General features: G+C 63.6%; 109 protein-coding genes and 1 pseudogene. 84 read left to right on the top strand and 26 right to left on the bottom strand.

Annotated elements, in window-relative coordinates; genetic code table 11:
* Positions 1 to 189: 189 nt before the first annotated feature.
* The 4 genes from P9A16_RS23630 to P9A16_RS23615 all read right to left on the bottom strand — a co-directional run bounded on the left by P9A16_RS23630 (position 190) and on the right by P9A16_RS23615 (position 3866).
* Entirely contained in the window at positions 190 to 966 is a 777-nt protein-coding gene (locus P9A16_RS23630; protein WP_024269893.1) for an SDR family oxidoreductase, read from the bottom strand.
* An 81-nt stretch (positions 967 to 1047) separates the two neighbouring features.
* Positions 1048 to 1965, bottom strand: a complete 918-nt coding sequence (locus tag P9A16_RS23625; protein WP_023514673.1) for an AraC family transcriptional regulator — start codon at positions 1963 to 1965, stop codon at positions 1048 to 1050.
* Between the two features lie 257 nt (positions 1966 to 2222).
* On the bottom strand, positions 2223 to 2834 hold the full coding sequence (locus tag P9A16_RS23620) for an alpha/beta hydrolase (protein ID WP_023514672.1): 612 nt from the start codon (positions 2832 to 2834) through the stop codon (positions 2223 to 2225).
* Positions 2835 to 2933: 99 nt separating this feature from the next.
* Positions 2934 to 3866 (bottom strand): ring-cleaving dioxygenase, encoded by a 933-nt coding sequence (locus P9A16_RS23615; RefSeq protein WP_023514671.1) that lies wholly within the window; start codon positions 3864 to 3866, stop codon positions 2934 to 2936.
* A 346-nt stretch (positions 3867 to 4212) separates the two neighbouring features.
* On the opposite strand from P9A16_RS23615, the gene P9A16_RS23610 reads away from it, so the two are divergent.
* The 9 genes from P9A16_RS23610 to P9A16_RS23570 all read left to right on the top strand — a co-directional run bounded on the left by P9A16_RS23610 (position 4213) and on the right by P9A16_RS23570 (position 13031).
* A complete protein-coding gene (locus P9A16_RS23610) occupies positions 4213 to 4914 on the top strand; it encodes an AraC family transcriptional regulator (protein WP_156031751.1) in 702 nt (233 codons plus the stop codon).
* A 74-nt stretch (positions 4915 to 4988) separates the two neighbouring features.
* Complete coding sequence (locus P9A16_RS23605; RefSeq protein ID WP_023512492.1) at positions 4989 to 5858, top strand: helix-turn-helix transcriptional regulator; 870 nt, start codon at positions 4989 to 4991, stop codon at positions 5856 to 5858.
* Between the two features lie 76 nt (positions 5859 to 5934).
* On the top strand, positions 5935 to 6852 hold the full coding sequence (locus P9A16_RS23600) for a helix-turn-helix domain-containing protein (protein ID WP_023512491.1): 918 nt from the start codon (positions 5935 to 5937) through the stop codon (positions 6850 to 6852).
* Between the two features lie 157 nt (positions 6853 to 7009).
* A complete protein-coding gene (locus tag P9A16_RS23595) occupies positions 7010 to 7666 on the top strand; it encodes a hydrolase (protein WP_023512490.1) in 657 nt (218 codons plus the stop codon).
* Between the two features lie 72 nt (positions 7667 to 7738).
* Positions 7739 to 8002 (top strand): XapX domain-containing protein, encoded by a 264-nt coding sequence (locus P9A16_RS23590; protein WP_023512489.1) that lies wholly within the window; start codon positions 7739 to 7741, stop codon positions 8000 to 8002.
* On the top strand, positions 8002 to 9972 hold the full coding sequence (locus tag P9A16_RS23585) for an amidohydrolase (protein ID WP_081870471.1): 1971 nt from the start codon (positions 8002 to 8004) through the stop codon (positions 9970 to 9972). Before P9A16_RS23590 ends, P9A16_RS23585 begins: the two co-directional genes overlap by 1 nt.
* A 69-nt stretch (positions 9973 to 10041) precedes the next feature.
* Positions 10042 to 10497 (top strand): DoxX family protein, encoded by a 456-nt coding sequence (locus tag P9A16_RS23580; RefSeq protein WP_023515326.1) that lies wholly within the window; start codon positions 10042 to 10044, stop codon positions 10495 to 10497.
* Positions 10497 to 12092, top strand: coding sequence for an MFS transporter (locus tag P9A16_RS23575; protein ID WP_023515325.1), 1596 nt, complete (start codon positions 10497 to 10499; stop codon positions 12090 to 12092). The genes P9A16_RS23580 and P9A16_RS23575 overlap by 1 nt, the downstream gene beginning before the upstream one ends.
* Before the next feature lie 117 nt (positions 12093 to 12209).
* Entirely contained in the window at positions 12210 to 13031 is an 822-nt protein-coding gene (locus tag P9A16_RS23570; protein ID WP_024269890.1) for an alpha/beta fold hydrolase, read from the top strand.
* 42 nt (positions 13032 to 13073) lie between these two features.
* On the opposite strand, the gene P9A16_RS23565 is transcribed toward P9A16_RS23570, so the two are convergent.
* Positions 13074 to 14024: a LysR family transcriptional regulator gene (locus tag P9A16_RS23565; RefSeq protein WP_023517211.1), complete on the bottom strand. Its 951-nt coding sequence runs from the start codon at positions 14022 to 14024 to the stop codon at positions 13074 to 13076.
* Positions 14025 to 14110: 86 nt separating this feature from the next.
* On the opposite strand from P9A16_RS23565, the gene P9A16_RS23560 reads away from it, so the two are divergent.
* From P9A16_RS23560 to P9A16_RS23520, 9 genes are read left to right on the top strand one after another with little or no spacing between them, the layout of a single operon-like run.
* Positions 14111 to 14965, top strand: a complete 855-nt coding sequence (locus tag P9A16_RS23560; protein WP_023517212.1) for a dioxygenase family protein — start codon at positions 14111 to 14113, stop codon at positions 14963 to 14965.
* Positions 14962 to 16020 carry a maleylacetate reductase gene (locus tag P9A16_RS23555; protein ID WP_278025947.1) on the top strand — a complete coding sequence of 353 codons (1059 nt, stop codon included), beginning with the start codon at positions 14962 to 14964 and terminating at the stop codon, positions 16018 to 16020. The genes P9A16_RS23560 and P9A16_RS23555 overlap by 4 nt, the downstream gene beginning before the upstream one ends.
* A gap of 42 nt (positions 16021 to 16062) precedes the next feature.
* Positions 16063 to 17343 carry an ABC transporter substrate-binding protein gene (locus tag P9A16_RS23550; RefSeq protein ID WP_023516972.1) on the top strand — a complete coding sequence of 427 codons (1281 nt, stop codon included), beginning with the start codon at positions 16063 to 16065 and terminating at the stop codon, positions 17341 to 17343.
* Positions 17344 to 17393: 50 nt separating this feature from the next.
* Complete coding sequence (locus tag P9A16_RS23545; protein ID WP_023516973.1) at positions 17394 to 18113, top strand: ABC transporter ATP-binding protein; 720 nt, start codon at positions 17394 to 17396, stop codon at positions 18111 to 18113.
* Complete coding sequence (locus P9A16_RS23540; protein WP_023516974.1) at positions 18110 to 18829, top strand: ABC transporter ATP-binding protein; 720 nt, start codon at positions 18110 to 18112, stop codon at positions 18827 to 18829. The genes P9A16_RS23545 and P9A16_RS23540 overlap by 4 nt, the downstream gene beginning before the upstream one ends.
* Positions 18816 to 19679 (top strand): branched-chain amino acid ABC transporter permease, encoded by an 864-nt coding sequence (locus P9A16_RS23535; RefSeq protein ID WP_023516975.1) that lies wholly within the window; start codon positions 18816 to 18818, stop codon positions 19677 to 19679. The genes P9A16_RS23540 and P9A16_RS23535 overlap by 14 nt, the downstream gene beginning before the upstream one ends.
* A 9-nt stretch (positions 19680 to 19688) precedes the next feature.
* Entirely contained in the window at positions 19689 to 20771 is a 1083-nt protein-coding gene (locus tag P9A16_RS23530; protein ID WP_023516976.1) for a branched-chain amino acid ABC transporter permease, read from the top strand.
* A complete protein-coding gene (locus tag P9A16_RS23525) occupies positions 20764 to 22518 on the top strand; it encodes an FAD-dependent oxidoreductase (RefSeq protein ID WP_023516977.1) in 1755 nt (584 codons plus the stop codon). Before P9A16_RS23530 ends, P9A16_RS23525 begins: the two co-directional genes overlap by 8 nt.
* A gap of 8 nt (positions 22519 to 22526) precedes the next feature.
* On the top strand, positions 22527 to 23426 hold the full coding sequence (locus tag P9A16_RS23520; protein ID WP_023516978.1) for an intradiol ring-cleavage dioxygenase: 900 nt from the start codon (positions 22527 to 22529) through the stop codon (positions 23424 to 23426).
* A gap of 112 nt (positions 23427 to 23538) precedes the next feature.
* Here the strand turns inward: P9A16_RS23520 and P9A16_RS23515 are convergent, their stop codons facing one another.
* Positions 23539 to 24438, bottom strand: coding sequence for a LysR family transcriptional regulator (locus P9A16_RS23515; RefSeq protein WP_023516979.1), 900 nt, complete (start codon positions 24436 to 24438; stop codon positions 23539 to 23541).
* 156 nt (positions 24439 to 24594) lie between these two features.
* Between P9A16_RS23515 and P9A16_RS23510 the strand changes: the two genes are divergently transcribed.
* Positions 24595 to 25284 carry a hydrolase gene (locus P9A16_RS23510; protein ID WP_023516099.1) on the top strand — a complete coding sequence of 230 codons (690 nt, stop codon included), beginning with the start codon at positions 24595 to 24597 and terminating at the stop codon, positions 25282 to 25284.
* A gap of 90 nt (positions 25285 to 25374) precedes the next feature.
* Here P9A16_RS23510 and P9A16_RS23505 read toward each other — a convergent pair whose 3' ends face one another.
* The gene (locus P9A16_RS23505; RefSeq protein ID WP_023516098.1) at positions 25375 to 25791 is read right to left on the bottom strand and encodes a MarR family winged helix-turn-helix transcriptional regulator; all 417 of its coding nucleotides are present in this window, start codon (positions 25789 to 25791) and stop codon (positions 25375 to 25377) included.
* A 279-nt stretch (positions 25792 to 26070) separates the two neighbouring features.
* Between P9A16_RS23505 and P9A16_RS23500 the strand changes: the two genes are divergently transcribed.
* The 9 genes from P9A16_RS23500 to P9A16_RS23460 all read left to right on the top strand — a co-directional run bounded on the left by P9A16_RS23500 (position 26071) and on the right by P9A16_RS23460 (position 35229).
* Positions 26071 to 27141, top strand: coding sequence for a substrate-binding domain-containing protein (locus P9A16_RS23500; RefSeq protein WP_245462190.1), 1071 nt, complete (start codon positions 26071 to 26073; stop codon positions 27139 to 27141).
* A 306-nt stretch (positions 27142 to 27447) separates the two neighbouring features.
* Complete coding sequence (locus P9A16_RS23495; RefSeq protein WP_023513740.1) at positions 27448 to 28665, top strand: urea ABC transporter substrate-binding protein; 1218 nt, start codon at positions 27448 to 27450, stop codon at positions 28663 to 28665.
* A gap of 65 nt (positions 28666 to 28730) precedes the next feature.
* A complete protein-coding gene (locus tag P9A16_RS23490; RefSeq protein ID WP_023513739.1) occupies positions 28731 to 29597 on the top strand; it encodes a branched-chain amino acid ABC transporter permease in 867 nt (288 codons plus the stop codon).
* Positions 29594 to 30631: an ABC transporter permease subunit gene (locus tag P9A16_RS23485; RefSeq protein WP_023513738.1), complete on the top strand. Its 1038-nt coding sequence runs from the start codon at positions 29594 to 29596 to the stop codon at positions 30629 to 30631. The genes P9A16_RS23490 and P9A16_RS23485 overlap by 4 nt, the downstream gene beginning before the upstream one ends.
* Positions 30628 to 31350, top strand: coding sequence for an ABC transporter ATP-binding protein (locus P9A16_RS23480; RefSeq protein ID WP_024269888.1), 723 nt, complete (start codon positions 30628 to 30630; stop codon positions 31348 to 31350). Before P9A16_RS23485 ends, P9A16_RS23480 begins: the two co-directional genes overlap by 4 nt.
* Positions 31343 to 32053: an ABC transporter ATP-binding protein gene (locus P9A16_RS23475; RefSeq protein ID WP_023513537.1), complete on the top strand. Its 711-nt coding sequence runs from the start codon at positions 31343 to 31345 to the stop codon at positions 32051 to 32053. The genes P9A16_RS23480 and P9A16_RS23475 overlap by 8 nt, the downstream gene beginning before the upstream one ends.
* A gap of 30 nt (positions 32054 to 32083) precedes the next feature.
* Positions 32084 to 32383 (top strand): putative quinol monooxygenase, encoded by a 300-nt coding sequence (locus P9A16_RS23470; protein WP_023513538.1) that lies wholly within the window; start codon positions 32084 to 32086, stop codon positions 32381 to 32383.
* A gap of 25 nt (positions 32384 to 32408) precedes the next feature.
* Positions 32409 to 33908, top strand: a complete 1500-nt coding sequence (locus P9A16_RS23465) for an aldehyde dehydrogenase family protein (protein WP_023513539.1) — start codon at positions 32409 to 32411, stop codon at positions 33906 to 33908.
* A gap of 70 nt (positions 33909 to 33978) precedes the next feature.
* Positions 33979 to 35229, top strand: a complete 1251-nt coding sequence (locus tag P9A16_RS23460; RefSeq protein ID WP_023513540.1) for a M20 family metallo-hydrolase — start codon at positions 33979 to 33981, stop codon at positions 35227 to 35229.
* A 61-nt stretch (positions 35230 to 35290) separates the two neighbouring features.
* Here P9A16_RS23460 and P9A16_RS23455 read toward each other — a convergent pair whose 3' ends face one another.
* Entirely contained in the window at positions 35291 to 36265 is a 975-nt protein-coding gene (locus P9A16_RS23455) for a phosphotriesterase family protein (RefSeq protein ID WP_023513541.1), read from the bottom strand.
* 159 nt (positions 36266 to 36424) lie between these two features.
* Here P9A16_RS23455 and P9A16_RS23450 point away from each other — a divergent pair, with 159 nt between their 5' ends.
* From P9A16_RS23450 to P9A16_RS23410, 9 genes are all read left to right on the top strand, one after another.
* Positions 36425 to 37339, top strand: a complete 915-nt coding sequence (locus tag P9A16_RS23450) for a phosphotriesterase family protein (RefSeq protein ID WP_023516392.1) — start codon at positions 36425 to 36427, stop codon at positions 37337 to 37339.
* Between the two features lie 24 nt (positions 37340 to 37363).
* A complete protein-coding gene (locus P9A16_RS23445) occupies positions 37364 to 38092 on the top strand; it encodes a creatininase family protein (protein WP_023516393.1) in 729 nt (242 codons plus the stop codon).
* 44 nt (positions 38093 to 38136) lie between these two features.
* Complete coding sequence (locus P9A16_RS23440) at positions 38137 to 39003, top strand: MurR/RpiR family transcriptional regulator (RefSeq protein ID WP_023517521.1); 867 nt, start codon at positions 38137 to 38139, stop codon at positions 39001 to 39003.
* Between the two features lie 177 nt (positions 39004 to 39180).
* Positions 39181 to 40257 carry an ABC transporter substrate-binding protein gene (locus P9A16_RS23435; RefSeq protein ID WP_023513249.1) on the top strand — a complete coding sequence of 359 codons (1077 nt, stop codon included), beginning with the start codon at positions 39181 to 39183 and terminating at the stop codon, positions 40255 to 40257.
* 69 nt (positions 40258 to 40326) lie between these two features.
* Positions 40327 to 41832, top strand: a complete 1506-nt coding sequence (locus tag P9A16_RS23430; RefSeq protein WP_023513250.1) for a sugar ABC transporter ATP-binding protein — start codon at positions 40327 to 40329, stop codon at positions 41830 to 41832.
* Positions 41829 to 42809: an ABC transporter permease gene (locus tag P9A16_RS23425; protein ID WP_023513251.1), complete on the top strand. Its 981-nt coding sequence runs from the start codon at positions 41829 to 41831 to the stop codon at positions 42807 to 42809. The genes P9A16_RS23430 and P9A16_RS23425 overlap by 4 nt, the downstream gene beginning before the upstream one ends.
* A gap of 5 nt (positions 42810 to 42814) precedes the next feature.
* Positions 42815 to 43735, top strand: a complete 921-nt coding sequence (locus tag P9A16_RS23420) for an ABC transporter permease (RefSeq protein WP_037404801.1) — start codon at positions 42815 to 42817, stop codon at positions 43733 to 43735.
* A complete protein-coding gene (locus P9A16_RS23415; RefSeq protein WP_023513253.1) occupies positions 43725 to 45200 on the top strand; it encodes a xylulokinase in 1476 nt (491 codons plus the stop codon). The genes P9A16_RS23420 and P9A16_RS23415 overlap by 11 nt, the downstream gene beginning before the upstream one ends.
* Complete coding sequence (locus P9A16_RS23410) at positions 45197 to 46708, top strand: FGGY-family carbohydrate kinase (protein WP_023513254.1); 1512 nt, start codon at positions 45197 to 45199, stop codon at positions 46706 to 46708. The genes P9A16_RS23415 and P9A16_RS23410 overlap by 4 nt, the downstream gene beginning before the upstream one ends.
* An 18-nt stretch (positions 46709 to 46726) precedes the next feature.
* Here the strand turns inward: P9A16_RS23410 and P9A16_RS23405 are convergent, their stop codons facing one another.
* Positions 46727 to 47131 carry a VOC family protein gene (locus P9A16_RS23405; RefSeq protein ID WP_023513255.1) on the bottom strand — a complete coding sequence of 135 codons (405 nt, stop codon included), beginning with the start codon at positions 47129 to 47131 and terminating at the stop codon, positions 46727 to 46729.
* 216 nt (positions 47132 to 47347) lie between these two features.
* On the opposite strand from P9A16_RS23405, the gene P9A16_RS23400 reads away from it, so the two are divergent.
* The 5 genes from P9A16_RS23400 to P9A16_RS23380 all read left to right on the top strand — a co-directional run bounded on the left by P9A16_RS23400 (position 47348) and on the right by P9A16_RS23380 (position 52626).
* Complete coding sequence (locus tag P9A16_RS23400) at positions 47348 to 48451, top strand: efflux RND transporter periplasmic adaptor subunit (protein WP_023512475.1); 1104 nt, start codon at positions 47348 to 47350, stop codon at positions 48449 to 48451.
* Positions 48448 to 49149 (top strand): ABC transporter ATP-binding protein, encoded by a 702-nt coding sequence (locus P9A16_RS23395; protein WP_023512474.1) that lies wholly within the window; start codon positions 48448 to 48450, stop codon positions 49147 to 49149. Before P9A16_RS23400 ends, P9A16_RS23395 begins: the two co-directional genes overlap by 4 nt.
* Positions 49149 to 50291, top strand: coding sequence for an ABC transporter permease (locus P9A16_RS23390; RefSeq protein WP_023512473.1), 1143 nt, complete (start codon positions 49149 to 49151; stop codon positions 50289 to 50291). Before P9A16_RS23395 ends, P9A16_RS23390 begins: the two co-directional genes overlap by 1 nt.
* A gap of 5 nt (positions 50292 to 50296) precedes the next feature.
* Positions 50297 to 51508: an ABC transporter permease gene (locus P9A16_RS23385; protein ID WP_023512472.1), complete on the top strand. Its 1212-nt coding sequence runs from the start codon at positions 50297 to 50299 to the stop codon at positions 51506 to 51508.
* A gap of 224 nt (positions 51509 to 51732) precedes the next feature.
* Positions 51733 to 52626, top strand: a complete 894-nt coding sequence (locus P9A16_RS23380; RefSeq protein ID WP_023512471.1) for a helix-turn-helix domain-containing protein — start codon at positions 51733 to 51735, stop codon at positions 52624 to 52626.
* A gap of 6 nt (positions 52627 to 52632) precedes the next feature.
* Here the strand turns inward: P9A16_RS23380 and P9A16_RS23375 are convergent, their stop codons facing one another.
* The gene (locus tag P9A16_RS23375) at positions 52633 to 54765 is read right to left on the bottom strand and encodes a TonB-dependent siderophore receptor (protein ID WP_037404799.1); all 2133 of its coding nucleotides are present in this window, start codon (positions 54763 to 54765) and stop codon (positions 52633 to 52635) included.
* 287 nt (positions 54766 to 55052) lie between these two features.
* On the opposite strand from P9A16_RS23375, the gene P9A16_RS23370 reads away from it, so the two are divergent.
* Genes P9A16_RS23370 through P9A16_RS23350 form a run of 5 tightly spaced genes read left to right on the top strand, consistent with a single transcriptional unit; the run spans position 55053 to position 59998 of the window.
* Positions 55053 to 56045 carry an iron-siderophore ABC transporter substrate-binding protein gene (locus P9A16_RS23370; RefSeq protein WP_023512469.1) on the top strand — a complete coding sequence of 331 codons (993 nt, stop codon included), beginning with the start codon at positions 55053 to 55055 and terminating at the stop codon, positions 56043 to 56045.
* On the top strand, positions 56042 to 57082 hold the full coding sequence (locus P9A16_RS23365; protein ID WP_024269886.1) for a FecCD family ABC transporter permease: 1041 nt from the start codon (positions 56042 to 56044) through the stop codon (positions 57080 to 57082). Before P9A16_RS23370 ends, P9A16_RS23365 begins: the two co-directional genes overlap by 4 nt.
* Positions 57083 to 57084: 2 nt before the next feature.
* On the top strand, positions 57085 to 58119 hold the full coding sequence (locus tag P9A16_RS23360) for a FecCD family ABC transporter permease (protein WP_024269885.1): 1035 nt from the start codon (positions 57085 to 57087) through the stop codon (positions 58117 to 58119).
* Positions 58116 to 58937 (top strand): ABC transporter ATP-binding protein, encoded by an 822-nt coding sequence (locus tag P9A16_RS23355; RefSeq protein ID WP_023515878.1) that lies wholly within the window; start codon positions 58116 to 58118, stop codon positions 58935 to 58937. The genes P9A16_RS23360 and P9A16_RS23355 overlap by 4 nt, the downstream gene beginning before the upstream one ends.
* Positions 58934 to 59998 (top strand): DUF2218 domain-containing protein, encoded by a 1065-nt coding sequence (locus P9A16_RS23350; RefSeq protein WP_278025946.1) that lies wholly within the window; start codon positions 58934 to 58936, stop codon positions 59996 to 59998. Before P9A16_RS23355 ends, P9A16_RS23350 begins: the two co-directional genes overlap by 4 nt.
* A 162-nt stretch (positions 59999 to 60160) precedes the next feature.
* Here the strand turns inward: P9A16_RS23350 and P9A16_RS23345 are convergent, their stop codons facing one another.
* The 4 genes from P9A16_RS23345 to P9A16_RS23330 all read right to left on the bottom strand — a co-directional run bounded on the left by P9A16_RS23345 (position 60161) and on the right by P9A16_RS23330 (position 65176).
* Positions 60161 to 61624 carry a UdgX family uracil-DNA binding protein gene (locus P9A16_RS23345; protein ID WP_278025945.1) on the bottom strand — a complete coding sequence of 488 codons (1464 nt, stop codon included), beginning with the start codon at positions 61622 to 61624 and terminating at the stop codon, positions 60161 to 60163.
* Positions 61624 to 62853 carry a putative DNA modification/repair radical SAM protein gene (locus tag P9A16_RS23340; RefSeq protein WP_024269883.1) on the bottom strand — a complete coding sequence of 410 codons (1230 nt, stop codon included), beginning with the start codon at positions 62851 to 62853 and terminating at the stop codon, positions 61624 to 61626. The genes P9A16_RS23345 and P9A16_RS23340 overlap by 1 nt, the downstream gene beginning before the upstream one ends.
* 135 nt (positions 62854 to 62988) lie before the next feature.
* Positions 62989 to 64191 carry an NAD(P)/FAD-dependent oxidoreductase gene (locus P9A16_RS23335; RefSeq protein WP_023517027.1) on the bottom strand — a complete coding sequence of 401 codons (1203 nt, stop codon included), beginning with the start codon at positions 64189 to 64191 and terminating at the stop codon, positions 62989 to 62991.
* A gap of 22 nt (positions 64192 to 64213) precedes the next feature.
* Positions 64214 to 65176, bottom strand: a complete 963-nt coding sequence (locus P9A16_RS23330) for a 2-hydroxyacid dehydrogenase (RefSeq protein WP_023517026.1) — start codon at positions 65174 to 65176, stop codon at positions 64214 to 64216.
* Between the two features lie 217 nt (positions 65177 to 65393).
* On the opposite strand from P9A16_RS23330, the gene P9A16_RS23325 reads away from it, so the two are divergent.
* The 9 genes from P9A16_RS23325 (at position 65394) to P9A16_RS23285 (ending at position 72904) form a co-directional block, all read left to right on the top strand.
* The gene (locus P9A16_RS23325) at positions 65394 to 66194 is read left to right on the top strand and encodes a creatininase family protein (RefSeq protein WP_023512613.1); all 801 of its coding nucleotides are present in this window, start codon (positions 65394 to 65396) and stop codon (positions 66192 to 66194) included.
* Between the two features lies 1 nt (position 66195).
* Positions 66196 to 67020: an ABC transporter ATP-binding protein gene (locus P9A16_RS23320; protein WP_023512614.1), complete on the top strand. Its 825-nt coding sequence runs from the start codon at positions 66196 to 66198 to the stop codon at positions 67018 to 67020.
* Positions 67001 to 67855, top strand: coding sequence for an ABC transporter permease (locus P9A16_RS23315; protein WP_023512615.1), 855 nt, complete (start codon positions 67001 to 67003; stop codon positions 67853 to 67855). Before P9A16_RS23320 ends, P9A16_RS23315 begins: the two co-directional genes overlap by 20 nt.
* A gap of 5 nt (positions 67856 to 67860) precedes the next feature.
* The gene (locus P9A16_RS23310; RefSeq protein WP_023512616.1) at positions 67861 to 69075 is read left to right on the top strand and encodes an amidohydrolase family protein; all 1215 of its coding nucleotides are present in this window, start codon (positions 67861 to 67863) and stop codon (positions 69073 to 69075) included.
* Entirely contained in the window at positions 69072 to 70439 is a 1368-nt protein-coding gene (locus P9A16_RS23305; protein ID WP_023512617.1) for an FAD-binding oxidoreductase, read from the top strand. Before P9A16_RS23310 ends, P9A16_RS23305 begins: the two co-directional genes overlap by 4 nt.
* A 22-nt stretch (positions 70440 to 70461) precedes the next feature.
* On the top strand, positions 70462 to 71472 hold the full coding sequence (locus P9A16_RS23300; protein ID WP_023512618.1) for an ABC transporter substrate-binding protein: 1011 nt from the start codon (positions 70462 to 70464) through the stop codon (positions 71470 to 71472).
* 73 nt (positions 71473 to 71545) lie between these two features.
* The gene (locus tag P9A16_RS23295; RefSeq protein WP_024269882.1) at positions 71546 to 72169 is read left to right on the top strand and encodes a TetR family transcriptional regulator C-terminal domain-containing protein; all 624 of its coding nucleotides are present in this window, start codon (positions 71546 to 71548) and stop codon (positions 72167 to 72169) included.
* A gap of 3 nt (positions 72170 to 72172) precedes the next feature.
* The gene (locus tag P9A16_RS23290; protein WP_023512076.1) at positions 72173 to 72553 is read left to right on the top strand and encodes a RidA family protein; all 381 of its coding nucleotides are present in this window, start codon (positions 72173 to 72175) and stop codon (positions 72551 to 72553) included.
* Positions 72554 to 72580: 27 nt separating this feature from the next.
* Positions 72581 to 72904 carry a 2Fe-2S iron-sulfur cluster-binding protein gene (locus P9A16_RS23285; RefSeq protein WP_023512077.1) on the top strand — a complete coding sequence of 108 codons (324 nt, stop codon included), beginning with the start codon at positions 72581 to 72583 and terminating at the stop codon, positions 72902 to 72904.
* An 85-nt stretch (positions 72905 to 72989) separates the two neighbouring features.
* On the opposite strand, the gene fabI is transcribed toward P9A16_RS23285, so the two are convergent.
* The 9 genes from fabI to P9A16_RS23240 all read right to left on the bottom strand — a co-directional run bounded on the left by fabI (position 72990) and on the right by P9A16_RS23240 (position 82152).
* Positions 72990 to 73736, bottom strand: a complete 747-nt coding sequence (gene fabI / locus P9A16_RS23280; protein ID WP_023512078.1) for an enoyl-ACP reductase FabI — start codon at positions 73734 to 73736, stop codon at positions 72990 to 72992.
* Complete coding sequence (locus P9A16_RS23275; protein WP_023512079.1) at positions 73733 to 74845, bottom strand: acetate/propionate family kinase; 1113 nt, start codon at positions 74843 to 74845, stop codon at positions 73733 to 73735. Before P9A16_RS23275 ends, fabI begins: the two co-directional genes overlap by 4 nt.
* The gene (locus tag P9A16_RS23270) at positions 74842 to 75771 is read right to left on the bottom strand and encodes a bifunctional enoyl-CoA hydratase/phosphate acetyltransferase (protein ID WP_023512080.1); all 930 of its coding nucleotides are present in this window, start codon (positions 75769 to 75771) and stop codon (positions 74842 to 74844) included. Before P9A16_RS23270 ends, P9A16_RS23275 begins: the two co-directional genes overlap by 4 nt.
* A 39-nt stretch (positions 75772 to 75810) precedes the next feature.
* Positions 75811 to 76908, bottom strand: coding sequence for an ABC transporter ATP-binding protein (locus tag P9A16_RS23265; RefSeq protein WP_023512081.1), 1098 nt, complete (start codon positions 76906 to 76908; stop codon positions 75811 to 75813).
* A gap of 2 nt (positions 76909 to 76910) precedes the next feature.
* Positions 76911 to 77954 (bottom strand): NAD(P)-dependent alcohol dehydrogenase, encoded by a 1044-nt coding sequence (locus tag P9A16_RS23260; protein WP_023512082.1) that lies wholly within the window; start codon positions 77952 to 77954, stop codon positions 76911 to 76913.
* A gap of 17 nt (positions 77955 to 77971) precedes the next feature.
* A complete protein-coding gene (locus P9A16_RS23255) occupies positions 77972 to 78784 on the bottom strand; it encodes a carbohydrate ABC transporter permease (protein ID WP_023512083.1) in 813 nt (270 codons plus the stop codon).
* Positions 78781 to 79644, bottom strand: coding sequence for a carbohydrate ABC transporter permease (locus P9A16_RS23250; RefSeq protein WP_023512084.1), 864 nt, complete (start codon positions 79642 to 79644; stop codon positions 78781 to 78783). The genes P9A16_RS23255 and P9A16_RS23250 overlap by 4 nt, the downstream gene beginning before the upstream one ends.
* A gap of 66 nt (positions 79645 to 79710) precedes the next feature.
* On the bottom strand, positions 79711 to 80988 hold the full coding sequence (locus P9A16_RS23245; protein WP_023512085.1) for an ABC transporter substrate-binding protein: 1278 nt from the start codon (positions 80986 to 80988) through the stop codon (positions 79711 to 79713).
* 201 nt (positions 80989 to 81189) lie between these two features.
* Entirely contained in the window at positions 81190 to 82152 is a 963-nt protein-coding gene (locus tag P9A16_RS23240; protein ID WP_024269881.1) for an AraC family transcriptional regulator, read from the bottom strand.
* 436 nt (positions 82153 to 82588) lie between these two features.
* Between P9A16_RS23240 and P9A16_RS23235 the strand changes: the two genes are divergently transcribed.
* The 8 genes from P9A16_RS23235 to P9A16_RS23200 all read left to right on the top strand — a co-directional run bounded on the left by P9A16_RS23235 (position 82589) and on the right by P9A16_RS23200 (position 90236).
* Positions 82589 to 83281 carry a GntR family transcriptional regulator gene (locus tag P9A16_RS23235; RefSeq protein WP_023515416.1) on the top strand — a complete coding sequence of 231 codons (693 nt, stop codon included), beginning with the start codon at positions 82589 to 82591 and terminating at the stop codon, positions 83279 to 83281.
* Positions 83278 to 84138, top strand: coding sequence for an ABC transporter permease (locus P9A16_RS23230; protein WP_023515415.1), 861 nt, complete (start codon positions 83278 to 83280; stop codon positions 84136 to 84138). The genes P9A16_RS23235 and P9A16_RS23230 overlap by 4 nt, the downstream gene beginning before the upstream one ends.
* A complete protein-coding gene (locus tag P9A16_RS23225) occupies positions 84135 to 84923 on the top strand; it encodes an ABC transporter permease (RefSeq protein WP_023515414.1) in 789 nt (262 codons plus the stop codon). Before P9A16_RS23230 ends, P9A16_RS23225 begins: the two co-directional genes overlap by 4 nt.
* A gap of 27 nt (positions 84924 to 84950) precedes the next feature.
* Positions 84951 to 85979: an ABC transporter substrate-binding protein gene (locus P9A16_RS23220; protein ID WP_024269880.1), complete on the top strand. Its 1029-nt coding sequence runs from the start codon at positions 84951 to 84953 to the stop codon at positions 85977 to 85979.
* Positions 85980 to 86079: 100 nt separating this feature from the next.
* Positions 86080 to 87171: an ABC transporter ATP-binding protein gene (locus P9A16_RS23215; RefSeq protein WP_037404781.1), complete on the top strand. Its 1092-nt coding sequence runs from the start codon at positions 86080 to 86082 to the stop codon at positions 87169 to 87171.
* 14 nt (positions 87172 to 87185) lie between these two features.
* Positions 87186 to 87881 carry an RraA family protein gene (locus P9A16_RS23210; RefSeq protein WP_024269879.1) on the top strand — a complete coding sequence of 232 codons (696 nt, stop codon included), beginning with the start codon at positions 87186 to 87188 and terminating at the stop codon, positions 87879 to 87881.
* Positions 87874 to 88596, top strand: a complete 723-nt coding sequence (locus P9A16_RS23205) for an HpcH/HpaI aldolase family protein (RefSeq protein WP_023515759.1) — start codon at positions 87874 to 87876, stop codon at positions 88594 to 88596. The genes P9A16_RS23210 and P9A16_RS23205 overlap by 8 nt, the downstream gene beginning before the upstream one ends.
* Before the next feature lie 26 nt (positions 88597 to 88622).
* On the top strand, positions 88623 to 90236 hold the full coding sequence (locus tag P9A16_RS23200; RefSeq protein WP_023515758.1) for a 5-guanidino-2-oxopentanoate decarboxylase: 1614 nt from the start codon (positions 88623 to 88625) through the stop codon (positions 90234 to 90236).
* A 101-nt stretch (positions 90237 to 90337) separates the two neighbouring features.
* Here the strand turns inward: P9A16_RS23200 and P9A16_RS23195 are convergent, their stop codons facing one another.
* Positions 90338 to 91207: a LysR substrate-binding domain-containing protein gene (locus P9A16_RS23195; RefSeq protein WP_023515757.1), complete on the bottom strand. Its 870-nt coding sequence runs from the start codon at positions 91205 to 91207 to the stop codon at positions 90338 to 90340.
* A gap of 75 nt (positions 91208 to 91282) precedes the next feature.
* Here P9A16_RS23195 and P9A16_RS23190 point away from each other — a divergent pair, with 75 nt between their 5' ends.
* From P9A16_RS23190 to P9A16_RS23130, 13 genes are all read left to right on the top strand, one after another.
* Complete coding sequence (locus P9A16_RS23190) at positions 91283 to 92452, top strand: four-carbon acid sugar kinase family protein (protein ID WP_023515756.1); 1170 nt, start codon at positions 91283 to 91285, stop codon at positions 92450 to 92452.
* Entirely contained in the window at positions 92449 to 93450 is a 1002-nt protein-coding gene (gene pdxA, locus P9A16_RS23185; protein WP_024270432.1) for a 4-hydroxythreonine-4-phosphate dehydrogenase PdxA, read from the top strand. Before P9A16_RS23190 ends, pdxA begins: the two co-directional genes overlap by 4 nt.
* Position 93451: 1 nt before the next feature.
* Positions 93452 to 94150 carry a hypothetical protein gene (locus P9A16_RS23180; RefSeq protein WP_024270431.1) on the top strand — a complete coding sequence of 233 codons (699 nt, stop codon included), beginning with the start codon at positions 93452 to 93454 and terminating at the stop codon, positions 94148 to 94150.
* A gap of 509 nt (positions 94151 to 94659) precedes the next feature.
* The gene (locus tag P9A16_RS23175; protein WP_023516242.1) at positions 94660 to 96138 is read left to right on the top strand and encodes a sugar ABC transporter ATP-binding protein; all 1479 of its coding nucleotides are present in this window, start codon (positions 94660 to 94662) and stop codon (positions 96136 to 96138) included.
* 54 nt (positions 96139 to 96192) lie between these two features.
* The gene (locus tag P9A16_RS23170) at positions 96193 to 97197 is read left to right on the top strand and encodes an ABC transporter permease (protein ID WP_023516241.1); all 1005 of its coding nucleotides are present in this window, start codon (positions 96193 to 96195) and stop codon (positions 97195 to 97197) included.
* A gap of 84 nt (positions 97198 to 97281) precedes the next feature.
* Positions 97282 to 98268, top strand: coding sequence for a substrate-binding domain-containing protein (locus tag P9A16_RS23165; RefSeq protein WP_024270430.1), 987 nt, complete (start codon positions 97282 to 97284; stop codon positions 98266 to 98268).
* Positions 98269 to 98328: 60 nt separating this feature from the next.
* Complete coding sequence (locus tag P9A16_RS23160; RefSeq protein WP_023516648.1) at positions 98329 to 99102, top strand: SDR family oxidoreductase; 774 nt, start codon at positions 98329 to 98331, stop codon at positions 99100 to 99102.
* A gap of 11 nt (positions 99103 to 99113) precedes the next feature.
* A complete protein-coding gene (locus tag P9A16_RS23155) occupies positions 99114 to 100106 on the top strand; it encodes a dihydroxyacetone kinase subunit DhaK (protein WP_024270429.1) in 993 nt (330 codons plus the stop codon).
* A 13-nt stretch (positions 100107 to 100119) separates the two neighbouring features.
* Complete coding sequence (gene dhaL, locus P9A16_RS23150) at positions 100120 to 100761, top strand: dihydroxyacetone kinase subunit DhaL (protein ID WP_023516865.1); 642 nt, start codon at positions 100120 to 100122, stop codon at positions 100759 to 100761.
* 136 nt (positions 100762 to 100897) lie between these two features.
* Entirely contained in the window at positions 100898 to 103015 is a 2118-nt protein-coding gene (locus P9A16_RS23145) for a bifunctional sugar-binding transcriptional regulator/dihydroxyacetone kinase subunit DhaK (protein ID WP_024270428.1), read from the top strand.
* Between the two features lie 29 nt (positions 103016 to 103044).
* Entirely contained in the window at positions 103045 to 103680 is a 636-nt protein-coding gene (dhaL, locus tag P9A16_RS23140; protein ID WP_024270427.1) for a dihydroxyacetone kinase subunit DhaL, read from the top strand.
* 180 nt (positions 103681 to 103860) lie between these two features.
* Positions 103861 to 104061 (top strand): type II toxin-antitoxin system VapB family antitoxin, encoded by a 201-nt coding sequence (locus P9A16_RS23135; RefSeq protein WP_023517619.1) that lies wholly within the window; start codon positions 103861 to 103863, stop codon positions 104059 to 104061.
* The gene (locus P9A16_RS23130; RefSeq protein WP_037406692.1) at positions 104058 to 104441 is read left to right on the top strand and encodes a type II toxin-antitoxin system VapC family toxin; all 384 of its coding nucleotides are present in this window, start codon (positions 104058 to 104060) and stop codon (positions 104439 to 104441) included. The genes P9A16_RS23135 and P9A16_RS23130 overlap by 4 nt, the downstream gene beginning before the upstream one ends.
* A gap of 231 nt (positions 104442 to 104672) precedes the next feature.
* On the opposite strand, the gene P9A16_RS23125 is transcribed toward P9A16_RS23130, so the two are convergent.
* Both P9A16_RS23125 and P9A16_RS23120 read right to left on the bottom strand, forming a co-directional pair.
* Entirely contained in the window at positions 104673 to 107786 is a 3114-nt protein-coding gene (locus P9A16_RS23125; protein ID WP_130517635.1) for a multidrug efflux RND transporter permease subunit, read from the bottom strand.
* A 10-nt stretch (positions 107787 to 107796) separates the two neighbouring features.
* Positions 107797 to 108960, bottom strand: coding sequence for an efflux RND transporter periplasmic adaptor subunit (locus P9A16_RS23120; protein ID WP_037406702.1), 1164 nt, complete (start codon positions 108958 to 108960; stop codon positions 107797 to 107799).
* Positions 108961 to 109121: 161 nt separating this feature from the next.
* Between P9A16_RS23120 and P9A16_RS23115 the strand changes: the two genes are divergently transcribed.
* From P9A16_RS23115 to P9A16_RS23085, 7 genes and pseudogenes are all read left to right on the top strand, one after another.
* Complete coding sequence (locus P9A16_RS23115; protein ID WP_024270424.1) at positions 109122 to 109811, top strand: response regulator; 690 nt, start codon at positions 109122 to 109124, stop codon at positions 109809 to 109811.
* The gene (locus P9A16_RS23110; RefSeq protein ID WP_024270423.1) at positions 109808 to 110869 is read left to right on the top strand and encodes an ATP-binding protein; all 1062 of its coding nucleotides are present in this window, start codon (positions 109808 to 109810) and stop codon (positions 110867 to 110869) included. Before P9A16_RS23115 ends, P9A16_RS23110 begins: the two co-directional genes overlap by 4 nt.
* A 217-nt stretch (positions 110870 to 111086) precedes the next feature.
* Positions 111087 to 111608, top strand: a complete 522-nt coding sequence (locus tag P9A16_RS23105) for a GNAT family N-acetyltransferase (protein WP_024270422.1) — start codon at positions 111087 to 111089, stop codon at positions 111606 to 111608.
* 53 nt (positions 111609 to 111661) lie between these two features.
* Positions 111662 to 111823 carry a hypothetical protein gene (locus tag P9A16_RS23100; protein WP_156031951.1) on the top strand — a complete coding sequence of 54 codons (162 nt, stop codon included), beginning with the start codon at positions 111662 to 111664 and terminating at the stop codon, positions 111821 to 111823.
* A 107-nt stretch (positions 111824 to 111930) separates the two neighbouring features.
* Positions 111931 to 112602: a spermidine synthase gene (locus P9A16_RS23095; RefSeq protein ID WP_130517637.1), complete on the top strand. Its 672-nt coding sequence runs from the start codon at positions 111931 to 111933 to the stop codon at positions 112600 to 112602.
* A gap of 37 nt (positions 112603 to 112639) precedes the next feature.
* On the top strand, positions 112640 to 113020 hold the full coding sequence (locus P9A16_RS23090) for a DUF6481 family protein (protein WP_023515533.1): 381 nt from the start codon (positions 112640 to 112642) through the stop codon (positions 113018 to 113020).
* A 98-nt stretch (positions 113021 to 113118) separates the two neighbouring features.
* Positions 113119 to 113514, top strand: a pseudogene (locus P9A16_RS23085) (fatty acid desaturase); the annotation flags it as partial.
* Positions 113515 to 113625: the final 111 nt, after the last annotated feature.

Below are 113625 nucleotides of genomic sequence, written 5' to 3'. Positions count from 1 at the left end.
GATGGGCGCAGGCCGCCGGTTCAATGAACCCTCGCAAACCACATCCCGAGCGCCCCGCTTCATGCCGGCAATCATGCCCCTTGGGGCTGGCCGTCCATGCAGGGCCGCAGGGTAAGGCTGCCAAACAGCGGGTGGCGAGAAGCAGCAACGCCTCTGGGTGGCAGCATCGCTCCAACGGCCATTGCGTGGCTATGCAAGGCGCACAGCACTCGGAGCCTTGCCGAACCGTGCCGCGGCCAGCGCCAGAGCGTCCTCCCCCGCCGGGAAATGAAGCTGCCCGGAGGTATCGTGCACCGCGGCCCAGACAGCCCTTGCGACGTCAGTCTCCCGGGTGGTCGCCCCGGGATTGGCGAAGGCGGCAAAGATCGGGGCTGCGAAGGGTGTATATTCCGGTGGCACCAGATCCTCCACCTTCACATCCGCGTTCTGCGCGAAACGCGTGGTCGGGCCGTAGCCCGGCTCGACGAGCCGGGTGCGAACTCCGAAGAAAGCGAGTTCGTGCGCCAGCGAGCCTGTAAAACCTTCGATCGCCTGCTTGCTCGCGGTATAGGCCGCCGCGAGCGGCATTGCAGCGAGCGTGACCGTCGACGTGACATTGACGATGACACCCGTGCGCCGTGCGCGCATTTGTGGAATGACCGCCTGGGTCATCGCCATGACACCAAAGGTGTTGGTGTCGAATATCTTGCGGACGTGAGACATCGACATCGCCTCGAACGCACCAACGACACCGATGCCGGCATTGTTGACGAGGGCGTCGATAGGCCCGGCTGCGGTGACGGCGGCCGCAATGCTCTCTTCGTTCGTGACATCGAGCGGCAGGATCCTCAACCGCTCGGAACGGGGGAGAATATCTGCGTTCGGGCGGCGCATCGTTGCGATGACAGTCCACCCGTTGGCGAGGAAATGGCATGCGGTCTCAAGACCGTAGCCGGATGAACTGCCGGTAATCAGGATCGTCTTCACGAGAACCTCCATATGTTGGGGAGGCCCTTCGATAGCGCACGCCGTTTGGATGATATATAATCAGACGTCTAGAATGATTGCTCAATCGTCCAAAACCGCTTGTTCGTATGTCTTGGCGAACCGACCGGGAGGGCAGCCGACGCGCTTTCGGAACGCGGTGCTGAAGGCGCTCGCGGATTCATAGCCGATCTCGTCGGCGATCCGGTCAAGGGGCTTGGTGGCGTTGATCAGTGCATCCTTCGCAAGTGCCATGCGCCAGCGCGCGAGATACTCGATGGGACCGCATCCGAGCACGTCACAAAAGCGGGCGGCAAATGCCGAACGCGACAGGCCCGCGGTCTTTGCCAGATCCGCAACCGTCCAGCGCGCCCTGACATCGGCGTGGATGGCGCGCAATACCCGCGCCAGAACCGGATCCCGCAGCCCCCGGAGCAAGCCGGTCCGGTCCTCGTCATCGTCGATGCCGCGCCACCGCAGGGCTTCGACCAGGAGGATCTCCAGCAATCTCTGCAGCAGCATTTCCTTTCCGGGCTCGTCGCGGACGCATTCTTCCGTGATGAGCTGGATCATCCGGTGAAGCCTGCCGCCGCGCCCCTCCGCCGCCGGGATACGGATGATCGATGGCAACAGCGCCAGCAGCAGCGGAGCATTCGCCTGCTCGATACGAAAGGTGCCGCCCAGCGCGATGAAGTCCGGGTCCCCGTCCTGTTCACCATGCCTGACGGGCCCTTCGCGCGGATCCGTCAAATCCCCTTTGACGTCGGGATGGCTCGCCATCGTGAAAGGTGGCGTCGTCGGGAGGAGGAGGAAGTCGCCCGTCTGGAATCGCACCGGCAACGCTCCCTCGAAGGAGAGCCAGCATTCGCCCTGCAGGACGACCGCAAATCCGGGCGCTTTGTGAGCGGCATAGCGCACGCCCCATGTACTGCGCCCACTGATCGGTTTGGCTATTGCAGTGCTCGGCCGGAGCAATGCAATGACGTCGCTGAAGGGGTCCATGCGGACGATCCGTAATCAATTTAAGACTTCGGATTGTAATCTGTCCGGCAATCTCCGTCGAGATGTCGAACCGCTCGAGGGCGACGACAGGGGAAAGGGTCGAGACTGCCCTGCCTATCCCACCCACCCCGAGCAGGAGCCCGGAGATCATCAAAGATCGCCAGTCGCGCGGAACAAGGGGGCCGTGCAATGGCGGGCGCCCCCGGGGGCGAAAAACTCCCGGAGACATGCGCATGAAGATCGGTGGTGGATGCAGCCTACGTCTTCCGGGTCAGGAAAGTCGTGACGGCCTCGATCTCCGGCTGCCGCACCTCGTGGCCGCCATCGTGCAGCAAGAGCTCGACATTCGCTCCCTTCGCTTCGAAATGGGCAACGAGCGTTTCGGTGAAGGGCAACGGGCAGATCGGGTCGCGCCTTCCGGCTGTCACCAGAATGTCCCGGCCTAGAAGGGTCGGATCCGGCGCCGGCGCCCAGGGGATCAGCGGATGCATCAGCACCGCACGATCGAAAAGGTCGGGCGCCTCGAACAGCACCGAGGCGAGGATGTTCGCACCGTTCGAATAGCCAAGGCCGTAAAGCAGCACGCCTGGATTGGCCTGCTTATGCGCACGGACGAAATCCGCCATCTTGCGCGTGCGAACGGCAAGGTCCTCCATGTCGTAGACCCCTTCGGCCTTACGGCGGAAGAAGCGGTTCGCGCCATGTTCGGAAACATCGCCGCGGGGCGAAACGATGCCGGCCGCAGGCAGGATCTGGCCGACGAGGCCTGTGAACTGATGCTCGTCACCACCCGTTCCATGGAAGGTGAAAACGAGCGGCGCGCCAGGTGCCGGCGCTTTGGAGACGTGTTGGTACGCGTCGCGGGACATGCGAATCTCCTTTGCAACGAATCCGCAAGCAACCGTGGACGGCTGGCGGAAGTGTTTGAATGAAGGGGCCGCCGAAGATGGCCGGCGGCCGGGGTCGGCCTAATCGACGATGGGCGGCAGGATCTCTTCGATCCGTTCGCGCAGATGGGCGTGCTGACGCGGAAGTTTCAGCGCCTCTCCGAGATGCGCGGTGTCCTCGTCCCGGTTGAAGCCGGGCTCGTTCGTTGCCACCTCGAACAGCACGCCGCCGGGCGTGCGGAAATAGATGGCGAAGAAATAGTCGCGGTCGATGACCGGCGTAACCTGGTAGCCGGTATCCATCAGCGCCTTGCGCACCTCGGCCTGGGCGGCACGATCTTCGACGGCGAAGGCGACATGGTGAACGGAGCCCGCTCCCTGCCGCGCTGCCGGCGCGCCAGGCAACACTTCGAGATCGATGAAATCGGCGCCGTTGCCGTCCTTGACGGCATATCGTGTCAGGTCGCCGCGACGATCGATTTCCTCGTAACCCATGAACGTCAGCAGTTCGCCGGTGGCCCCGCCGTCGCGCAACCGCATGGTCACGCCATGAAAGCCGTGCACGCCATCGTCACCGGGCACCGGTCCGCCGGCAAAAGGCAGCCGCCGATCACCATCGACCTCAGCAAGAGCAAAGCCGTCACCGTCGGGGCCGAGGAACCGCAGGCGCCTCTCGCCGAAGGCTTCATCTCCGGCGAGGCCAACAAGACCCTTTCCGGCAAATCGTTCCTTCCAATAGCCGAGCGAGCCCTTCGGCACAGAGAACACGGTTTCGGAAACTTCGCCCGCCCCGCGGTTGCCCTTGGCGATGTGCGGGAAGGGAAAATAGGTCATGACCGTGCCGGCCGAGCCGTTTTCGTCGCCATAGTAGAGGTGGTAGACGTCCGGCGCATCGAAATTCACGGTTTTCTTGACCCGACGCAGACCGAGCGTCTTGGTGAAGAAATCGTTGTTTTCCTGGGCGTCGGCAGCCATGGAGGTGACGTGATGCAAGCCTTTGATCTGGGTAAGCATGGTGTTGTCCTCACTCGTGGATATCTTCGTTGAGCAACAGATAAATCCGCAGGCGCCAAATAAAAATAGACATAATAATTCATTTATTATTGACTTAATCGCAATTGTTTGCGGCTGCCGCCGAGCGTTGCATGCAGCACCGGGCTGGCCTAAAGTCGCGCAACATCCGGTCTCGCCTTGATGATATCGCTCAGCCGGAGGGATTGAGAGTTTGCCGTTGACGTTTCCAGAAAAAGAACTCAGCTGCGTAGGCCTCTGCTTCGGGACACCTGAAGCGCCCAGCCTCACCACCGTCCCCATCAAATCCGCCACCTTCTCCGTCACCAGTATCCGCAAGGATCTCGGCATGGGAGAACCGTGCGACATCCGTCTTCCCGCCTGCAGCGCCTATTTTCTCATGCTCTATCTCGATGATGTGGATCATGCGGATATTCGGCCGGACGGAACATGCACGCCAGTTCGCTGCTACGAGCGCGGATCGATCTGCTTGGTCGATCTCGACGAAGGGGCCGCCATTCGCCTGCACAGCCGGCTGAACGCCTTGGCCTTCGTCCTGCCGAAGTCGCTTTTCGAGGAGGCCGCAACCCTTTCCAAAGGCACGGAAAAGCGCCGGCTAGCCTGCCGGCGCGGCAGGCCGGACAGCGTGCTGAGCAATCTCGGGACGGCCCTCCTCGTCTTGCTCGGAGGCGGCCGACAACCCTCGCCGCCGGCGCTGTTGCGTCACATGGCGGTCGCCATCTGCGCCCATCTCCTGCATCAGTATGGCGAAACGCCCGACGATGCCTCGGCAGCCACGCCGCAGTCATCCCGCCCGGGAGCAGCAGTGCCGGAAAGTGGCCACACCGTGCAGCACGGTGAGCCACCGCTTTCTCTTCTCGCCACGGCCGCAGGCCTTGCCGAGGATGAATTCCTGAAAGAATTCAAGGACGCGACGGGCCTGACACCCGCACAATGGCTGATATGGATCCGCGCAGAGCGCGCCAGAGAAACTGACGACGGTTTTACACGAACCTTCCGCCAGCACGCATATACGGACCGCCTTCACTAAGGAAAATCCTTTGCCTCGGCAGGGGGAAAACACGCACTCTTTATCCGTCCATCAACCAATTGCAGGAGGACACGGTGAACGACGCAGACCCGATCGACCCGACCGCCGCCCTGCACCGATCGACCCTGCATGCCGCGCCACTCGTCATCACGCGGCTGAGCTGTGACCGGGACGATCTTGCTCCTGATCCACCGAGCGTGCGGGAGGAAGCCTTCCACATCATCACGCAGCTGCGCGACTTCCGGCTGCACCGGCTGTGGCGGGGCGAGGCGCTGGTCTTCGAAGGCGGGCACCCCAAGGGAGCGCTTGCCATCACCGATCTTCGCGAGGAATGGCGCTGCCATCATCTTTCGCCCTTCGACAATGTCCGCTTTCAGGTTCCCTTCTGGCATGTTCGTGCCTTCGCCGACGAGCTGGGCCGACCCGAACTGTCGGGCTTCAAATGCCCGCCCGGCACGGTCGATGCCGTCGTGCTCGGCCTCGCCCAGGCACTGCTGCCGGCGCTGGAACGGCCGCGGGAGGCCAGCCGCCTGTTCGTGGACCAGGTCAGCCTGGCCATCCTGACGCACCTCACTCAAACCTATGGCGGCGTCTACTTCCCCGCCGAGCGCAAGGGCACGCTGGCGTCCTGGCAGGAAAAACGCGCGTTGGAATTCCTTTCCACACGCCTCGACGGCCGGTTCTCGATTGCCGAGCTGGCGGAAAGCTGTGAACTGTCACAAAGCTATTTCATAAAGGCCTTCAAGGCGAGCTTCGGGCGCACGCCCGCGCGCTGGCTTATGGAATATCGTATTGCCCACGCCAAGGACCTGCTGCGCACCGACATCTCCATCGCCGAGATCGCTATCAGCTGCGGCTTTGCCGACCAGAGCCATCTGACGAAGACCTTCTCCGCGGTGACGGGTGAGACGCCGGCGCGCTTCCGCCGCGACAACCGACCCTAAAATTTCTGGATTGGCGAACCCGGCCCGCACGGCGTAAATTGCCTCGGGGGGAGACAAGATTCAGAGGAATGAAGGCGTGAGCAATGCCTCTTCGATGACGGCTGTCCCCTTGCCCCGGGACACCCTGGGGTGCAGCCTCTCCCGGCTTGCGGAGGACCGCCGCATCGATGCCGGCGGCATGACGTTCTATCGCAAGAAGGCGGAGAAGGCGCCGCCCGAGCCCGTAGCGACGCCTGCCACCAGCCGCGGCTACCTGCTGGGGCTCTCGCTTGCCGGCGGCCACCGGCGACGAATTTACCAACCGCACCATTCGACCCTGCACGACTTCGCGGAGAACACCGTCTATCTGCGCTCCTTCCAGGATGCCTATCGCGCCGAGCTGACCGGGTCATTCGACTTCGCGCTCATCGAGATCGGCCCCTGCACGATCGAGCGCTTGGCCGACAGTGCAGACCTCGAAGGCGTCAGCGGGCTACGGGCTTGCAATGCGCAACCCGATCCCGTGCTGAGTGGACTGATGGGCGCGCTTTTTGCCCCGACGACCGATCAACTGGAACGCAGCGCCCTATTCGTCGACCAGCTCTCGGTGGCGATCGGCATTCACGTCACACACCGCTACGGCGATGCCGGCCGCACAACGGCGGCCGCGCGGGTTGCCGGCCGCCGCCTTTCGCCGCGCCATATGGCCATGATCCGGGAATGGATGCGCAACCGTCTCGGCGGCGACCTTTCCATCCGAGAACTGGCGCATGCCTGCAACCTTTCCGAGGGGGCTTTCCTGAGAGCTTTTCGCGCGACGGCCGGCAAGACGCCACACCAGTTCCTGATGCAGGAACGCATGGACCAGGCGCGCGACCTGCTTGCTCGTTCCGTGCTCTCGATCAGCGAGATCGCAGCGGCTTGCGGCTTTGCCGACCAGAGCCATTTCACGCGGATTTTCTCCCGTATCGTCGGGGTTTCGCCGGGGGCCTGGCGGCGCAGCCGGCGGTTCTGACCAGAGGTACCGTCAGCGTGCAAAGGCACGAAAATTCAACTCAGAAACCTGACAAAATGTTCAAAAGACAGACATAGGCGACAAGAACGACAGAAGGCGGAAAGGCATAGTTCGGGTTCCGGAGACCTCCAACCGGCATCCAGAAAGGGAGAAGTCCATGACCCCGAACGCCACGCCCACCCCAGGCAGCCTCCTGATATCCCCCGCCGACCACACGCTGATCATGATCGACTTCCAGTCGCAGATGTCCTTTGCGACCAAATCGATCGACGCGGTGAACCTGCGCAACAATGCCGCTCTTGTCGCCCATGGCGCAAAGGGGTTCGGCGTCTCGACGATCCTGACGACAGTTGCCGAGAAGACCTTTTCAGGGCCGATGTTCAGCGAGATCACCGACGCCTTTCCCGGCCAGCCGCTGCTTGACCGCACCTCGATGAACACCTGGGAAGACGCCGCTGTGATTGCCGAGGTCAACCGCATCGGCAAGAAGCGCCTGGTCATGTGCGGCCTGTGGACCTCGGTCTGTATCGTCGGTCCGTCCCTATCGGCGCTCGACCAGGGCTTCGAGGTCTATGTTATCGCCGATGCCTGCGGTGACATCTCCACAGAAGCTCATGACCGCGCCATGGACCGCATGGTGCAGGCGGGCGTGCGCCCGATGACTGCCCTGCAATACCTGCTCGAGCTGCAGCGCGACTGGGCCCGGGCCGAAACCTATGAGTTGACGACAGGCATCGCGAAAAAATTCGGCGGCGCTTACGGCCTCGGCATCATCTACGCCAAAACCATGTTCGGTGCGTCCGAGGGCCATTGAGCCGTTTGCCGTGCCCCTCTGCAGGCTCTGCTCCTGCTGTGAGGCGCTCGATCCGTGATGGAGGACGCAGCGATGAAACTGTATCTGCTCTCGCTCGGCGCCGGCCTGCTCGTCGGCGTGATCTACAGCCTTCTCAATGTGCGCTCCCCAGCGCCGCCGGTGGTCGCACTGGTCGGTCTCCTCGGCATGCTTGCCGGAGAGCAGCTCGTGCCGCTCGCCAGATCGCTCTGGAACCGGGAGATGGCAGGCCAATCCTGGCTGCACCATCACGTCAAACCGCACGTCTTCGGTGAACTGCCGAAGGGAGGCGAACCGCCAGACAGGAAACAGACATGATGCCGACACGCCGCAATTTTCTGGGTGCAACGGCCGCCGCCCTTGCTTTGGGCAGTGGCGTTTCCGCGCGTGCCCAACAGGAGCCCGAAGCGATGACCGCTGACCTCATCCTCCGCAATGGCCGTTTTACGACCCTCGACCGCAGCAAGCCGAAGGCGAGCGCCGTGGCGATTGCCGCCGGCACCTTCCTTGCCGTCGGCGAGGAGCAGGAGGTAATGGCGTTTGCCGGGCCTGCCACGCGGGTTATCGACCTCAAGGGCCGAAGCGCACTGCCCGGCCTTTGCGACAACCATACCCACGTCGTGCGCGGTGGCCTCAACTTCAACATGGAACTGCGCTGGGACGGCGTGCGCTCGCTGGCCGACGCCATGGATATGCTAAAGCGGCAGGTGGCAAACACGCCGCCACCACAATGGGTGCGCGTCGTCGGCGGTTTCACCGAACACCAGTTCGCCGAAAGGCGGCTGCCAACGCTCGATGATATCAATGCCGTGGCACCCGACACCCCGGTCTTCCTGCTTCATCTCTATGACCGGGCGCTGCTCAACGGCGCCGCGCTCAGAGCCGTCGGCTACACCCGGGACACGCCGAACCCGCCCGGCGGCGAGATCAGCCGCGATGAGAAGGGCAATCCGACGGGCCTGCTTCTGGCAAAACCCAATGCCGGCATCCTCTATTCGACGCTCGCCAAGGGACCGAAGCTCCCCCTCGACTACCAGGTCAATTCTACCCGGCATTTCATGCGCGAACTGAACCGGCTCGGCGTCACCTCCGTCATCGATGCCGGCGGCGGCTTCCAGAACTATCCGGATGACTATGCCGTCATCCAGAAGCTCTCCGACGAGAACCAGATGACCGTGCGGCTGGCCTACAACCTCTTCACCCAGAAGCCGAAGGAGGAGAAGGAAGATTTCCTCAACTGGACGAAATCCGTCAAATACAAGCAGGGCAACGACTACTTCCGGCACAACGGCGCAGGCGAGATGCTCGTCTTCTCCGCCGCTGACTTCGAGGACTTCCGCGAGCCCCGGCCGGACATGCCGCCGGAAATGGAAGGAGACCTCGAGGCGGTCGTGCGGATCCTTGCAGAAAATCGCTGGCCCTGGCGCTTGCACGCCACCTACGATGAAACGATTTCCCGCGCTCTCGACGTGTTCGAGACGGTGAACCGCGACATCCCCCTCGCCGGTCTCAACTGGTTCTTCGACCATGCCGAGACAATTTCGGAACGCTCGATCGATCGTGTCGCCGCGCTCGGCGGCGGTATCGCCGTACAGCATCGCATGGCCTTCCAGGGCGAATATTTCGTCGAGCGCTATGGGCATGCGGCCGCGGAAGCGACGCCACCAATCGCCCGCATGCTGGAAAAGGGCGTCAAGGTCTCCGCCGGCACGGACGCGACCCGCGTCGCCTCCTACAATCCCTGGATCTCGCTCGCCTGGATGATCACCGGAAAGACGGTGGGCGGCACCGCGCTCTATCCACGCCGCAACTGCCTTGATCGCGAAACGGCGCTTCGGATGTGGACGGAAAATGTCACCTGGTTCTCCAACGAGGAGGGCAGGAAGGGTCGCATCGAAGTGGGCCAGTTCGCCGATCTCGTCATCCCCGACAAGGACTTCTTCACCTGCGCAGAAGACGAAATCTCCTTCCTGACCTCCGACTTGACGATGGTCGGTGGAAGGGTTGTCTATGGCGCAGGCGACTTCGACAACCTCGACGAAAACTCTGTGCCGCCGCCCATGCCCGACTGGTCCCCGGTCAGGACCTTCGGCGGCTACGCGGCCTGGGCGGAGCCGGAAGGCGCGGGCAGACGATCATTGCGCCGGGCGGCGATCTCGGCATGCGGCTGCGCCAGCGCCTGCGGCGTGCACGGCCACGACCATGCCGCCGCCTGGACATCGAAACTGCCGGTCGGCGATCTCAAGGGATTCTTCGGCGCGCTCGGCTGCGCCTGCTGGGCGGTATGAGGAGAATGCGTCCGGCGCACCCATGGGGCAATTGATATTCGAATAGTGGAAAACAGAGAGATAGGCATCATGTCCGCAACCATGGAACAGCGCGCCGCCAGGGTCTGCGCGCGCTTCGTCATCAACCATCCGGTGCGCTGGATCGCGCTGCTGGGCCTGTGCGCCGCCTACATCCAGGGCAGCGTGATGAAACTCTTCGACTTCAACGGCGCGATCGCCGAGATGGAGCATTTCGGCCTTACCCCCGCTGCCCCCATCGCCGCGACCATCATCCTCGTCGAGCTTGCATGCTCGGCCATGGTGCTCTCCGGCTTCTGGCGCTGGATCGGCGCGCTGGCGCTTGCCGGCTTCACGCTGATGGCGACCTTCATTGCGTTGCGCTTCTGGGAAATGCCATCCGGCATGCCACGCATGATGGCCACCAACTCCTTCTTCGAGCATCTCGGACTTGCGGGTGCGTTCATGCTGGTCGCCTGGTATGATCTGCACCGCTGGAAGAACGGCGCGAAAGAGGACTGGAGCTGATGGCCGAAGCCCCCAACACCCCTCGCGCGGGCGCGTTCGCCCCGCTACGCGAGAAGGTCTTCGCCGTGCTGTGGGTGGCGACGATCATCGGCAATATCGGTACCTTCGTGCGCGATGTTGCCAGCTCCTGGCTGGTGACGGACCTATCGGCGGCACCGGCGGCGGTGGCGCTCATCCAGGCCGCATCCACCTTTCCGATCTTCCTGCTGGCTATTCCTGCGGGCGTGCTCTCCGACATCCTCGACCGCCGAAAATTCCTGATCGCCATCCAGCTCATCCTCGCCTCGGCGAGCCTCTGCCTGCTGGCCCTGTCAGCGACGGGCCTGCAGACGGTCACCTCGCTCGTCGCCTTCACCTTCGTCGGTGGCATCGGCGCGGCGCTGATGGCTCCCACCTGGCAGGCGATCGTTCCGGAACTGGTGACAAAGGGGGACGTCAAGGGCGCCATCGCTCTCAACTCGTTGGGCATCAACATTTCGCGGGCGATCGGTCCAGCGCTTGGCGGTGTCCTGCTCGCCTCCTTCGGGGCTGCCGTCACCTATGGCGTCGATGTCATCAGCTACGTGTTCGTCGTTTCCGCCCTCCTGTGGTGGCGGCGAAAAACGGAAGGCGAGGACGCGCTTTCCGAACGGTTCTTCGGTGCCTTCCGCGCCGGCCTGCGCTATGCCCGATCGAGCCGGGACCTGCATGTCGTCCTGGTGCGCGCAGCGGTCTTCTTCGCCTTCTCCAGCGCAGTCTGGGCGCTGTTGCCGCTGGTGGCGCGCAATCTTCTCGGCGGCACGGCGGGATTTTACGGCGTGCTGCTCGGCGCGGTCGGGGCCGGCGCAATCGGCGGCGCCTTCCTGATGCCGCTGCTGCGCACCCGGCTCGATGTGGACGGGCTGATGCTGCTGGCGGCCCTCGCTGCAGCACTGGTGATGGCGGCGCTCTCCCTTGCCCCACCGCAATGGGTGGCCATCCTGTTGCTGCTTCTCCTCGGTGCCGGCTGGATCACCGCGCTCACCACGCTCAACGGCACGGCCCAGTCCGTGCTGCCCAACTGGGTGCGCGGCCGCTCGCTCGCCATCTATCTCACCGTGTTCAACGGGGCGATGACAGCGGGGAGCCTCGCCTGGGGCACGATCGCCGAAGCGCTCGGCATCGCCACGACGCTCCTCGTCGCGGCTGCCGGCCTCGTCATAGCCGGCCTTGTCTTCCACCGGCTGCACCTGCCCAGGGGCGAGGCGGATCTGGTGCCTTCCAACCATTGGCCCGAACCCTTGACCGCCGAACCCGTCGACCATGACCGTGGCCCCGTGCTGATCACCGTGGAGTACCGCATCGACGACGCCGACCGCACGGCATTCCTTCAGGCCCTCCATCGCTTCTCTACTGAACGACGGCGTGACGGCGCCTATGGCTGGGGCGTGACCGAGGATGCAGCCGATCCGAACATCGTCCTCGAATGGTTCTTCGTCGAATCCTGGGCCGAGCACCTGCGCCAGCATCGCCGCGTTTCCAAGGCGGATGCCGATCTCCAGGAGGATGTGCGCCGGTTCCATCGTGGCGGAGAACCACCCCGCGTCCGACACCTGCTGGCCGCCGGAAAGCACTGAACGCCATCGCAGGCCAATGCATTCCCGCCGGTAAGCCAGCCTCTTCACAGGGCTCCCGGCAGACGCCGGAGCCACCACCGTTGCCGCCCAAGCCATAACCAAGCAAGGAGCATACTGATGAGCACCATCACGACGAAAGACGGGACCCGGATTTTCTACAAGGATTGGGGCAAGGGCCAGCCGATCCTGTTTTCCCACGGCTGGCCGCTTTCGGCAGACGCCTGGGATGCGCAGATGCTGTTCTTTGGCCGGAACGGTTTTCGTGTCATCGCCCATGACCGGCGCGGCCATGGGCGGTCTGACCAGCCCTGGAACGGCAATAACATGGATCAATATGCCGACGACCTTGCGGAGCTGATCGAAAAGCTCGACCTGAAAGACCTCGTCATGATCGGCCACTCCACCGGTGGCGGCGAGGTCGTCCACTATATCGGCCGCCACGGCACTGCCCGCGTAGCGAAGGTCGTGCTGGTCGGCGCCGTGCCACCCCTGATGCTGAAGACCGATGCCAATCCCGAGGGCACGCCGCTGGAGGTTTTCGACGGCATTCGCGCGGGAACAGCGAACAACCGTTCGCAATTCTTCAAGGACCTGACCATGCCCTTCTATGGCTTCAACCGTGACGGCGCGAAGGCCAGCGAGGGCCGGCGTCAATCCTTCTGGCTGCAGGGCATGATGGGCTCTATCAAGGGTCACTACGACTGCATCCACGAGTTCTCCGAGATCGACTACACCGAAGACCTGAAGAAGATAGATCGCCCAACATTGATCGTGCACGGCGATGACGACCAGATCGTGCCGGTTGCCGCCTCCGCGGAAAAATCTGCAAAGATCGTCAAAGATGCGAAACTGCTCGTCTACAAGGGCGGTTCGCACGGCCTTGCCGAAATCGACGCCGAAAAATTCAACGCCGACGCGCTTGCCTTTATCAACGGCTGAGCGTTTGGAACACCAGCGCCGGGCAAGGCCCGGCGCTCCTCCTCAAACACCCCAGACGATCGCCTCTTCATGCCGCTTGATGAGGTGCTTCAGCGTATCGAACCCAGCCTGCACATGGCGGGCGAAGTGATCGACCGCCGGCATGCGTGGCGCATCGCCGCGCTTCAGAAGGCCAAGTGCACGCTCGGGATGCGGCACGTTGATGGGCAACGCCGTGATCGATTTCTCATTCCGCTGGGCAAAGACCACGCCGTGCGGCAGCACGGTAAGTGCATCGGTGCCCTTCAGGTAGTTGACGACGCTGAACAACGAGCCGCCGGTATAGCGGATGCGCAGCTCCGTCGCGCCGAAGGAGAGCAGCATGCTGCGCAGGTCTGCCAGCAGCGGGCTGCCCGGCGGCGGGGCGACCCAGGGGTAATCCAGCAGATGCGACGGCTGCGGCCGGCGCTTGAGGAGCAGCGGATGCGTGACGCGGCAGGCGACGACGTTGCGGCCGGGCAGGATCTGCTGGAATTCGAGGCCCGAGCCTTCGTCGAGGATATCGATGGGGCAGATGGCAAGGTCGATCTGGTCGGCCTTGAGGGCTGCGCGCAGGTCCGGGAAATAGCCGTAGATCTGGTCGATGCGCACATCCGGATGCTGGGTCTGGAAGGTCGCGATCATGTTTGAGATCAGCGCATCCATGAAGAAGGGCGTGCCGCCGATGCGCACCGTGCCGCCCTTGCCGACGCGAAAACTCTCGATCGTATCGGAAGCCTTGCGCGAGGCGGCGAGCATGACCTGGCCGTGATCGGCGAGCGCCCGGCCGAGCGGTGTCGGCTGAAGGGGGCGGCGGCCCTTGAGGAACAAGGGTTCACCGAGGCGCTTTTCCAGCATGGAGAGCGTGCGCGAGACGGCGGGCTGGGCAAGGCCGAGCAGCGCCGCGCCCTCGGTGACGCCGCCCGTCCTGACGACGGCGGCAAGCTGGATCAGGTGGCGCTCGTCTATCTTCATAACGATCCGTTATATTCCTGCCGAACAAAATCATCAATGCCCATGCCGCGCCTTGCTACAGTCTCCTCAAGGTTGGAGGAAACAGCATGGCCGTCCCTGTCGATACCCTCGCCTCCTCGGAGGTGTTTTCCCGGCGGCTTACAGCCGTTGGAGAGGGGCCGTTGCGGCAGGCGCTGATCGGCACGGTGACGCATCTCCACGCCCTCATCCGCGAATTGAAGCCGACGCCCGCCGAGTGGCGCAGCCTGATCGCCTTCCTCACCGATGTCGGCCACGCCTCGGATGACCGGCGGCAGGAATGGGTGCTTTTGTCGGACCTGCTCGGCGCGACGGCGCTGGTCGAGGAGGTGAACGCCCATCGCCCGAAACAGGCGACGCCGGGCACGCTGCGCGGTCCGTTCTTCCGTGCCGATGCGCCGGCCCGGGCGCTGGGCAGCGATATCTCGCTCGACGGCGTCGGCGAGCGCCTCGCCGTCTTCGGTCGTGTGGTCGATCTCGACGGCGAACCCGTCGCGGGGGCGGAGATCATCACGTGGCAGGCCAACGCCGCCGGGCTCTACGAGAACCAGCAGCCCGATCTCCAGCCGGAGTTCAACTTGCGCGGCCTTTTCCGCACGGATGGCGAGGGGCGCTTCCATTATCTCACCGTCCGGCCCGCCGGCTATGGCGTGCCCGACGACGGGCCGGTCGGCGCGCTGCTGCTGAAGGCCGGCCTGCCGCTGCGCCGCCCGGCGCATCTGCAATTCCTGATCAAGGCATCGGGTTTCGAAACGCTTGTCACCCACCTCTACGACGGCAGCGATCCACATCTCGCCGAAGACCCGCTCTTCGCCGTCAAGCCGGAACTCGTCTGCCGTTTCGAGCGGATGGGGGAAAAACCCTGCTGGCGGCTCGATTTCACCTTCGTGCTGGCGCGCGCAAAACAGGGAGCAAGGGCATGAGCCGCGATTTCGTCTATTCCACCAGCCCGGCCCATATCGTCTTCGGCGCCGGCAAGGCCGCAACGGTCGGCGACTGGATCGACCGCATCGGCGCCCGCCGCGCCCTCGTGCTGGCAACGCCGCACCAGAAGGCGGATGCGGAGAGGCTGGCGGAAACGCTGGGCGCCCGTGCGGCCGGGGTTTTCGCCGGGGCGTTCATGCACACGCCCGTCGATGTGACGGAACAGGCGATGGATGTGGTGCGCCGGACCGCGGCGGACGCGGTCGTCTCGCTCGGCGGCGGCTCGACGACGGGGCTCGGCAAGGCGATCGCTTATCGCACCGACCTGCCGCAGATCGTCATCCCCACCACCTATGCCGGTTCGGAGGTGACGCCGATCCTCGGCCAGACCGAGGGCGGGCGCAAGACGACGGTGCGCAGCGCCAGCATCCTGCCGGAGGTGGTGATCTACGATCCCCAGCTCACCCTCGGCCTGCCGGTCGGCATGAGCGTGACGAGCGGCCTCAACGCCATGGCCCATGCGGTGGAAGCGCTTTACGCCGAGGATCGCAACCCCGTTTCCTCGCTGATGGCTGTCGAGGGCCTGCGTGCCTTCCGCAAAAGCCTGCCCGGCATCATCGAAAAACCCGGCGACGGCGAGGCGCGGGCGGAGGCGCTTTACGGCGCCTGGCTCTGCGGCACGGTGCTCGGTACGGTCGGCATGGCGCTGCACCACAAGATCTGCCACACGCTCGGCGGCACCTTCGATACGCCCCATGCCGAGACCCATGCGATCATGCTGCCGCACACCGCGGCCTTCAACGCCGTCGCCGTGCCCGATCTGCTCGCCCCCGTGGCGGAGATTTTTGGCGGTTCGGTCGGCGGCGGGCTCTGGGATTTCGCCAGGACGGCGGGAGCGCCGCTGGCGTTGAGGGATCTCGGCCTTTCGGAAGGCGATCTCGACCTTGCCGCCGATATCGCCACGCAAAACCCCTATCGCAATCCGCGCGCAATCGACCGGCCGTCGATCCGCGCGTTGCTGCAGGCGGCCTGGGAGGGCCGGCGGCCGGACTGACAACACCCTTCGGGAGGAAGGGAACGGGAGGAGGAACCCATCATGTTTACGAGACGCGATTTCCTGAAGACGACGGCCGCCGGCGGCGCCGCGGCCCTGACATCCGGCCTCTCCATGCCGGCGCTGGCGCAGAATGCGGCCATCAAGCTCGGCTATGTGAGCCCGCAGACCGGCCCGCTCGCCGCCTTCGGCGAAGCCGACAGTTTTGTCATCGACGCCTTCCTTTCGGTCGCCAAGGCCAAGGGGCTGAACTACGAGATTGTTGTCAAGGACAGCCAGTCGAACCCCAACCGGGCGGCGGAGGTGGCAAAACAGCTCATCGTCGACGACGAGGTGAACCTGGTGCTCGTCGCCTCGACGCCGGAGACGACCAATCCGGTTGCGACGACCTGCGAGGCGGAGGGCATGCCCTGCATCTCCACCGTCGCGCCCTGGCAGCCCTGGTTCATCGGCCAGCAGGGCAATCCCGGCGATCCCGCCTCGTGGAAACCCTTCGACTACGCCTACCACTTCTTCTGGGGGCTGGAGGACGTCATCGCCGTCTTCACCAACATGTGGGCGCAGGTCGAGACCAACCGCAAGGTCGGCGGCCTCTTCCCAAATGATGGTGACGGCAATGCCTGGGGCGACAAGGTGGTCGGCTTCCCGCCCGTGCTCGAAAAGATGGGCTATTCGCTGAACGATCCCGGCCGCTACCAGAACATGACCGACGATTTTTCCGCGCAGATCAATGCCTTCAAGGCGGGCCAGTGCGAGATCATCACCGGCGTCGTCATCCCGCCCGATTTCACCACCTTCTGGAACCAGGCCAAGCAGCAGGGTTTCGTGCCGAAAGTGGCCTCGATCGGCAAGGCGCTGCTCTTCCCGCAGGCGGTGGAGGCGCTGGGCACGGCCGGGCACAATCTGTCCTCGGAAGTCTGGTGGTCGCCGAGCCATCCGTTCAAATCCTCGCTGACGGGCGAAAGCTCGGCCGAGGTCGCGGCCGCCTTCACCAAGGCGACCGGCCGGCCCTGGACGCAGCCGATCGGCTTTGCCCATGCCCTCTTCGAACTCGCGGTCGATGCGCTCTCCCGCGCCGAGGACCCGACGGACGGCGACGCGGTCGCCGCGGCCATCGCCGCGACGAAGCTCGATACGCTGGTGGGCAATGTCGCCTGGGGCGGCGCGGGCCTGCCGCCCTTTGCGGCGAAGAACGTGGCGAAGACGCCGCTCGTCGGCGGCCAGTGGCGGCTGAAGGAGGGCGGTGGCTACGACCTCGTCATCACCGACAACAAGACCGCGCCGGCCATTCCCGTCGGCGGCACGATGGAAGCGATCGCCTGAGCGTGAGGAAGGCCTGCGGGTGAGAAAACCCGCAGGCTTGGAGGATACCCATGACATTGCTTGAACTCGACAAGGTCTCGAAGAAATTCGGCGCGCTGACCGTCGCTGACAGCATCAGCTTTTCCGTGGCGGAGGGCGAGGCGCTCGGCATCATCGGCCCGAACGGCGCCGGCAAGTCGACGCTGTTCAACCTGATCAACGGCACGATCGCCGCCGACAGCGGCACGATCCGTTTTTCCGGCGCCGACGTCACCCGCACGCCGCCGATGGCGCGCTGTCTTTCGGGCATGGGGCGCACCTTCCAGATCCCCCAGCCCTTCGAAAAGCTGACCGTGTTCGAAAACCTGCTCGTCGCCGGCAGTTTCGGCGCCAGGCGCAGCGAGGCGGAGGCCTATGACCATTGTGCCGAGATTCTCAGCGAAACCGGCCTTCTCGACAAGGCCAATGTGCCGGCCGGCGGCCTGACGCTGCTCCAGCGCAAACGCCTGGAACTCGCCCGCGCGCTCGCCACCGAGCCGCGCCTCCTGCTGCTCGACGAGATCGCCGGCGGGCTGACGGAGGGCGAATGCCTGTCGCTCGTCGCCACCATCCGCGCCATCCATGCCAAGGGCGTCGCCGTCATCTGGATCGAGCATGTTCTGCATGCGCTGACATCTGTCGTCGAGCGGCTGCTGGTGCTGAATTTCGGCCGGGTGATCGGCATCGGCGCGCCGGACGAGATCATGGCCTCACGCGAGGTCAAGGAAATCTATCTGGGGATCGAGATATGACCGCGCTCCTCGAAACCAGGGGGCTCACCGCCTTCTACGGCGATTTCCAGGCGCTGTTCGGCGTCGATATCCGCGTCGAGGCCGGCGAGACCATCGCCATTATCGGCGCCAACGGCGCCGGCAAGACGACGCTGATGCGCGCCATCTCCGGAGTGCTGAAGAGCGCCGCCGAGACCATCCATTGCCGCGGCGAGGCCATCGGCGCGCTCGCGGCGCCCGACATCCTCTCGCGCGGCGTCGCCATGGTGCCGGAAGGACGGCGTCTCTTTCCCTCGCTGACCGTCGAGGAGAACCTGCTCATCGGCGCCTATGGCAAGCGCCGCGGCGTCTGGACGCTCGACAGCGTCTACACGCTCTTCCCGATCCTGAAGGAGCGCCGCAACAACCCGGCGACGGCGCTCTCCGGCGGCCAGCAGCAGATGGTGGCGATCGGCCGGGCGTTGATGGCCAATCCGGATGTGCTGCTCTGCGACGAGATCAGCCTTGGCCTTGCCCCCGTCGTGGTGCGCGACATCTACGCCGCCTTCCCGCGCATCCGCGCCTCGGGCGCCTCCATCGTCATCGTCGAGCAGGATATCGGCCAGGCGCTGAAGGTGGCGAGCCGCGTCTATTGCATGATGGAGGGGCGCATCACCCTGTCCGGCCGGCCGGACGATCTGAGCCGCGACGCCATCCACGCCGCCTATTTCGGAGCCCAGCGCCATGAGCCTCATTGATACCATCGTCCAGGGCGTTTTGCTCGGCGGGCTCTATGCGCTGTTCGCGGCGGGCCTCAGCCTCGTCTTCGGCATCATGCGGCTGGTCAACCTCGCCCATGGCGACCTCATCGTGCTCGCCGCCTTCCTGCTGCTCGTGCTGGTCTCCACCCTCGGCCTCAACCCCTTCCTCGCCGCGCTCTTCGTCGCGCCGCTTATGTTCGCGCTCGGTTATGTCTTGCAGGAGGTGTTGTTCAACCGCACGCTCGGCAAGGACGTGCTGCCGCCGCTGCTCGTCACCTTCGGCCTGTCGATCGTCATCCAGAACGGCCTGCTGGAAGGCTTTTCAGCCGACAGCCGCCGCATCTCCGCGGGATCGCTGGAGACGGCCTCGATGGCGGCAGGCCCCGTCACCATCGGCCTGATGCCGCTCTTGGCCCTGCTCTCGGCCGTCGCCGTCATCGTTGGCCTCAACCTCCTCATCTACCGCACCGCGCTCGGCCGCGCCTTCCGCGCCACGTCGGACGACGCGGTAACGGCTGGCCTTATGGGCATCCGCCCGCGCAAAATCTTCGCCATGGCGACGGGGCTGGCCATGGTCGTGGTGACGATTGCCGCGCTCTATCTCGGCACACGCGCCAATTTCGACCCGACCGCCGGCCCGGCCCGGCTGATCTACGCCTTCGAGGCGGTCATCATCGGCGGCCTCGGCTCGCTGTGGGGCACGCTGGCCGGCGGCATCATCCTCGGGGTCGCGCAGACGCTCGGCGCGGCCATCAATCCCGAATGGCAGATCCTCTCCGGCCATCTCGCCTTCCTCGCCGTTCTTCTCGTCAAGCCGCGCGGCCTCTTCCCGCGCGCCGTCGATTGAGGTGTTTTCATGAGCATCGCCCTCCCCTCCCTCAAGGTCGAAACCCGCAACAAGGCCTCGTCGGTCTCGCTGCTTCTCGCCGCCGCCGTGCTGGCGCTCGGCCTTGCCGCGCCCTTCCTCGTCTCGCGCGGCGCGGTGCAGGACCTGTTCTTCATTCTCACCATGCTGGTGCTGGCGCAGAGCTGGAACCTGCTCGCCGGCTATGCCGGGCTGATCTCCGTCGGCCAGCAGGTTTTCGTCGGCTTCGGCGCCTATGCCATGTTCGGCACAGTCATCCTTCTCGGCGTCGATCCGCTGCTGGCGATCCTGATCGCCGGGCTGTTGTCGGTCCTCCTCGCCATTCCCACCGCCTTCTTCACCTTCCGCCTCTACGGCCCCTATTTCGCCATCGGCACCTGGGTCGTGGCGGAGGTCGTGCGCCTCAGCTTCGCCCAGTGGAAGGCGCTCGGCGGCGGCACCGGCACCTCGCTGCCGCGCGAGGCGGTGCGCGACATGGCCGGCGTCTCCCTCTTGCGCGACTTCTTCGGCATGAAACCTGCGCAGGCAAGCGACGCCATCACCTATTGGCTGGCGCTGATCCTTGCCGCCGCCACCATCGGTTTCATCTACCGTCTCCTGCGCAGCAAGCAGGGCCTCGGCCTTGCCGCCGTGCGCGACAACGAGCAGGCCGCCCGCGCCGTCGGCGTCGATGCGCGGCGCATGAAGGCGCTGGTCTATCTCGCCACCGCCTTCCTCACCGGCCTTGCCGGCGCGCTGATCTATGTGCAGAAGGCCCGCATCTCGCCCGACGCCGCCTTCTCCGTCACCGACTGGACGGCCTATGTCATCTTCATCGTCGTCATCGGCGGCATCGGCACCATCGAAGGGCCGATCCTCGGTGTCATCCTGTTCTTTCTGTTGCAGAACCTCATGGCCGATTACGGCTCCTGGTATCTCCTGATGCTCGGCCTTGCCGGCATCCTCGTCATGCTCTTCGCGCCGCGCGGTCTCTGGGGCGCCTTCTCCGACCGCACCGGCATCCAGCTTTTCCCGGTCCGCCGCAAACTCGTCGGCGGCCCCGCCATCCATCAGGGAGGAACCTCACATGGCTGACATCACCACGGACGTACTGATCATCGGCACCGGCCCCGCCGGCTCGGCCACCGCGGCGCTGCTTTCCAGCTACGGCGTCGAGAACATGGTGATCAACCGCTACCGCTGGCTCGCCAACACGCCGCGCGCCCACATCACCAACCAGCGCACCATGGAAGTGCTGCGCGATCTCGGCCGCGACGTGGAGGACGAGGCCTACATGTTCGCCGCCGGGCAGGAGCTGATGGGCGAGAACGTCTTCTGCACCGCGCTTGCGGGAGAAGAAATCGGCCGCATGAAGAGCTGGGGCATGCACCCCACCTCGCGCGCCGAGCACCAGCTCTCCTCGCCGACGCTGATGAACGACCTGCCGCAGACCTTCATGGAGCCGCTGCTCTTCCGCACCGCCTGTTCGCGCGGCACGCAGGCGCGTCTTTCCACCGAATATGTCAGCCATGAGCAGGACGGCGAGGGCGTCACCACCACCTGTCTCGACCGGCTGACCGGCAAGACGTTCACGGTGCGTTCGAAGTATCTCGTCGGTGCGGATGGTGGCAATTCCAAGGTGGCGGAACATGCGGGCCTTGCCTTCGAAGGCCGCATGGGCGTCGCCGGCTCGATGAACATCCTCTTCGAGGCCGACCTGTCGCGTTATGTCGCCCATCGTCCCTCGGTGCTCTACTGGGTCCTCCAGCCGGGCGCCGATGTCGGCGGCATCGGCATGGGGCTGGTGCGCATGGTGCGCCCCTGGCACGAATGGCTGATCGTCTGGGGCTACGACATCAACCAGCCTGCCCCCGCCGTGGACGAGGCCCATGCGAAGAAGGTGGTGCGCGATCTCGTCGGCGTCGCCGATCTCGACGTGACGATCAAGTCGGTCTCGACCTGGACCGTCAACAACATGTACGCCACCACGCTTTCGAACGGCCGCGTCTTCTGCACGGGCGACGCCATCCACCGCCATCCGCCCTCCAACGGCCTCGGCTCCAACACCTCCATTCAGGACGCCTTCAACCTCGCCTGGAAGCTCGCCCATGTGCTGAAGGGCCAGGCCGGCGCAAAACTGCTCGACAGCTACCAGGCCGAGCGCGCGCCGGTGGCAAAACAGATCGTCACCCGCGCCAACAAGTCGATCGAGGAATTCGGCCCGATCTTCAAGGCGCTCGGCCTGCTGGATTCCGTCGATCCCGTGAAGATGCAGGAGAACATGGACGCCCGCTGCAACGACACGCCCGCCGCCGAGGCGCAGCGGGCCGCTATCCGCAAGGCGATCGCCGCGAAGGTCTACGAGTTCGACGCCCATGGCGTGGAGATGAACCAGCGTTACCGCTCCGACGCCGTCGTCAATGACGGCCAGCCGGAACCCGCCTTCGTGAAGGACCCGGAGCTGCATTTCCAGCAGACCACCTGGCCCGGCGCGCGCCTGCCCCATGCCTGGCTGTTTTCCGAGGACGGAAAAAAGGTCTCGACGCTCGACCTTGCCGGCCATGGCCGCTTCACCGTCCTGACCGGCCCCGGCGGGCAGGGCTGGATCGAGGCTGCAAGGACAGTCGGCCGGGCGCTCGGCATCGAGATCGCCGCCCATGCCATCGGCCCGCGCCAGCAATGGCAGGATTTTTCCGGCGACTGGGCCAATCTCAGCGAGGTGCGCGACGGCGGCGTGGTGCTGGTGCGCCCCGACCACCATGTCTGCTGGCGGCATGCTGAAAATTCCGCTGATCCGGCCGGCGACCTCAGCCGGGTGCTGACCGCCATTCTTGGAAAGTGAGACGCGTGATGGACGAGCATGAAAAGGGTTTCTTCACGGAGGAAAACTCCGTCGAGGTCGTCGCCGGCCGCAACCGCAACGCCAGGGACGCGCGGCTGAAGGCGATCATGGAGGTGGTGACGCGCAAGCTGCACGAGGCCGTCAAGGAGATCGAGCCGACGCAGGAGGAGTGGATGGAGGCGATCCTCTTCCTCACCCGCACCGGCCAGATGTGCAACGAATGGCGGCAGGAATTCATCCTGCTCTCCGATACGCTCGGCGTGTCCATGCTGGTCGACGCCATCAACAACCGCAAACCCTCCGGCGCTTCGGAAAGCACGGTGCTCGGGCCATTCCATGTGCAGGATGCGCCGGAACTGCCGATGGGCGCCAATATCTGCCTCGACCAGAAGGGCGAGGACATGGTCATTTCGGGCCGCATCCTCGACACGGCCGGCCGGCCGATCGCGGGCGCGGTGCTGGATGTCTGGCAGGCCAACGACGAGGGGTTCTACGACGTCCAGCAGCTCGGCATCCAGCCGGAATTCAACCTGCGCGGCGTTTTCCGAACGGGTGAGGACGGGCGCTACTGGTTCCGCGCCGTCAAGCCGAAATTCTACCCGATTCCGCATGACGGCCCGGTCGGCAGGATGCTCCAGCATCTCGGCCGCCACCCCAACCGTCCGGCACACCTGCACTACATCCTCAAGGCCGAGGGTTTCGAAACGCTGATCACCCACATCTTCGACCCGGACGACCCCTATATCAATTCGGATGCCGTCTTCGGGGTGAAGCAGAGCCTGCTCGCGGAATTTCGGCGCGTGGACGACCCGCCGCGGGCGAAGGCCTATGAATTCGCCGGACCGTTCTGGGAGGTGGAGTACGATTTCGTGCTGGCGCGGAAGGGTGAGGCCCGTGAAGCGCCCTGAAGCATCGTTCCCCGTTGACGTGACAATTGCAACACGCGGGGGCGATCCTGATCGCCCCCGCGCACCCTGCAAACGGAGCCATCGATCAAGGCCGTGATGGCATAAGCCTCCCCTATTGCAGCGCCGACATATAGGCAGGCACGTGCTGCTCGAAATATTTCGAGAAGGCGGCAATGCGTGGCGGCAGCGTCTGATACGGGGGATAGTACAGGGTCAGCCACAGCTCGGGCGGCGACCAGCGCGGCAACACGTGCACCAGCCGACCGGCCTTCAGATGCGCTGCGACGTGAAAGCGCGGCAGCAGCGTGACGCCAGCGCCCTCCGCCGCCATGTCGGCCAAGACGTCGCCATTGTTCGCGCTGAAGCTTCGGCCGGCGGAAATCTCGATGTTCGCGCTGCCGTCCGAGAGCACCCATGCTTCCCGACGGCTTTCGCCGCTATAGGCGAGGCACTCGTCGGGCGTCAGTTCGCCGGGATGGTCCATGGCGGCGAACCGGCTGTCGGGCGCTGCCACGAGCACGCGGGGGATGACGCAGACCTTTCGCCAGATCGTGAACTTGTCGGAAGGCGCCGAGGAGATTCGGATGGCAAGATCGAAATCCTGGTCGAGGATGTTGACGAAGCCATCGGCCAGGGAGATCTCGAAATTGATCTTCGGATAGAGCTTTCGAAACCCGGAGAGGATCGGCGGCAGAACGGCCTTACCGAACCATGTCGGTGCGCTGATGCGAAGCCGTCCCTGGTCCGTCTTATGGGCATCCATGATGTCCTTGCGCGCCGTTTCGAGCGCCTGGAACGCCGGCTGGATCTGCGCGGCGAAGATCGCGCCGTCCGTCGTCAGGGACACCTGGCGCGTCGTCCGCACGAAGAGCTGAAGACCGAGCTCCTCTTCCAGCGCGGCGATGGTGCGCGTGATGGCGGCAGGCGCCATGTTGAGTTCCCGCGCCACCTGGGCGAAATTTCGCTTCTCGGCAGCCAGCAAGAAGATGCGCAGGGCCTTGTAGTCATTCATCTCTATTATTTCTATAATCGCAATTCATTGCGAATTATTATTGCAATTTTCCAACACAATCAATGCCGCTACCTTGTCTCTATCGAAACACACCGACGCAAAACGGAAAGGGCAAGGGCGAGGAACCCTTCCCCCCAAACCAGAGAGGAGACAGACATGTCCAGGAAACTCGAAGTCCTGACCCCGGAAAACAGCCAGATCATCTTCATCGACCAGCAGCCGCAGATGGCTTTCGGCGTTCAGTCGATCGACCGCCAGGCGCTGAAAAACAACGTCGTGGGGCTTGCCAAGGCGGCCAAGACCTTCGGCATTCCGGCAACCATCACGACCGTCGAGACGGACTCCTTCTCCGGCCATACCTATCCGGAGCTGCTCGCCGTTTTCCCCGAAAACGATATCCTCGAGCGAACCTCGATGAATTCCTGGGACGACCAGAACGTCCGTGACGCGCTCGCTCGGAACGCTGCGGCCGGCCGCAAGAAGATCATCGTTTCCGGCCTGTGGACGGAAGTGTGCAACACCACCTTCGCCCTCTCCTGCCTGCATGACACCGACTACGAAATCTACATGGTCGCCGATGCATCCGGCGGCACATCGATGGATGCCCACAAATATGCCATGGATCGCATGGTCCAGGCCGGTGTCGTCCCGGTCACCTGGCAGCAGGTGCTCCTGGAATGGCAGCGCGACTGGGCCCACAAGAAGACTTATGACGCTGTCACCGCCATCGTGAAGGAACATTCCGGTGCCTATGGCATGGGTATCGACTATGCCGTCACCATGGTTCACAAGGGCGAGGAACGTACTCACCACGGCAAGCGCATTGGTCCCAATCCGGCCCGCTGAGCGTCAACCATACGTCGAACAGAGGTCGGTTCCCTCAGGAGCCGGCCTTCGCGTGTTCCGTCTTCTGCCGCGCGGGGGGAATGCTGCGCGTTATACGATCTGCTTGATAAAGCTTTCCAGCATGATTTTCAGGCGCTGGGCATCCTCGCTGCCGTAGTTGTCCTCGACCTTCGCCTCATGCTCCTCGACACGCTTGTTCTGCGAGGCAAGCATCGAGGCCCCCTTGTCGGAAAGGAACATTCGCACCTTGCGCCGGTCGGCGGGGTCGGGAACCCGATAGACGAGCGCATCCTGCACCATGCGATCCACCAGCTTTGTGAGCGTCGGCAAATTGAGCGCCAGCTCCTCGGCAAGCTTGCCCATCGGCAGCCCACCGGCCTCCGACAGAACCTTCATCAGCCGCCACTGATCCAGCGACACGCCCTCGGCTGTCAACTGGCGGCTGAGGTGCCGGTTCGCCTGAGCGAGCAGATGCGAAAGATGTTCGTTGAGCGAGCGTTCGGCCATGATTCTTTAATGAGCAATTGTTTAATCGGAAACTATATATATAGTGCTTCAGTCCCGCCGCATAGGCGGGGCCCAACGAAAACAAAAAAATCACAATCCGCCGTTGCGGAGCGTGTCGTCCAGGGTGGAGCGTAGAATAAAAGGGAGAACGCCGTGACGTTCGATTCTGCTCTGGCCGGCGGGGCCAGCGGCATCTGGATGCGCAACCCAGCCTCTTCGCGCCAAAGCCGGGTTCCCTTACGCCAGACCCTGCTTTCCAAACGCGCAGGTCACCAAAACATGTCCGTACCGCGCAAACGAGAGCCTATCCGGATCGGGTTGCTCGTCCCCTTCCAGGGGGCGGATGCGATCTGGGGGCCATCCTGCCAGTACAGCGCCGTTCTCGCCGCGGCCGAGCTCAACGAGAAAGGCGGCATCCTTGGCCGACAGATAGAGCTTCTGGCCGCCGATGCCGGCGGCAGCCCGCAAGCCGTTGTCGAGCGTGCCCGCGACCTTGTCGAGCGCCAGGGCGCCAATGCACTGGTCGGCGTCCACCTCTCCTCAGTAAGGGTCGAACTTGCCCGCGCCCTGGCCGACCGGGTACCCTATGTCTTCGCTCCACTCTTTGAAGGCGGTACGGAGGGCGAGAGGGTATTCAGCATCGGCGAGGTGCCGGAACGGCAGTTTTCCGGCGCCGTGAGCCATTTCATGGATCACCAGGGCGCGCAGCGTTGGTTTCTCGTCGGCAACGACTATGTCTGGCCCCGGGCTTCACACAACTGGGTGCGCAACTTCGTCCTGCAGCGGGGCGGCGAGATCATCGGAGAGGAATATGTCGGACTTGGCGACGACACGACGCACCTCATCGACCTGATCGGGGCAGCGGACCCTGATATCGTCTTTCTCTCTTTAGTCGGCTCGGAATGCGTGCCCTTCAACCGCATGTTTGCCGAGCGCGGCCTGTCCCGCCATATCCTCCGTCTCTCGGGTGCTGTGGAGGAAAACACGTTGCTGGCAATCGGCGCAGACAACACCGAGAACCTGTTCTGTGCCGCCGGCTACTTCAGCGCGCTGCAGACACCGGAGAACGACACCTTCCTGAAGCGCTACCGGGATGCCTTCGGCGTGACGGCGCCCGTGCAAGGTGTCTTGAGCGAGGCCTGCTATGAGGGCTTGCGCTTCTTCGGTGCCCTGGCCACCCGCGCACAATCACTGGAAATCGACGCTCTGTCACAGGCTTTCGAAGGCCTCAGCTTCGAAAGCCCCCGCGGCGTGACCACGATCCGAAACGGGGTCGTTTCCGGGCCGACCTACCTTGCCCGCGCCGACGGCACCGAGTTCGAGATTCTTCGCAGCTTCGACGCCATCTGACCTCCCCTCTCCGGTTTCGACAATCGGAGGCACGTTCCTCGCCCGCGATCAGAAGGCACGTCCCTGCGAAGGCGCCTTTCCAATCCTTCATATCCTGCTGTTTTGAAACAGGCTTTCCGGAAGCCACGGCTTGAAAACCGTTGCTGGCAAAAAATACTTGAAAAAGAAAATATTGAATATATAAATATTATTGACCGCACGAAGACCGCCTGCCCGTTCCCATCGGTTTGGGCCGACCCCGCAGACACCCGTCTGCCGGGACGAATTCGTACGTCCATTCGGATCTACTAAGAAGAGGGTGAACTCATGAAAATCAGCAGACGCCTGTTTCTCGGCGGTACGGCCGCCGCCTTGACCGCTCCTTGGGTCAATCGCAGCTTCGCGGCTGACGACATCACGATTGCGAGCATCTACGATCTTTCCGGCGGCCTCGAAATCTACGGCCAGCCGATCGACGCCTGCCTCGATCTTGCCGTTGCCGAACTGAACGAGGCCGGCGGCCTGCTCGGTCGCCAGATCAAGGTCCAGAAATACGATCCGCAGTCCAACATCCAGCTCTACACGCAGTTCGCGACGGAAGCGGCAACGAGCCTGCAGGCTGCGACCGTCTTTGGCGGCATCACCAGCGCCTCCCGCGAAGCCATCCGGCCGATCCTCGGTCGGTACCAGACACTCTACTTCTACTCGCCGCTCTATGAGGGCGGCGTCTGCGACCGCAATACCTTTTTGACGGGCTCGACCCCTTCGCAGACCATCGGCCAGCTGATGCCCTTTGCCATCAAGAACTTCGGCAAGAAGGTCTATGTGCTCGCTGCCGACTACAACTACGGTCAGATTTCCGCCAAGTGGGTACGCGACTTCACTACGCAAGCCGGCGGAGAAGTGATTGCTGCGGAATTCTTCCCGCTCGACGTCACCGATTTCAGCGCGGCAATCCAGAAGATCCAGCGCGAGAAGCCTGACGTGATCTATACGCTCCTGGTGGGCGGCAACCATATGGCCTTCTTCCGCCAGTGGGCGGCGGCCGGGATGACGGGCCAGATCCCGATCGTCTCCACGTCTTTCGGCGGCGGCAACGAACATATCGTCCTGACGCCTGCGGAATCCGACGGCGTCATGGCCGCATTCGGCTATTTCCAGGAGATAAAGTCGCCAGCCAACGAGGCCTTCGTGAAGCGCTACCACCAGAAGTTCGGCGACAAGGCGCCCTATGTGACCGAGCATGCCTCGGCGACCTATAACGCCGTCCACCATTGGGCAAACGGCGTCAGGAAAGCCAATTCCCTCGACCGCATGGCGGTCATAGAGGCGATCGAGAGTGGCTCGACGGTTGACGGGCCTGGCGGCCCCTCGACGATCGATCCCAAGACGCACCATTGCGCCACGGACGTCCATTTTGGCCGGGTCAAGACCCACAGTTTCGAAATCCTCGAAAGCTTCGCGAACCAGCCGCCGGCCGACACGGCTGCCGTTTGCGACCTGGTCGCCAACCCGAACGACAACCAGCAATACGTCATCCAGTAATCGCTGACGCATTGCCTCCCGGCGCGTGGCAGGCCGCGCACCGGGAGCCACCCGGGACAAATCCAGTGGACTATTTTCTTGTTGTGCTGCTCCAGATCGCTGGAGCGGTCGGCAACCTCGCGCTTGTCAGCGTCGGGCTTGCCGTCATCTTCGGCATGATGCGGGTCATTAACCTTGCCCATGGCGAGTTCATCATGCTCGGCGGTTTTGCAGCGATCTTCAGCGTGCAGGCCGGCGTCAACATCTGGCTTGCGATGCTGGTGGTCGCGCCGCTGAGCGTGGCCCTGCTCGGCGTGCTGGTCGAGCGCCTCATCATGCGCCGCCTTTATGGCCGCATGGTCGATACCATGCTGGCAAGCTGGGGCCTGAGCCTGCTGCTCATCGGCCTTGCCACCACTTTCTTCGGCAATCGCGTCGTCGGCGTCGCTGCCCCGGTCGGCAGTTTCCGTATCGGCCAATACAGTCTGGGCGCCTATGATTTCGTGCTGACGGGCATCGTCCTCGTCATCTTTGCCGCAGGCTATGCAGTGTTGCGCTTCACGCGCGTCGGCCTGGTTGCCCGGGCAACCATGCAGAACCGGGAAATGGCCTCGTCCCTGGGCATCGAACCCTCGCGGGTCTACGCCGTCACCTTCGCGATCGGCTCGGCCCTCAGCGGTTTGGCAGGCGGATTGCTGGCCCCGATATCCGGCGTGTTGCCCACCATGGGCGTCGCCTATGTCGCCAAGGCCTTCATCACGGTCATCACCGGCGGAGCCAGCGTCATCACCGGTACAGCGCTGAGCTCGACCTTGCTCGGCAGCATCAACACGGTGTCCACCTTCATCACCACACCGGTTCTCGGTGACGTGGCGCTGCTTCTTGCCGCCACCATCTTCCTGCGTCTCCTGCCGACAGGCATCACCGGCCGCATTTTCAGGGGGGCACCATGAGCTTGTCCACATTCTGCCGGGCCAGCGGCACGCATATCGCACTCGCAGCCATCGCCATGCTGGCAGCGATCATCATCTTCCCCACCGTCGCGCCGCTCTACACGCTGATCAACGTCACGCTCTACATGTCCATGGGCATCTTTGCGCTGAGCCTGGCGCTTCTCTGGGGCTATGGCGGCATCCTCTGCTTCGGCCAATCGGCGTTCTTCGGCCTCGGCGCCTATGCCTATGCCATTGCCGCCATCAACTTTGGCGACACGACGCTTGCAGCAGCCTTCGCCATAGGGATCCCGGCCCTGTTCGCGGCCGGCCTTGGTTACTTCCTTTTCTATGGCCGCCTCAGCGATGTCTATCTCGGCGTCATTACGCTTACCGTCACGCTCATCCTGTTCAAGCTGATCAACAGCACCGGCGGTGACGCCTGGCGGATCGGCGCGGCGCGACTCGGCGGCTTCAACGGCATTCCCAACACACCGCTGCTGACAATGCCGTTTACCGGCGCTCCGCTGTCCCCTGCGAACATGTTCGTGTTCGCCTGCATCGCCCTGTTTGCAACCTACACCCTCTGCAAGTGGCTGATCGCCACCCGCTTCGGCCGCGCGGTGATTGCCGTGCGGGAAAACGAGATGCGGGCGGAATTGCTCGGCTACAATGCCAAGCGCCTGAAGCTCGCCGTCTTTGTTATCTCTGCGGGCATTGCTGGGCTGGCCGGATTGCTGTTTGCCAACTCCGTCTTCGTCAGCCCGACCATGTTCAGCCTCTCCATGGCCGCGCAGGTGCTGATCTGGGTGGTGGTCGGCGGCCTTGGCACGCTCTTGGGCCCGGTCGCAGCCTGCTTCGCCCTGCAAATCGCGGCGGCAGCGCTCGGCAAACTCGGCTTTGTCGACCCAAACATCGTGCTCGGGCTGGTGCTGATCGTTTTCGTGGTCTTCGTCCCGGGCGGCATCCAGCCTGCTCTCGCCGCGCTCCTTGCCCGCATCAGTCTCCCCTTCAGCAAGTCCCAAGGGCACATGCGCAGGGAGGCCACACGATGAGCGACTATCTCCTCGAAGCGCAGGACGTCGCCATGCATTTCGGCGGTGTAAAGGCACTCGACGGCGTGGATCTACGCCTGAAGAAGGGCGAACTGCGTTGTCTTCTCGGCCCCAACGGCGCCGGCAAGAGCACCTTCTTTCGCTGCCTTACCGGCACCTACAAGCCAACCCGAGGGCGCATCCTCTTCAAGAGCGACGATATCGCCGGCAGGGAGCGGCACGAGATCGCCCGTGCCGGCATCGGGGTGAAGACCCAGGTGCCCAGTCTGTTCGACGGTCTCACCGCCCATGAAAACCTGTGGCTCGCCCTCCGCACGGTCCACAACACCGCCGCCCGGGAAGAGAAGATCGCTGATGTCATGGAGCGGGTGGGCATTTCATCGCTGCGGGGCAACGTGCTCGGTCGCATGGCCCATGGACAACGCCAACTCGTGGAACTGGCCATGGTTGTCGCCAGTGATCCGGACCTCGTGCTGCTCGACGAACCGGCAGCCGGTATGACCGACGGCGAGGTGGAGCGCCTTGCTTCCATCATCCGCGACCTGAACCGCACCCATACCGTCGTGGTCGTGGAGCATGACATGCACTTCATCCGCATGATCGCGGATCAGATCACAGTCTTCCATCAGGGTCGCATCCTGGCGGAGGGCCATGTGGAAAGCATCCTCGCGAACCAGACGGTCCGGGATGTCTATCTGGGGAAAAAACATGATGCCTGATCTCCTGACCGTCAAAAATCTCCAGTCCGGCTATGGCCGCATTCCGATCCTCTTCGGGATCAGCCTCTCGATCGCACAGGGCGAATTCGTCGGCATTCTCGGCCACAATGGCATGGGCAAATCGACGCTTCTGCGCACGCTGATGGGGCACATCGCCGCGACCGGCGGCAGCATCCATCTTGCGGGCCACGATGTGACCAAGGCCTCTCCCGCCGCCCGTTCCCGGGCCGGCATCGGCTACGTCCCGCAAGGACGCCAGATATTCCCGGCGCTCTCGGTGATGGACAACATGCGCGTCGGCGCCGCCCACCAGAGCCCGAGGCAGGCCAAGGCGATCATCGATCAGATCATCGAGGAACTGCCACGGCTGAAGCCGATCCTGTCGCGGGCCGGCGGGGTGCTCTCCGGTGGCGAGCAGCAGATTCTCGCCCTCGCCCGCTGCCTCTGTGCCGATCCGAAGCTGATCCTGCTCGACGAACCGACCGAAGGCATTCAGCCGTCCATCATCGAGGAAATGAAGGACACGCTGAAGGCCCTCGCCCGCTCACGCAACCTTTCGATCCTGCTCGTGGAGCAGAATCTCGACTTCATCAGCGATCTTGCCACCCGGGTCCTCGTCATCAAGCGCGGCCAGCTCTCCGGCGAGATCGACCCTGCCAAACTGCACGACGCCGATCTGGCGGGTGACTTCCTGCCCGCCTGATCCCCTTCAACACCCAGAAACGAGGTCACCATGATCACCATCACCGCCGTCATCCGTGCCCGCAAGGGCTACGAGCAGACCATGGCCCAGGCCCTGCTCGAAGTTGCCGAGCATGTGCGCGCCAACGAGCCGAACACGATCGGTTTCCATATTTCCCAGGATGCGCAGGACCCCTGCCTGTTTGCCACATACGAGCGCTTTAACGATCGCGCCGCGATGGACCTGCATAACAATTCCGACGTCGTCGCCCGCTTCTTCGGCATCGCAAAGCCGATCCTCGACGGCGAGGTCATCCTGATCACCGCCAACGAAATTTCCGCCAAAGCCTGAAGATCGACAAGGGGAACAGAGCACCATGAACGCACCCGTAACTCTCCGGCGCCTTGGCGCGGATGCCGCCCGCTTCGTGGCGAAGGAAAAGAAGCTCTATATCGACGGCAAATGGGTTCCGTCCGCCGAAGGCGGCACCATAGAGATCATCGACCCTGCGACCGGCGAGGCCTTCGATCGTGTTCCGGAGGGCAAGGCCGCCGATATCGACCGCGCCGTTGCCGCCGCCCGCAAGGCGTTCGATGACGGCCCATGGGCAAACATGACACCGGCCGACCGCGGAAAGCTCGTCTGGACGCTTGGTGATCTCGTCGAAAGGCATGCGGACGAACTGGCGGAGCTCGAGGCGCTGGACAATGGAAAGCCGGTGACGGACGCCAGGAACGGCGACATTGCCTTTTCTTACGAGTTGCTGCGTTACATGGCCGGCTGGAGCACGAAAATCTGCGGCCAGACCATCCCGCTGTCGGCCGGTGCTCCGTTCCATGCCTATACGCTGCGGGAGCCGGTGGGCGTCTGCGGCCAGATCGTGCCGTGGAATTTCTCTTTCATGATGGCCGTCTGGAAAGTCGCGCCGGCGCTTGCTGCAGGCTGCACGATCGTCCTCAAGCCGGCCGAGCAGACACCGCTGACGGCCCTGCGCCTTGCCGAACTGGTCGAAGAGGCCGGCTTCCCGGCCGGCGTCTTCAACGTGGTGACAGGCTATGGCGAAACTGCCGGCGCGGCACTTGCCGCCCATCCCGACGTCGACAAGATCGCCTTCACCGGTTCCACGGAGGTTGGCAAGAAGATCCTCGACGCTGCCAAAGGCAACTTGAAAAAGGTCTCGCTCGAACTCGGCGGAAAGTCGCCGATGATCGTCTTTGCCGACGCCGATCCCGCTGTCGCGATCCCCGCCATCGCCTATGGCATCTTCTACAATATGGGCCAGACCTGCACGGCCGGAACCCGTCTTTATGTGCACAAGGACATCGCCGATACCATCCTGAGCGGCTTGAAGACCTTTGCCGAATCCATGTCGATCGGCGTCGGCCTCGACCCCACGACACAGATCGGCCCGCTCGTCTCCCAGGAACAGTTCGACCGCGTCAGCGCCTATGTGAAGGCGGGCCTTGCCGAGGGTGCGAAGCTCTATTGCGGCGGCAAACGCGCTGGCACGGAAGGATATTTCCTCGAACCCACCATCCTGACGGAAACCACTCCCGATATGTCCGTCGTCAAGGAGGAGATCTTCGGGCCGGTTCTGGTCGTCGCCACCTTCGATGACGACGGCATCGACGCTATCGTCAAGGAGGCCAACAACTCGATCTATGGATTGGCCGGCAGCGTCTTCACGCGCGATGTCAGCCGTGCCCACAAGGTCGCCAAGAAGCTGAAGGCGGGCACGGTGGGAGTGAACACCCACCATGTCATCGACCCCGCGCTTCCGTTCGGCGGCTTCAACCAGTCCGGCTGGGGGCGTGAACAAGGCTACGAAGCCATCCTCCTCTATACCGAGGTGAAGTCCGTCGGCATTGCGCTCTAGGACCGCCGATGCCGTGGCGGTTTCACCGCCACGGCATGTACTCTGGACAGGAAACACGAGACGACGACGCATGCACAATCTGACGATCGACGGTGAACGCCTCTGGCAAACCATCATGGAGACATCGGCCTTCGGCGCCATCGCGGGAGGCGGTATCGGCCGGCTGACGCTGTCTGAGGCAGACAGGAATGTCCGCGACTGGCTTTGGGAACAATGCGAGGCCATCGGCTGCAGCGTCAAGGTCGATACGGTTGGCAACATGTTTGCACTGCGGCCCGGTACCAATGGGAATGCGCTGCCAATAGCCATGGGCAGCCATCTCGACACGCAGCCGACCGGAGGGAAGTTCGACGGGATTCTCGGCGTGCTTGCAGGGCTGGAAGTGCTCCGCACGCTACATGACGCGGGCTACGAAGCGGAACATCCGCTGATGCTGGTCAATTGGACCAACGAGGAAGGCGCACGTTTTGCGCCCGCCATGCTCGGCTCAGGCGTTCATGCCGGCGTCTTCGACCAGACGTTTGCCGACAGCCGCGTGGATGCCGATGGCGTTTCGTTCGGCGAGGCCATCGACGCAATCGGTTATCGCGGCAAGGCCCCTTTGGGAGAAACTCGCTTTGCAGCAATGTTCGAGCTGCATATCGAGCAGGGGCCGTTGCTGGAGCGGGATACCACCGACATTGGCATCGTGACCGGCGTCCAGGCAATGCGATGGTACGACCTGGCCATCACCGGCCGGGAAGCCCATGCCGGCTCGACCCCGATGGACATGCGATGCGATGCGCTTGCCGATGCCGCGGCGGTCATCCTCGGTGCACAGGAGATCGCCCGCAGGTTCAAAGGCATGGCAACGACAGGCCAGCTATCGATTGCCTCTCCCTCTCGAAACGTCATTCCCGGCACGGTGACGCTCAGCCTCGATATGCGCCATCCGACGGATGACGGGCTCGACCAGATGGAAGCCGAGGTGGCAAAGCTTGTTTGGAGCCAGTGCCAGGAGCGGGCCCGGACTGACGTGGTGTGGAACAGCCCGGCCGTGCATTTCGATGCCGGTTGCCTAGCGACGGTTCGGCAGGCAGTGAAGCGCATCGGCGCGAGCGCGCGCGATATCGTTTCCGGCGCGGGCCATGACGCCGTCTATGTCTCGCGCGTTGCGCCCACGGCAATGATCTTCATCCCCTGCCGGGAGGGCCTGAGCCACAATCCTGCCGAGAGCGCGGAGAAAGGTCACTGTGTCCTTGGCGCCCAGGCACTGCTTGAGAGCGTGCTGTCCCACAAGGTTTCGCGCGGCCCTCAACAGGGTGCCACCGAAACACCCTAACCTCGCGCCTGCGGCGGCAGCCAGCCCGGCGTCGCGACAGGCGTCCGGGCTGTACGATCTATCAAAGCGTGAAGGCGAAGGCCCGCTGCGGGTTGGCGACCATGAACTTGTGGATGAGAGCCTTGCCGTCAAATCCCGCCTCACCGGCCTCCTCGACAAAACGCGGCACCCATTTTTCGAGGATGAAGCCCATGCCAAGCCCCCCTTCGCCATAGCTGGCAAACATCGTGCGCCGCGCGATATCGCCGCCGACCATGACCTGATCCTCGTGCCCGCGCCGCACAAGATCAAGGATGCAGCGCGTGCGCACGTCTTCGGAATAGTATTTGACGCGGGTAATGCCGTCGAAGCTGAAGAAGGCGCCGGTTTCGGCAACCTTGCGATGCAGCCAGGGATCGGGATTACGGTCGAGATGGGCGATCGTCAGGCGGGTGGGGTCGATCCCTTCCTGCTTGAGAAGGTCGAGTTGCTCGAGCGCCATCGTGCCGAGTTCCGTGTGCGAATGGATGGGCGCGCCGGTTTCCTTGTGCGCATCGAGCACGGAAAGAAGCACCTTGATCTCGGCCTCGCTCATCGTGTTGTAGCCCGTGCCGAACTTGACGACGCCGCCCCTGATATCCGTGCCATCCATGCCCTCGGTGACTTCGCGCCGGACATGATCGGCGAGTGCCGTGCGGCTCTTCGATGCGATCCACTGCGCGTAGGTCATGCCCTGGCCGCGCATCTGCGCCGGCCACATGATCGCCTTGTTGAACCCTGCCGTTGCGATCACCTGCACGCCCGCCGCCCCGGCAATGCGCTTCACCGTCCCCACATCCCGGCCATAGTCGATCGCCGTCGCATCGTAGATCGTCCGCCCGCCTGCCCTGGCGAAGATCTCCAGCTCCGCCTGAGACGCCTCCGGACTGTCGAGGAGCAGATCCGCATCACCCTTCTCCTTCCAGAGTGCCGGGACGCAATAGATATGGTCGTGGGCATAGGTCACACCCATCTCCGACGGATTGATATCGCCAGCCACGGTCCGCACGAAAGCCATTACACTCTCCATATGGAAAACATTTTCACAAAAAGAATTGCACAAATTCAATGAATAGGCACGAATAAAATGAATATACGAAAATAATTGCAATATGCCATCCGTCTGCTAAGCTAAAGCCATCGCGCCCCACGCTCACCCGCCTGATCAGGAATGCCCATGAGAAGAATCCGCACAGTGCTTGGAGATATCGGGACCGATGGTCTTGGCCTCGTCTACAGCCACGAACACCTGATCACCGATCCGCCCGCGATACAGAAGGATCGGGATCTCGAGCTTTCCAGTTATGAGTGCTCGCTGCGCGAGCTCATCATCTTCAAGGAGAGCGGCGGCACGCTGCTGGTCGAGGCAACGACGCTCGACTATGGGCGCAACCCCGCGGCGATGGCGCGCATGTCGCGCGAGGCCGGTGTACCGGTCGTCGCCGTCAGCGGCTTCAACAAGGCCGCCTATTTTCCGCTCTGGGTGGAAACGACCCCGCTCAACGCGATCGCCGACAAGCTGGTCCGGGACGTGTCGGAGGGCATGGATGGCGGCCCACACAAGGCAGGGCACCTCAAGTCCGGCGGCTCGTACAACTTCCTCCACCCGCTTGAGGAAAAGACCACGCGGGCCGTCGCACGCGCCCACAAGGAAACCGGCGCGCCGATATGGCTACATACCGAAGCCGGCACGATGGGCCTCGAAATGCTCGACATTCTTGAGAGTGAGGGCGTGGCGCTGGAGCGCGTGGTCGTTGGCCACTCCGACCGCAACCCCGACCCCTACTATCATGCAGCCATCGCCCGGCGCGGCGCGACCGTTCAGTTCGACGGCGTCTCGAAGGTAAAGTACCACCCGGACAGCACCCGCATTGCCTGCATCAAGGCCCTGCTGGATGCCGGCCATACCGAACGCCTGATGATATCGGGTGACATGGGCCGGGCCTCCTATCTTGCCGGCTACGGCGGCGGCCCGGGCTTTGCCTTCATCGCCAAGACGTTCATCCCGCGCATGCGGGAAGAGGGCATAGACGAAGGGGCAATCGAAACGATCTTCAAAAGGAACCCGGTGCGCTGGCTTGCCCAGTTCTGACCGTTCAAGCCGATACGAGACCCCATGACCGTCGAAGCAAAATATCTCAGCCGCGATGCCTTTGCAGAGCGCATCGCCAAGTTCCCCGCGGTCATCCTGCCGCTAGGCGCCACCGAGCAGCATGGCTACCATCTGCCGCTTGGCGTCGACATCATCCTTGCCGAGGCGCTCGCCACACGCATCGCCGAGGCGACGGGCGCGACAGTCATGCCGGCAATGCCTTTCGGCTATTCCTGGGTCTGGCGCGATGCGCCGGGTTCGGTAACGGTGGAAGCACGCACGCTCGAGGATATGATCTGCCAGACGGCCGAAAGCCTTGCCCGGCACGGCGTCCGCCACGTCTTCCTTGTGAACGGCCACGAAGCCAACAGCGCCACCATGAAATACGCCGCACGGCGCCTGTGGGACCACCCCGACATCAAGGTCTGGCGCCTTTTCTACCCCAACCTCACTGCCGTGATGGCCGAGCACTGCGAAAGCCCGACCTGGCACGGCATCGTCCATGCCTGCGAATTCGAAACCTCGCTGATGCTCGCCGTGGCACCCAATCTGGTCGACATGGAAAAGGCCGTACGGGAATATCCCGATCGTGACCGCGGCTACTTCCAGGGCGGACGTCCCATGGGGGAACTCAGCCGAAGCGGCGTCTTCGGCGATGCAACGCTCGCAACGGCCGCCAAGGGTGAAGCGATGCTTGAAATCTTCACTCAGAGCATGGCCGACGCCGTGCGCGAGGTTTGCGCGGGGAAGTGATGTGCTTCATACCAGTTCATCGCTCCAGAATCGCGTGATGAACCATGAACGATATCTTCAGCCGCATCAGCAAACTCTATCCCGGCCTCAAGAAGGCGGAGAAGCGGATCGCCGACCTGATCCTGGCAGATGCGGATTTTTTCCTGCGCGGTTCAATCACCGAGATAGCCGAAACCGCCGGCGTCTCGGCCTCTTCGCTTACCCGCTTCAGCCGGCTCCTGGAGGTCGAAGGCTTTCGTGAACTCAAACTGTCGATCGCGCAGGCCAAGAGCGCGCAGAGCCCCTACTATCACCAGTCGGTCCAGGCGCTGAACGAGATCGAGATCGCGGAAGGCCGGCTGGAGTATCTCTATCTCCAGCAGATCGTCGCCGCTCTCAACTCCACCTTTACCCGCCTCGATGCGGAAGCGCTGGTCGACGCCATCCGCGCCATTCGCTCTGCCCGGCGCATACGCACGTTCGGCGTCGCCGTCTCGGGCCTGATCGCTGCCGAGACCGCCATGCGACTGATGCGGCTGGGGCTGGAAGCAACCCATGTCGCCGATCCGCACTTCATGCGCATCGCCTCCAGCCTGGTCGGACCGGAGGATGTGGCAATCTGCATTTCCCATACCGGACGTTCACAGGAGGTACTCGAAGCCGCCGACATGGCCCGCCAGCAGGGCGCGGCGGTCATCGGATTGACCGCGCCGCACACGCCGCTGTCGCGCAAGGCCGACATCCTGCTCGAACTCTCCGTCTTCGAGGAAATCGACATCTATACGCCTTCGATCTCGCACTTTGCCTATCACTACGTCATCGGCCTCATCACCTTCCATATCGGCCAGTCTGCGGATCTGGATCGCGACGGGCTCCTTGCAAAGATCAAGGCTGGCCTCGCGTCCGGCCAGACAGGCGACTTCAGGCAATGAAAATATTTTCAAAAAAATAAACACAATAAAAACATAATGATACAGAACACATAGCCACAAAGGAAAAACTTTACATTCTTTGTGGCAATGATAGAGTTCCCCCAACGAGACCGGATCGCCCCAAGTTAATGCAGCGCATGAAGACGGCGCGACCGGCCAACAAGAGGGAGAACGATCATGAGATTTCCTGCCATCTGCGCCGTGCTGACCGGCATACTTCTCGCTTCGACTGCTGGGGCCGAGAGCGTGATCGAGCTGAACTCGGGCCTCGGCCCGGCCGACGGTGCAAAACCGGTCGACGTGACGCGCTACGAGCCACGCCGCGACGGCAAGTACAAGATCGGCTTCTCCAACGTCTTTACCGGCAACAGCTGGGTCGTCCAGCTTCTGGAGGAAGCAAAATGGCGTGCGGCCGGCTTGCCCGAGATCGAGAGCTACATCGTTACCGATGCCAATTTCGACCCGGCCAAGCAGGTCGCCGATGTCGAGGACATGCTGGCGCAGGGCGTGGACGCCATCATCATCAATCCGACATCGCCGGTCGCTGTCGTACCGGTACTCGAAAAGGCCTATGATGCCGGCGTCGTCGTGGTGATCGTCGCCGCCGACGCGCAGACCGAAAAGGCGACGGTGCGCATCCTGGCCGACCAGGTGAAATTCGGCCGCGACGGTGGCGAGTTCCTGGCGAAGGCCATGGGCGGCAAGGGCAAGGTCATCGCCTTGCGCGGCATTGCCGGCATCTCCGTCGATACGGATCGCTGGGCCGGCGCTGCCGAAGCCCTCAAGGCCCACCCGGAGATCGAGGTGGTTGGTGAGGTCTACGCGCAATGGGCGTACGATCAGGGCCGAAAGGCATGCGAGAGCCTCGCCCTTGCCCATCCGCAGATCGACGGCGTCTGGTCTTCGGGTGGCGCCATGACACAGGCCTGCATCGAGGTCTTCAACGAGCTCGGCCGCCCTCTGGTGCCGATGACCGGAGAGGCCAACAACGGCTTCTTCGGCGCCTGGAAGGAAAACCAGGCCGCCGGTTTCGATTCCATTGCGCCACAGAACCCGACCTGGATGGTCGCCGAAGGCGTCGCGGCCGCCGTCGGCGTTTTGAACGGCCAGGAGATCTACACCCAGTACAAGGTGATCGCCGAACCTTACACCGCCAAGGATCTCGACACGCTCTATCGCTCGGACCTCAACGATTCCTATTGGGTCGGCTCCATCCTGCCGGATGAAAAGCTGAAGGAACTCTACGGCAATTGAGTTGACGCGGTCCGGCCCCCTGGGCCGGTCCGTCCGACCTCGGCAAACAGGCAGAACGCGAAAACCGACGTGACGGCAGTTTCCCATCCCCTGATCGAGGTCGAAAACCTCAGCAAGTCATTCGGACCGGTACACGCGCTGCGCCAGATGCAGTTGCGCGGGTTTGCCGGCAAGGTCCATGCCGTGATGGGCGAGAACGGCGCCGGCAAATCGACGTTGATGAAGCTGCTTTCCGGCGTCTACCGGCCCGACACGGGATCGATCCGTTTGAACGGTGCCGCCGTGGCGTTCGGTCATCCGCGCGACGCGCAGAAGGCCGGTATCTCCACCATCTTCCAGGAATTTTCTCTCCTGCCCAACCTCTCGGTCGCGGAAAACCTCTTTCTCGGCCGCGAGCGGGAAAACGGCCGCAAACTGGGCAGCACCGAAATCCATCGCCGGGCGGCGGCGGCCCTCGCGTCACTGGACCTGCCAATCGATCCGCGCCGCCGGGTCGGCGCCCTGAGCGTCGGGCATCAACAAATGGTGGAGATCGCCAAGGGCGTGCTGGCCGATGCATCGGTCTTCATTTTCGATGAACCGACCGCGGCGCTCGCCACGCATGAAGTCGACACACTGTTCAAGCTGATCTGGCGGCTGACGGCGGCCGGTAAGGTCGTCTTCTACATCTCGCATCGCCTCAGCGAGATCTTCGCCCTGTGTGACGACATCACGATCATGAAGGACGGGCGCTTCGTGCGCTGCGTGGCGACCGGTGAGACGACGGTGGACGACGTCATCCAGGGCATGGTCGGCCGCCCGATCGAGGAGTTGTTCGAACCGCGCGCCGAAACGCTGGGCGCCAGCCTGCTGAAGGCGGAAGGCCTTGCAGGCGACGGGCTCCCGTCTCCCCTTTTCCTCGATATCCGCGAAGGCGAGATCGTTGGAATTGCGGGCCTTGAGGGCCAGGGTCAACAGGAACTCATGCGCCTTGTCGCGGGCTTTGACCGTGCCCAGCGCGGTTCCCTGACGCTTGGCGGCAAGAACATCGAGGGCCATTCCGCGCGGCGCAGGATGGCTACGGGCCTCGGTTTCGTGCCCGAAAGCCGCAAGGACGACGGCCTTTTCCTATCGCTCGACATCGGCGCGAACATGGCGACGGCCGACATCGCCCGTCGCCGCCTGTTCTCCTGGCTGCCGGATTTCGGTGCGCGCGTCGGCGAGGTCATGCGGCAGCTCGCGGTCAAGGCGCCCGATGCCAAGACCCCTGTCGTCGATCTTTCCGGAGGAAATCAACAAAAGGTGGTGCTCGGCCGCTGGCTGTTGGCCGGCGCGCGCGTGTTGCTCTGCGAAGAGCCGACGCGCGGGGTTGATGTCGGTGCCAAACGGGAAATCTACCGCCAGTTGCGCCAGTTTGCCGGCGAGGGTCGTGCGATCCTCGTCACGTCCCGGGAGCTTCCCGAGCTGATCGGTCTCTGCGACCGGCTGCTCGTGATCCGTGACGGCCGGATCGTCGCCGAAATGCAGGCAAGGGGCGCCAGCGAAGATGCACTGCTGCGCGCCGCCCTGCCGGCCATGGAAGGAGACGAGGCATGAGCACCCAGCCAGCGGAGCCGGCAACATCAGGCGTCCTTTTCCGCTTCCGTGAGGATGCCTTCTGGTATCGCCAGCGGGGCGCTGCGCTTTCCTACGGTGTTTTGGCGGCCATGCTCGTCCTGCTCGCCCTCTCCGTACCGACCACCTTCTATTCGCAGACGAACCTTTCCAACCTTGCCGGCCAGCTGGCACCGCTCTTCCTCGTCGCGCTCGGGCAGACCTTCGTCCTGCTGGGTGCCGGTTTCGACCTGTCGGTCGGCGCCGTCATCTCGCTCTCGTCGGCGATCCTGACGCTCGATCTTGCCGACCCGGTCAAGATCCCGCTCGCCCTTCTTGCCGCACTCACCGTCGGTCTGGTCAATGGCTGGGGATGCGTCGTCCTGCGCGTCCACCCCATCATCATGACGCTGGCCTCCAGCTCGATCGTGCAGGGCCTTGCACTGATTTTGCGGCCGACACCGGGTGGTGTCGCGCCCACCCTGCTCGTCCAGGCGGCATCAGGTTCCATTCTTGGTTTGCCGGCCGGCCTGTTCTGGATACTGGGCGGCATCGCCGGCACCGTCTGGCTGGTTCACGGCACAAGCTATGGCGTGCGCCTCTACGCCACCGGGCAAAATGCCCGGGCAACCTGGATGAGTGGCGTCGAGGCGAACCACATCCGCATCTCGACCTACATGCTCTCCGCGCTGATGGCGGCCGGCGCCGGCGCCTATCTGACGGGACGCCTCGCCTCGGGCGACCCCAATGTCGGCACAGCACTCGGCCTCGACAGCGTGCTCGGTGCAGCGCTCGGCGGCACCTTGCTGTCCGGCGGCATCGGCGGGCCGATCGGAACGGTCGCCGGCGTGCTGATCATCGGCGTTCTCAACAACGGGCTCAATCTCGCGGGTGTTTCTCCCTACTACCAGTTCATCGTGAAGGGCTCCATGCTGGTGCTCGCCGTCAGCCTTTTCCGTCGCAAGGAGGCCGGCCTGTGAAGCGCATGCTGCTCGCCCTGCCACCGGCCTTCTGGGGCCTGGTCGCCGTCTGCGCCTTCGCCGCGGCCACGCAACCACAATTCCTGTCGTTGCCCTTTCTCATGATCCTTCTGCGCCAGGCTGCGCCGCTCGGCATTGTCGCGCTCGGCCAGACCTTCGTCGTCGCGAACCGTTCGCTCGACCTTTCGATCGGCGCGACGATCGCCTTCGTCAACCTCATCGTCTCCCATGCGATGTGGAACGGCTATGCCCCGGCGCTCGTCATCTCGCTCGCCCTGTCGGCTGGTCTTGTTATTGGCCTCGTCAACGGCCTTCTCGTCACCGTGCTGCGGGCATCGGCCGTGGTGGTAACACTCGGCACGGCTGCCATCGTCACCGGCATCGGCTTTCTCTATTCCGGCGGTGCACCGGGCAATGCCATGCCGGAACTGGTGAAATGGCTCGGCCGCGGGCGGATCGGCATGCTGCCAGTCTCGGGCCTTGTCTGGCTCGGCCTCGGCATTGCGAGCTTCATCCTGTTGCGCCGCCTCACGCTCGGTCGCTACATCTTCGCCGCCGGTGACAACCCTTCCGCCGCGCTCTTTTCCGGTATCCCCGTCAACACCACGCTTCTGGCTTCCCACATTCTCAGCGGCCTGTTCGCCGCCGTCGGCGGTCTCGTTCTCTCCGGTCTCGTCGGCGTCGGCTCGCTCAATCTTGGCGCGGACTTTGTGCTGAGCTCCATTGCCGCGGTCATTCTCGGCGGCGCTGTCTTTGGCGGCGGTGCGGGCGGCGCGATCGGGACGATGCTCGGTACCGCACTCCTCACCATGGTGCTCAACCTCCTTACCGTCTTCGGCGTGGACCAACCCGGCAAACTGATCGTGCAGGGGCTTATCATCGCGGTCGCGGCGATCATCTACCAGCAGGGCAGGCATGGCAGCTGATACCCTCACCCTCGGCCTCGATTTTGGAACGTCCGCCGTCAAGGCCATAGTCATGAATGCAGACGGAACCGTGTGCAGCGCCGCAAGCGCAGCTTACGAAACGAAACGGCCGGCGGCAGATCACGCAGAACAGGACCCGGAGGCCTGGTGGCAGGCCCTGCGAGCCGTTTGCCGTGCCGTGATGGCCGACATCGACGGGGCCACCATCGGTGCGATCGGTCTTTCAGGCCAGCTGAACGGCATCGTGCTGATCGGCGCCGATGGAAAGGTGCTGCGGCCGAGCCTCATCTGGCTCGACCAGCGCTGCACGGAACAGGTCCGGGCGCTGGAGGACGAGCATTCTGCCCGGCTCGCCGCCGCAACATCGTCGCCGATTTCACCGATCGCCGTCCTGCCCAAGCTGCAGTGGCTCGCCGTGCACGAGCCGAAGACCATGCAACGCGTTGCCAGGGTCCTGCAGGTCAAGGACTACATCCTCTGGCAACTGACCGGTACCATTGCCACGGATGCCAACGAAGCCTCTGCGACGCTCCTCATGGATCTTGGCCGGCGGGCCTGGGCGCCGGATCTCGTGGCGCTCGCCGGGCTCAAGCCTACCCAGCTGTCGCCCATCCGTCCGTCGGCCGCCATCGCCGGCCGGATCCATCGCGTGGCCGCACGGGAAACGGGCTTGCCGCAGGGCATACCCGTCGTTCCGGGCGCAGGTGACACCGGCGCCCTCGCCGTCGGCTGCGGCGCCTATGCGCGCGGGACCGTTGCCGTCACACTTGGCACCGCCGGACACATCGTCGCTGCCATGCCCAATCGTGGCCCCGGTCCCATCGATGGTCTTTGGCGTATGGCGCATGTCTCGCCGGACCGGGAACTATGGCTGGGCCTCATTCCCGCTGGTGGATTGTCGATCGCCTGGCTTCGGCGGTTGGTCGAAGGCTTCAGCGGCAGGCCGACAGGCTTCGATGACCTTGAGATCCTGTTGCAACAGGCGCCGGCCGGATCGGCAGGCGGGGCCTTTCTGCCATTCCTCGAAGGCGCCGGCACCCCCTGGAACGACCCGGGAAAACGCGCGGGCTTCGTCAATCTGAACGTGACTCACGGCGCACCCGCCCTTGTGCGCGCGGTTTACGAAGGTGTCGCCTTCAACATCCGGGCTGCGATCGAGGCTTTCGAAATCGCCGGCGTCCCGCTCACCGACATCCGGCTTGCCGAAGGCGGGGCCCGCTCGTCCGCCTGGTGCCAGATCATCGCCGACGCGCTTGGGCGCAAGGTTCATGTGGTGGCCGAAGGAGATGCCTCGGCCGCTGGCGCCGCAATCCTGGCTCGCGCCGCCATCGCCGAGGCTGATCTTGCCGCGTGCATTGCCCGAGCGGTGCGCATCGAGCGAACCCACAGCCCGGAGCCTGCCCACCGCACCGCGACGGAGCAGGCCTGGCAACGCTTCAGGCGCTATGCCGGACATGCTCGATGACGGGGCCGTATTTTCTCGGCCTCGACGCCGGAACGTCCCTCATCAAGGCCGCAATCTTCGATCTTGGCGGCCGGGAGCTGGCCGTCGCCGAAAGACCGACGACCGTGCACCGCCCCCATCCCGGCTGGAGTGAAATCGATCCGTCGGAGGCCTGGACCGCGACCACGGAGGTCATCGCGCGCGCGGTCCGCGAAAGCGGCCTCGACCCGGGCAACATCGCCGGCATCGGCCTTTCCGCCGCCATGGTCGGCGCCTGGCTTCTCGATGCAGACGGCATGCCGCTGCGCCGCGGTATCACCTGGGAGGACAGCCGCGCCCAGACCCTGATAGACGGGTACCTTGCGGAAGACCCGGCTTTCCTCAGCCGGATCTTCGCCTCATCGGGTTCGGTCATGCAGCAAGGCTGCACCTTGCCGGTGCTCGCCTGGCTCGTCCGGCATGAGCCGGACGTGCTGCGCCGCACCCGACACATTCTCTGCTTTAAGGACTATCTGCGCTTTCGCATGACCGGCCGGATCGCGACGGACCGAAGCGAGGCGGCGGTCCTGCCGGGCTCCGCCCGTGGACGTGCGCGGTCCTCCGACATGATCTCCCTTTTCGGCCTGGGCCCCTACGAACCGCTCCTGCCACCGATAGTGGATTCCGAGGCCGTTGCGGGAGGCCTGACGGCGGAAGTGGCGGTCGCGACCGGCCTTCGCGAAGGATTGCCCGTCGCCATCGGCGCGGGCGATGTCGCCGCCACGGTCATCGGTGCCGGCGGCCTTGTCCACGGCACCGCGACGGCCGTACTCGGCACGGCCTGCCTTGTCGGTGTCGTGCATGAGCACCCGACCTTCGAACCGGCCGATATCGGCCTGCTCTTCACATTGCCCGGCCATCGCTGGTATCGCGCCATGGTCAATGTCGCCGGAACACTCAATCTCGACTGGGCCTTCGAAACACTCGCGCCGGATCTTTCAGGCCGTGCTGATCGGTTTGCCGCGCTGGACACGATGCTCTCCGCGACCCCAGCCGGCGCCCATGGTCTCACCTACCTTCCCTACCTGTCCGAGAGCGGCATCATCGCCCCACGCGTGAACCGTACGGCAAGGGCGCAGTTCAGCGGCCTGACGCCGCGCCATGACCGGGCATGCCTCTTCCGCGCCATTGTCGAAGGCGTCGCCTTTGCCATGGTGGATTTGCTGGACGCTCTTTCGTTCGACGGGGAGCGCCTGCTTTTGACCGGCGGCGGCGCGCGAAACGATATCTGGGTCCAGATGATCTGCGACCTTGTCGGCAAGCCCGTCGAAGTCCCGCACGGCTCGCAATTCGGCGCCCGCGGTGCAGCCCTGCTCGCCGCAACGGCCACCGGACATTTCGCCAGCATCAATGACGCCTCGAGCACCGTCAGCGGCGACAGCCGGCTCTTCGAGCCCCGTGCGACCGGCCAGCATGACCTTGCCGATGCGTTTCAGCGCTACCGAGCGGCGCGGGACAGGCTGCTGGCCGCCGGATCGCTGCCGTCTTGAGCCGGGACGGCAACTCCACTATGGCCTGCCATCCGTGAATTCGACCAGGTCCCACAGGTTTCCATAGAGATCCTTGAAGACGGCAACCACTCCGTAGTCGGCCTCTTTGGGTTCACGCACGAATTCGACCCCGCGATCGACGAGCGCCTGGTAATCCTTCCAGAACGCATCGGTCCTCAAGAACAAAAAGACCCGCCCGCCGGCCTGATCGCCGATATAATCCGCCTGATGTTCGCTAGAGGCCCGGGCGAGCAGGACCGAGCAGCCCTGCTGCCCTCGCGGACCGACGACGACCCACCGTTTGTCCTGATCCGGCTGATAGGTATCCTCGATGAGGTCGAAACCCAACTTTCCGACGAAGAAGGCGATGGCCTCGTCGTAATCCCGGACCAACAAGGCGATATGGGCGAGCATCTGCGGCATGAAGCAATCCTGAGCTGATGTAATCAGGTGCGATTATCACCGTGGATTCCGCGGCGGCGCAAGCCGGGACAGTGCGAGAACATCCGGTTCACCGCGCGAATGTGGCTTCGGCTTTCGATGGAACGAGCAAGGACAGAATGTCCTCGATCGCGATCGAGCACGACCCTGAACACGTTTCAGGTCGAGTCTGTCCTCCAGCCGGCCACCATATCCGGCATGAACACTCATATCGACATCACCACCGACCACCAGCGCAAACGCGCCGAGATACTCAAGTCGCTTGCGCTTGATCTCTCCTGCGAAGACACGCCGCCGAAGCCGATGCTCAGGCGGCTCATCCTGCCGATCTGCCTCTTGGCGCTGGCTGCCGGAGCCGGCGGTCTCATACTCTATCGAATGGAGGTGGTGCGCCAGTTCGAAACCGCGCGATCAGAGCCGGAACGCGAAGCGGGCGACCTCGCCGCCGTGCCGCAGGCCGGGGCGCTTGATGCGGAGCAAACCGCCATCCGCGGCGCACTGCCGGCCAGACGCGAGATCACCGGCTCCGGTTTCGTCGTCGCACCCAACGCAACCACTGTCTTCGCCAAGTATGAAGGCAAGATCACACGGGTCGCCGTGGTGCCGGGCGATCATGTCGAAGCGGGCGAGGTCCTGGTTACGCTGGAGGATGCCGGCGCCCGTTTCGCACTCGACCAGGCAAATGCTGCAAAGGCCGAGGCCAAACTGGTCCTCGGCGCCCGCGACATCGACCTTGCACAGGCCCGGGCACGGCTTGCCCGCACGGAAATCCTCGCAGCCCGCAACGCTGCCTCGACGCAGGTACTGGAAGAGGCGCGTTCGGCTGCAGAACGAGCGGCCAATGCCGTCGCGCAGGCGGTTCAATCCGTCGACAGCGCCGACCTTGCCATTCGCATTGCCGCGGAACGGGTCGGTGAACTGACCATTCGTGCTCCACTGACGGGCACCGTCACGCGCCTCGATGCCCGCATGGGCGATACGGTGCTGGCGCGGATCGACAGCGTTCGCGAAAACCAGAGCCTGCTCACGATTACCGATACGACAAGCCTCGTGATCGACGCCGACGTGGCGGAAACCACCATCGCCGCGCTGAGGCCCGGCCTGCGCGGCGAGGCCGTGCTCGACGGTTTCCCCGACCATCCCTTCCCGGTGACGGTGCTGCGGCTGGCGCCCGTCGCCTCGGCCGAAAAAGGCACCCTCACGCTACGCCTGACGCTTGCCGGCCCGCCGGAAGGCATCCGGCCCAACATGGCGGCCCGCATCCGCATCACCCTCGACGAAACAGGAGACAAGACGCAATGACCCACGACCCGACCCCCTACATCGCCCTTGCCGGTATCAGGAAGGCATATCGCATCGGTAGCGAGAGGATCGCCATTTTTTCCGGCCTCGATCTTGCCATTCCGCGCGGCGATTTCGTTGCCGTCATGGGCCCGTCCGGATCCGGCAAGTCGACATTGCTCAACATGCTGGCCGGCATCGATCGACCGGATGCCGGGACCCTGCGCATCGGCACCAGCCACCTCGACCAGATGGGGGAAGCCGCCCGCTCCTCCTGGCGGGCACACAACATGGGCATCGTCTTCCAGTTCTACAATCTGCTGCCCATGCTCACCGCTGCCGAGAATGTCGAATTGCCCTTGCTGCTGAAGCCGCTGTCGCGCCAGGAGCGGCGCCTGCGCGTCGAAAGGGCTCTGGGTCTCGTCGGCCTTGCCGGACGGGAAAGGCAATATCCGGCGCTGATGTCCGGCGGCCAGCAACAGCGCATCGGCATCGCCCGCGCTCTCGTCACCGATCCGGGCCTGCTGCTTTGCGACGAACCGACCGGTGACCTCGACCGCAAGTCCGCCGACGAGGTTCTGGACATGCTGCGCTTCCTCAATCGCGAGCTTGGAAAGACCATCGTCATGGTGACCCACGATCCGCAAGCGGCCCTCTACGCGCGCCGCACGTTGCATCTCGACAAAGGCGATTTCATTGAAGAGAAGAGGGCCGCCTGATGGGCTTTTTCGATCTCGCCCGCAGGAATGCCTGGCGCAAGCCGCTGCGTACCTTGCTGCTCATGCTCTCGATTGCGGTCGCCTTTCTCATTTACGGCCTGACGGCAAGTTTCCTTGCCGGAGCCCAGGGGGCAGTCGGCGCAAGCGACGACCTTCTCGGCGTCACCAGCGTGAGCGGCCGCACGGTCCCCCTGCCCATGGCGGCAATGTCGCGCATCACTGCAGACCCCGATGTCGCGGTCGTGGGATATGTCGCGCGCCTGCGCGGTTTCGTCGATGTCGAGAAGAACGTCGTCGCCGTCAGCGCCGCCGACCCCGACAGGCTGATGGCTGTCAATGGAAAGGAACTCGGGTTGACGCCCGCGCTGATGAAGGCGATCGACGGGGCGCGCGACCGGGTTCTGGTCGGCCGGGCCCTTGCCGAGGCACAAGGCTGGGCCGTCGGTCAGCGGATTACCGTCACTGCCTTCGATACACCGCGAGAAGATGGCAGCCGGGACTGGCGCTTCGAGATAGCCGGCCTCTTCGAGGGTGAAAGCGCTGCCACCGACACCTATTTCCTGATCGCTCGCTACGATTATGTGAATGCTGCCCGTGCGCGCGGCAAGGAGACTGTGGATGCTTTCGTCGTCCGGCCCCGTGCCGGCACCGCCCCCGGAAAACTCGCTGCCCGGATCGACGCGCTCTTCGCCAATTCGCCGACGCCGACACGCACGCAATCGGAAAAGCAGTTCCTGGAAGCTTTCCTGCGCCAGTATGCCGATGTCGGCCTGATTGTGAATCTCGTCGTCGGCGCGGCGTTCATCACGCTGCTGATGATCGTCGTGAACACCATGGTCTTTGCCGTGCGCGAACGTACCTTCGAAATTGGCGTGTTGAAGACACTGGGTTTCTCCCGTCGCGCGATCGTTGTGCTCATCCTCGGTGAAACACTCTTCATCTTCGCCGTCGGCGGCGGTATCGGGCTCGCCCTGGCAAAGCTTGGAACCATGCTCGCCGGCCCGGCACTCGGCCTCGTCTTCTCCCTTCCCGTCCTCGCCAAGGCGCTGGCCATCATCGCTGCCCTCGGCCTCGCAACCGGCGCGCTACCAGCCTTCAACGCAATGCGCACACCGATCATCGCTGCTTTCAGAACGAGGTAACCGCCATGCTGAAATCCACTTCCGCCCATAGCCGACAAACACTTGTGATGATCCGCACGAATCTTTCCAGCCTGTCGCGCCGCCGCGCGATTTCGGCCTCCATGGCTCTGTCGGTCGCGCTCGTCGTCTGCGTGCTTGCCGGCTTCCTCTCCATGGCAAAGGGGTTCGAAACCGCGCTCGCCAGCGCAGGCTCACCATCGGTCGCAGTCCTTCTTGGCGGCGGTACGAACCAGGAGACGGGTTCGGACATTCCCGCAGCCGTCATCCGCACGCTCGACGCCATGACCGGCGATATCGGGGTCGTCCGTGATACCGAGGGCAAACTCGCTTCCTCCCGCGAGATCGTCGTCCCCGTCGATATGGAGCTTGAAGCGGAGGAGCCAGCCCGCACACTGGCACTGCGCGGCATGGATGCGGCCGGCCCGTCGATCCGCGATGGCATCGCACTGTCGGCCGGACACGTCTTCAAACCCGGCACGCGCGAAATCGTCGTCGGAGATCGCCTCGCCGAGGAATTCGGCCTCGATGTAGGCGACACGGTTCGCCTCGGCGCCGTCGACTGGACGGTTGCCGGTCGCTTTTCCGCCCATGGCAGCGCCTTCGAGTCCGAAATCTGGGCCGACCTCGATGCGGTGCGCGCCGCCTTCGACCGGCAGGGCGAAGTGCAGAGCCTGAAACTTCGCCTTACCGGGCCCGATGCGCTCGAGCGTCTGCGGAGGAGCCTCGTCACGATCACGCAGACACCGCTCGTCACGCTTTCCGAAGCCGATCTCTACGCAGCGCAATCCGGGCGCACCGCAAGCCTCATCCGCCTGTTCGGCTGGCCGCTGGCGTTGCTGATGGCGGTCGGCGCCACGGCAGGCGCCCTCAACACGATGATGAGCTCCGTTTCCGACCGCACCGTCGAGATCGCCACCGTCCGCGCGCTCGGCTTCAGCCGTCTCTCGGCCTTTTTCGGCACCTGGGTCGAGGCCGTGGTGCTCGCAAGCGCCGGTGTCCTTCTCGGCCTTTTTGCCTCATGGCTTGTCTTCCATGGATGGCAGGCGAGCACGCTTGGCGCGAACAATACACGGATGGCCTTCCAGCTCACCATCACGCCGGATATCCTTGCGATATCCGGCCTGCTTGGCCTCGCCATCGGCATCGTCGGTGGCGCACTGCCCGCCATCGCCGCCACGCGGCTGCCGATGACGGAGGCCCTGCGCGCGCGCGGCTAGGTCTGTTCCTGTTGGCAGGAAGGGTCTCGGATCTCGAAGCAGCGGGAGCTTCTGCTTCAAGATCCGAGATTCGCCCGCGACTTGCCCTGAGGAAAAAACATGATATTTTTAATCATATTTTTGTGCGATTGCTGCACGCACAGGAGCGGTTGCCATCGCGTACCGCTTGGCCTTAAACGCATGCAGACATGCGAGGACTGCTCGATCATGGGTGGCTTTGAACGGTGAACTACCAGCATGCAATGACCTGCCACACGGAAGGCATCAAGGTGCTTGCCCCGGTGAAATGGCGTAGCCTCGACGGCTTGGTCGGCGTCTTCTGGGATGCGGAGGGCCATTCCGGCGCGCGCGGCTATTACCTTTCACCCGATCCACGCATCGTGATCTTCTTCAACGACGTGTCGCCGCACATCAAGATGACCAACCGTGACGGCGGCATGCTCGCGCATTCGCGCCCGATGACCCGCGCGGTCTATGTGCCGGCCGGCGTTCCGCTCTGGACGAGTTTCACCTCCGCCCATCGCTTTTCCCATCTCGATCTGCACCTCCACAAGGACCGCATGCTGCGGTTCCTGTCGCCAACGGTCGGCACGTCGGCCGCGCTTGCGACGCTCCGCCGCCCTGTGGAGATCCAGGACGTCGGCGCGATCGAGACGCTGGCAAGCCTCCTCGTCGACGAAGTGTCGGGCCCGACGAAACACGCGCTCTACGCTGAAAGTCTGGTCGGCACGATCGTCAGTGGCCTGCTGGATATCCAGGATTTCCCCAGCGAGCCGCAGAACGGCCGGCTGACCCAGGCGCAGATGAACCGGCTCGTCACCCGCATCAATGCCCAAAGCGACGGCCGCTTGACCGTCGCCGAGATGGCCAAGACGGCCGGCCTTTCCGAAAGCTGGTTCGCCACCGTCTTCAAGCAGACGACCGGCAAGACACCACTGCAGTGGCAGCTCGGCAAACGCATCGACCTTGCGCAGAAGCTGCTGGTCGAAAGCGAGCTGACGATCGCCGATATCGCCGCCCAGCTCGGCTTTTCCGACCAGGCACACCTTACCAAGGCATTCCGGCAGGTCGCCGGTGATACACCCGCCGCCTGGCGGCGGGTGCAGCAGGTCCGCTAGCCTCTCTCACCACGTCTGGCGCAGCGTCGCCGAGATCGAGCGGCCCGGATTGTAGAAATCCGCGCCGAAGCCACCGTAATCGATATGCTTGCGGTCAAAGAGATTGGAGACATTGACTTCGAAGGACGTGTTCTCGAACACCTTGTAGCTGAAGGCCGCATCGACGACGAAATTGCTGCCCGTCTTCACCGTGTTTTCGTCGTTGAAGTAGTAGGAGCCGGTATAGCGGCCACCGAGGCCGAAGGTCATGTCGCCGCGCTTGCCGTCGCCCTCGAGCATGTAGTTGACCCAGAGCGATGCCGTGTGCTTGGGCACATGGTAGGGTTGGTTGCCCTCATTGCCGGCCGCGCCGTTCTCAACGATCTCGGCATCGAGATAGGAATAACCGGCCGTCAGGCTCCAGTTCGGCGTCAATTCCGCCTTGGCCTCCAGGTCGAAACCGCGCACGCGCACCTCGCCGATCGTCTCCTGGAGGTTCGTGGCAGGATTGGTGCGCGTGATGTTGTTCTTCGTCAGATCGTAGATCGAGGCCGTGATCAGCGCCGGGAAGGCGTCCGGTTGGTATTTCACACCAAGTTCGATCTGTTCGCCACGCTCCGGCTCGACGCCGATGGAGGGGGCGGCAACGGATTCGGCGTAGCTGACGAAGGGCGCAATCTCATCGGTGACGCGATAGGTGAGGCCGATGCGTTTCGTCAGTTCGCTGAAGTCCCCCTCGCTCTTGGCGCCCGTCAGCTTGTTCACCTCGCTGAGGTCGAGCCAGTCGTTGCGAAGGCCGGCCGTGACGATAAACTTATCCCAGAAGGCCAGTTCCTGCTGAATATAGAGCGCCTTGCCCGTCTGGTCGCTGCGCGTGCTGGCGATCAGCGGCAGGTTGGTGGGCCGGCCCGTATAGATCGGGTTCGTCCAGTCTATGCCGGGCGCCGGTCCCCACCAGGTATCGTTGTTGCCCTTCATGTCGTTGTATTCGGCGCCGACCAGAGTGCGGCTGTCGACGGCATCGAAATTCGCCTCGTATTGCAGATGCGCGTCGATGATGAACTGCCGGTTCGAGGCCTCGTTGCCGAAGAAGGCGCGCGAGGCGGTCGTGGAGCCGTCCGTCGGCGTTGCAGAAATATAGGCGTAGCCGAAATCGGTGTCGGATTTGCTGTAGCGCGCATTCGCGCCGAAGGTCAGGCCCGAGCTGAAATCGTGGTCGAACAGGACGCTGACCGTATCGCGGTTCGTACCGCGGAAATTGTAGTCCGGCTCGCCGAAGAAGCGGCTGCGGTCGAAATCGGTGCCCACCGGATGGCCCCCGCTGCCGGGCACGCCGTCCTTGTTGAGGTGATCGTAGACGATGGTAAGGCTGGTGGTGTCCGTCGGCCGCCAGGTCAGCCCACCCATGAAGAATTTTTCATCATCGCGCGAATGATCGTATTCCGCGTCGGCATCACGCAGCTTGCCGGTGAAGCGGTAGGAGAGCGTGTCGTCGGCCATCAGATTGTCGCCGAAGTCGAAGCCGACCTCCTTTCGGTCGAACGAGCCGCCCGTGACATAGGCCTCGCCGAATTTCTCGCTGCGCGGGCGCTTCGTCACATAGTTGACGGCACCACCGGGATCGGAGACGCCGAACGTCGTGGAGTTCGCGCCCTTCAGCACCTCGACACGCTCGAAGGCATAGGCTTCTTCCCGCACACCGCCGAAGGGACGGCCGAGGATCAGCCCGTCGCGGTAGGTCGTGGCATCGAAACCACGGATCTTGAAGAAGTCGTAGCGGTCATCCGAACCATAGAAATCCGTGGTGACGCCTGCCGTATATTGCAGGATCTCCTCGACGGTCTCGGCGCCGCGTTGCTGGATTTCCTTGGCCGTGATGACGGAAACCGTCGCCGGCGTGTTCAGGATTTCCGTCGCCATGCGCCCACCGGCGGTCGTCTTCTTCGCGACAATCGACCTTGCATCATTGTCGCCACCCGTCGCAGAGCCATCGCCTTCGACGGTGATGGTCTCAAGCACCGTTGTGGAACCGGCATCCGCCTGCTGGGCGAACGAGACGGACGGCACAAGGGCGACGAGCGCGGTGCAGCCGAGCAGAACCGCAGTCCTCAAACGGATAAGAGGCTGTCTCGTATCGGCGCCGGTCGTCTTGATGTCCATCGTCATGTTCCAGAAATTGAAGTTGCGCTCGCCGGCGGACGGCAGGTCCTGCCGAATGCCAGCCGGAACAGGCGTAAACCTGCGCATCCCCCCTCAGGCCGATGCGGCTGTCCCTTGAAGCGGGAATAACTTGAGACCTACTATCCAGTATTGTAGATTTCCATGGTTTTGTAGGAAACCCCGGAAACTTCGCCGCTGCCTCCCAACAAGCCGTGCCTTCGCCTTGACGCCGCCCAATGAACCTGAAACGGAAACTCCACTTTTAACCGCCCTGGAGGGTTTCGCCCATGTCGCGGCTTTTGCGCTTCCCGCTGATAGTTGTCGCCGCCTGCCTCTGGATTGCGACGACGGCATGGGCCGCGGACGAAACCGCCTATCCCATCGTCATCGAGCACGCCTTCGGAACGACGACGATCACGAAGAAGCCGGCGCGCGTGGCGACCGTCGCCTGGGCGAACCATGAAGTGCCGCTGGCGCTCGGCATCGTGCCCGTGGGCTTTGCCGCCGCCAATTTCGGCGACGACGATGGCGATGGTCTCCTGCCCTGGGTGGCGGAAAGGCTGACGGAACTCGGCGGCGAAAAGCCCGTCCTGTTCGACGAGGGCGACGGTATCGATTTCGAGGCGGTCGCGGCGACGAGGCCGGATGTCATCCTCGCCGCCTATTCCGGCCTCAGCCAGGCGGACTACGAGACGCTGAGCCAGATCGCCCCCGTCATCGCCTACCCGCAATCCGCCTGGTCAACCGACTGGCGCGAGACGATCCGGCTCAACAGCGCCGGGCTCGGCATGGCAAAGGACGGCGAAGCGCTGATCGCACGCATCGAGAAGGAAATCGCCGGCACGGTCGCCGGCTATCCGGTCCTCAAGGGCAAATCGGCGATCTTCGTCACCCATCTCGACGCGACCGACCTCAGCATGGTGAACTTCTATACCGCCAACGACACGCGCATCAAATTCTTCCGCGACCTCGGCCTCGCCTCTCCCAAAAGCGTGCTGGACGCAACGAAGCCCGGACAATTCGCCGCCAGCGTCAGCGCCGAACAGGTCGACGCCTTCGACGATGTCGATATCGTCGTCAGCTACGGCGGCACGCCGCTGCTCGACGCCGTGAAGGCCGATCTCCTGCTCTCGCGCATGCCCGCCGTCAGCAAGGACGCGCTCGTCATGCTCGGCCGCGACCCGGTCGGCACGGCCGCCAATCCAACGCCGCTGTCGATCTCCTGGGTGCTGAAGGACTATGTCGCGCTTCTTGCGGAAGCGGCCGGGAAATCGAAATGACATCGCACGCCGCCACGGCACGAAATCCGGCGCCGGCCGGACGCCTCAAGCGCCTGCGCGGGCTCTGGCTTTTGCTGGTCGCCGCTACGCTCGTCGTGCTGGTGGCGCTGTCGGTGGCGATCGGCACGCGGAATGTCGGCCTTGGCGACATCCTTTCCGCGCTTGGCGGCAGGGTCGAGACGATCAGTGAGGCGGCAGTGGCGATGCGCATTCCCCGCACGCTGCTGGCGCTGCTCGCCGGCGCCGCGCTCGGCCTTGCCGGCGCGATCATGCAGGGCGTGACGCGCAATCCCCTCGCCGATCCCGGCATTCTCGGTGTCAACATGGGGGCATCGCTCGCCGTCGTCGTCAGCGTCGCCTGGTTCGGTATCGAAACCGCCTATGCCTATATCGTCACCGCCATCCTCGGCGCGGGGGCGGCGGCGATCTTCGTCTATGTCATCGGCGCGCTTGGGCGGGGCGGGGCGACGCCGCTGAAGCTGGCGCTCGCAGGGGCCGCCACGTCCGTCGCCTTCTCCTCGCTGGTCATCGCCGTCGTCCTGCCGCGCGCCGACATTGCCGGTGGCGTGCGCGCCTGGCAGATCGGCGGCGTCGGCGGGGCGACCTTCGAACGCATCCTTCCTGTCCTGCCCTTCCTCACCGCCGGCTTCGCCATCAGCCTCCTCTCGGCCCGCAAGCTCAACGCGCTCGCGCTTGGCGACGAGCTTGCCGCCGGCCTCGGCGAACATGTCGCGACCACCCGCGCCGTCGCCGCCTTCGGCGCAATCCTGCTCGCAGGCGCGACGACGGCCGTCTGCGGCCCGATCGGCTTTCTCGGCCTCATCGTACCGCATCTCGTTCGCCTCCTGACCGGCAGCGATCATCGCTGGCTGCTGCCCTTTTCCGCCCTCGGCGGCGCCTGCCTGCTGATCGCCGCCGATATCGTCGGGCGCATCGTGGCAAGGCCGGCCGAACTGGACGTCGGCATCGTGACGGCGCTGATCGGCGCGCCCTTCTTCATCTGGATCGTCCGCCGCCAGCGGGTGCGGGACCTTTGACCATGCTCGCTCCCTTCATCGATTCCATTGCGAGAAACCGCCATCGCCGCGCCCGCCGGCACCACTGTGTCATCGGCCTCCTCTTCACGCTCGTCGCCGTGGCCTTCCTGCTGACCCTGCTGCTCGGCCAGTCCTTCACCCCGCCGCAGGACATTTTCCGCGCATTGATGGGCGAGGATGTGCCTGATGTCGCCTTCACGGTCGGCCAGCTCCGGCTGCCGCGCGCCATGCTCGCGATCCTCGCCGGCCTCAGTTTCGGTCTCGGCGGCGTCGCCTTCCAGATCATGCTGCGCAATCCGCTGGCGAGCCCCGACATTATCGGCATCAGCTGGGGGGCGAGCGCCGCCGCGGTCTTCGCCATCGTCGTGCTCGGGCTTTCGGGGCCGATCGTGTCGATTCTCGCCGTTGCCGCTGGGCTTGGCGTGGCGCTCATCGTCTACGCGCTTTCCTTCCGCAACGGCATCGCGGGCACGCGGCTCATCCTCGTCGGCATTGGCGTTTCGGCCATGTTGGAGAGCGTCATCGCTTACATCCTCTCCACCGCCCCCGCCTGGACCCTGCAAGAGGCCCTGCGCTGGCTCACGGGCAGCGTCAACGGTGCACAGCTCGGCCAGAGCCTGCTGCTCGTCATCGCGCTCGCTGTCTTCGGCGGCCTGCTGCTTTACCGCGCCCGCGACCTCGAAGCCCTGCGGCTTGGCGACGACACCGCGGCCGCGCTCGGCGTCCGGGTCGGCCAAACCCGCGTGCTCGTCATCATCGCTGCTGTCGGCATGATCGCCAGCGCCACGGCCATTTCGGGACCGATCGCCTTCGTCGCCTTCCTCGCGGGGCCGATTGCCGCCCGCATCGTCGGCAACAACGGCTCGCTGCTCGTCCCAGCGGCACTGACAGGCGCGGCGCTGGTATTGGTCGGCGATTATTGCGGCCAGTTCCTGCTGCCGAGCCGCTATCCCGTCGGCGTCGTCACCGGGGCGCTCGGTGCGCCCTACCTGATTTTCCTGATCGTGCGCGTCAACCGGTCCGGAGGCTCCCTATGAAACCGCACACCCTCCTCGCCACCGGCCTTTCCGCCGGGTACGGCGAAACACGCATCCTCGACGGGCTGGACCTTGCCGTGCCGCCCGGGAGGATCACCGTCATTGTCGGGGCGAACGCCTGCGGCAAGTCCACGCTGCTGCGCACCCTCTCGCGCCTGCTGCCGGCCCAAAGAGGGCAGGTGTTGCTGGACGGCAAGTCGATCCATCGCATTCCCTCAAGAGATCTTGCCCGCACGCTCGGCCTCCTGCCCCAATCGCCCATCGCGCCCGAGGGCATCACCGTCGCCGACCTTGTCAGCCGCGGCCGCCATCCGCATCAGGGGGTCTTTTCCCGCTGGACGCGCGAAGACGACGTAGCGGTCGCCGCCGCCCTTGCGGCGACGAAGACCGACGATCTCGCCGAACGGCCGATCGACGAACTCTCGGGCGGTCAGCGCCAGCGTGTCTGGATCGCCATGGCGCTCGCCCAGCAGACGGACCTCCTGCTGCTCGACGAGCCCACCACCTTCCTCGACATCAGCCACCAGATCGAGGTGCTGGACCTCCTGACCGACCTCAACCAGACGCGCGGCACCACCATCGTGATGGTGCTGCACGATCTGAACCTTGCCGCGCGCTACGCCGACCACCTTGTCGCGATGGCGAACGGCCGACTGCATGTAGCCGGCCCGCCGGAGACCGTCCTGACGGAAGACCATGTGCGACAGGTCTTCGGACTCGAAAGTCGCATCATCACCGACCCGACCTCCGGTCGGCCGACCATGTTGCCGATCGGCCGCCATCGCATGATTTCCCCCGTAATCAAGGAGCCCGCATGAACGCCCTCCCGCAATTCAAGCTCACCGGTGTCGCGCTGCCGAAGGATGCGCTGAAAATGCTCGATGAGGTCTGCGAGCACTTCGTCGAGCACGCCGAGGTGCGGCGCACGGAAAATGCCGCAACGCTGACGAGCGAGATCGGCACAGCCGATATGCGTCTCGACGGCGGACGGCTCCTCATCGATCTCGCCTGCCCGAGCGACGAGACGCTTCAGATGAGCCGCACGGTCATCGCCGAGCACCTCTTCTATTTCGCCGGCCAGGACCCGCTGGAACTCACCTGGTCCGAACCGGCGACGCGTTCGCGGCTCGCCAATCTTCATGAAGTGACCGTCGTCTCGGCCGAGGACGTGACGCCGCACATGCGGCGCGTCATCTTTGCTTGCACAGACGTGAAGCCTTTCATCGGCGAGGGCATGCATGTGCGCCTGCTGGTGCCGCCGAAAGGCCGGACGCCGGTCTGGCCGGGGCTGCGCGATGACGGCCGCATTGCCTGGCCGGAGGGCGAGGATGCGCTGCTCGTGCGCGTCTACACGATCCGCGCCGTCAACGCCGAGCGCGGCGAACTCTCGGTCGACTTCCTGCAGCATCCCCTGCCTGGCGTTGCGACACCCGGCGCGGATTTCGCCCGGGATGCGCAGCCGGGGGACAGGCTCGCCCTGCTCGGCCCCGGCGGCGGCGACCTTCCGCAGGCCGAAACCATCTTCCTTGCCGGGGACGAAAGCGCCTTGCCCGCCATCGCCCGCATCGCCGCCGAAGCGCCCGAAGGCACGAGGATGCAGGCGATCATAGAGGTGGCGGATGCGGCGGAAGAGCAGCCGCTGCCGACCACCGGAACGCTCGACATACGCTGGCTGCACCGCGCCAGCTACCCGGCGGGCAACAAGAACATGCTCGCGCAGACGGTGATAGAGGCACTTGCTGCCGTGGATGAAGAAGCCTTCGTCTGGGTCGCCTGCGAGCGGGAGGATGTCCGGCTTGTCCGCGCATTCCTCAAGGGCCGCGGGCACGATCGCACGCGCACCTATGCCGCCTGGTACTGGGAGCGCGACAACGCCTGACGGAACGGCACCTTTCCCCATCCAAAGACGGCTTCTCCGGGTCGCAACCGGTTGAGATCCCGGCTGGCATGAGGCAACCCATAAATTGCCGGGCAGGGAACGACTTTTATCGAGAAGGCGGCGCAACGCCCCCTGAAGCCAAACGCCGCACCACCGGTTCCTTCAGCAAAGGGAATGCGCCCGCTCGATCATAGCCCGGATGGCACGCAGATCCTCAACGAAGAGGGCATGCTGCCTCAACCGTTCCGCGCCGTCCGGAAGGCGCAGCAGATGGGATGGGTGGATTGTGGGGTAGAGCAACCGCGCGCCTTCCATGGCGATCGGCTTGCCGCGAACTTCACTGAGCGGGCGGCGCTCTCCGCTCAGCGCATGGAGGGCGGTCGCGCCGAGCGTGACGACAAGGCTCGGCTGGACAGCATCGATCTCCTTGGCAAGCCACCACCGGCAGTGCTCGATCTCGCCCCTGTCCGGTCGCTGGTGAAGACGGCGCTTGCCACGAGGGACATATTTGAAGTGCTTTACCGCATTCGTCAGATAGAGACTGTCGCGGGCGATGCCCGCCTCGTGCAGCGCGGCGTCCAAGACCCTGCCTGCCGGGCCGACAAAAGGACGGCCAGCAAGATCCTCCTGATCACCCGGTTGCTCCCCGACCATCATGATCCGTGCACCCTGTGGCCCCTCGCCAAATACGGTTTGCGTGGCGGCGCAATGCAGCGGGCACCGCGTGCACCGTCCTGCCTCTTCGCGCAGCGCATCAAGCGTGCCCGGGCTTTCCAGCCTGACCTGCGGCAATGTCGGGGCGGCATCCTGGAGACGATGGTGAAAGAGCGGCGGATCGCTGGCGGCGCGTTCGGCCATGGCGCGCACATTCGCCTCGGCATGGGCGATGAGGCCTGGAATCAGCGCCGCCTCCGGCAGGTTGCGCCAGTACTTCTTCGGCATCTCCGTCTGCATGGCCTTCACCTTGAGCCGGGCCGGATTGAAGATGCTCGCATAGTAGGTGCACCAGAGGTCATCCGTCGGGTCGTCATGGCCGGGATTTTCACAAGGGCGCGGATCGAAGGCCAGGGTCTCGCCATCCCAGCGCGCCGACCCGCGCGGGGTGGCGATCATCCAGTCCATATCGGCAAAGCGTCGACGGAAGAAAGGCGCCGTGCGGGCAACCACGAAATGCGACGGCTCGAACCAGGCGACGAACCGGCGGCGGCCCACCGCTTCTCCGAAAACCTCCTTGAAGCGTACGAAGGCCGTCATCTTGTGGCTATCGCGATGAACATTTCTGGCAAGCAGCCGTGCCCGGGCAACATCCTCGTCCGCCGGCAGCGCGAGAAGGTTCCTGTCGGATTGCAGGCGCCAGAGCAGCCTGTAGAGGAGATGGAAACGGCCGGGTTCGGTATGGCAGACGACCGCCTCGGCCAACTCCAGAAAACCGGCGGGAACGGTGAGCGCCCGCGCCCGCGCCCGAGGCAAGGCTTTCGGCAGGTTCTGCCCCGCCGCAAAGAGCTCGTTCTCCCCCGACGTCCGCCATTCCACCTCCCGCGGTGCAACACCGGCGGCAGCGAGTGCGCGGGCCGCATCCCGCCATTCGGCAAAGTCACCGCGGCCGAGAAGGAAGACCCTGTGCATCAGAGCAGCGAAAGCTGTACCGGCCTGGGTGCGAAGAACGCCTTCAGGTCGGCCCGGTCGGCAAGGCGGCGGGGCGTCCAACCGTCCGTTTCGATGAAGGCACGTACCTTGCGCAGCGAAACGCCGAGCCTTGCCAGGTCCTCCAGCCGCAGACGGCGGAGGCGGCGGCTGGAAAGAATGGCCTCCACGGTCTTCGTGCCGAAGCCAGGCACGCGCAGCAGCCGTTCCCGCTCGGCCCGGTTGACATCCACTGGAAACGCATCGCGATTGGCGAGAGCCCAGGCGAGCTTCGGGTCCATGTCGAGATCGAGCATGCCGCCGGTTGATGCCGTGATTTCGTCGACGCCGAAACCGTAGAAGCGATAGAGCCAGTCGGCCTGGTAGAGCCGGTGTTCACGAACCAGCGGCGGCTTGATCAGCGGAAGCGCACGGGAGGCGTCAGGGATGGGGCTGAAGGCGGAATAGTAGACACGCTTCAGTCCGTAGCTGCCATAGAGCCGGGCGCTGGTTTTCAGGATGGTTGCATCATCCGCACCGTCGGCCCCGACGATCATCTGCGTGCTCTGCCCACCCGGCACGAAGCGCTTGCGTCGTTTCGACTGTAAGGTCGGCTCATCCGCCGCTTCGATCTTGCGGCGCAGGTCGCCCATCGCACGGCGAATTCCCTCCGGGCGCTTCTGCGGTGCGAAGCGGCCGATGCCGGCATCCGTCGGAAGCTCGATGTTGAGCGACAGGCGATCGGCGTAAAGCCCCGCCTGCTCGATCAGTTCCGGCGCGGCATCGGGGATGGATTTCAAATGGATGTAGCCGCCAAATCCATGCACCGTTCGCAGCTCCCGCGCCACGCGCACCATCTCTCCCATTGTGTGATCGGGCGAGCGGATGATGCCCGACGACAGGAACAGCCCTTCGATATAGTTGCGGCGGTAGAACTCCAGCGTCAGCCAGACCACCTCTTCTGGCGTGAACCGGGCTCGTTCCACATTGCTGGACGAGCGGTTGATGCAATAGGCGCAATCGAAGATGCAGAAGTTGGTGAGAAGAATCTTGAGAAGCGAAATGCATCGGCCGTCGGGAGCATAGGCATGGCAAATTCCGGCTCCCTCCGTCGAGCCGAGCCCGCCGCTTTCCATGGAGTCCCGCTTCACCGTTCCACTCGAAGCGCACGAGGCATCGTATTTGGCGGCATCCGAGAGGATCGCTAAGCGCTGCTTCATCGATTTCTTCATGAATGTTCACTATATGTTCTTTTGCGCACCGTCAAGCAACCGGCCCAGACGGCGCGCGCATGAATGCATCAGAACGCCGTACGGCCTGCACCACCGCGCCAGACAGACCGCACGGTGGAACACGGCTTGAACCCGTCATATCAGGGTTTTCAAATCGAAACCCGTATCGGCCACCTGCTCCGGCAAGGGTGAACGCCCGGCCTCGATCAAGCGCTTGCCCACCATATAGCTGCGCGGCTCGTTCATCGCATCGACGGCAAGCAGCACGCCCTCGCGAAAATACCAGTGCGAACGTGCCTTCTCGTTCGCTCCCGATCGCACCACAACCCGGTCAAATGTCGTGTTCAGGCCGGCGATCTGCAGCTTCACGTCATACTGGTCGGACCAGAACCAGGGCTTCGGCACATAATCCATCGCCGCACCCAGCATATTGGCCGCGACGGCTTCAGCCTGGTCGATGGCGTTCTGCACACTCTCCAGCCGGATCATGTCACCGCGATAGGGCAGGCGCGCGCAATCACCGGCCGCCCAGATGGCGGGATCTCCTGTCCTGCCATGCGCATCGACGATAACACCGCCATCGCAGGCGAGACCCGCCGCCGCCGCGAGCCCGTCATTGGCCGTCACGCCGATGCCGGCGATGACGAAGTCCACCTCCCGGCGTGAGCCATCCGCCAACACCACCGAGATCGCCTCCCCGCGTTCCAGCCCAGCCAGGCCGGTGCCCTCGAGGATTTCGACACCGTTGCCGGCATGAAGGCTCCGGAAATAATCGGAGGTTTCCGGCGCGGCGACGCGCTGGAGAATACGGGGCGCCGCCTCAATGAGTGTCACCTTGAGGCCGAGCCTGGCCGCCACCGCCGCGGCCTCCAGCCCGATATAGCCGCCCCCGACGACCAGCACCCGTCGCCCCTCGCGGAACTCCGGGGCCATACGATCGACATCGGCCAGATTGCGCACCACATAGACGCCGGACAGGTCGCCACCGAGCGCGGCCGGTAGCGAACGCGGCGTCGCGCCGGTCGTCAGCGCCAGCTGGTCATAAGATACGCGGTCGTCATCGAGACGGATCTGCCGCGCGGCGCGGTCGATCGCGACGATCCTTTCACCGAGCCGCAGGGCAATGTCGTTGTCCGCGTAGAACCGCTCGGGCCGCAGGTGCAGCTGCTCCAGCGTCATTTCCTTCATCAGGTATTTCTTGGAGAGTGGCGGGCGCTGGTAGGGCAGCGTGTCTTCTTCACCGATGAGCGTGATGCGCCCGCCAAAACCAAGGACCCGCAGTTTGGCCGCCAGCGACGACCCGGCCTGTCCTGCTCCCAGGATCGCTATGTGGTTCATGTCGTCCTCCCCTCGCTCCTGCTCACGCGACCCGGTTTTCCGGCGCATCGCCGCGGAAAAAGGCCTCCAGATTGTCGAGCGCCGTCATGCCCATCGCCGCGCGTGCCGCCTGCGTCGCCGAACCGAGATGGGGCAGCAGAACGACGTCGTCACGCTCGCGGAGGGCGGCCGGCACGGCGGGCTCGAATTCATAGACATCGAGCGCCGCCCCGGCGATCTGCCGGCATTCGAGCGCGCGGATCAGGGCCACCTCGTCCACCACCTCGCCGCGCGAGACGTTGACGAGATGCGCCTCAGGCCGCATCAAAGCGAAGGCACGCTCGTCGATCAGGTGGCGCGTCTCGCTGCCACCCGGCACGGTCAGAACGACAAAATCGGCGCGTTGCAGCAGATCGTCCAGGGGCACCTGTGTCGCGTCCATGCCGGACACGGTCTTCGGCGAGCGGTTGTGGAACAGCACCCGCATGCCGAAACCGGCAGCGGCGCGGCGGGCGACCTCCTGCCCGATACGCCCCATGCCGACAATGCCGATCGTGCTGCCGGAAACATCCCGGCCGAGAAGCTGTACGGGATGCCAGCCCTTCCATGCCCCGGACCGCACCAGCCGCTCCCCCTCGCCCGCACGGCGCGCGGTCATCAAGAGGAGCAGCATCGCAAGGTCGGCTGTCGGGCCGGTGACGGCCCCCGGCGTGTTGGTGACGGCAATGCCTGCGCGCGCCGCTGCCGCAAGGTCGATATGGCTGACCCCGGCGCCAAAATTGGCAAGGATGCGGCAGCGCGGCAATGCCCCATCGGCAAACACCGCCGGCGAGAAGACATCGCCGAGAGAAGGCAGGATCGCGTCGTGATCGCGGAGCGCGGCGGAAAGCTCTGCCGCCGTCGTGGCGCCGGCGTCCTTGCGGATCGTCAGGTCGAAGAGGGCGCCGGCCCGCTCGTGCACGGCGGCCGGCAAGGGACGGGTGATCAGCAGGCGCGGTCGTTTCATAAATCCCTCCCAGACTGCATTCCAACCACCCTCCCGGCGGCAGAAAGTCACGAATAAACATGATGATAATCAAAAGCTTACCGTAACATCTGGAAGGAACATACCAAATAGTTTGACCATTTGCTATGATTTTGTTTATCTAACCTCGGAGGAAGAGGAGGAGCAAGATGGAACTTCTGTCATCAACGGGTATCCGTAACGGCATGGAGGCTTCCCGATGAAGCGCTTCTGGGCCGACTATTCCAGCCGTGATTTCGCAGCGCTCGATCGGGGACGCCTCATCGCCATCCTGCCCATCGGAGCCATCGAGCAGCACGGACCGCACCTGCCGATGTCCGTCGACAGCTGTACCGTCGACGGGGTGGTGCGCCGCCTCGCAAAAGCCCTGCCGGAGGATAGTCCAGTGCTGTTCCTGCCCACGCAGGCCGTCTGCAAGAGCGACGAGCATATCGACTATCCCGGCACGCTCACCCTTTCGGCCGAAACGCTGGTCCGCGTGCTGACCGAAATCGGCGCCAGCGTGGCGCGCTCGGGGGTCCGCAAGTTCGTCCTCCTCAACGGCCATGGCGGCAACATTCCGGTCATGGACGTCGTGACCCGCCAGCTGCGCGTTGCCCATGACATGCTGGCCTTCTCGGTCAACTGGTTCGGCTTTGGCATGCCCGAGGGCGTCTATTCCGATGTCGAGCGCACCCACGGCATCCATGCCGGCGACATGGAGACCTCCGTCATGCTGGCACTCGACCCCGGCAATGTGACCATGGCCGCGGCCCGCGACTTCCGCTCGCGCGGCCAGGACCTTTTCGAAAACTTCCGCCATCTCGGCCTCGGCCGTGGCGCAAAACCGGGCTGGAAGACACAGGATTTCAGCACGGCCGGGGCCTGCGGCGAGGCGCATCTCGCCACCGCCGAAAAGGGTGATGCGACCCTCGACCACGCCGTGGCGCGCCTCGTCGAGGCCATGGCAGAGATCGACAGCCTGCCAGCCGACTGGCTGGACAGAAAGCCGGAGTGGTAGCATGAACGCGGCAAGCCCTCTCCCCAAGGCCGCCGGCCTGACCGGCGCGCCCGCCCTCATCGACATGAAGGACGTCTACAAGCGCTTCGCAAACGGTACCGTGGCGCTGCGCGGCATGTCGCTGACGATCCGCAGCGGTGAGTTCGTGTCCTTTCTCGGCCCTTCGGGCTGCGGCAAAAGCACCGCGCTGAAGATGATCTCCGGTCTCCTGTCCCTCTCCTCGGGTTCGATCACGGTCAACGGTCATCCGGCCGGCGAAAGTCCCCACGGCAGCGATATCGGCTATGTCTTCCAGGAAGCGACGCTGATGCCCTGGGCAACGGTCTTCGACAACGTCTTCCTCCCCCTGAAACTACAGGGGCTCGGCAAGGGCGAGGCGAAAGCCCGCGTGGAAGAGGCCCTTTCCATGGTGGGCCTTGCCAATTTCGCCCGCTCCTATCCGCGCGAACTTTCGGGCGGCATGAAGATGCGCGTTTCCATTGCCCGCGCCATGGTGACGAAACCGAAGCTGCTCTTGATGGACGAACCCTTCGCAGCGCTGGACGAGATGACCCGATCCAAGCTCAACGACGAGGTGCTGGGCCTCTGGCGCTCGCACGGGCTGACAGTGATCTTCGTCACTCATTCGGTCTTCGAATCCGTCTATCTCTCCAGCCGCGTCGTGGTCATGGCCGCGCGCCCCGGCCGTGTGGTGCACGACATCGCGCTGCCCGGCGCCGAGACGCGCACGAGCGCCTACCGCATGACATCCGAGTACACCGAGAACTGCCGTCTGGTCAGCAACGCGCTCGAAGGGACCATGGACCATGTCGATCTCAACCATTGATCCGGCCGTTGCCGAAAGCGAAATCGTCGATCCGCGCATCCTGCTCGAACGCCGCGAACGGCGCCTGCGCGTCATCATGCCCATCATCTCGATTCTGGTGGTGCTTGGACTGTGGGAATTCCTCGTCTGGTACAACGAGGTTCCGCATTACCTGATCCCCGCGCCGAGCCTGATCGCAAAGACGCTGGTCGAGGACTGGTCGTCTCTGATGCAGAGCGCGGCGTTCACGGTGAAGCTGACGCTGCTGTCACTCAGCCTCGCCATCATCGGCGGCGTGCTGCTCGGCATGCTCTTTGCCTTGTCGCGCACGGTGGAAATGTGCCTCTTTCCCTTCGCCGTCATCCTGCAGGTAACGCCGATCATCGCCATCGCACCGCTGATCCTCATCTATGTCAGCAACACCTTCTTCGCGCTGCTCATCTGCGCCTGGATCGTCGCGTTCTTCCCGATCCTGTCGAACACTGCGATCGGCCTGCGCAGCGCCGACCATAACCTGCGCGACATGTTCCGGCTCTATCAGGCGACGCCCTGGCAGCGCCTGCGCCACCTGCTGATCCCCTCGGCACTCCCCTACTTCATGGCCGCGCTGAAGATCGCCGGCGGCCTGTCGCTGATCGGCGCGGTCGTCGCCGAATTCGTCGCAGGCACGGCGGGGCAGAACACCGGCCTTGCCTCACGCATCCTCGAATCGAGCTTCCGCAACGAGATCCCGCGCATGTTCGCCGCGCTGTTCCTCGTCTCGGTGCTGGGGGTCGGGATCTTCCTCGTCACGTCCTGGCTGTCGAACCTCGTGCTCGGCCACTGGCACGAAAGCGAAATCAAGCGCGAGACGTGAACCTCATGCGGACCATCGAGACCACCAGCCTCGCCGATGCCGGCGCCGCGGGCCTGCGCCTTGCAGGCGCCAGCCTCGCTGGCCGGGAGGGCCATTGGGACATTGCCATCAGCGGTGGCCGCATCACGGCCCTCGCCCCCTCGGCAAGCCGCGATGGCGGCCTCGTCCTGCCGCTCCTGGCCGACATTCACACCCATCTCGACAAGACCTTCACCGCCTCCCGGATGCCGGCCCGTGCCACATCGCTCTTCCACGCCATCGAGATGATGCAGGCAGATGCCGCACTCTGGGACGACGCCGATCTACGCCGGCGGGCAGGCCGGGGACTGGATCGCGCCTATCGGCACGGCACGGCGCTGATGCGCAGCCATGTCGACTGGTACGGCGCGACGCCGCCGGCAGCCTGGACCGTGCTGCGCGGGCTTGCCGACGAATGGCAGGGTCGCCTCCATCTGGAGCTTGCCTCGTTGACGCCGCTCGATCTCTTCGCCGATGTCGGCGAAGCCATCGCCGGTGAGGTCAAGGCGACGGGTGGGGTGCTCGGGGCATTCATCTATCGCAACAATGACCTCGAGGCCCGGCTCGCGCACGTCTTCGATCTTGCGGAAAAGCAAGATCTTCTGCTCGACTTCCATGTCGATGAGGGGTTGGACATCGAGGCGCGCGGTATCGATGCCATCGTGGCGGAAACCGAAAGGCGTGGCCTTTCCGGCCGGGTGTTGTGCGGTCATGGCTGCGCGCTCTCGGTGCGTGATCCCTCGGAGGTGGCGGACATTCTCGCCCGAGCGGGCGCAGCGGGTGTCGGACTGACGGTACTGCCAGGCTGCAACGCCTACCTGCAGGACGCCAGGGCCGGCCGCACGCCGCGCCTACGCGGCCTTGCGCCCCTGCATGAGGCGCGGGACGCAGGCCTTGCCGTGATGATCGGCTCCGACAACGTGCGCGACGCCTTCTTCCCCTTCGGCGACTATGACCTCTTCGACGCCTTTCGCAGCGCGACCCTGCTCGGCCACCTCCAGCCGGAGGACTGGCTGGACGCGGTGAGCGAGACACCGGCCCGCTGGATGGGCCGGAGCCTTGCGCTTGTCGAGGGCGGCCCCGCCGATTTCATCCGGCTCGACGCCGAGGATCTGACCGATGCCCTGAGCCGTCCCCGCGTCGACCGACAGGTCTGGCGGGGCGGCCGCATCCTGACCGACCACGAAGGAGAACAGACATGACCGGACACCGCGACTGGGCGTCGATCAAGACGGCGCTGAATGGGATCCGCCTGCATGACGACGAAAACTACATCGCCGCGCGTTCGCGCGACTACTTCTGGTATAGCCCCATCCTCAACGAGCAGCTGAAGGACAAGCTGGGCGAGCTGGTGGTCGTACCCCAGACCCTTGAGGAGGTCGTGCATGTCGCCTCCGTCGTCGCCCGCCACAAGGTTCCGCTTACACTGCGCGGCGGCGGCACCGGCAATTACGGCCAGTGCGTGCCGCTGGACGGCGGTATCGTCATGGACCTCACCCGCCTCGACAGAGTGATCGAGATCACGGACGGCCATGTGCGCGTGGAGGCGGGCGCCCGCATCTCGCGGCTCGATGACGCTGCGCACGAGACCGGGCAGGAACTGATGATGTATCCTTCGACCCGCCAGATGGCGACCATCGGCGGCTTCGTCGCCGGCGGCTCTGGCGGCATCGGCTCGCTGCGCCATGGCATGCTGCGCGACCCCGGCAACCTCACCTATGCCAAGGTCGTCACCGTCGAACCGGAACCGCAGGTCATCGAGCTCCACGGCGAAGACGTGCAGAAGGTGCAGCACGCCTATGGCACCAACGGCATCGTGGTGGAGCTCGGCGTCGGCCTCACCCGCGCAACGGACTGGATCCATACCGCCGCGCTCTTCAACGGCTACGACGCCGCGCTACGTTTCGCGTCGCTGGCGCAGCAGAAGGGGCTCGACTGCTACCTGCTGACCACCGTCGAGCGTCGCTTTGCGCCCTTCTACAACAAGCTCGGCGATCTCTTTCCCGCAGACCGGGACGCCGTCTTCGCCATGGTCGCGCCGCAGGAGATGGCCCGCTTCACCGCCGAGGCAGAGGCCCTTGGCGGGCGCATCTCGTTTGCCATGAGCAAGCCGGAGATCCGCGCCGCCGGCCTGCAACCGGCCTATGAATGCGGCTGGAACCACACCACGCTGCAGGCCCTCAAGGCGGACAAGAGCTGGACCTATCTGCAGGTCGCCTATCCGCGGCCCTTCGATCCCGACCTCGTGCTCCGCCAGATGGCCCGCTACGGCGAGGAGATCTACTGGCACCACGAAATGGCGCGTATGGACGGCGAGGTGCAGATCTTCGCCCTGCCGTTGGTGCGCTACCGCGGCGAAGAGGCCATGTACCGCCTGATCGCCGAACTGGAGGAGACGGACGGCTGCACGATCTTCGACCCTCATGTGGTGACCATCGAGGACGGCGGCATGAAGCAGATCGACCAGACGCAGATCGAGTTCAAGAAGCGTGCCGATCCATACGGCCTGATGAATCCCGGCAAGACCCGGGGCTGGACCGATGGCATGGCCCGCACCGACGCCTGAAACAACCAAAGGGGAAACGCGCATGAAACACATGACAAGTCTTTTCGCCGCCGTGGGCCTGCTGCTCGCCGCCGGCTCCTCCTGGGCCGCCGACAAGGTCGTCTTCGGTACCAACTGGCTGGCCCAAGGCGGCCATGGCGGCTTCTACCAGGCCGTGGTGGACGGCACCTATGCCAAATACGGCCTCGACGTCGAGATCAAGATGGGTGGCCCGCAGGTCAACACCCGCCCGATGCTGCCGGCCGGCCGGCTCGACTTTCTGATGGGCGGCAACCTGCTGCTCGCTTTCGACAATGTGCGCAACGGCATTCCCACCACGGTCGTGGCAGCGATCTTCCAGAAGGATCCGCAGGCCTTCATGGCGCACAAGGGCGAATATGCCGATTTTGCGGCGCTCACCAAGGCACCGTCCGTACTCGTTTCCAAGGACGGCCAGTTCAGCTTCTGGCAGTGGATGGTCACCCGCCTCGGTTTCCAGGATGAACAGCTGCGCCCCTACGGCTTCAACCTCGCGCAGTTCCTGAGCGACAAGAAGATGGTGCAGCAGGCCTATGGCACCGCCGAGCCGCTCTATGCCGCAAAGGAGGGCGCGGAGGTCGACGTGTTCCTGCTCGCCGATCAGGGCTGGAGCACCTATGGCTCGATCATCGAGACGCGCAACGAACTGGTCGAGAACAACCCCGACCTCGTGCAGCGTTTCCTCGACGCTTCCATTGAGGGCTGGAACAACTACCTCTACGGCGATCGCAAGGCGGCCTATGCAGCGATCATCGCCGCCAATCCGGAAATGACGGTCGAAAAGCTCGACGCCGAGATGGCGCAATTCGACAAGCTTCAGATCATTGATTCCGGCGAAGCGGTGGAAAAGGGCATCGGCGCGATGAGCCCCGAGCGCATCAAGGCCTTCCATGACCTTGCCGTCGAAAGCAAGATCATCGAGGCTGGCGCCGTCGATCTCTCGAAGGTCGCCGATACGCGCTTCGTCAACAAGGGCATGGGGCTCGACATCAAGGCCAAGCTGACGGGCAGGTAAGCAAAACCACGGACCGGCACCCACCCCGTGCCGGTCCGATCCCGACGCATCGCCAGGAAGGCCAGGACCGCCCATGAGCACCCTTCAGAAAAAGCGGCAGGAAATCCACGCCGCCATCCGCAACGCGGCCATCCAGGAGTTCGCGCGCAACGGCCTGTCAGGCACCTCCACCCAGGCGATCGCGCAGACGGCGGGCATCACCAAGGCCCAGCTACACTACTACATCTCCTCCAAGGAGGAGCTCTACCAGCAGGTCCTCAGCGACATCGTCGGAGCCTACAAGGACATCTTCTTCCTCTCCGCCTCGCGCGACGATCCGGCGCTGGCGATCACCCAGTATATCGAGCGCAAGGTACGCCATACGCTGGAATTCCCCGACCTCTCACGCTTCTTTGCCAATGAGATTGCCCGTGGCGCACCCGAGATGACGCCCCATTGGGCGGCGCTCAAGGCCGCGGTCGAGGAGGCGAACGCCGTGATCCAGCAATGGATCGACAGTGGCAAGATAACACCCGTCGATCCCCTGCTCTTCCAGATGAACATCTGGGCCGTGACCCAACACTATGCCGAATACGAGGCGCAGGCGCGCGTGCTGATGGACCGGCCGGAAAGCGAGGCACTCGATGCGGACCGCATCATCGCCGAAGCGACCGCGCTTTTCCTGCACCGCTGCGGACTTGCCGGCAAGGAGGCGTGACCCATGAAGGCACTGCAACCCGCCAGCCTGCCCGCACCTTTCGGTCGCTATTCCCACGGTGTCGCCTCGGGAAGGATCGTCGTTACCTCCGGCCAGCTCGCCCTTGCCGGCGACGGCACGATCCCCGAAGGGGTCACGGCCCAGGCGGAACTGTGCTTCGCCAATATCCGCGCGATCCTTGCCGAGGCCGGCGCGGACTTTTCCCATGTCCTGCGCTTCAACGCCTTCGTGACGGAACGCGTGCACATGGCCGACTATATGGCGGTGCGCGACCGCCTCGTCGCCGATCTCCCGGTCAAGCCTGCCTCCACGCTCATGATCGTTTCGGGCTTCACCCGACCGGAATTCCTGGTCGAGGTCGAGGCAACGGCGCTTCTGCCCTGAAGAGTTCCAAACGAAAGGAAAGCGACCATGGTCCAGATCACCTTTGTGGAACACGACGGGAGCCTCCATGTCGTGGAAGCCGCCGCCGGGTTGACGCTAATGGAGGCGGCCCGTGACGATGATGTGCGCGGCATCCTTGCCGAGTGCGGCGGGGCCTGTTCCTGTTCCACCTGCCACGTCTATGTCGCGCCCGAATGGGTGGACCGTCTGCCGGCCATCTCGGCGCTGGAACAGGACATGCTGGACTTCGCCCACGACCCGGACCCCGCCCGCTCGCGTCTGTCCTGCCAGATCAAGCTGACGGACACGCTCGACGGACTGCGCGTCGATCTTCCGGAGCGCCAGGGATAGACCATCTCCTGCCCGCCGGATATCGAACCATCCCTCGGTCCCGCTATGACGCGGGCTGGGCGACAGATGGCGTCGCCGCCGGGTTTCAAGCCCGAACATTGTAGCCGGCATCGACATAGATCGTCTGTCCGGTGATGAACCGCGCCTTGTCCGACAGCAGAAACGACGCAGCCTCCCCGACCTGTTCAAGGGTGACCAGCTGTTTGAGCGGCGTCTCTTCCGCAGCCTTTGCCAACAGGTCGTCGAAATGCGAAAGGCCCGACGCGGCACGGGTCTTGACCGGCCCTGTGGAGAGCGCATTCACGCGGATCGCCTTGTCGCCCAGATCCACCGCCAGATAGCGCACCGTGGATTCGAGGGCTGCCTTGACCGGCCCCATGATGCCATAGCCGGGGACGACCTTCTCGGATCCATAAAAACTCATGGTGAGGATCGCGCCACCATCGGGCATCAGTGGCTCCGCGCGTTTGGCAAGCCGAACGAGCGAATGGCAGGAAACATCCATGGCAGTCGAAAACCCGTCCGGCGAGCTGTCGACGACCCGTCCGTGCAGATCCGTCTTGGGTGCGAAGGCAATCGAATGCAGCAGGAAGTCGAGCCGGCCCCAACGCGCCGCGATGGCCTTGAAGACATCGTCCATCTGTTCCGGCCGGCACACGTCGAGCGGCAGGACGATCGGCGCCCCGAGCTCCCTGGAAAGCGGCTCCACATGCGGCCTTGCCTTGTCATTTTGATAGGTGACAGCGATTTCGGCACCGAGCGCCTTGAGCGCCACGGCGCAGCCCCAGGCCAATGACTGGTCGTTCGCCAGACCGACGATCAGCCCTTTCATCGCCGTGCCTCCAGCAGTGCGCGTGCATGGATCGCCATCATCATTTCCTCGTTGGCCGGAACTACAAGGGTCTGGAACGGCGGCAGAAACGCAAGCCTTGCAACGATCGCCTCCCGGATCGGGCTCGCGTTCTCGCCGATGCCGCCCGTGAAGACGAAGGCGTCGAGCCCACCCATCGAAACCGCCATCATCGCGGCATATTGCGAGACCTTGAGCGTGAAATAATCGAGTGCAAATCGGGCAGCCGGCTCGCCGCACTCCAGCAACGTCTTCACGTCGTTGCTGATCCCCGACAGGCCCTTCAGGCCGGAATGCTCGTAGAGCGCGGCTTCTACCTGTTCCACCGTCATGCCCAACGCACGCAGCATATAGGTCACCGCACCGCCATCGATCGCTCCGCTTCGCGTTCCCATGGGAATGCCGTCGAGCGCGGTCATGCCCATGGTCGTGTCGACGCTGACGCCGTTGTCGAGAGCACAGAGGCTGGCACCGTTGCCGAGATGGGCGACAACCACCTTGCCCCCGGCGATATCGGGATGGTCCTGCTCCAGAGCCCGGGCAATCCACTCATAGGAAATGCCATGGAAGCCGTAGCGGCGCATGCCCCTGTCGCGCAGCGGCTTCTCAATTGCGAACGTCTGGAAGAGCGGATCGTGCCCCGCGTGGAACGCCGTGTCGAAACAGGCAATGTCGGGCGCATGCCCCGCCAGCCGATCCGACGCCTCGATGCCCGCGAGATTGTAAGGCTGGTGCAGCGGCGCCAGCGGATTGAGCGCCTTGAGCGCCCTGACGATTTCCGGCGTCACGATGACAGGCTCGACGAACTGTGCACCGCCATGGACGATGCGATGCACCGCCGCCACCATGCGCCAACCGTCATCGAAGCGATCGATAAGGTCCAGAACGGCCGACAGGGCCGTGTCATGGTCGCTGCCGTCAAGCGGGCTGTCGATCGACCGTCCTGCATCCGCAACGGTTGCCGATAGGCGGGCGCTCGCGCCGATCCCCGTCACCTTCCCGTTGGCAAGTACCTCGAGCCCCTCGTAGCCCAGCACCTGGAACTTGAGACTGGACGATCCGGTGTTAAGGACAAGGAGGACGTCCTTCACTTGATCTGCCCCTTGTCGCGCGCCTCGGCCAGAAGCACCGCGAGCGCGCAGGACAACAGCCGCGCCCGCTCATTGTCCGCCCGGCTCGTCAGAATAACGGGCACGCGCGCGCCGAGCACGATGCCGGCGGCCTCGGCCCCTCCAAGGAAGGTCAGCTGCTTGGCCAGCATGTTGCCGGCCTCGATATCGGGAACGACAAGGATATCCGCCTCGCCGGCAACCATGGAGACGATACCCTTTTCCCGGGCGGCCTCCGCACTGATCGCGTTGTCGAAGGCCAGCGGGCCGTCGATGAGGCAACCTGTGATCTGGCCACGATCGGCCATCTTGCAAAGCGCCGCGGCATCAAGCGTCGCCTGCATCTTCGGATTGACCGTCTCCACGGCGGCAAGGACAGCCACCTTGGGAAGGTTTCCGTCACCGAAGACCACGCGCCAGAGATCGGCGGCATTCTGCACGATGTCGGCCTTGACCGGCAGGTCCGGGAGGATGTTCACCGCTGCATCGGTAATGATGAAGGGCTTGGGATAACTCGCAATGCTCATGAGATAGGCGTGGCTGATCCTGCGCTCCGTCCTCAGCCCGGCATCTGACCGCACGATGGCTCCGAGCAGTTCGTCGGTGTGGAGCGAGCCCTTCATGATCGCATTGACCTGATGCCCCGCCGCCAGCTCCGCAGCCTTCGCGGCCGCAGCGTGGCTGTGTTCCACGTCCACCAGTTCCCAGCCAGAAATATCGACCGAAGCAACCGTGGCCGCCTCCTCGATCTTTGCCTTGGGTCCGATCAGGATCGGTACGATGAGCTTTTCCCGCACCGCCTCGTCGACGGCTTCAATCACATTCGGCTTGACCGGGTGGACAACGGCCGCCCTGGTCGGCGGCAAGGCCCTGCAAAGCGCCAGGATCGCATCGGTCGCCTCGGCCATGCAGGAACTCCTCTGTCCAGGATGAATCACCCGCTGACCTTACGATCCCGTCCGCAACATCGAAAGACCCGTCATGCGATCGAAGAGGTGGAGGTTCGCTCCGTCAGCCGAGAAGGCGACGGGCGCGCCGGTTACGGGCCGGCTGCTCGCTGGAACGAGAGCGCCGATCTCCCTGCCGCCCACACGGAAGGAAACCAGGGCACTGTCACCGTGAAACTCAACGAGGTCGGCAATGCCGGCAAGGGTGTTCTCCCGCGTGTCTTCGCCGGCTGCGGGCGACAGCGACGACGGCCGCACGCCGAGGGTAAGGGCCTGTCCCTCCTTCAGGTCGAACCGCCTGCGATCGACCCTGAAACGCAGCCCGTCGCCCTCCAGCAGCCAGCTTTCACCAGCAGAGCGCGCTGTTACGTCGAGGAAATTCATGTTCGGCGTGCCGATGAAGCCGGCGACGAAGAGCGTGCGGGGACGCTCGTAGATTTCAGCAGGCGTGCCAACCTGTTCGATCGCTCCGCCTTTCATGAGCACGATACGATCGGCCAGGGTCATCGCCTCGAGCTGGTCATGTGTAACATAGATCGTCGTGGTCTTGAGCGTCTGGTGCAGCCGCGCGATCTCGACGCGCATATGGTTGCGCAGCTTGGCATCGAGGTTGGAGAGCGGCTCGTCGAAGAGGAAGACGCGCGGTGTCTTAATCATGGCGCGGGCAATCGCCACGCGCTGCTGCTGGCCGCCGGAAAGCTCCGTCGGCTTGCGGGCAAGGTAGGGCTCCAGGCCGAGCGTGCCAGCGACCGTCTTGATGCGGCTGTCGATCTCGGCCTTGTCGACCTTCATGCGCCTCAGGCCGAAGGCGATATTGTCGTAGATCGTCATGTGCGGATAGAGCGCGTAGTTCTGGAAGACCATCGCAACGCCGCGGTCGCGCGGTTCGAGGTCGTTGACGGTGCGGCCGGCGATGGAGACCTCTCCGCCGGAGATTTCCTCCAGCCCGGCGATCATGCGCAGGAGCGTCGATTTCCCGCAGCCGGAGGGGCCGAGGAAGACCACGAATTCGTGGTCCGCGATCTCCAGGTTGAAGTCCCTGATGACATTGACCGCGCCATAGGCCTTGTCGACGCGGGTGCAGACGATGTTTGCCATGCTCAGTTCTCCTCCTGCACGCGGATTTGCAGTTTTACGTCGGTCGGCCGCGCTTCGGCCGCCCGCTCGAAGGCGGCGACGCTTTCACCAAAGGCATAGGTGCCCGTTATCAGCGGCTTCAGATCGACCTTGCCGGACGCGATGAGTTCAAGGGCGCGGTCGAAGACATTGGCGTAGCGGAAGACCGTTTCCACGCGCACCTCCTTGGAAATGGCGCCCGGGACGTCGAAGCGCACCGCATCGACCGGCAGGCCGACCAGCACGACGGCACCGCCCGGCCGCACGAGATCGAAGAGGCCCTCGAAGGCCTTCGCGCTGCCGCTGGCCTCGAAGACGACGTCGGCGCCCCATCCCCCGGTTGCGGCAGCGACGGCAGCTGCGAAGGGGGTCTTGCCGACATTCACCGGCTCGATGCCCGGATAGGCGGCCGCGATCGCCAGCTTCTCGGCGGAAAAATCCGAGATGAAGACCCGGCTGCACCCGCCGGCCAGCGCCGCCAGCGCCACCATGATGCCGATGGGACCGGCGCCGATGACCGCCGCGACGTCTCCCGGCACGATGCGGGCGCGGGTGGCCGCCTGCATGCCGATGGCGAACGGCTCGACCATCGCGCCTTCTGCGAAGGAAACATTGTCCGGCAGGCGGTAGGTGAAGGCGGCGGGGTGAACGGCATAGGGAGCAAGAACCCCGTGCACCGGCGGCGTCGCCCAGAAGCGCACGGCGGGATCGACATTGTAGAGGCCGAGCTTCGCGGCGCGGGAGGAAAGGTCGGGAATGCCGGGCTCCATGCAGACCCGGTCGCCGACCGAGAGGGAGCGGACGTTTTCCCCGACCGCGACGATGGTGCCCGCGGCCTCATGGCCGAGCACCATGGGCGCCTGCACCACATAGGCGCCGATCGCGCCATGAGTATAGTAATGCACGTCGCTGCCGCAGACGCCGACCGTATGGACGGCGATCTTGACATCCTCAGGCCCGACAGAAAGCGGGAGATCGATGTCGCGAAGGGCAAGCACGCCCTTCTCTTCGAGAACCAAGGCTTGCATGGAAGATTGTCCTGTCATCAGTTGCTCTTGCGCCGGAACGCATTGTTGAGGAGGCCGCTGAGGATCCCGACAAGCAGGAGCGGCGGAATGGAGAGCAGCACCACCGAGGCGTTGAGGATGCCCCAGGGCACGTCGCGGCCGAGCTGGGTGAGTTCCGAGGCGACGATCGGCAACGTCTTGGCATCCGAGGTCGTCAGCATCAGCGCGATCAGGAACTCGTTCCAGACCAGCACGAAGGCAAAGGCGACCGCGCCGATGAGCGAGCGTGAGGCGATCGGCAAGGCGACGCGCAGGAAGACTGCATAGGGGCCGTAACCATCGACCCGCGCCGCCTCTTCGACCTCTTTCGGCACGCGGGCGAAGGCCGGCACGCCGAGCCAGATGACGGTCGCGAGCGTCAACAGCGTATAGGTGACGATCAGCGAGAGCCGCGTGTCGTAGAGGCCGAGATCGAGCCAGATCACCATGAGCGGTATCGCCACGGCGACCGGCGGCAGGAAACGCAGCGACAGCACGAAGAACTGGATGTCGGCCGACCAGCGGTTCGGATAGCGCGCGATGGCATAGGCCGCCGGCAGGCCGAGCAGCGCGCCGATCAGCACCGACCCGCCGGCGGCGAGCAGCGAATTGAGAAGGCCCGCCGCGACGCTTTCCCGACCCAGCACATAGGCGAAGTTGTCGAGTGTCGGCGTGAAGAGGAAGAGCGGCGTGGGCGTGACGATATCGACGCGGTTCTTGAAGGCGTTGATCGCCGTCCAGACCATGGGGAAGACGGCGGAAAAGGCCGCCAGAGAGAGAACGGAGCGACCGAGGAAACGGGAGACGTTCATGGCTTCACCCTCTTCCAGATCACCGTGAAGATGACGGTCGTCGCCAGCATCATCAGCACCGCCATGCTGGAGGCATAGGAGATGCGGCCAGATTCGATGAAACCCTGCGAGAAGGCATACATGTCGAGCGTTTCCGTCGCGATGCCGGGTCCCCCGCGGGTCATGACATAGATGAGGTCGAAGGCGCGCAGGGACTCGATCATCTTGATGAAGGTGAGCGAGATGAGCGGCGCCTTCAGCATGGGCAGGGCGACATAGGCATAGATCTCCCAGCGCCGCGCATGGTCGAGGCGTGCGGCCTCGAAGGGCTGCGGCGGCAGGGTTTCGAGCAGTTTCAGCACGATGACCGAAAAAAACAGGCCCCATTGCCAGACATCGACCAGCGCGACCGTCATCAGCGCCGTGGCGGGGCTCGACAGCACGTCGAGCGGCTGGCCGGTGATCATCTTGTAGGGATAGGTGATGATGCCGTAGAGCGGGTGGAAAGCGAATTTCCAGACGAAGGCGGCCGAGACGCGCGGCAGGATGACCGGCACCAGGAAGACCAGCGTCAGCACCGCCCTCTGGCGCATCGAGGCAAACTCGAAGAGCAGGATGCCGAGCACGATCGCGACGAGAAGGGTCAGCGTGACCGTTATCACCTCCCATGTCAGCGACACGCCCACCGCATTGACGAAGCGGCGGTCGGAGAAGAGATCGATATAGTTGGCAAGACCGACGAAGCTGCCGTCGGGACGGCTGAGCTCGCGGTTGCGGAAGGAAATGTAGATGGCATAGGCGGTCGGCACGAAGGCGAGCACCGCCAGGATGACGAGCGGCGGCGCCAGGAAGACGGCGGGCAGGCTGGTTCTTGATTTCATGGGGGTTTCCTCGGGATCGCGCGGCCGCCGTCTCGGGAGGCGAAAGCGGCCGCGCGGCTCAAAGGTTTACTGGCTGCGGGCGACGAGGTCCTTGGCGAAACCTTCGAGTTCGGCAAGGCCTTCCTTGATGTCGGAACGCGAGCCGGTGATCAGTTCCTCCAGGATGATGCCCCAGCGGTCGCCGAGATCCGGCCAGAGCGCGCTCTGCCAGAAGTTGACAGCCGTGACCTTGCCGGTATCGGCAAGGGCCTGGCCGAGGTCCGGACCGTAGAGCTTGGCGAAGGCATCGCTCGCCATGATGCTGGTGCGGTTGAGTTCGCCGAACTGGTTGGCCTCCAGGCGCCGCTGCTCGTTCTCCTTCGATGTCGCCCAGGCGATGAAGAGGCCGGCGCAGGCCTTGGAAGCATCGTCCGGGTTGGCCTTGGTGCCGATGGCAAGGCCGTGGCCGTAGCCGCCGCCCGTCAAGGGCGTCGGAGGCGGCAGGTAGCCGACCTTGCCGACGACCTGCGAGGTCTTCGGATCGATCGCGAGGCCGGCGAGCGGCGTGGATTCGATCAGGATGGCGACCTGGCCCGAAAGGAAGGCGCCGGTCGATTCATCCCAGCTGCCGGTCTGCGTGCCGGGCGCGGAATATTTGAAGAGGTCGAGATAGGTCTGCGTCGCCTTGACGGCCGCCTCGCTGTTGAAGGCGGGCGCGTTGCCGTTGAACCATTCCCCGCCGAAACCCTTGAAATAGGGCATCCAGCGCCAGACATTGGCACCCGATCCGCGCTGGCCGCGCAGCGCAATGCCATAGACGCCCTTGTCCGGCTGATGCAGTTTCTGGACAGCGTCCTTCAGTTCATCGAGCGTTGTCGGCGGCTTGATGCCCGCTGCCTCCAGGAGATCCTTGCGGTAGACCATCAGGTCGCCGCCGCCCGTAACGGGTGCGAACCAGACCTTGCCGTCATAGGTCGCGACCTTCTGGCGGCCGGGGTCGAAATCCGCATAGTCGTATTCTTCGGGATAATAGTCGGTGAGCGGCACGACCCAGCCGGAGGAAGCGAAAAGCGCAACATTCGCCTCATCGACATAGTAAACGTTGTATTTGCCGATGGTGGAGGCATCCGCCTTGGTCTTGGCGCGCCGGTCATTCTCGTTGAGATAGTCGATCTCGAAGGATGCGCCGCCGGAGAGCTTGGTAAACTCGTCCTTGTAGCCTTCCAGAAGCGTCAGGCCGTCGCGCGGCTGGGCAAGAATGCGGATCGTGCCGGAGCACTCCGCAGCCAGCGCGATCGACGAGACCGAGCCGGCAAGAAGGCAAGCATAGGCGATGCTCGAAGCGAGCGTCTTCACGGATGTCATGGATGAACCTCCCCTAAGGATTCTATGGTCGGCGCGGCTCGACCTCCTCGGGCCGGCGCCAATCTGTCAGCGAACAGTTTCGCTGGTGCTGATATTAGCGAAGAGAACCGGGGGAACTAGCGTGCCTGATGCAGCAATTCTGTACTTTAATGCACAATGATATGCTGCAGTGCAGAAATCCCGCAGGGTTTGTGCAAAGTTTCATCGGCTTGCCGCGGGATCATCCCGCATCGAGCGACGATGGGGCGCCAGCCGGCGATAGGCCGACGGCGTCATGCGATGCTGGCGCAGAAAGGTGCGGTTGAAGTTGGAAATGTTCATGTATCCGACCTCGAAGCAGATGTCGGTAATCGGCGTGTCGCCTTCCGCCAGAAGCTTGCAGGCCTGCCAGATGCGCAGCTTGTTGACGTGATCGGTGAAGGTGTTGCCGGTGTTCTTCTTGAAGAAGCGGGAAAAGGCGCTTTCGCTCATGCCGGCAAGGTCCGCGACATCCGCAAGCCGGATATCGGTTGCGAAGTTGCGGTAGATGAAGACGAGGGCGCGCTGGAGGACATCGAGTGTCTCGGCATCGAGCTTCGGCGAATATTCCGGGGAAGACAGAATGTCATAGTCGCTGGATGTGCCGAGCAGGTCGAGCAGCTGAAGGAAGAGGGCAAAGCGGGCGACGCCCTTTTCCGCCCCCATGCGCTCGACCAGGTCGGCGCCCTTGGCCAGCGTTTCACCGTGAAAGACGAGGCCGCGCTGGGCGCGGGAGAAGAAATCCTCGAGTTGGGCAAATTCCGGGATCAGCCGTGTCGCCTCGCGGATCCGGTCGGGATGGAACTGGAGCACGACGTCCCGCCCCTCGATCACCTCACCCGGCGCCGTCATCGTCACCCAGTCATGCGGCAGGTCGCTACCGATGACGGTGAGATAGGTCGCCGAAAAAGCGCCGATATAGTCACCGACAAAGGCAATGCCCGTGCCCTTGCGGATCAGATGGATCTCGAATTCCGGGTGGAAATTCCAGACGTTGCGCTCCCAGGGATAGTCATCGAGCCGCCAGAGAAAGCTTTCGTCGATGCCGGTGATGATGTGCTCGAAGGTCGGTGTGCTTGAGGAAAACGGACCGGGTCTTGGGTCTGCAGCGCTCTGGGCTTCACGCATCCTGGTGAGAGTGGCCACATTCTTCTCCGGCAGGGTTTCACTCGACGGAAGGTGCAGGCGAGCGATCACCGGTGCGGTTTGGAGCCACGCCTTCCGCTCCCATTGTGGCGTGGAACAGACGCCGGGGCAATCCGCACCCACTGCAGCTACCCGTTCACGCAGCCGATGACGCCGCGGCCGGGGGGATAAAACACGTCTCTCTAGCTAGGCGGAATGTTGCTGGCACCATTGGTAAGCGCTGGTGTTTGCGCAATCGACGACTTCGCCTCCACCGCTTTCCGAGGGCCCCGCTCCCGGCCAAAGCCTTCGGTTGCCCATCCAAACCCTTCCCTCTCAGGCGCTTCGTGCATGGCCCGATTTTCCGGCCTGTCACTTTCATCGGATTTTATCGAGAGCCGTTGACAGGAAATATTTCGACGATATCTTGAAAATATATTTTATGGAGCGACAAGCCTTGCAGCCCTTCTCCACCAAGAAAATGCGCCTCAGCGACGTCGCCTATCACGGGCTGCGTACTGCCATCATCAAGGCCGAGCTGCTGCCGGGATCACCGATCGACGAGAAGGAATGCATGGAGCGCCTGTCGGTCGGTCGCACGCCGCTGCGCGAGGCGCTGCAGCGACTGGCACAGGAGGACCTGCTGCTCGCGGTGCCGCAGCGCGGCTATTTCGTCTCCTCCACGTCCGCGACGGATTTCTTCCAGCTCCAGGAATTTCGCCTCCAGGCCGAAGTCTGGGCCGCCCGCCTTGCCGCGACGCGCATCAGCGACGCCCAGCTCGATCGCCTCGCCGCGCTGATCGAGGAAGCGCGGGCCGGTGTCGAAGCAAAGCGCATGGAGATCGAATGGCATCTCGGCATCGATGAGGAGATGCACAAGCTGATCGCCGAAGCCTCCGGCAACACCTATCTGATGCAGGCGCTGAACCGCCTCTACGCGCTCTCGGTGCGCAGCCTCTATGTCTCGCGGATGCCGGTGGCGCTGCTCTTCGAAGACCTGAAGGACATGGTGGTCATCCACGAAGCACTCGCGAGCCGCGACCCGGACCAGGCCGAGACCGCGATGCGTGCGCATCTTTCCGTCAGCGCGACGAACCTCATCCGCCCGGTCGAGCCCGCCCGCCAGGCCCGCGTGGAGATCCGCAAGTGACCGCCGCGCGCCGCGGCAACCTCGTGACGCTGGCGCTTCTCGCCCCGTCCCTCCTCAGCGCCATCCTTCTCCTCGTCATCCCGATCCTGATCGTCATCGCCTTCTCCTTCGCCGAGCAGGACACTTATGGCGGTGCAAAATTCGGCTTCACGCTGGCGAGCTACCGCGAGCTCTTCCAGGCCATCTATGTGCCGATCTTCGTCAACTCGCTCCAGCTTGCCGCCGTCTCCACCTTCGTCTGCCTGCTGGTCGGCTATCCCATCGCCTATTTCATCGCGCTGCGCGCCGGCCGCTACGCCGGCATCCTGCTCGCGCTGCTGCTCATCCCGTTCTGGATCGATTTCATCGTGCGCATGTCGGCCTGGATGGTGCTGCTCGGCCGGAGTGGCACGATCAACAGCGCGCTTCTCGGCCTCGGTTTGGTCGAACAGCCAATCCGCATGATCGGCACCTATCCCGCCGTGCTCGTCGGCATGCTCTATGCCTTCCTGCCGACGACGGTGCTGCCGATCCACGCCGCGCTGAACGGCCTCGACAAGCGGCTGCTCGAAGCCGCCGACGATCTCGGCGCGACACCGCTGCAATCCTTCTGGCGCGTCACCTTCCCGCTGTCTCTGCCGGGCGTCATGGCGGCGATCCTCTTCGTCTTCGTGCCGGCCATGGGCGTCTATGCCATCCCGGTCCTGCTCGGCGGCGGCAAGAGCATCATTCTCGGCAACCTCATCGTCCAGCTCTTCCTCGATTTCCGCAATATCCCGCTGGGGGCCGCCGTCTCCGTCGTGCTGCTCGCCATCTCCTCGGTCATCATCGTCTGCTACATGCGCGTGCTGCGCTCGGTCGAGGAGGCACGGGCATGAGGAAGGTTCTTTCGCTCTACGTCCCGGCCGCAACGCTCATCGGCTATATCTTCCTCTTTGCGCCGCTCGTCGTCCTCGTGGTCTACGCCTTCAATGCCGGCCGCTCGACGGTGATCTGGGAAGGTTTTTCGCTCGCCTGGTTCGCCGAAGCGCTGGGCGACCGGGGCCTACGCGCCGGCTTGCAGGTCAGCGTCATCGTCGCCGTCGCCTCGGCCGCGCTTGCCACCGCCATCGGCGCGAGCGCCGCGCTCGCCGTCGTCAAGCGGCCTTTCGCCGGCAAAAACCTCTTCTCAACGCTCGTCATCGCCCCGCTCGTGCTGCCGGAGATCGTGCTCGCCGTCGGCCTCCTCGTCGCAACCGTCTGGACCGGCGTTCCACTCGGCTATGGCACGTTGATTGCCGGCCATGTGCTGGTATCGATCCCCTTCAGCTTCCTCATCGTGCGCGCCGCCGCCTCGGGTCTCGATCCGCGTCTCGACGAGGCCGCCGCCGATCTCGGCGCCAACGGCCGGCAAGCCTTCCTGCGGGTGACGCTGCCTTTGCTCGCTCCGGCCATCCTCTCGGCCTTCCTGCTCTGCGCGGTCATCTCCTTCGACAATTTCGTCGTCTCGACCTTCGTCTCCGGTGTCGGCTCCACGCCGCTGCCGATCCAGATCTACGCCGCGCTGAAAACCGGCCTTACGCCCAAGATCAACGCGCTCGGCGCCATGCTGATCGCCGTCAACGTCATCGTCATCCTGGTCGTCATGGGACGCTATCTCAAGACGGTCCGCAAACCATCATAACCACCAACCAAAATGGGGAATGCGACAATGAAAAACTGGAGAACCCTTCTTGCCTCGGTCAGCCTGATCGCCTTTGCATCGGGCGCCTCGGCCGCCGAACTCAACATCTATGCCTGGTCCGGCGAAGTGCCGCAGGAGATCGTCGACGATTTTGCCAAGGAGACCGGCATCACCGTCACCTTCGACACCTATGATTCCAACGAAACGATGATGGCGAAGCTTTCGGCCGGCGCTAGCGGCTACGACCTCATCGAGCCGAGCCAGTACACCGTGCAGGTGCTCGCCAAGCAGGGCCTGCTGAAAGAACTCGACCACGCGAAAATCCCGAACCTCGGCAATCTCGGCGCACCGTTCAAGGACGTCTCCTACGATCCCGGCCAGAAATGGTCCGTACCCTATATCTGGGGCACGACGGGTTTTGCCTATAACGAGGACTGCGTGAAAACCCCGCCGACGAGCTGGAAGGCGCTGTGGGACCCGCAGTATGAAGGCCGCATCTACATGCTCGACAACATGCTGGCCGCCTATATCGCCGGCCTCCAGGTCAACGGCTTCAAGGCCGGCACCACCACGCCTGCGGAAATCGAGAAGGCGACCCAGTCGCTCATCGACCAGAAGAAGGTGCTCGGCGGCTACAACAGCACGAATTTCGGCGATCTCGTCGCCTCGGGCGAAGCCTGCATCGTGCAGGGCTGGAACGGTTCGATCGCGCAGGTGATGGCGACCAATCCGAAGGTCAAGTATGTCGTACCGGATGAAGGCGGCTCGATGTGGATCGACGGTTTCGCCATTCCGTCCTCGGCGAAAAATGTCGAAGAAGCCTACAAGTTCATCGACTACATCATGCGTCCGGATGTGGCCGCCAAGGCGGCGAACCTTTCGAAGTCCGCAACGGTGATCGACAAGGCGAAAGAACTGCTGCCGAAGGAAGTCGTGGAGAACGCCGCCATCTATCCCGCGGAAGACAAGCTGATGAAGGCCGACTTCATCCTCGACGTGGGTGACGCGACAAAACTCTACCAGGACGGCTGGACCAAGGTGAAGACCGCCCAGTAAAGCGCTTGCGGCGGCCGGCTCCAAACCTCCGGCCGCCCCTCCCCTTTCATCACGAGTTCTGAACGATATGCCGCCTGACACCACGACAGGGACGGCCGGCGTGAGCCGTGCCGCCATCGAACTGATCGATATCCGAAAAGCCTTCGGCACCGCCGGCGGCGAGACGACCTACGCCGTCGACCGGATGAACCTTTCCATCCAGGCGGGCGAGTTCTTCACCTTCCTCGGTCCCTCCGGCTGCGGCAAGACGACGACGCTGCGCATGATCGCCGGCTTCGAGGAGCCGACCTCCGGCCGCCTGCTGCTCGACGGCAAGGACGTCACCGGCATTCCCGCCCACCAGCGCAACGTCAACACCGTGTTCCAGAGCTACGCGCTCTTCCCGCATCTCACCGTCGGCGAGAATGTCGGCTTCGGTCTTTCGGTGAAGGGCGTCGGCAAGGACGAGATTCGCCAGCGCGTCAAGGCCGCCCTGGAAAGCGTGCATATGGCGCATGCCATCGACCGCAAACCCTCCGCGCTATCCGGCGGCCAGCAGCAGCGCGTGGCGCTCGCCCGCGCGCTGATCAACCGCCCCTCCGTGCTGCTGCTCGACGAACCCTTCGGCGCACTCGATCTGAAACTTCGGCGGGAGATGCAGATGGAGGTGAAGGACATGCAGCGCAAGCTCGGCATCACCTTCATCTTCGTTACGCACGACCAGGAGGAGGCGCTGACCATGTCGGACCGCATCGCGGTCATGAACAACGGCACCGTCCAGCAGGTCGGGGGCCCCGCCGATATCTACGAGCGTCCCGCCAACCGCTTCACCGCCGGCTTCATCGGCGACATGAACCTGATCGATGCGCGCGTCCTCGGCCGCAACGGCGAGAACCTCATCGTCGAGGCCGCCGGCGGCCGCTTCGAAATGCCCTGCACCCTACCGCTTGACACCGGCGATGCCTGCACCCTCGCGATCCGCCCGGAAGCCCTGCACTTCCTCGCGGGCGAGACCGGCGGGACGATCCGCTTTTCCGGCACGGTCAGCGAGGCCGTCTATATCGGCACCGACACCGTCTACGGCCTGGCGCTATCAGACGGCACGCGCCTCCACGCCCGGGTCCGAAACGGCGACGGCCCGCCGCCTCCCCGAACCGGAGAGCCGGGCACGCTCGCCTGCGCCCCCTCCGCCATCAGACTTCTCACGCAATAGGACGCATTTTCATCATGTCGATCAAATCCTACCGGATCGCCGATCCCGCGCCGCAGCTCGATGCCGGCCTTCTCGCCCGCTTCGCCCGCGTCGAGGCGGCGACCGTCGGCCACTACCTGCACGACCGTTTCATGCGCAATGACCTGCGCCCGCTGATCGACGGCGTGCGCATCGCCGGCACCGCCCAGACCGTCTCGATCCCCGGCCCCGATTCCACCCTGCTCTACCACGCGATGGACCGGGTGCGGCCCGGCGATATCCTCGTCATCGACCGGGCCGGCGACGAGCGCCACGCCGCCTGGGGCGGCTTCATGGCGGCAGTCGCCAAGGAGCGCGGCCTTGCTGCCGTCATCGTCGACGGCATGATCACCGATCCCGCGGCCATCATCGAGGCCGGCGTTCCGACCTGGGCGCGCGGCGTCTCACCGATCACAACAAAACTGCTCAATCTCGGCGGCGGCTACAACATCCCCGTCTCCTGCGGCGGTGTCACCGTCAATCCTGGCGATGCGATCCTCGCCGACGATTGCGGCATCCTCGTCCTGCCGCCAGCCGAGGTGGCGGGGATTTCCGACATCGCGCTTGCCGACCAGGAGGACGAGGGAAGCTGGGTTGCGCGCATCCGCGACGGCGCGAAATTGCAGGATCTCGTCGATATCGCCGCCATGATCGCCGAGCGGCAGAACAAGGATGGAGCCGCCCATGGCTGACACGCTGAACAATCTCGCCGTCTGGCTCTCCACGCCGCACCAGGCGATGATCGAAATCGCCCACGACATCGGCTACCGCCATGTGGTGCTCGATATCGAACACGGCCTGTTCGACCTCGAAGCCCTCGACCGCATCCTCGCGCTCGGCAAGGCGCTCGGCATGACCATGCACGCCAAGGTGCTGGGGCCGGAGGCGATCCCGATCCAGCAGGCACTCGACATGGGCGCCGACAGCGTCATCATCCCCCATATCGGCGATGTCGAACACGCCCGCCGCGTCACCGCCTCGGCAAAGTATCCGACACTCGGCACGCGCAGTTTTTCCGGCACCCGCCCCGCCCGCTACGGCGGCGTGAAGCCGGAGTACTATGACAACGAGAACGCCAAGACGCGCTGCTATCCGATGATCGAGTCGGCCGCCGCGCTGAAGGATGTCGAGGCGATCCTCGCGCTGCCGACCGTCGACGGCCTCTTCGTCGGGCCGAGCGACCTCTCGCTCGATTCCGGCCGCGGCGCCTATCGCAACACGGATGCCGACAAGGCCGATCTCAAGACGATCGCGGACGCCGCCGCGAAAGCCGGCAAACCCTGGATCATGCCCGCCTGGTCGCGCAGCGAGCGCGCCTTTGCGCAAAACCTCGGCGCGAGCCTGATGGTCGTCGCCGACGAATACGGCTCGATCTGGATGGGCCTCGAAGACGCCGCCAAACCCTGACACCGCTTTTCCGAACGGATTTTTCCATGAACGAGACCATTTCCTGCGGCAGCCGCCTCATGCAGATCCTGAAAGCCTATGGCGTCGACACCGTGTTCGGCATGCCGGGCGTGCACACGCTCGAAGCCTATCGCGGCATGGACGCCGCCGGCATCCGCCATATCGGCGTGCGCCATGAACAGGGCGCCGGCTTCATGGCCGACGGTTATGCCCGCATGTCGGGCAAGCCGGGCGTCTGCGTGCTGATCTCCGGCCCCGGCGTCACCAATGCCGCGACCCCAATCGGCCAGGCCTATTCCGACAGCGTGCCGATGCTGGTCATCACGTCGGTCGCCGCAAACAAGGACCTCGGCATGGGCCGCGGCACGCTGCACGAGATCACCGACCAGTCGGCCGTCACCCGCCCCCTCACCGCCTTCTCCGAAACCGCCACCAGCCCCGAGCAGGTGCGCGAATACATCGCCCGCGCCTTCGCCCTCTTCGAAAGCGGCCGCCCGCGCCCCGTTCATCTTTCGATCCCGCTCGACGTTTTCAAGGCGCCGGACGACAAGCCGGCGAGCCGCCGCACCACCGCCCGCCGCCGCGCGCCCGATAGTGCACAGGTCGAAGCCACCGCCGCCATCCTCAGCGCCGCCAAACGCCCGGTGATCCTTGCCGGCGGCGGTGCGGTCTCGGCGGCGGCGGAAGTGAAGGCGCTCGCGGAAAAGATCGGCGCGGCCGTGGTGCCGACCATCGCCGCCAAGGGCATCCTGCCCGACGACCACCCGCTCGCCCTGGAGGTGACGGTCGACCGCCCCGCGACCCAGGCTTTCGTGCGCGAGGCCGATGCCGTGCTGCTCGTCGGCACCGAGCTTGCCGAGCCCGACATCTGGCTCGACGGCCCTCTGCCGATGACCGGCAAACTCATCCGCATCGACATCGACCCGGCAACGCTGGTGCGCGACTATGACGTGGATGTCGCGATGGAGGCGGATTCGAAACTGGCGCTGGCGGCGATCGCCGAAAAGGTCGCGCCAGCCGCGGGCTTCAAGGAAACGAACACCATCGCCGAACTGCGCGCCACGGAGCGCGACGGGCTGACCCCGCTCGAACAGAAACATGTGCGCGTGCTCGACAGCCTGCGCAACGCCATCCCCGACGATGGCGTGATCTACACCGACATGACACAGCTCGCCTATACCGGCTACGCGTTCTACCGCAGCGCCCTGCCGCGCACCTGGCATTTCCCGGCCGGCTTCGGCACGCTGGGTTATGCCCTTCCCGCGGCCATCGGCGGCAAGATCGCGAGCCCGAAAACGCCGGTCGCCGTCATCGTCGGCGACGGCGGTTTCCAGTTCACGCTGCAGGAACTCGGCACCGCCGTGGAAAACAAGCTGCCACTCGCCATCATTCTCTGGAACAACAACAGCCTCGCCCAGATCCGCGACGGCATGATCGCCCGCGACATCCCGACCATTGGCGTCAACCAGCACAATCCGGATTTCGTCAAGCTCGCCGAAGCCTATGGCTGCCATACGGCCGAGCCCCAAAGTTTTGCAGAGCTGGAAGCCGCGGTGAAAGCCGCTTTTGCCGCAGATGGGCCGACGGTGATTCATGTCCAGGAATCCGCACCGTTCCTGGGAGCCAACCAGAGCGCTTAACCTCGACTTGACCTGGCGGTATTTCTTTCAGGCGGTCGGCGATGAAAACATCTCCGGCCGGCCTTGTCGGTGGGTGCTCCCGTACGGGACCTGCGACGTTTTTAGGAAGCGTTAAAACCAGCAAGAAGCCATGAAACGAATGTGTCGAGGGATGGGGTTGGCTCGACGGAGGGCGCGCGAATGATGCCGTATTGCGAACCATCCGGCTGGAAGCCCATCGGCGCGACGAGACGGCCCTTGCGGATGTCGTCAATGGCGACAATCTTCGGGCACATGGCAACGCCCAGCCCACTGGCCGCCGCCTCCACCATCAGGAAGTGATGATCGAACCAGCGTGTCGATCGCGGCTTTGGCGCATTCGGACAGGCTGCGGACCATTTGCTCCAGGCGTCGGGCCGGGTCTTTGCGGCGAGCGCGACATAGGCGCCGGCGGAAAACCGGTCCGCCATGTCAGGGTGCATGGCGGGTCCGACTTCCTCGGCAATCATCCGCTCGACATGCCACCGCGGATCGATCGCGAAATCCAGTCGGCGGATGGCCAGCGTGATGCGTTCGCGCGCGAAATCGAAACTGCCGCCCCCGACAGACAGATGAAGGTCGATATCCGGATGGCGGTCCTGGAATTCCGACAGCCGCGGGATCAGCCAGCGCATGGCAACAGATCGCTCGCAGGAAACGACAATCGGCGGCGATGTCTCGACTTTGCGGATATCCTCCAATGCGGCCGAAACCAGCGACAGGGCATCGGTCGCGGCTTGCGCCAATCGCACGCCCTCCTTCGTCAACCGCAGGCCGCGGCCGTCAGGTTCCAGCAGCCTTATACCGAGATGATCTGACAGGTTCGACACACGTCGGCTGACAGCACCATGGGTGAGGTTGAGATCGGCGGCCGCCGCGCGCACGGAACCGAGGCGCGCCACGGTCTCGAACGCGTGCAGGTCATCGAGAGAGGAAAGGTCCGACCGTTTCATTGGTGATATAATATCACCAGTATTCGTCAGATCATATCGATTTTTCTTCCGCTTACCCGCTGATATCTAGGGTTCATGGAAGAGATCATTGACCAGAACGAACATGTCGGCATCGTCGCCGATGACCTGACGAGCGCTGCAGATGGAGCCGGGGCCTTCTTGACGTACGGCTATCAACCACTCGTCCGCCGGCAGCGGCAGGCGAGCGTCGGTGCACCGGTCGTCGCCGTCGATACCGGCAGCCGGCTCATGGAAGAGGCCGATGCCATGCGTGCAACCGGGCAGGCGATCGCGTCGCTTGCCGGCTGCCGGCACCTCTACAAGACAATCGATTCCACCCTGCGCGGTCACATTCGTGCGGAAATTGCCGCGGCGTTCAAGGCCAGTGGTCGGCCACGGCTGGTAATCGCTCCGGCATTTCCGACCGCGGGACGCACCACGGTTGACGGTATCCAGCTCCTGCACGGTGTGCCGGTCGCACAGACCGCCTATGGCCACGACCCAGTTCATCCTGCGCGCGCATCGCTGATTGCAGATCTGATCGCACCCGATCTTGGCCGAATGGCAACGGTTCCCGTTAGCGCAACCGACAGCGATATCGGGAAGCACATTGCTGGCGCTTCGATCATCGTCGTCGATGCACACAGCCAGATCCTGCTGAATCGCCGGATTGCAGAGATTACGAAACACGGCCCGGCTCTGTGGGTCGGATCCCCGGGCATGGCCGAGGCCCTGGCCGCGGTCGTCGGCCAATCGCCCGATCGCCAGACCTTCACGCCCCCAAACGCTCCGCGTCACATTCTCGTCCTCGTTGGCAGCGCAAATCATCTCAGCCACGCCCAATACGAGGCACTGGCCGCGACTGGCGCCTCGGTCGCCGACAGAGCCGAAGGCATCGCTAAAACGGCATCCGTCGCGTGCATCCATGCCCCGCGCGCTCGCACGGCGGATCCGTCGAAAGTCCTCTGCGCACTGGTGGACGAGGCGGACATCGCGCTGTCGCGGCAATGGTACGACGCCATCGTCGCGACCGGCGGAGAAACGATGAGTGCGCTTATGGAGCGGCTTTCCATCCATACGTTCACCCTGGTCAAGGAACTCGAGCCCGGGTTTCCGCTTGGCTGCGCGCGCCTTTCGAACGGACGACCGATACTGCTTGCCATGAAAGCAGGCGGTTTCGGTTCGGTCATGACCTTGTGCAATGCCACAAATGCCATCCTTCAGATGGGGAGGAAGTCCACATGAAAACCGTTCTACGGCCTCTTGCCATTACCATGGGCGACCCGTCGGGCATTGGACCGGAGATCGTCGCGAAGACGCTCCTTGCCCGTGCCGATTTGCGTCACAACGTCGTTGTCGGCGATCCGGCTGTTCTGGCGAAGGCGATCGCCAGGTTCGGCAGCGGGCTGCGCCTGAACGAAATCGATACGGTCGCCGATGCAAAGCCGAAAGGCTCCCTGAACGTCCTCGCCTCGTCCAGGGTTGAAACGCCACCCCCGCTCGGTACGGTCAGCGCCGTCAGCGGCCGCTTGGCCTATGATGCTATCGTTGCGGCGATCGACCTTGCCAGGTCAGGTGCAGTCGCTGGAATTGTCACGGCACCAATCCACAAGGAAGCACTGGCTCAGGCCGGACTTTCCTATCCCGGCCACACGGAAATCCTCGCGGACAGAGGCGGCGCGATGCGCGTGGCGATGATGCTCGCCAATGACGACATCCGCACCGTTCTGGTGACGATCCACTGCTCGCTCGCCGATGCGATCCGCCGGGCGGATTTCCCAGCGCAGATGTCCGCGATCCGCCTCGCCCACCAGGGTAGCCGCGCCCTGGGTATCGCCCATCCCCGCATCGCGGTCGCGGGACTCAATCCGCATGCCGGCGAAGGCGGCCTCTTTGGCGACGAGGAAATCCGCATCATCGCCCCCGCCATTGCGGCAGCCCGCGCGGAGGGCATTGACGCCAGCGGCCCCTGGCCGGGCGATACGGTGTTCATGCAAGCGCGAAACGGCCGCTTCGACGTGGTCGTCGCGCAGTACCACGACCAGGGGCTCATCCCGGTCAAATATCTGGGGCTGGAAAAGGGCGTGAACATCACGCTTGGCCTGCCCTTCATACGCACAAGCCCAGACCACGGCACCGCCTTCGATATCGCAGGCCAGGGCATTGCCGATCCGGGAAGCCTCGAAACAGCAATCGACTACGCCTGCCGACTGGCAAGGGCGTCATCCGAACGGGAGAACTGACATGTCCGACACAGACTTCATCTTCATGCTCACCCGCAACGACCGGACGATCCCGGACGCGCGGGAGCAACTACCCGCCGTGCTTTCGGCGGGCGTTCGTCACATCGGATTCAAGGATATCGGCCTGCCCCTGTCGGCGCTTACCGACCTGAACCGGGAAATCCAGCAGGCGGGTGCAAAAAGCTACCTCGAGGTGGTTTCGCTCGACAGAGACAGCGAGATCGCATCGGTGCGCGCCGCCCTCACGCTCGGGGTCGACTATCTCCTTGGCGGCACCCATGTGGACGATGTGCTTCCCCTCATCGAGGCAAGCGGCCTGCTATACTATCCGTTCCCCGGTCGCATAACCGGGCACCCGAGCATTCTCGAGGGTTCGATGATGGAGATCGTCGCAAGCGCCCGAGACCTTGCAAGCCGAGACGGCGTGCATGGCCTCGACCTCCTTGCCTATCGTGCCGATGTCGACGCCGCGGAACTGATCAGGGCCGTCTGCAACACCGTTGTCAAACCCGTCGTCGTGGCAGGATCCATCGACCGGGCCGAGCGAATCCACGCGGCCGTCAGTGGCCGGGCCGCCGGCTTTACCGTCGGAACCGCGGCCCTTGACGGCCGGTTCCCCGCAGCCATGCCGGGCCTGACCCATCAGCTTCTGGCGATAGCAGCGATCCAGAAACAAACTGGGCGGTTCATCGAAGAGTGAACCTGGAAGCGATGGAGAGCTGACTATCCCTCAATACACTTAAACCGAGGCCCGACACTGAACAATGAAACGGCTCTTGAAGAGATTAGAACCACCGATCCGTTACCCGGATCGGCATTCGAATAATCGCTCTTTGAGATGCAGGGGCTCTTTGGGCCCTCTGGCATTTTCGCCTTTAACATCGCCAACACCACCTGCCTCCACGGTCGCCACCGACACAGGACAATACAAATCCCGCCCCACCCAGCGGCAGGAACTGGCGGATGACCACTGCCTGCATGGGCGCGATACGCCTCCGGAAAAAGCCCGATCACGCCCACATCCCCATTTAGGTCACGGCTCGAAAAGCAAGGCGTGACAACAAGATACCCGGATAAGGCACCCTACATTCTTACAAATGACAAGCGGTGAAGATCGTTTGTCATTTCTTCTGATTGACATTTGTCGATAGATAAACATATTTTGTAAAGCGCGATGAGGGAGTGTCGCGGAAATGCGTGGAGGAATGCATGGGTCCGCTTTTGAAAGTGGAAGGACTGAAAAAGTCCTTTGGCGGCGTTGCCGCACTTCGCGACGGCCGCTTTGAGCTGGAAGCCGGCTCGGTGCACGCGCTGTGCGGCGGCAACGGCGCAGGCAAATCGACGTTCCTTTCCATCCTCATGGGCATCCACAAGCGCGACGGCGGCACGATCCTGCATCGCGGCAACCCGGTGGAATTCGGCAATCCGGCCGAAGCGCTTCGCTCCGGCATCGCCATCATTGAGCAGGAGCTGAGCCCGGTTCCGCACATGACAGTGGCGGAAAACATCTATCTCGGCCGCGAGCCCTCCGCCCGCTTCGGCGGTATCGATTTCAAGACGATGAACCGCAATGCGCAGGCGCTGCTCGACCGCCTCGAATTCAGCATTTCCGCCACGCAATACATGATGAACCTCTCGGTCGCGCAGATGCAGCTGGTCGAGATCGCCAAGGCACTGAGCCACGAGGCAGACGTCATCTTCATGGACGAGCCGACATCGGCGATCGGCGAAAAGGAGGCCCAGCACCTTTTTTCCGCGATCGAGCGCCTGAAGGCAGAGGGCAAGGGCATCGTCTATGTCTCGCACCGTCTTTCGGAGATCTTCCAGATCGCCGACAGCTACACGGTGTTCCGCGACGGCGGCTTCGTCGGAGCCGGCAAACTTGCCGACATCGATCGGCCCGGTCTCATCCGGATGATCGTCGGCCGCGAGCTCGGCGAGGAGTATATCAAGACCAACACGCCGACCGAGATCGCCGGCCTTGAGGTGACGGGCCTGTCGGCCCCCGGCAAGATCGAAGACATCTCGTTTACCGCCCACAAGGGCGAGATTTTCGGCATCTACGGGCTGATGGGCTCGGGGCGCACAGAAATCTTCAATTGCCTTTTCGGCATGGATCGCCCATCGGCGGGCGACATCCGCCTCGACGGCACGGCCGTGACGATCCGCCAACCGTCCGACGCCATGGCAGAGGGCATCGCCTTTGTCACCGAGGATCGCAAGGTCACGGGCCTCAACCTGACGGACAGCGTGCGCAACAATATCTGCCTGGCCAGCCTGCCGGAAATGAGCCCGGCCTTCGTGATGCGCAAGAGCAACGAGCAGGCCGCCAGCGCCGACATGATCGCCCGCTTTGCCATCAAGGCGGCGCGAGACACGATGCCGGTCTCCGGCCTGTCGGGCGGCAACCAGCAAAAGGTCGTGCTCGGCAAGTGGTTCCTGCGCCAGCCGCGCGTGCTGCTGCTCGACGAGCCGACCCGCGGCGTCGATGTGGGCGCCAAGCGCGAGATCTACCGCGTCATCTGCGATTTTGCCGCGGCCGGCGGCACGGTCGTGATGATCTCCTCCGAAATCGACGAAATTCTGGGAATGTCCGACCGCATCCTCGTGATGCGCCAGGGACGGTCCGCCGGCATCCATGACCGGCGCGAGACCGATGCCCAGTCCCTCGTGCATCTGTCGACCTGACGGAAACGAGACCCCAAGCGACGCATCGACCCCCGCATGGCAAGAGGTGACACCGTGTCCAGTGCAGAAAACAACACCGCCAGCAGCTGGCTGAATTCCGACCGCCGCAAGCTGATCCTGCAGGAATACGGCATCTTCCTCGCCTTCCTGCTGCTGGTCGGCATTCTCGCATTGTCGAACGAATTCTTCCTGACGCCGGGCAACATTTCCAACGTACTGCTCCAGACGTCGATCAATGGCATTCTCGCGATCGGCATGACCTTCGTCATCCTGACACGCGGCATCGACCTTTCTGTGGGCTCGGTCGTCGCACTCGCCGGCATGGTGAGCGCGAGCTTCGTGACCAGTTCGGCAACGGCAGGCATTGCCGGTGCACCCTATCCCATGGTCGTGGCGCTCGCAGCCGGCATTCTCGTGGGCGTCGCCTGCGGCGCGCTGGTGGGCTTCATCGTCTCGCGCTTTTCCGTGCCCGCCTTCGTGGCGACGCTCGGCATGCTCTCGGCCGCCCGCGGCGCCACGCTGATCTATGGCGGTGGCAAGCCGGTGCCCGGCCTCAGCCCGGAATTCCGCTGGATCGGCACGGGCAACATCCTTGGCATTCCGATGCCAGTCATCCTGCTCGCCCTGGTCTTCGGCGTCTCCTGGTGGGTCCTGACCCGCACGCGTTTCGGCCGCTACATCTATGCCGTCGGCGGCAACCCGCATGCGGCCAAGACCTCGGGCCTCAACGTCACCCGCATCCGCTTCATGGTCTATGTCATCTCGGGTGCGCTGTCGGGCCTTGCCGGCATGATCCTCTCGGCCCGCACGGGTTCGGCCCTGCCACAGGCCGGCATCGCCTACGAGCTCGATGCCATCGCGGCGGTCGTCATCGGCGGCACCAGCCTTTCGGGCGGCGTTGGCCGGGTGACGGGAACACTGATCGGCGCCCTCATCATCGGCGTCATGAACAACGGCCTCGATCTCATGGGCATCCAGTCCTACTACCAGCAGGTCCTCAAGGGCGCCCTCATCGTCGGTGCGGTCATGCTCGACCAGAAGCGAAATCAGGGCCTCTAGCCCGAAGAAACCGGGCGTCTTCCCACGCTCGCGGACGAACGGCACGCCTGAGAGCGGCCGCAATTCTCAAAGGAGGAGAATGACATGAAGAAACTGATGATCGCACTTGCCTCTGCGACGGTGCTGCTCGCCTCGTCCGCCCTGGCCCAGGAGAAGCTGAAGATCGGCGCGGCGCCTTACGGCCTCAACGCGGAATTCATGCAGATCTGGTCCGCAGCGCTTGAGGAACACCCGGCCGTGAAGAGCGGCGAAGTCGAACTGACCGTTTTCGACGGCCGCTACGATGCGCTGGTCCAGCAGGAACAGTTCAACACGATGATCACCCAGAAGTTCAACGCGATCATCTTCGTGCCGATCGACATCGAAGCCGGCGCTACCGCCGTACAGGCTGCCCATGACGCCAGCATTCCCGTCATCGGCTCCAACACCCGCGTAAACTCCGACCTGCTCTCCTCCTATGTCGGTTCCGACGACACAATCTCCGGCTACATGGAAGCCAAGGCAGTGCTCGACAAGATCGGTTGCAAGGGCAATGTCGTGATCATCGAAGGCCCGATCGGCCAGTCCGCGCAGATCTCGCGCCTGGAAGGCAACCAGAAGGCGCTTGCCGAATGCCCCGACGTCAAGGTTCTCGAGCAGCAGACCGCCAACTGGTCGCGCGCCGAAGCCCAGACGCTGATGGAGAACTGGCTGACCTCGCATCCCGGCCAGATCAACGGCGTCATCGGCCAGAACGATGAAATGGCGCTCGGCGCCGTCGAAGCGATCAAGTCCGCCGGCCTGAAGACAGAGGATTTCGCGATTGCCGGCATCGACGGCATCACGGACGCGCTGACAGCCGTCAAGGAAGGCACGATCACCTCGATCCTGCAGGACGCCCGCGCCCAGGCACAGGGTGCACTGGACCTTGCGATCCTCCACGCCAAGAAGGGCGACTACAAGCCGCAGTCCGATATCTGGGCACAGTATCCGGACATGCCGTTCAACGACGGCAAGGACAAGGAGTACAATGTTCCGTGGACGCCGGTCACGGCGGAGAACGTCGATAAGCTCCTGGAAATGCGTAAGTAACAACCATCTGCGGGGCGGCGAGTGTCGCCCCGCTTTCCCAACCCTTCGAAGGCTGAACCGATGTCCGACACACCTCCCAAGATCGATCTCAACTTCCCGCTCGACGGCAGGGTCGCGCTCGTCACCGGCGGCGCCTCCGGCATCGGCGCGGCCATCGCCGCCGCCTTTGCGGCCAAGGGCGCCAAAGTCGCCGTGCTCGACATCAATGCCGATGTCGCCAAGGCGAAGGCGGAAGAACTCGGCGGTTCGGCAAAGCCCTTCGTCTGCGACGTTTCCAGCCCGGCCTCCGTCGAAAAGGCCGTTGATGATGTGGTCGAAACCTTTGGCGGCATCGATATCGCGGTCAATAGTGCCGGCATCGTCGCGCTTGCCCCGGCCGAAGACCTGACGCTTTCCCAGTGGGACAGGACGATCGACATCAACCTCAAGGGCAGCTTCCTGATCACCCAAGCGGTCGGCCGCCGCATGATCGCGGCCGGCAGGGGCGGCAAGATCGTCAACCTCGCCTCGCAGGCCGGCACGGTCGCCATCGAGGAGCATGTCGCCTACTGCGCCTCAAAGTTCGGCGTCATCGGCATGTCCAAGACCTTCGCCGCCGAATGGGGCAAACACGGCATTACCGTCAACACGATTTCGCCCACCATCGTTCTCACTGAACTGGGCAAGCAGGCCTGGGCCGGCGAGAAGGGGGAGAATGCGAAGAAGCGCATCCCCACCGGCCGTTTCGCGTTCCCGGAAGAGATTGCCGCCGCCGCCGTTTTCCTGGCCTCGCCGGGCGCCGACATGATCAACGGCGCCGATCTCCTGATCGACGGCGGCTATACCATTCTGTGAGAGGACTTATCATGCAGCGTTTCATCAACGATCCGGACCTGGTGGTCGAAGATACCGTCAAGGGCTTCATCAAAGCTCATTCGGACATCGTGCGCCTTGCGGAAAACCCACGCGTCGTCGTCGCCAAGGATGCCCCCTTTGCCGGCAAGGTCGGCGTGGTGACGGGCGGTGGTTCCGGCCACGAGCCGGCCTTCATCGGCTACACCGGCAGGAACATGCTCGACGCCGTTGCTGTCGGCGAGCTCTTCTCCTCGCCAACAGCCAAGAGTTTTCATGACGCTATCCGCGAGGCGAACGGTGGCAGGGGCGTCGTCGTGCTCTACGGCAACTATGCCGGCGACAACATGAATGTGAAGATGGCAACGAAGCTTGCTGCCAAGGACGGGATCGAGGTCGTGACCGTCGTCGCCAACGACGACGTCTGCTCCGCCCCGCCGGAGGAGCGCGAGAAGCGCCGCGGTGTCGCCGGCGAGATCTTCATGTGGAAGATGGGCGGCGCCAAGGCTGCGACCGGCGCCAGCCTCGAAGAAGTCCGCGCCACTGCGCAGAAGGCAATCGACAATTGCCGCTCGATCGGCGTGGGCCTCGGCCCCTGCACGCTGCCGGCCGTCGGCCATCCGAATTTCCAGATCGAGCCCGGCACGATGGAGGTCGGTATCGGCCATCACGGCGAACCGGGCGTACGCGTCGAAAAGCTGAAGACGGCCGACGAGGTCGCCAGGGACATGGTGAAGATCGTGCTCGACGATCACAAACTGCCTGAGGGCACCGAGGTCGCCGTGCTCGTTTCGGGTCTGGGCGCAACACCGCTCAACGAGCTCTATATCCTCAACGACACGATCGAGAGCGAGATTTCGGCCCGTGGCCTGAAAATCCGCAAAACCTGGATCGGCAATTACTTCACTTCGCTGGAAATGGTCGGCGCAACGCTGACCGTCATGGCGCTCGACGACGAACTGAAGACGCTGCTCGACGTCGAGACGCGTTGCACGATGATCCTGTAACGGAGGAAGACATATGCAGACCTTCGACAATGCTTCCGCCGGTGCCATCGTTCTGTCGATGGCCGAGCGGATTATCGAGAACCGTGCCTATCTCAGCGAGATCGACGGCAAGATCGGTGACGGTGACCATGGCGTGAACATGGCCAAGGGTTTTGGCATGGCCGCCGAGCGTCTTAAGGACAAGAATGCCTCGCTTGCCGTGTCTCTCGACACGCTCGGCACGGTGCTGATGACGGAAATCGGCGGCTCGATGGGTCCGCTCTACGGCGTCATGTTCACCGAGTTCGCCGAAACGATCGAGGGTGTCGAGACGATCGACGCCGCGGCCTATAGCAAGATGCTGCACGCAGGCCTCGCTGGCATCCAGTCGATCGGTTCGGCCAAGGTCGGCGACAAGACGCTGCTCGATACTTTCGTGCCCGCAGTCGAGGCTTTCGACGCGGCGACGGCGAATGGCAAGTCGTTCGGCGAGGCGCTGGAAGCCCTCGTTGCTGCAGCCGAAACCGGCCGTGACTCGACAATCAACCTCGTGGCCAAGATCGGCCGCGCCAGCCGTCTCGGCGAACGTTCGCTCGGCGTATTGGATGCGGGCGCCACCTCCTGCGCTATCATCCTCAAGGAACTGTCCGACGGCGCGCGCGCACGACTTGCCTGAGCCGGGCGAAAAGGTCCTCCCAGGACGCGCGGCCTGTCCTTTGTGACGGGTCGCGCACCGCTTTTTTGCCCAGGCATGTTGCAAACCGGCGGCGTTGCTCTCATCTTCGCCGCCTGATGGGGGACCAGCGAAACCGATGGCATTGAAGACTTCCGCAGCGCGCAAGGGCGGCTCCGGCCGGGGCAACGGGCCGGAAGGCGTAGACTTGATTCCGCTGCGCTATGGCGATGACCCCTATGTCTGGGCGTGCTGGCTCTACTACGAAGACGGCATGACGCAGGGCGAGATCGCCGAGGCGATGGGTGTGTCGCGCGCCACCGTCAACAGCTACCTCGCGGATGCCCGCGAGAAGGGCATCGTCAACATCTCCATCGAGCCCGCCCGCCTCGCCTCGCTCACCATCGCGCAGGAACTGAAGCGTCATTTCGGCCTCGCCGACTGCCTCGTCGTACCAAACGATGACGATTCACGTCCGCTGATCGGCCGGCTTGGGGCAGCTGGCGCGCAGGCACTTTCCAAGATGATCAAGTCCGGCGACACGCTCGCCGTCGCCTGGGGCCGTACGGTCCTCTCGGTCGGCGAGCACTTGGAAATGGCTCCTCTACAGGATGTTACCGTCGTTCAGGCAACGGGCGGCACCACGGCAAGCTTCAACTACACGCCGGAACTGACAACCGCCGCCCTTGCCCGCGCGATCTCGGCACGCTGTGTCAACATCACCGCCCCCGCCGTCGTCGCCTCCGCTCAGATGCACGATCTGCTGCTCGCCGAGCCACTGATCCGCGAACAGTTCGACACACTCGCCCGCGCCAACCGCATCGTCTTCGGCATCTCCTCGCTCCGCCCCAACTCGACGATCCACACCAGCGGCTTCTTCGAATCCGTGCCGTTGCAGCACTATCTGGCGAAGGGGGCGGCCGGTGTGCTTGCCGGACGCTTCATCGACGAACGCGGCCGTCCGGTCGCCGGCCCTCTTGATGACCGCACGATCGGCATTTCGCTGGAGATGCTGCGCGGCATCGGTACGCGCGTTGCCGTCGCCGGTGGTTTCGACAAGGTGCCGGCCCTGCTGGCAGCATTGCGTGGCGGCTATGCCAATGTGCTGGTGACCGATGCCGCCACCGGCGCCGGCATCCTGCGCGCTGACGGGGTAACGAGCCTCGACGGGAAACTTTCACAACGCCAGAAGAGCGCACCTGTCGCCAACAGCTATCGCACGCGCGTCAAGAAATTCCTCAACAATCCCAATGACGTGGTCGAAGAAATGCTGGACGGCCTGATCGCCGCACACAAACCCTACCTCCAGCCCATTGGCACGTCACGTCGAGCACTCGTTGCGCGCAATGGCCCGCGACAGGGTAAGGTAGGCCTCGTCATCGGTGGCGGCACGGGGCACGAGCCCTGCTTCGTCGGCTATGTCGGCAAGGGACTTGCCGATGCGGTCGCCCTCGGCAACATCTTTTCCTCGCCGCCACCGGACCCAATCACCAAATGCGCCGTCGCCGCTTCGGGGGGAGCGGGTGTGCTTTTCGTCTACGGCAATTACGCCGGCGACGTGATGAACTTCGAAATGGCAGCCGAGCTCGCAGAAGAACAAGGCATCTCGATTCGCACAGTGCTGACCACCGACGACGTCGTTTCGTCTCCCGTGGAGGACAAGGAAGGACGACGCGGCGTCGCCGGCAACTTCTTCGTCTTCAAGGTGGCGGGGGCGGCCTGCGATCGCGGCATGACGCTTGACGAGTGCGAGGCCGTCACTCGCAAGGCGAACGACCGCACCTTCACAGTCGGTGTCGCGCTCGAATCCTGCTCCATGCCGCAGACGCAACGGTACAATTTCGAGATCGGGCCCGAGGACATGGAGCTCGGCATGGGCATCCACGGCGAGCCGGGCGTTTCGCGCGAGCGTATCCGCACGGCCGACGAGATCGTCGATACGATCATGGACACCATCTTCAAGGAAATGAAGGCGGAACCCGGTGACCGGGTGGCGGTTCTGGTCAATTCCTTCGGCGCAACGCCGTTGATGGAACTCTACATCCTGTTCCGCCGGGTGGCGCAGCGGCTGGCGGCCAAGAACATCACGATCGAGGCCAATTGGATTGGGCACTATTGTACATCGCTCGACATGGTGGGCGCCTCCATCTCGATCATGCATCTCGACCGGGAATTGACCGACCTGCTGCACCATCCATGCCAGACGGCGATCCTGACCATCAATGCGCCTGAAACAGGAAGTGCGACGCAGGGCTAGGGCCGCCTGCATCAAAGGGGGAGGAAAACATGTCGGAAAATGCGGCACGGGTTCTCGCCAGGATGTTCGAACGGATGTCCCAGGTGATCGAAGCAGAGAAGGACCACCTCTCGGAACTTGACGGCGCCATCGGCGACGGGGACCACGGCATCACCATGTCGATCGGCTTCAAGGCGGTGACGACGGCACTCGCTATACTCGATGTCGATACGGCAAGCCCGTCGGACGTGATATCGACGACGGCGACGAGCTTCCTCGACGCGGTCGGCGCCTCGACAGGTCCCCTCTACGCTACGGGTTTCCGCCGGGCAGCACAGGTGCTTGCTGGCCGTAACGAGCTCGATCTTCAAGCCTTCCGTGACATACTTGCTGCAATTTCCGAGGGCATTCGGGACCGCGGCAAGGCGCAGCGCGGTGACAAGACCATGCTCGATGTCTGGCTCCCAGCCGCCGAGGCGGCTACGGCAGCCGTCGCTGAAGGCAAGTCGAAACATGAATTCTGGTCCGCCGTCACTGCCGCGGCTGACAACGGTGCTGCCGCGACGGCCACGATGGTTGCAGCCAAGGGGCGCGCGGCGCACGTTCGCGAACGATCCCTTGGCCACCTCGATCCGGGTGCAGTTTCCGCCGCGGCATTGATCAAGGCAATGTCGAAGACATGCTAGACCTTCGCCGAAACAAGATGCGCTTGGTCTTGATCAGCAAGGGCTCTTGATGGGATTTGAACCAAAAACTCTAAGATGATTCTGATCGGCAATCGGTCGCCGCATTGGAGTGAGTACAGCAAGGCGTAGATTTCAGCACCAAATGGTGCTATCGATGCCACTCTATGCAGGAGCTTTTTCATGCGATCCACGATCAATCTCGACGACAACCTCATGGAACGAGCAAGATTCCTAACCGGAACCAAGGAAACGGCTGCGCTTGTCCGCCAGGCATTGGAAACACTTGTGCGAATCGAATCAGGAAAGCGACTGCTCGCGCTCGGGGGCTCCATGCCCGATGCTGAAGCAGCCCCTCGGCGCCGGAGCGAAGCGGCAAAGTGATCCTTGTAGACACCTCCATCTGGATCGATCATTTTCGCTACGGAGACTCGGAGCTACGCACAATCATTGAGGACGACCTCCTACTCTGCCACCCTGCGATTATCGGCGAATTGGCGCTTGGCAGTCTTCGGGACCGTGATGCCGTAGTGGCGTATTTAGCGGCACAGCGCGAAGCATTCGTCGCCACGCACGCTGAGGTCATGACAATGATCGATCGTCATTCGATTTTCAGTATGGGAATCGGTTACACCGACGCACACTTGTTGGCTTCGACGCTGCTTGACGGGCGATCGAGCTTGTGGACCAGGGACAAACGCCTAACAGCAGCAGCTCAAAAGGCAGGCGCCGTGCTGCATACACCTATGGTCCCACCCAATTAGTCGGTGCAGGACGTGAGCACCGGCCGAATGCATAACTTAAAATGCTCTTGAAGGGATCAGAACCCGCGCCCCGCGGCTCACCACTTTATATTCAGATCAAGTTTCCGATACGGGCACCACTTGATGTCCCCAATGGCCGGTTTGGGGCCGTGACAAGACTGTCCGCTTCTGTCTCGTGGACAAGAGAAGCGGACAATCTCGTTGGGGGTTATGCCGTATCGGTCCAGCTGGCTAGCCGTTGCCGGGCAGCGCACTTGAACGTCCGAGCCAGCGTGTGAACCGCGTCACGATCACGTACAAGGCCGGGACAAATAATACCGCAAGTACCGTTCCGGAAATCATTCCGCCGAATAGGCCGGTCCCAATTGCATTCTGGGTTTCCGAGCTTGCACCTGATGCAATGACCAGCGGAACGACGCCCAGCGTAAAGGCGAGCGAGGTCATGACGATAGGGCGCAGACGAAGGCGCGCGGCTTCGACGACGGCTGCGGCAAGAACCAGCCCGTCTCGCTGGCGCTTGCGCGCGAACTCGACAATCAACACCGCATTCTTGGCGGAAAGGCCGATCAGGGTGATCAGGCCGACCTTGAAGAAGACATCGTTTTCCAGGCCACGCAGGTGAACAGCGATCACCGCCCCGAGGATCCCGAGCGGGACAACCAGCATGACGGAGAGTGGAATGGTCCAGCTTTCGTACAAGGCTGCGAGCACCAGAAAGACAATGAGGAACGAAAAGGCCATGAGCATCGGCGCCTGCGTACCCGATTGCCGCTCCTGCAGGGACTGCCCCGTCCATTCGACGGCAAAGCCCTTGGGAAGCTTGAGCGCCAATTGCTCAATTTCATCCATGGCTTCACCGCTCGACACACCTTTTGCTGCCGAACCCGACAGGCTGAGGGACGGATATCCATTATAGCGTGTCACCTGCAGTGGGATGGTGGACCATTCTGCTGTCACAATTTCCGAAAGCTGAACCATTTTGCCCGCATCGCTGCGAACATGCAGGTTAAGGATGTCATCGACCTGCATACGGCTTTTCGGCTCGGCCTGGAGGATGACCTGTTGCAGCCGACCGTCGCGCGGGAAGTCATTGACATAGGTCGAGCCAACGGAACCGCTGAGCGTGTCACTAATCGTCGTGTAGGCGACCCCCAGCGCACTTGCCTTCTGGCGATCGACGACAAGGGTAACACTGGGACCGTTTGGCAGCCCGTCCACGCGCACGTCGCTCAGCAGCGTGCTCTCGGACGCAAGCTTCGTGAGTTGGGCTGCAGCCGCAGAAAAGGCTATCTCCCCATGGTTAGCGCGGTCTTGAAGCCTTAGCGCAAATCCAGAGGTTGTACCGAGCTCATCAATGGCCGGCGGCTTCATGCTGAGAATCTCGCCCTCTGGTGCTGCAGCCATGGCTTCGGTTGCTAGATTCACCTCGTCGTCGACGCTACCTGAACGCTTATCCCAATCCTTGAGGCTCGTAAACGACATGGCGGTATTGGAACCTGAACCCGAGAAACCGAAACCCATGATTGTCAGGTTGTTGACGATATCCGGTCGTGTCTGGACATGTTTTTCTAAGAGATCAACGACGTCTCGGGTGCGTTCAGCCGTCGCCTCCGCCGGAAGTGTGATGGAGGTCATGAACGAGCCCTGATCTTCCTCAGGCACGAATGCCGTCGCCAGCGTGCCGTAACCATAGGCGACTGCGCCCACTATCGTGACATAGACAAGCATGGTCCGACCGGTCCTCTGAACAAGACGTGCGACCCAGCCCGTGTAGCCCTCGGTCAAGCGATCAAAGCCGCGGTTGAACCAGCCGAAAAGTCCGTTTCGCTGATGGTGCCCGCTATCGATCGGCTTCAACAAGCTCGCGCAAAGCGCCGGGGTCAGGCTGAGAGCCAGAAAGGCCGAGAAAGCGACCGACACGGCCATAGATACCGTGAACTGACGATAGATCGCGCCAACCGCGCCGGAGGCAAAGCCCATAGGAAGAAGCACGGCTGTCAAGACGAGCGTGATCCCGATCACCGCGCCCGTGATCTCGCCCATGGCCTTTCGCGTCGCCTCACGGGGGGACAGACCTTCCGTCGCCATCAGCCGCTCGACGTTTTCCACGACCACGATCGCGTCGTCTACGATAATCCCGATCGCGAGAACCATGCCGAACATCGTTAGGACATTGATGGAATATCCCAATGCCAGCATGACCGCGAAGGTGCCGAGCAGCGCTATCGGTGCGACGATGGCCGGAATGAGGGTGTACCGGATGTTCTGCAGGAAGAGCAGCATGATGAGAAAGACGAGCACCATAGCCTCAGCCAGTGTCTGCGCCACTTTCTGGATCGAGACCTTCACGAAGGGTGCCGTGTCGTACGAGATCGCATATTCGATCCCCGCCGGCATGTTCAGCGAAAGCTCTGCCAGTCTCGCGCGAACACCGCTAGAGGTGCTAACCGCATTTGCCCCGGGTGTGACCTGGATGGCGGCTGCCGTGGCAGGCTTGCCGCCGTCGAGAATGGCGAAGCTCGACGACTGGGATCCAACCTCAATGCGGGCAACATCACCCAGCGTCAGATGGGAGCCGTCCGGATTTGAGCGGAGGACGATGTCCGAGAATTCGTTGACGGTCTGAAGCTGGCCTTCGACATTGAGCGGTACGCTGACCTTTTGCCCTGGAACTGTCGGCGCATCTCCAAGTCGCCCAGGCGCCACCTGAAGGTTCTGCGACTGGATCGCCTGTATGACCTCGGCCATCGAAACAGAATGCGCGAGCAAGCGCGTCGGATCGACCCAGATCCGCATGGCAGCCTCGGACCCGAAGGACTGGACGCGGCCGACGCCTGAAACCCGCTTGAGTTCCGGGGCGATGTTGCGCACGAGATAGTCATCAAGCGCCAATGCGTCGATGGCGCCGTCTTTCGACTTCAGGGAGACAATCATCAAGAACCCTGACGAAGCCGATTCCACCGATAGGCCAGCCCGACGGACTGCCTCTGGCAATCGCGGCTCCACGGCCTTGAGCCTGTTCTGGATGTCCACCTGAGCCAATTCAGCGTCCGTGCCCGGCTTGAAGGTGACGGTGACGGTTGTCGATCCCGAGGAGTCAGCAGACGAGTCGAAGTAAAGCACATTCTTTGCGCCGGAAACCTCGCGTTCGATCAGACTGGTGACGCTATCGTTGATGACCTGCGGAGTGGCGCCGGGATAGCTCGCGTAAATCGACACGCTAGGCGGAGCAATCGCCGGGTAACGCGACACGGGCAGTTGCGGGATGGCGATCAGACCGGCGATCACAATCATGATTGCGATGACCCATGCGAAGACGGGCCGTTCGATGAAAAATTGCGGCATGATGGCTGTCTCAGCTCTGCGTACCAGGGACGGGTTGGACCGGCGATGTCTCCAAAAGCTGGCCACTTTGGACCCTCTCCTGCCCTTGAACGACAATCGTTTCTCCAGCCGACAAGCCGCGTCTTACGAGGTAGTTGCGATCGATAAGCGGCCCCAGTTCCACCAGACGTTTTTCGCTCGTCTTCTTTGCGTTGACGATGACGAGTTGCGGCTTTCCGGTGAGGTCGCGCATCACGGCCTCTTGAGGCACAAGAAGTGCTGCGGAATGGACCTCTCGCGGCACGAGTGCGCGCACAAACATACCAGGCAGCAACTGGTCCTCGGCGTTCGGCACGACTATGCGGATGGCCAGACTCCCTGTTGCGCTGTCGACGGAGATATCGGAAAACACGATAGTGCCCGTATGGGCGTACGGCCTGTCCGTGATGGTTTTGATCTTGACCGGCAGTTTTTCCGGATCTTTGACTTCGGAACTCGATGCCGTCTCGCGCAGGCTTTCGAGGCTCATCGATGATTGACGAACATCTACATAGACCTGGTCGATCTGCTGGATCACTGCAAGCGGTGCGCTCCCGGAAGACGAGGCTAGGCCGCCTTCTGTCATGAAGGACTGACCGATCGTCCCACTAATCGGGCTGCGAATTGTCGCATTCGACAATTCGAGCTTTCGCCGGGTCAAATTGGCCGTGGCCTCGGCCACGCTCGCCTTAGCCTGAGCAAGCGTCGCGGCCGCATTGTTGAGAGCTTCGTCACTGGTGATCTTCTGTGCCGAGAGCAGCTCAGCGCGCTCGAACTTCACCTTCGCATTGACAAACTCGGCTTCGGCACGCGCAAGCGCGGCGGCGGCAGCATCGACATCGGCCGCAAAGGGCGATGGATCGATCTGGAAGAGTGGCGCATCTGCGTCCACGAAAGAGCCCTCTTGAAAGAGCTTCTTTTGAATGATTCCGCTGACCTGCGGCCGGATTTCGGCCGTGCGCAAGGCACTGACACGTCCTGGCAGCTCGTCATAGACCGTCACGGCTTGCGGCTGCACCGTCATCACGCTGACGCGCACGGCCTGCGGTTCGGCCGCTCCATTCGCTTCAACATCCTGCTCAGCACAGCAAGCAAGCAGCAGCAATAATGGCACGCATAACATGCAGAAAAGCCAAAACCGCGCGACATTTCGCATCTGTGTCACCATCATCTCGTGAGGGAGTATCGATGGTGACGCTCTAAGAGTCTTCCATTGGCGGTTTGTGGAGGTTCTGTTGCGATATTATGGAGGCGGGGCACGGCCGCTCGACGGACGGACCGTTCGGTGCCATGTAAATTGCAAGGAGTGCGATGAGCATGGCAGAACTTGTTTTGATAGCTGAGGACGATGCGGAGATCGCCGGCATCCTTGAGGCGTACTTTGCCCGCGAAGGCTTCCGCACCGTGCATGCCCGCGACGGGCAGGTGGCGCTTGATCTGCACCGGTCGTTGAAACCCGACATCGTCTTGGCTGATATCACTATGCCGCGCCTGGATGGCTGGGAGCTTCTCGCAGAGATCCAGAGACGAGGCCGCACACCTGTCATCATGATCACGGCACTTGATGAGGATGTCGATCGGTTACAGGGCCTGCGCATCGGCGCGGACGACTATATCGTCAAGCCCTTCAATCCGATCGAGGTCGTCGCGCGAGCCAAGGCCGTGTTGCGTCGCGCGGGTCTCAGCCAAGCGGGCGCAGTGATCCGGGTCGGAAACCTGGCAATCGATCTCGATAGCTATCAGGTTAAGATTGAGAAGGAGGACGGGCCAGTGACCGTACCTCTCACGCTGTCGGAATTCAGGCTTCTGGCCCATCTCGCTCGGACACCCACCAAGGTGTTCTCGCGAGCCGAACTTGTTGACGCCTGCCTGCCCGGCTCGGATGCGCTGGATCGAACGATCGACAGTCATTTGAGCAAGCTTCGCAAGAAGCTCGAACAGGTGGGAAGCGAAGGCTTGTTGATCAGCATTCGAGGCGTCGGCTACCGCCTTGGGGTCGATCCATGATCGTGAAGGGGCTCAGTCGGCAGATATTGCTCGCCATGGCCTCGGTCACCCTGGCGGCTGGCCTGCTGGTCTTCTTTGGAACCTATCTCGCCTTCACCGCCCTCTTCTATTTTTCTCCCTGGTCTGAAGACGCTGACAATTGGCTGACGGGCTTCGATTTCATTACTCTGGCCATTCTCATCTTAATCGCGCTGATCGTCGCGGCGATCGCATCGATCCGATTGGCGCGCCGCATCCTCGAACCGTTGGAATCATTGGCGATAAGCGCCAGGCAGATCAAAGACGGCGATCTTTCGGCTCGCGCCATCCCCGGCGATCACTCTCTGGGGGAGACGGCCGTTCTTGTCGAAGACTTCAACGCCATGGCCCAGCGTCTGCAGGACATGGCCTCGGACATGACACTCTGGAATGCCACGATCGCCCATGAACTGCGTACACCTTTGACCATTCTCAAGGGGCGACTCCAAGGCATGATTGATGGGGTCTTCGAGCCCGATGAAAAGTCGCTTAGTGCCCTCGTGCTGCAGGTCGATTCATTGGCAAGGCTGGTGGAGGACCTGCGAACGGTGACGCTCGCTGACAGTGGTCACCTTGATCTTCGCCTTCAGCCTGTTCGTCTCAAGGACGAAATCTTGCGGCTTGCTGCGGTGTTGGATCGGGAACTGCAACAGGACGGCTTCGAGCTTAGCCTAGACCTTTGCGATGTCACGGTCCGGGTCGATGCGATGCGGATCCGGCAGGCGCTTCTTGCCCTGGTCACAAATGCGCGTCGATACGCGCAACGCGGCCTCATCGAAATCAGCCTTTGCGTGGAGAGGAACGAAGTGATCCTGCGTGTCGCCGACGAAGGTCCGGGCCTTGCACCGGACATCGCCGCTTCCGCGTTCGAACCTTTCCGAAGAGGCGGAGAGTCCGGCTCGTTGGAAAAGGGCGGCAATGGTCTGGGTCTATCCGTCGTCCGTGCGATCGTTGAGGCTCATGGCGGCAAAGTCCAATACGCAAAATCTGACACAGGCGGCGCCATGTTCGAGATGGTTCTTGGCGAGGCAGTCTCGTGACGTTTTGTTCGTCGCCGCTTCCTTACGGATTCTACGGCTCGTTCAACTCCACCGGTCGTCTCCACGTCGTCTCCACACGCCCTCCACGAACCCTCAAACTTGGCTTGCTAACGCAGTCATCCCAGGCCCAACCAAGATGCTGTGCTCGGGATTATGGAAAGCGCACTTATGGGCACCGAATCCGGCCCCGCGTTCGATAAGCCGTTGGAGAAACGTTATGACCATACAAACTGTCAGTCTGGCCGTTGCAGATCAGAATGATCTCCCGGACTTCAAGAAAGAGCTCCAGGAGGCATTTTCTCTTGCTGTTATCGATGAATACGGAGCGCTGCCCGATGGCCCCATACCTTCCGACGAGGACCTAGACAGCTCTATCGCCGCCCCCGGAGCTGTCGCACTGCGTATTCTCTCAGACGGCGAGAAGATCGGTGGCGCAGTTGTGACCATCGATGAGAACACGCATCACAACACGCTGGATCTATTTTTCCTGAAGGTTGGCGAGCATGGGCAGGGTCTGGGTCACAAAGCCTGGCTTGCGATCGAAGCCCGTTATCCGAAGACGATCACGTGGCGAACCCATACGCCCTATTTCGAGAAGAGGAACATCCACTTCTACGTCAACAAATGTGGCTTCAAGATCATCGCGTTTCATCACGCCAAGTATCCGGACCCACATCATCCCGCGTCGAATGATCTTCCGGATGACGAAGGGTTTCTATTCGAGAAGGTGATTAAGTAAGCCGCAATCGATCTGACCCATTTCAGCAGACCGGCTGCATACGGGAAGTCCCGATGGCCAGCTCAATGGCAGGTATGAAGGCGCGTAGCGGTCATTCGATCTACCGGTGGAGCCGCTTGGGCTTCATCGGTCGAAAGACCGAACTCGACGCGGCTCGTTTCAACGGTGTCATTGAAAGCTGCACAGGATTAGCCGAGCGGCTGACAAACGGCTGACGCGATGTCAGACGGCTGCATTCGGCCCCGGGGCTCACGGATAATAAGGTGTCTTCGGCGCGACCGTCATGCTAGGAGGCGTCCAAACAACCCAATGAGACGCTCCGATGCTTCCCTGGACCAATCTTGATCGCGCGACCATCCCCGGTGACGCTGGCGAATTGCGCCTGAAGCAGCGCGGCAGCGAATTCTCGATCATGCTCGGCTCGACGGAGCTGATGAACAGCCGGCTGAGCGGCTCGGAAGAGGCACTTGCTGCGTTGAGTTGCGAGCGGATTGCGGGTCGCAAAAACCCCGGCATGCTCGTCGGCGGCCTCGGCATGGGGTTTACGCTGCGGGCCGCGCTGGCCCAGCTTCCTCAAGACGCCCGTGTCGTCGTCGCCGAACTCGTTCCCGCCGTCGTCGAATGGGCGCGCGGACCTTTGGCGGATCTCCACGGCGGCACGCTCGATGATCCCCGCGTCGATATCCATCTCGGCGACGTCGGCGCCCTTATTCGGTCGAAGAAGGCCGCATATGACGCGATTCTGCTCGATGTCGACAACGGCCCCGATGGACTGACGCGCGCGTCCAACGACAACCTCTATAGCCACGACGGTCTTCGGGCCGCCAAGACTGCCCTTCGGCCGAACGGCGTGCTCGCCCTCTGGTCGTCTGCGCCGGACCGCGCCTTTACCCGTCGCTTGCGCGAGGTCGGCTTTGCCACAGACGAAGTGAGCGTGCGCGCCAACGGCAAGAACGGCGCCCGCCATGTCTTGTGGATGGCGACCAAGCGCTAGCATCCCCCATAACACCCACCACAGTCTGGACAACGATTTGAAAAACTCTAGAAACAGCCAGCTTTCCGACCGCCGCACGGCCTCCGCCGAGGCAAAAGCGGCTTTGCTGAACGCCTACAAGGCCGCACGGGCATCCGACGAGCCGGCGCGAGCCGCGCGTCAGGCGGAACGCGCATCCATCACAGCTGCGCGGGAAGAGCGGCGGATCGAGCGCGCGCGCGTAAAACTGGAAGAGCAGGCGCGCGCCGAAGTGGAAGCGGCCGAACGAGAAGCGGCTGCCCAGGCTGCCGCAATCGCAGAAGCGGAAGAGCGCCAGAAATCGGAAGCTGAGCGCGTTGCACGCGTGATTGCAGACGAGGCCGCGCGAAAGGCCGCACGCGATCTGCGCTACGCAAACCGGAAAGCGCGTCAAAGATAGTCTCCGGGCAGGCACGGAACACTCCAAGAAGCCTACTTTTAAACCTGCATCAAATTGCCCCTCAAGTGACGGGGCACAACCGGAAACGCCATCTGCCGATGACCTCGTTGAACGCGACTGCCCCCAATGGCGCCGACCGTGAAAAAGCCTGGCTTAAAATCCTGTCCGGCTACCGCCAGCCCCATATGGGCCGAAGCGCGTTCGAACTGGCTGTGACCCTCATTCCGTTCGCCCTCCTTTGGGCTGGCGCCTGGGCCTCGATGCACTTCGGCTTTTGGCTGGGCATGATCCTCATCATTCCCGCGGCAGGATTTCTCTTGCGCCTCTTCATGCTGCAACATGATTGCGGCCATGGCTCCTTCTTCGGCCGGCGGCGCCTGGATGACTGGACGGGACGAGCAATCGGCGCGCTGACCCTAACGCCCTATGACTATTGGCGTCGCGCCCATGCGGAACACCATGCCTCGGCCGGGAACCTCGACGAGCTGTCCGTCGTCAAATGAACTGAGACTTTTCGGGCTTTGGAAGAGCGGAGTTTCCGGCTCGGTTTGCGGGTTGATTTAAGCCGCTTTGGCGTGATGGTTCAAGCGGCGCTGTCTGATGGT

The sequence above is a fragment of the Shinella sp. 838 genome (genome assembly GCF_029623935.1).
In the GTDB taxonomy this organism is placed as follows: Bacteria; Pseudomonadota; Alphaproteobacteria; order Rhizobiales; family Rhizobiaceae; genus Shinella.
The sequence above is the reverse complement of the archived record's forward strand: the minus strand, read 5'-3'. Positions and strand labels throughout refer to the sequence as shown.

Bases quoted from the DNA above. Each gene is read 5' to 3' on its own strand.
- P9A16_RS23625 (WP_023514673.1), bottom strand. From the start codon at position 1,965: ATGGACCCCTTCAGCGACGTCATTGCATTGCTCCGGCCGAGCACTGCA.
- P9A16_RS23620 (WP_023514672.1), bottom strand. From the start codon at position 2,834: ATGTCCCGCGACGCGTACCAACACGTCTCCAAAGCGCCGGCACCTGGC.
- P9A16_RS23615 (WP_023514671.1), bottom strand. From the start codon at position 3,866: ATGCTTACCCAGATCAAAGGCTTGCATCACGTCACCTCCATGGCTGCC.
- P9A16_RS23610 (WP_156031751.1), top strand. From the start codon at position 4,213: ATGGGAGAACCGTGCGACATCCGTCTTCCCGCCTGCAGCGCCTATTTT.
- P9A16_RS23595 (WP_023512490.1), top strand. From the start codon at position 7,010: ATGACCCCGAACGCCACGCCCACCCCAGGCAGCCTCCTGATATCCCCC.
- P9A16_RS23590 (WP_023512489.1), top strand. From the start codon at position 7,739: ATGAAACTGTATCTGCTCTCGCTCGGCGCCGGCCTGCTCGTCGGCGTG.
- P9A16_RS23585 (WP_081870471.1), top strand. From the start codon at position 8,002: ATGCCGACACGCCGCAATTTTCTGGGTGCAACGGCCGCCGCCCTTGCT.
- P9A16_RS23580 (WP_023515326.1), top strand. From the start codon at position 10,042: ATGTCCGCAACCATGGAACAGCGCGCCGCCAGGGTCTGCGCGCGCTTC.
- P9A16_RS23575 (WP_023515325.1), top strand. From the start codon at position 10,497: ATGGCCGAAGCCCCCAACACCCCTCGCGCGGGCGCGTTCGCCCCGCTA.
- P9A16_RS23570 (WP_024269890.1), top strand. From the start codon at position 12,210: ATGAGCACCATCACGACGAAAGACGGGACCCGGATTTTCTACAAGGAT.
- P9A16_RS23565 (WP_023517211.1), bottom strand. From the start codon at position 14,024: ATGAAGATAGACGAGCGCCACCTGATCCAGCTTGCCGCCGTCGTCAGG.
- P9A16_RS23560 (WP_023517212.1), top strand. From the start codon at position 14,111: ATGGCCGTCCCTGTCGATACCCTCGCCTCCTCGGAGGTGTTTTCCCGG.
- P9A16_RS23555 (WP_278025947.1), top strand. From the start codon at position 14,962: ATGAGCCGCGATTTCGTCTATTCCACCAGCCCGGCCCATATCGTCTTC.
- P9A16_RS23550 (WP_023516972.1), top strand. From the start codon at position 16,063: ATGTTTACGAGACGCGATTTCCTGAAGACGACGGCCGCCGGCGGCGCC.
- P9A16_RS23545 (WP_023516973.1), top strand. From the start codon at position 17,394: ATGACATTGCTTGAACTCGACAAGGTCTCGAAGAAATTCGGCGCGCTG.
- P9A16_RS23540 (WP_023516974.1), top strand. From the start codon at position 18,110: ATGACCGCGCTCCTCGAAACCAGGGGGCTCACCGCCTTCTACGGCGAT.
- P9A16_RS23535 (WP_023516975.1), top strand. From the start codon at position 18,816: ATGAGCCTCATTGATACCATCGTCCAGGGCGTTTTGCTCGGCGGGCTC.
- P9A16_RS23530 (WP_023516976.1), top strand. From the start codon at position 19,689: ATGAGCATCGCCCTCCCCTCCCTCAAGGTCGAAACCCGCAACAAGGCC.
- P9A16_RS23525 (WP_023516977.1), top strand. From the start codon at position 20,764: ATGGCTGACATCACCACGGACGTACTGATCATCGGCACCGGCCCCGCC.
- P9A16_RS23520 (WP_023516978.1), top strand. From the start codon at position 22,527: ATGGACGAGCATGAAAAGGGTTTCTTCACGGAGGAAAACTCCGTCGAG.
- P9A16_RS23515 (WP_023516979.1), bottom strand. From the start codon at position 24,438: ATGAATGACTACAAGGCCCTGCGCATCTTCTTGCTGGCTGCCGAGAAG.
- P9A16_RS23510 (WP_023516099.1), top strand. From the start codon at position 24,595: ATGTCCAGGAAACTCGAAGTCCTGACCCCGGAAAACAGCCAGATCATC.
- P9A16_RS23505 (WP_023516098.1), bottom strand. From the start codon at position 25,791: ATGGCCGAACGCTCGCTCAACGAACATCTTTCGCATCTGCTCGCTCAG.
- P9A16_RS23500 (WP_245462190.1), top strand. From the start codon at position 26,071: ATGTCCGTACCGCGCAAACGAGAGCCTATCCGGATCGGGTTGCTCGTC.
- P9A16_RS23495 (WP_023513740.1), top strand. From the start codon at position 27,448: ATGAAAATCAGCAGACGCCTGTTTCTCGGCGGTACGGCCGCCGCCTTG.
- P9A16_RS23485 (WP_023513738.1), top strand. From the start codon at position 29,594: ATGAGCTTGTCCACATTCTGCCGGGCCAGCGGCACGCATATCGCACTC.
- P9A16_RS23480 (WP_024269888.1), top strand. From the start codon at position 30,628: ATGAGCGACTATCTCCTCGAAGCGCAGGACGTCGCCATGCATTTCGGC.
- P9A16_RS23475 (WP_023513537.1), top strand. From the start codon at position 31,343: ATGCCTGATCTCCTGACCGTCAAAAATCTCCAGTCCGGCTATGGCCGC.
- P9A16_RS23470 (WP_023513538.1), top strand. From the start codon at position 32,084: ATGATCACCATCACCGCCGTCATCCGTGCCCGCAAGGGCTACGAGCAG.
- P9A16_RS23465 (WP_023513539.1), top strand. From the start codon at position 32,409: ATGAACGCACCCGTAACTCTCCGGCGCCTTGGCGCGGATGCCGCCCGC.
- P9A16_RS23460 (WP_023513540.1), top strand. From the start codon at position 33,979: ATGCACAATCTGACGATCGACGGTGAACGCCTCTGGCAAACCATCATG.
- P9A16_RS23455 (WP_023513541.1), bottom strand. From the start codon at position 36,265: ATGGCTTTCGTGCGGACCGTGGCTGGCGATATCAATCCGTCGGAGATG.
- P9A16_RS23450 (WP_023516392.1), top strand. From the start codon at position 36,425: ATGAGAAGAATCCGCACAGTGCTTGGAGATATCGGGACCGATGGTCTT.
- P9A16_RS23445 (WP_023516393.1), top strand. From the start codon at position 37,364: ATGACCGTCGAAGCAAAATATCTCAGCCGCGATGCCTTTGCAGAGCGC.
- P9A16_RS23440 (WP_023517521.1), top strand. From the start codon at position 38,137: ATGAACGATATCTTCAGCCGCATCAGCAAACTCTATCCCGGCCTCAAG.
- P9A16_RS23435 (WP_023513249.1), top strand. From the start codon at position 39,181: ATGAGATTTCCTGCCATCTGCGCCGTGCTGACCGGCATACTTCTCGCT.
- P9A16_RS23425 (WP_023513251.1), top strand. From the start codon at position 41,829: ATGAGCACCCAGCCAGCGGAGCCGGCAACATCAGGCGTCCTTTTCCGC.
- P9A16_RS23420 (WP_037404801.1), top strand. From the start codon at position 42,815: ATGCTGCTCGCCCTGCCACCGGCCTTCTGGGGCCTGGTCGCCGTCTGC.
- P9A16_RS23415 (WP_023513253.1), top strand. From the start codon at position 43,725: ATGGCAGCTGATACCCTCACCCTCGGCCTCGATTTTGGAACGTCCGCC.
- P9A16_RS23410 (WP_023513254.1), top strand. From the start codon at position 45,197: ATGACGGGGCCGTATTTTCTCGGCCTCGACGCCGGAACGTCCCTCATC.
- P9A16_RS23405 (WP_023513255.1), bottom strand. From the start codon at position 47,131: ATGCCGCAGATGCTCGCCCATATCGCCTTGTTGGTCCGGGATTACGAC.
- P9A16_RS23400 (WP_023512475.1), top strand. From the start codon at position 47,348: ATGAACACTCATATCGACATCACCACCGACCACCAGCGCAAACGCGCC.
- P9A16_RS23395 (WP_023512474.1), top strand. From the start codon at position 48,448: ATGACCCACGACCCGACCCCCTACATCGCCCTTGCCGGTATCAGGAAG.
- P9A16_RS23390 (WP_023512473.1), top strand. From the start codon at position 49,149: ATGGGCTTTTTCGATCTCGCCCGCAGGAATGCCTGGCGCAAGCCGCTG.
- P9A16_RS23385 (WP_023512472.1), top strand. From the start codon at position 50,297: ATGCTGAAATCCACTTCCGCCCATAGCCGACAAACACTTGTGATGATC.
- P9A16_RS23375 (WP_037404799.1), bottom strand. From the start codon at position 54,765: ATGGACATCAAGACGACCGGCGCCGATACGAGACAGCCTCTTATCCGT.
- P9A16_RS23370 (WP_023512469.1), top strand. From the start codon at position 55,053: ATGTCGCGGCTTTTGCGCTTCCCGCTGATAGTTGTCGCCGCCTGCCTC.
- P9A16_RS23365 (WP_024269886.1), top strand. From the start codon at position 56,042: ATGACATCGCACGCCGCCACGGCACGAAATCCGGCGCCGGCCGGACGC.
- P9A16_RS23360 (WP_024269885.1), top strand. From the start codon at position 57,085: ATGCTCGCTCCCTTCATCGATTCCATTGCGAGAAACCGCCATCGCCGC.
- P9A16_RS23355 (WP_023515878.1), top strand. From the start codon at position 58,116: ATGAAACCGCACACCCTCCTCGCCACCGGCCTTTCCGCCGGGTACGGC.
- P9A16_RS23350 (WP_278025946.1), top strand. From the start codon at position 58,934: ATGAACGCCCTCCCGCAATTCAAGCTCACCGGTGTCGCGCTGCCGAAG.
- P9A16_RS23345 (WP_278025945.1), bottom strand. From the start codon at position 61,624: ATGCACAGGGTCTTCCTTCTCGGCCGCGGTGACTTTGCCGAATGGCGG.
- P9A16_RS23340 (WP_024269883.1), bottom strand. From the start codon at position 62,853: ATGAAGAAATCGATGAAGCAGCGCTTAGCGATCCTCTCGGATGCCGCC.
- P9A16_RS23335 (WP_023517027.1), bottom strand. From the start codon at position 64,191: ATGAACCACATAGCGATCCTGGGAGCAGGACAGGCCGGGTCGTCGCTG.
- P9A16_RS23330 (WP_023517026.1), bottom strand. From the start codon at position 65,176: ATGAAACGACCGCGCCTGCTGATCACCCGTCCCTTGCCGGCCGCCGTG.
- P9A16_RS23325 (WP_023512613.1), top strand. From the start codon at position 65,394: ATGAAGCGCTTCTGGGCCGACTATTCCAGCCGTGATTTCGCAGCGCTC.
- P9A16_RS23320 (WP_023512614.1), top strand. From the start codon at position 66,196: ATGAACGCGGCAAGCCCTCTCCCCAAGGCCGCCGGCCTGACCGGCGCG.
- P9A16_RS23315 (WP_023512615.1), top strand. From the start codon at position 67,001: ATGTCGATCTCAACCATTGATCCGGCCGTTGCCGAAAGCGAAATCGTC.
- P9A16_RS23310 (WP_023512616.1), top strand. From the start codon at position 67,861: ATGCGGACCATCGAGACCACCAGCCTCGCCGATGCCGGCGCCGCGGGC.
- P9A16_RS23305 (WP_023512617.1), top strand. From the start codon at position 69,072: ATGACCGGACACCGCGACTGGGCGTCGATCAAGACGGCGCTGAATGGG.
- P9A16_RS23300 (WP_023512618.1), top strand. From the start codon at position 70,462: ATGAAACACATGACAAGTCTTTTCGCCGCCGTGGGCCTGCTGCTCGCC.
- P9A16_RS23295 (WP_024269882.1), top strand. From the start codon at position 71,546: ATGAGCACCCTTCAGAAAAAGCGGCAGGAAATCCACGCCGCCATCCGC.
- P9A16_RS23290 (WP_023512076.1), top strand. From the start codon at position 72,173: ATGAAGGCACTGCAACCCGCCAGCCTGCCCGCACCTTTCGGTCGCTAT.
- P9A16_RS23285 (WP_023512077.1), top strand. From the start codon at position 72,581: ATGGTCCAGATCACCTTTGTGGAACACGACGGGAGCCTCCATGTCGTG.
- fabI (WP_023512078.1), bottom strand. From the start codon at position 73,736: ATGAAAGGGCTGATCGTCGGTCTGGCGAACGACCAGTCATTGGCCTGG.
- P9A16_RS23270 (WP_023512080.1), bottom strand. From the start codon at position 75,771: ATGGCCGAGGCGACCGATGCGATCCTGGCGCTTTGCAGGGCCTTGCCG.
- P9A16_RS23265 (WP_023512081.1), bottom strand. From the start codon at position 76,908: ATGGCAAACATCGTCTGCACCCGCGTCGACAAGGCCTATGGCGCGGTC.
- P9A16_RS23260 (WP_023512082.1), bottom strand. From the start codon at position 77,954: ATGCAAGCCTTGGTTCTCGAAGAGAAGGGCGTGCTTGCCCTTCGCGAC.
- P9A16_RS23255 (WP_023512083.1), bottom strand. From the start codon at position 78,784: ATGAACGTCTCCCGTTTCCTCGGTCGCTCCGTTCTCTCTCTGGCGGCC.
- P9A16_RS23250 (WP_023512084.1), bottom strand. From the start codon at position 79,644: ATGAAATCAAGAACCAGCCTGCCCGCCGTCTTCCTGGCGCCGCCGCTC.
- P9A16_RS23245 (WP_023512085.1), bottom strand. From the start codon at position 80,988: ATGACATCCGTGAAGACGCTCGCTTCGAGCATCGCCTATGCTTGCCTT.
- P9A16_RS23225 (WP_023515414.1), top strand. From the start codon at position 84,135: ATGAGGAAGGTTCTTTCGCTCTACGTCCCGGCCGCAACGCTCATCGGC.
- P9A16_RS23220 (WP_024269880.1), top strand. From the start codon at position 84,951: ATGAAAAACTGGAGAACCCTTCTTGCCTCGGTCAGCCTGATCGCCTTT.
- P9A16_RS23210 (WP_024269879.1), top strand. From the start codon at position 87,186: ATGTCGATCAAATCCTACCGGATCGCCGATCCCGCGCCGCAGCTCGAT.
- P9A16_RS23205 (WP_023515759.1), top strand. From the start codon at position 87,874: ATGGCTGACACGCTGAACAATCTCGCCGTCTGGCTCTCCACGCCGCAC.
- P9A16_RS23200 (WP_023515758.1), top strand. From the start codon at position 88,623: ATGAACGAGACCATTTCCTGCGGCAGCCGCCTCATGCAGATCCTGAAA.
- P9A16_RS23195 (WP_023515757.1), bottom strand. From the start codon at position 91,207: ATGAAACGGTCGGACCTTTCCTCTCTCGATGACCTGCACGCGTTCGAG.
- P9A16_RS23190 (WP_023515756.1), top strand. From the start codon at position 91,283: ATGGAAGAGATCATTGACCAGAACGAACATGTCGGCATCGTCGCCGAT.
- pdxA (WP_024270432.1), top strand. From the start codon at position 92,449: ATGAAAACCGTTCTACGGCCTCTTGCCATTACCATGGGCGACCCGTCG.
- P9A16_RS23180 (WP_024270431.1), top strand. From the start codon at position 93,452: ATGTCCGACACAGACTTCATCTTCATGCTCACCCGCAACGACCGGACG.
- P9A16_RS23175 (WP_023516242.1), top strand. From the start codon at position 94,660: ATGGGTCCGCTTTTGAAAGTGGAAGGACTGAAAAAGTCCTTTGGCGGC.
- P9A16_RS23165 (WP_024270430.1), top strand. From the start codon at position 97,282: ATGAAGAAACTGATGATCGCACTTGCCTCTGCGACGGTGCTGCTCGCC.
- P9A16_RS23160 (WP_023516648.1), top strand. From the start codon at position 98,329: ATGTCCGACACACCTCCCAAGATCGATCTCAACTTCCCGCTCGACGGC.
- P9A16_RS23155 (WP_024270429.1), top strand. From the start codon at position 99,114: ATGCAGCGTTTCATCAACGATCCGGACCTGGTGGTCGAAGATACCGTC.
- dhaL (WP_023516865.1), top strand. From the start codon at position 100,120: ATGCAGACCTTCGACAATGCTTCCGCCGGTGCCATCGTTCTGTCGATG.
- P9A16_RS23145 (WP_024270428.1), top strand. From the start codon at position 100,898: ATGGCATTGAAGACTTCCGCAGCGCGCAAGGGCGGCTCCGGCCGGGGC.
- dhaL (WP_024270427.1), top strand. From the start codon at position 103,045: ATGTCGGAAAATGCGGCACGGGTTCTCGCCAGGATGTTCGAACGGATG.
- P9A16_RS23135 (WP_023517619.1), top strand. From the start codon at position 103,861: ATGCGATCCACGATCAATCTCGACGACAACCTCATGGAACGAGCAAGA.
- P9A16_RS23125 (WP_130517635.1), bottom strand. From the start codon at position 107,786: ATGCCGCAATTTTTCATCGAACGGCCCGTCTTCGCATGGGTCATCGCA.
- P9A16_RS23120 (WP_037406702.1), bottom strand. From the start codon at position 108,960: ATGCGAAATGTCGCGCGGTTTTGGCTTTTCTGCATGTTATGCGTGCCA.
- P9A16_RS23115 (WP_024270424.1), top strand. From the start codon at position 109,122: ATGGCAGAACTTGTTTTGATAGCTGAGGACGATGCGGAGATCGCCGGC.
- P9A16_RS23110 (WP_024270423.1), top strand. From the start codon at position 109,808: ATGATCGTGAAGGGGCTCAGTCGGCAGATATTGCTCGCCATGGCCTCG.
- P9A16_RS23105 (WP_024270422.1), top strand. From the start codon at position 111,087: ATGACCATACAAACTGTCAGTCTGGCCGTTGCAGATCAGAATGATCTC.
- P9A16_RS23100 (WP_156031951.1), top strand. From the start codon at position 111,662: ATGGCCAGCTCAATGGCAGGTATGAAGGCGCGTAGCGGTCATTCGATC.
- P9A16_RS23095 (WP_130517637.1), top strand. From the start codon at position 111,931: ATGCTTCCCTGGACCAATCTTGATCGCGCGACCATCCCCGGTGACGCT.